At 67.2% G+C, this 114,532-nt stretch carries 97 protein-coding genes, 3 tRNA genes and 2 pseudogenes (1 of these 102 cut by a window edge); 37 read left to right on the top strand and 65 right to left on the bottom strand.

Going from position 1 to position 114,532, the window contains the following annotated elements; genetic code table 11:
• From AC5P65_RS11520 to AC5P65_RS11505, 4 genes are all read left to right on the top strand, one after another.
• A protein-coding gene (locus tag AC5P65_RS11520) for a sensor domain-containing diguanylate cyclase (RefSeq protein ID WP_111098976.1) crosses the window boundary here: on the top strand, positions 1-1,370 show its 3' portion. The gene continues 295 nt to the left of window position 1, outside the view; only the last 1,370 of its 1,665 coding nucleotides appear in the window; its start codon lies beyond the left edge, outside the window; it ends in the stop codon at positions 1,368-1,370.
• Positions 1,371-1,404: 34 nt separating this feature from the next.
• Positions 1,405-2,127 carry a pseudouridine synthase gene (locus tag AC5P65_RS11515; protein ID WP_019659152.1) on the top strand — a complete coding sequence of 241 codons (723 nt, stop codon included), beginning with the start codon at positions 1,405-1,407 and terminating at the stop codon, positions 2,125-2,127.
• A 143-nt stretch (positions 2,128-2,270) separates the two neighbouring features.
• Positions 2,271-3,341: a sensor domain-containing diguanylate cyclase gene (locus tag AC5P65_RS11510; protein ID WP_021203647.1), complete on the top strand. Its 1,071-nt coding sequence runs from the start codon at positions 2,271-2,273 to the stop codon at positions 3,339-3,341.
• Between the two features lie 162 nt (positions 3,342-3,503).
• Positions 3,504-4,664, top strand: coding sequence for an AAA family ATPase (locus AC5P65_RS11505; RefSeq protein WP_111098975.1), 1,161 nt, complete (start codon positions 3,504-3,506; stop codon positions 4,662-4,664).
• A 30-nt stretch (positions 4,665-4,694) separates the two neighbouring features.
• On the opposite strand, the gene AC5P65_RS11500 is transcribed toward AC5P65_RS11505, so the two are convergent.
• Positions 4,695-5,642, bottom strand: a complete 948-nt coding sequence (locus tag AC5P65_RS11500) for a DMT family transporter (RefSeq protein WP_010486385.1) — start codon at positions 5,640-5,642, stop codon at positions 4,695-4,697.
• A gap of 78 nt (positions 5,643-5,720) precedes the next feature.
• Between AC5P65_RS11500 and AC5P65_RS11495 the strand changes: the two genes are divergently transcribed.
• Complete coding sequence (locus AC5P65_RS11495) at positions 5,721-6,335, top strand: Pr6Pr family membrane protein (RefSeq protein ID WP_229301601.1); 615 nt, start codon at positions 5,721-5,723, stop codon at positions 6,333-6,335.
• Here AC5P65_RS11495 and AC5P65_RS11490 read toward each other — a convergent pair.
• Positions 6,256-7,131 carry a DUF72 domain-containing protein gene (locus tag AC5P65_RS11490; RefSeq protein ID WP_021203650.1) on the bottom strand — a complete coding sequence of 292 codons (876 nt, stop codon included), beginning with the start codon at positions 7,129-7,131 and terminating at the stop codon, positions 6,256-6,258. The genes AC5P65_RS11495 and AC5P65_RS11490 overlap by 80 nt on opposite strands.
• A complete protein-coding gene (locus tag AC5P65_RS11485) occupies positions 7,128-7,571 on the bottom strand; it encodes a VOC family protein (RefSeq protein ID WP_134729408.1) in 444 nt (147 codons plus the stop codon). The genes AC5P65_RS11490 and AC5P65_RS11485 overlap by 4 nt, the downstream gene beginning before the upstream one ends.
• 110 nt (positions 7,572-7,681) lie before the next feature.
• On the opposite strand from AC5P65_RS11485, the gene AC5P65_RS11480 reads away from it, so the two are divergent.
• Both AC5P65_RS11480 and smrA read left to right on the top strand, forming a co-directional pair.
• Positions 7,682-9,244 (top strand): serine hydrolase, encoded by a 1,563-nt coding sequence (locus tag AC5P65_RS11480; protein WP_346483503.1) that lies wholly within the window; start codon positions 7,682-7,684, stop codon positions 9,242-9,244.
• A 155-nt stretch (positions 9,245-9,399) separates the two neighbouring features.
• On the top strand, positions 9,400-11,232 hold the full coding sequence (gene smrA, locus AC5P65_RS11475; protein ID WP_019659144.1) for a multidrug efflux ABC transporter SmrA: 1,833 nt from the start codon (positions 9,400-9,402) through the stop codon (positions 11,230-11,232).
• 253 nt (positions 11,233-11,485) lie between these two features.
• Here smrA and AC5P65_RS11470 read toward each other — a convergent pair whose 3' ends face one another.
• Positions 11,486-13,294: a DUF885 domain-containing protein gene (locus AC5P65_RS11470; protein ID WP_159359943.1), complete on the bottom strand. Its 1,809-nt coding sequence runs from the start codon at positions 13,292-13,294 to the stop codon at positions 11,486-11,488.
• A 112-nt stretch (positions 13,295-13,406) separates the two neighbouring features.
• On the opposite strand from AC5P65_RS11470, the gene AC5P65_RS11465 reads away from it, so the two are divergent.
• Both AC5P65_RS11465 and AC5P65_RS11460 read left to right on the top strand, forming a co-directional pair.
• Positions 13,407-13,763, top strand: coding sequence for a GFA family protein (locus AC5P65_RS11465; RefSeq protein WP_456115411.1), 357 nt, complete (start codon positions 13,407-13,409; stop codon positions 13,761-13,763).
• A 32-nt stretch (positions 13,764-13,795) separates the two neighbouring features.
• Positions 13,796-14,575 carry a DUF4349 domain-containing protein gene (locus AC5P65_RS11460; protein ID WP_180832715.1) on the top strand — a complete coding sequence of 260 codons (780 nt, stop codon included), beginning with the start codon at positions 13,796-13,798 and terminating at the stop codon, positions 14,573-14,575.
• Between the two features lie 31 nt (positions 14,576-14,606).
• On the opposite strand, the gene AC5P65_RS11455 is transcribed toward AC5P65_RS11460, so the two are convergent.
• The gene (locus tag AC5P65_RS11455; RefSeq protein WP_021203661.1) at positions 14,607-14,900 is read right to left on the bottom strand and encodes a hypothetical protein; all 294 of its coding nucleotides are present in this window, start codon (positions 14,898-14,900) and stop codon (positions 14,607-14,609) included.
• A gap of 68 nt (positions 14,901-14,968) precedes the next feature.
• Entirely contained in the window at positions 14,969-15,913 is a 945-nt protein-coding gene (locus tag AC5P65_RS11450; RefSeq protein ID WP_171952267.1) for a LysR substrate-binding domain-containing protein, read from the bottom strand.
• Between the two features lie 115 nt (positions 15,914-16,028).
• Between AC5P65_RS11450 and AC5P65_RS11445 the strand changes: the two genes are divergently transcribed.
• Positions 16,029-16,901 (top strand): DMT family transporter, encoded by an 873-nt coding sequence (locus tag AC5P65_RS11445; protein WP_021203663.1) that lies wholly within the window; start codon positions 16,029-16,031, stop codon positions 16,899-16,901.
• A 581-nt stretch (positions 16,902-17,482) separates the two neighbouring features.
• Here the strand turns inward: AC5P65_RS11445 and AC5P65_RS11440 are convergent.
• Entirely contained in the window at positions 17,483-18,385 is a 903-nt protein-coding gene (locus tag AC5P65_RS11440; protein WP_495215585.1) for a peptidylprolyl isomerase, read from the bottom strand.
• A 130-nt stretch (positions 18,386-18,515) separates the two neighbouring features.
• Entirely contained in the window at positions 18,516-18,989 is a 474-nt protein-coding gene (locus AC5P65_RS11435) for a lytic transglycosylase (RefSeq protein ID WP_180832682.1), read from the bottom strand.
• A 220-nt stretch (positions 18,990-19,209) separates the two neighbouring features.
• Here AC5P65_RS11435 and AC5P65_RS11430 point away from each other — a divergent pair, with 220 nt between their 5' ends.
• Together AC5P65_RS11430 and AC5P65_RS11425 are read left to right on the top strand one after the other, a co-directional pair.
• Positions 19,210-19,575 (top strand): PadR family transcriptional regulator, encoded by a 366-nt coding sequence (locus tag AC5P65_RS11430; RefSeq protein WP_495215586.1) that lies wholly within the window; start codon positions 19,210-19,212, stop codon positions 19,573-19,575.
• Complete coding sequence (locus AC5P65_RS11425) at positions 19,572-20,561, top strand: sensor domain-containing protein (protein WP_495215587.1); 990 nt, start codon at positions 19,572-19,574, stop codon at positions 20,559-20,561. Before AC5P65_RS11430 ends, AC5P65_RS11425 begins: the two co-directional genes overlap by 4 nt.
• A 183-nt stretch (positions 20,562-20,744) precedes the next feature.
• Here the strand turns inward: AC5P65_RS11425 and AC5P65_RS11420 are convergent.
• Positions 20,745-21,975, bottom strand: a pseudogene (locus AC5P65_RS11420) (polyhydroxyalkanoate depolymerase); the annotation flags it as partial.
• A gap of 93 nt (positions 21,976-22,068) precedes the next feature.
• Positions 22,069-22,659 (bottom strand): class I SAM-dependent DNA methyltransferase, encoded by a 591-nt coding sequence (locus AC5P65_RS11415; RefSeq protein ID WP_180832680.1) that lies wholly within the window; start codon positions 22,657-22,659, stop codon positions 22,069-22,071.
• A gap of 149 nt (positions 22,660-22,808) precedes the next feature.
• Here AC5P65_RS11415 and AC5P65_RS11410 point away from each other — a divergent pair, with 149 nt between their 5' ends.
• Entirely contained in the window at positions 22,809-23,264 is a 456-nt protein-coding gene (locus AC5P65_RS11410) for a CopD family protein (RefSeq protein ID WP_021203668.1), read from the top strand.
• A gap of 283 nt (positions 23,265-23,547) precedes the next feature.
• Here AC5P65_RS11410 and AC5P65_RS11405 read toward each other — a convergent pair whose 3' ends face one another.
• From AC5P65_RS11405 to AC5P65_RS11290, 24 genes are all read right to left on the bottom strand, one after another.
• A complete protein-coding gene (locus AC5P65_RS11405) occupies positions 23,548-24,507 on the bottom strand; it encodes an acetyl-CoA carboxylase carboxyltransferase subunit alpha (protein ID WP_019659134.1) in 960 nt (319 codons plus the stop codon).
• Positions 24,508-24,620: 113 nt separating this feature from the next.
• Positions 24,621-25,490, bottom strand: a complete 870-nt coding sequence (locus tag AC5P65_RS11400; protein WP_329866228.1) for a hypothetical protein — start codon at positions 25,488-25,490, stop codon at positions 24,621-24,623.
• Positions 25,491-25,545: 55 nt separating this feature from the next.
• A complete protein-coding gene (dnaE, locus tag AC5P65_RS11395) occupies positions 25,546-29,136 on the bottom strand; it encodes a DNA polymerase III subunit alpha (protein ID WP_021203670.1) in 3,591 nt (1,196 codons plus the stop codon).
• A gap of 237 nt (positions 29,137-29,373) precedes the next feature.
• Positions 29,374-30,033, bottom strand: coding sequence for a ribonuclease HII (gene rnhB / locus AC5P65_RS11390; RefSeq protein ID WP_021203671.1), 660 nt, complete (start codon positions 30,031-30,033; stop codon positions 29,374-29,376).
• On the bottom strand, positions 30,030-31,232 hold the full coding sequence (gene lpxB / locus AC5P65_RS11385) for a lipid-A-disaccharide synthase (RefSeq protein WP_227844006.1): 1,203 nt from the start codon (positions 31,230-31,232) through the stop codon (positions 30,030-30,032). Before lpxB ends, rnhB begins: the two co-directional genes overlap by 4 nt.
• Positions 31,233-31,285: 53 nt before the next feature.
• Complete coding sequence (gene lpxA / locus AC5P65_RS11380; RefSeq protein ID WP_005415844.1) at positions 31,286-32,077, bottom strand: acyl-ACP--UDP-N-acetylglucosamine O-acyltransferase; 792 nt, start codon at positions 32,075-32,077, stop codon at positions 31,286-31,288.
• A 16-nt stretch (positions 32,078-32,093) separates the two neighbouring features.
• Positions 32,094-32,552, bottom strand: a complete 459-nt coding sequence (fabZ, locus tag AC5P65_RS11375) for a 3-hydroxyacyl-ACP dehydratase FabZ (protein WP_005415845.1) — start codon at positions 32,550-32,552, stop codon at positions 32,094-32,096.
• Positions 32,549-33,571 (bottom strand): UDP-3-O-(3-hydroxymyristoyl)glucosamine N-acyltransferase, encoded by a 1,023-nt coding sequence (gene lpxD, locus AC5P65_RS11370; RefSeq protein WP_021203673.1) that lies wholly within the window; start codon positions 33,569-33,571, stop codon positions 32,549-32,551. The genes fabZ and lpxD overlap by 4 nt, the downstream gene beginning before the upstream one ends.
• A gap of 452 nt (positions 33,572-34,023) precedes the next feature.
• Positions 34,024-36,387 (bottom strand): outer membrane protein assembly factor BamA, encoded by a 2,364-nt coding sequence (gene bamA / locus AC5P65_RS11365; protein ID WP_019659128.1) that lies wholly within the window; start codon positions 36,385-36,387, stop codon positions 34,024-34,026.
• A gap of 74 nt (positions 36,388-36,461) precedes the next feature.
• Positions 36,462-37,820, bottom strand: coding sequence for an RIP metalloprotease RseP (gene rseP / locus AC5P65_RS11360; RefSeq protein WP_495215589.1), 1,359 nt, complete (start codon positions 37,818-37,820; stop codon positions 36,462-36,464).
• A gap of 55 nt (positions 37,821-37,875) precedes the next feature.
• Entirely contained in the window at positions 37,876-39,066 is a 1,191-nt protein-coding gene (locus AC5P65_RS11355; protein WP_021204145.1) for a 1-deoxy-D-xylulose-5-phosphate reductoisomerase, read from the bottom strand.
• Between the two features lie 2 nt (positions 39,067-39,068).
• Entirely contained in the window at positions 39,069-39,905 is an 837-nt protein-coding gene (locus AC5P65_RS11350) for a phosphatidate cytidylyltransferase (protein WP_019659125.1), read from the bottom strand.
• Positions 39,902-40,669 (bottom strand): polyprenyl diphosphate synthase, encoded by a 768-nt coding sequence (uppS, locus tag AC5P65_RS11345; protein ID WP_019659124.1) that lies wholly within the window; start codon positions 40,667-40,669, stop codon positions 39,902-39,904. Before uppS ends, AC5P65_RS11350 begins: the two co-directional genes overlap by 4 nt.
• A 5-nt stretch (positions 40,670-40,674) precedes the next feature.
• Positions 40,675-41,229, bottom strand: coding sequence for a ribosome recycling factor (frr, locus tag AC5P65_RS11340; protein WP_019659123.1), 555 nt, complete (start codon positions 41,227-41,229; stop codon positions 40,675-40,677).
• Between the two features lie 96 nt (positions 41,230-41,325).
• On the bottom strand, positions 41,326-42,054 hold the full coding sequence (pyrH, locus tag AC5P65_RS11335) for a UMP kinase (RefSeq protein ID WP_019659122.1): 729 nt from the start codon (positions 42,052-42,054) through the stop codon (positions 41,326-41,328).
• A 121-nt stretch (positions 42,055-42,175) separates the two neighbouring features.
• Positions 42,176-43,714: a sensor domain-containing diguanylate cyclase gene (locus tag AC5P65_RS11330; protein ID WP_021204144.1), complete on the bottom strand. Its 1,539-nt coding sequence runs from the start codon at positions 43,712-43,714 to the stop codon at positions 42,176-42,178.
• 261 nt (positions 43,715-43,975) lie between these two features.
• Positions 43,976-44,851, bottom strand: coding sequence for a translation elongation factor Ts (tsf, locus tag AC5P65_RS11325; protein ID WP_019659120.1), 876 nt, complete (start codon positions 44,849-44,851; stop codon positions 43,976-43,978).
• Positions 44,852-44,976: 125 nt separating this feature from the next.
• The gene (gene rpsB / locus AC5P65_RS11320) at positions 44,977-45,783 is read right to left on the bottom strand and encodes a 30S ribosomal protein S2 (RefSeq protein WP_005408748.1); all 807 of its coding nucleotides are present in this window, start codon (positions 45,781-45,783) and stop codon (positions 44,977-44,979) included.
• A 220-nt stretch (positions 45,784-46,003) separates the two neighbouring features.
• Positions 46,004-46,699 (bottom strand): fimbrial biogenesis chaperone, encoded by a 696-nt coding sequence (locus AC5P65_RS11315; RefSeq protein ID WP_111097795.1) that lies wholly within the window; start codon positions 46,697-46,699, stop codon positions 46,004-46,006.
• On the bottom strand, positions 46,699-46,941 hold the full coding sequence (locus tag AC5P65_RS11310; RefSeq protein WP_238558860.1) for a hypothetical protein: 243 nt from the start codon (positions 46,939-46,941) through the stop codon (positions 46,699-46,701). The genes AC5P65_RS11315 and AC5P65_RS11310 overlap by 1 nt, the downstream gene beginning before the upstream one ends.
• Positions 46,942-47,066: 125 nt before the next feature.
• Complete coding sequence (locus tag AC5P65_RS11305) at positions 47,067-48,104, bottom strand: Csu type fimbrial protein (RefSeq protein WP_457894530.1); 1,038 nt, start codon at positions 48,102-48,104, stop codon at positions 47,067-47,069.
• A complete protein-coding gene (locus AC5P65_RS11300) occupies positions 48,101-50,467 on the bottom strand; it encodes a fimbria/pilus outer membrane usher protein (RefSeq protein ID WP_456115416.1) in 2,367 nt (788 codons plus the stop codon). The genes AC5P65_RS11305 and AC5P65_RS11300 overlap by 4 nt, the downstream gene beginning before the upstream one ends.
• Before the next feature lie 7 nt (positions 50,468-50,474).
• Complete coding sequence (locus AC5P65_RS11295; protein ID WP_134729442.1) at positions 50,475-51,224, bottom strand: fimbrial biogenesis chaperone; 750 nt, start codon at positions 51,222-51,224, stop codon at positions 50,475-50,477.
• Complete coding sequence (locus tag AC5P65_RS11290; protein ID WP_019659113.1) at positions 51,224-51,754, bottom strand: Csu type fimbrial protein; 531 nt, start codon at positions 51,752-51,754, stop codon at positions 51,224-51,226. The genes AC5P65_RS11295 and AC5P65_RS11290 overlap by 1 nt, the downstream gene beginning before the upstream one ends.
• A 242-nt stretch (positions 51,755-51,996) precedes the next feature.
• On the opposite strand from AC5P65_RS11290, the gene map reads away from it, so the two are divergent.
• The 7 genes from map (at position 51,997) to AC5P65_RS11255 (ending at position 61,743) form a co-directional block, all read left to right on the top strand.
• Positions 51,997-52,782 (top strand): type I methionyl aminopeptidase, encoded by a 786-nt coding sequence (map, locus tag AC5P65_RS11285; protein ID WP_032955117.1) that lies wholly within the window; start codon positions 51,997-51,999, stop codon positions 52,780-52,782.
• Positions 52,783-52,802: 20 nt separating this feature from the next.
• Positions 52,803-55,412, top strand: coding sequence for a [protein-PII] uridylyltransferase (locus AC5P65_RS11280; RefSeq protein ID WP_026346923.1), 2,610 nt, complete (start codon positions 52,803-52,805; stop codon positions 55,410-55,412).
• Positions 55,412-56,473 carry a 2,3,4,5-tetrahydropyridine-2,6-dicarboxylate N-succinyltransferase gene (gene dapD / locus AC5P65_RS11275; protein ID WP_111097791.1) on the top strand — a complete coding sequence of 354 codons (1,062 nt, stop codon included), beginning with the start codon at positions 55,412-55,414 and terminating at the stop codon, positions 56,471-56,473. Before AC5P65_RS11280 ends, dapD begins: the two co-directional genes overlap by 1 nt.
• A 191-nt stretch (positions 56,474-56,664) precedes the next feature.
• Positions 56,665-57,036, top strand: a complete 372-nt coding sequence (locus AC5P65_RS11270) for an arsenate reductase (protein ID WP_021204138.1) — start codon at positions 56,665-56,667, stop codon at positions 57,034-57,036.
• Positions 57,033-58,160, top strand: a complete 1,128-nt coding sequence (dapE, locus tag AC5P65_RS11265; RefSeq protein ID WP_111101732.1) for a succinyl-diaminopimelate desuccinylase — start codon at positions 57,033-57,035, stop codon at positions 58,158-58,160. Before AC5P65_RS11270 ends, dapE begins: the two co-directional genes overlap by 4 nt.
• 379 nt (positions 58,161-58,539) lie before the next feature.
• On the top strand, positions 58,540-60,231 hold the full coding sequence (gene asnB / locus AC5P65_RS11260) for an asparagine synthase B (protein ID WP_111097789.1): 1,692 nt from the start codon (positions 58,540-58,542) through the stop codon (positions 60,229-60,231).
• 123 nt (positions 60,232-60,354) lie between these two features.
• Positions 60,355-61,743 carry a cation:proton antiporter domain-containing protein gene (locus tag AC5P65_RS11255; protein ID WP_456115417.1) on the top strand — a complete coding sequence of 463 codons (1,389 nt, stop codon included), beginning with the start codon at positions 60,355-60,357 and terminating at the stop codon, positions 61,741-61,743.
• Positions 61,744-61,825: 82 nt separating this feature from the next.
• Here the strand turns inward: AC5P65_RS11255 and AC5P65_RS11250 are convergent, their stop codons facing one another.
• On the bottom strand, positions 61,826-64,156 hold the full coding sequence (locus tag AC5P65_RS11250) for a penicillin acylase family protein (protein ID WP_456115418.1): 2,331 nt from the start codon (positions 64,154-64,156) through the stop codon (positions 61,826-61,828).
• Positions 64,157-64,279: 123 nt separating this feature from the next.
• Between AC5P65_RS11250 and bfr the strand changes: the two genes are divergently transcribed.
• Positions 64,280-64,768, top strand: a complete 489-nt coding sequence (gene bfr, locus AC5P65_RS11245; protein WP_005408763.1) for a bacterioferritin — start codon at positions 64,280-64,282, stop codon at positions 64,766-64,768.
• A gap of 331 nt (positions 64,769-65,099) precedes the next feature.
• On the opposite strand, the gene parC is transcribed toward bfr, so the two are convergent.
• The gene (gene parC / locus AC5P65_RS11240) at positions 65,100-67,343 is read right to left on the bottom strand and encodes a DNA topoisomerase IV subunit A (protein WP_111102056.1); all 2,244 of its coding nucleotides are present in this window, start codon (positions 67,341-67,343) and stop codon (positions 65,100-65,102) included.
• A 59-nt stretch (positions 67,344-67,402) separates the two neighbouring features.
• A complete protein-coding gene (locus AC5P65_RS11235) occupies positions 67,403-68,284 on the bottom strand; it encodes a helix-turn-helix domain-containing protein (protein WP_026346921.1) in 882 nt (293 codons plus the stop codon).
• Between the two features lie 172 nt (positions 68,285-68,456).
• Here AC5P65_RS11235 and emrR point away from each other — a divergent pair, with 172 nt between their 5' ends.
• The 4 genes from emrR to emrB are packed head-to-tail and all read left to right on the top strand — an operon-like array spanning position 68,457 to position 73,177.
• Positions 68,457-68,900, top strand: coding sequence for a multidrug efflux system transcriptional regulator EmrR (gene emrR, locus AC5P65_RS11230; protein ID WP_019659100.1), 444 nt, complete (start codon positions 68,457-68,459; stop codon positions 68,898-68,900).
• Positions 68,897-70,390 (top strand): multidrug efflux transporter outer membrane subunit EmrC, encoded by a 1,494-nt coding sequence (emrC, locus tag AC5P65_RS11225; RefSeq protein ID WP_197575493.1) that lies wholly within the window; start codon positions 68,897-68,899, stop codon positions 70,388-70,390. The genes emrR and emrC overlap by 4 nt, the downstream gene beginning before the upstream one ends.
• A gap of 11 nt (positions 70,391-70,401) precedes the next feature.
• Positions 70,402-71,583, top strand: a complete 1,182-nt coding sequence (gene emrA / locus AC5P65_RS11220) for a multidrug efflux MFS transporter periplasmic adaptor subunit EmrA (protein WP_021204129.1) — start codon at positions 70,402-70,404, stop codon at positions 71,581-71,583.
• Between the two features lie 7 nt (positions 71,584-71,590).
• Complete coding sequence (gene emrB, locus AC5P65_RS11215) at positions 71,591-73,177, top strand: multidrug efflux MFS transporter permease subunit EmrB (RefSeq protein WP_019659097.1); 1,587 nt, start codon at positions 71,591-71,593, stop codon at positions 73,175-73,177.
• A gap of 111 nt (positions 73,178-73,288) precedes the next feature.
• Here emrB and AC5P65_RS11210 read toward each other — a convergent pair whose 3' ends face one another.
• From AC5P65_RS11210 to AC5P65_RS11200, 3 genes are all read right to left on the bottom strand, one after another.
• A complete protein-coding gene (locus AC5P65_RS11210) occupies positions 73,289-73,567 on the bottom strand; it encodes a hypothetical protein (RefSeq protein ID WP_019659096.1) in 279 nt (92 codons plus the stop codon).
• 323 nt (positions 73,568-73,890) lie between these two features.
• A tRNA-Leu gene (locus AC5P65_RS11205) sits at positions 73,891-73,975 on the bottom strand.
• A gap of 50 nt (positions 73,976-74,025) precedes the next feature.
• A complete protein-coding gene (locus tag AC5P65_RS11200; protein WP_021204128.1) occupies positions 74,026-74,925 on the bottom strand; it encodes a LysR family transcriptional regulator in 900 nt (299 codons plus the stop codon).
• A 99-nt stretch (positions 74,926-75,024) separates the two neighbouring features.
• Here AC5P65_RS11200 and AC5P65_RS11195 point away from each other — a divergent pair, with 99 nt between their 5' ends.
• Positions 75,025-75,771 carry a sulfite exporter TauE/SafE family protein gene (locus tag AC5P65_RS11195; protein WP_087803314.1) on the top strand — a complete coding sequence of 249 codons (747 nt, stop codon included), beginning with the start codon at positions 75,025-75,027 and terminating at the stop codon, positions 75,769-75,771.
• Between the two features lie 56 nt (positions 75,772-75,827).
• On the opposite strand, the gene AC5P65_RS11190 is transcribed toward AC5P65_RS11195, so the two are convergent.
• Positions 75,828-75,912: transfer RNA gene (locus AC5P65_RS11190), tRNA-Leu, on the bottom strand.
• A gap of 204 nt (positions 75,913-76,116) precedes the next feature.
• Positions 76,117-76,201, bottom strand: a tRNA-Leu gene (locus AC5P65_RS11185).
• Positions 76,202-76,560: 359 nt separating this feature from the next.
• Here AC5P65_RS11185 and rnr point away from each other — a divergent pair.
• From rnr to rlmB, 3 genes and pseudogenes are all read left to right on the top strand, one after another.
• A pseudogene (gene rnr / locus AC5P65_RS11180) lies at positions 76,561-78,789 on the top strand (ribonuclease R); the annotation flags it as partial.
• 85 nt (positions 78,790-78,874) lie between these two features.
• The gene (locus AC5P65_RS11175) at positions 78,875-79,369 is read left to right on the top strand and encodes a GFA family protein (protein ID WP_019659092.1); all 495 of its coding nucleotides are present in this window, start codon (positions 78,875-78,877) and stop codon (positions 79,367-79,369) included.
• 93 nt (positions 79,370-79,462) lie between these two features.
• Positions 79,463-80,206 carry a 23S rRNA (guanosine(2251)-2'-O)-methyltransferase RlmB gene (rlmB, locus tag AC5P65_RS11170; RefSeq protein ID WP_206621765.1) on the top strand — a complete coding sequence of 248 codons (744 nt, stop codon included), beginning with the start codon at positions 79,463-79,465 and terminating at the stop codon, positions 80,204-80,206.
• Positions 80,207-80,288: 82 nt separating this feature from the next.
• On the opposite strand, the gene AC5P65_RS11165 is transcribed toward rlmB, so the two are convergent.
• The 3 genes from AC5P65_RS11165 to AC5P65_RS11155 are packed head-to-tail and all read right to left on the bottom strand — an operon-like array spanning position 80,289 to position 84,924.
• Positions 80,289-81,728, bottom strand: a complete 1,440-nt coding sequence (locus AC5P65_RS11165) for an efflux transporter outer membrane subunit (protein WP_495215591.1) — start codon at positions 81,726-81,728, stop codon at positions 80,289-80,291.
• A complete protein-coding gene (locus tag AC5P65_RS11160) occupies positions 81,725-83,683 on the bottom strand; it encodes a MacB family efflux pump subunit (protein WP_019659089.1) in 1,959 nt (652 codons plus the stop codon). Before AC5P65_RS11160 ends, AC5P65_RS11165 begins: the two co-directional genes overlap by 4 nt.
• Positions 83,680-84,924, bottom strand: a complete 1,245-nt coding sequence (locus tag AC5P65_RS11155; RefSeq protein WP_188250066.1) for an efflux RND transporter periplasmic adaptor subunit — start codon at positions 84,922-84,924, stop codon at positions 83,680-83,682. The genes AC5P65_RS11160 and AC5P65_RS11155 overlap by 4 nt, the downstream gene beginning before the upstream one ends.
• A 204-nt stretch (positions 84,925-85,128) precedes the next feature.
• On the opposite strand from AC5P65_RS11155, the gene AC5P65_RS11150 reads away from it, so the two are divergent.
• From AC5P65_RS11150 to AC5P65_RS11140, 3 genes are all read left to right on the top strand, one after another.
• The gene (locus tag AC5P65_RS11150; protein ID WP_019659087.1) at positions 85,129-85,857 is read left to right on the top strand and encodes a response regulator; all 729 of its coding nucleotides are present in this window, start codon (positions 85,129-85,131) and stop codon (positions 85,855-85,857) included.
• A 6-nt stretch (positions 85,858-85,863) separates the two neighbouring features.
• On the top strand, positions 85,864-87,273 hold the full coding sequence (locus AC5P65_RS11145) for an ATP-binding protein (protein WP_021204122.1): 1,410 nt from the start codon (positions 85,864-85,866) through the stop codon (positions 87,271-87,273).
• A gap of 177 nt (positions 87,274-87,450) precedes the next feature.
• Complete coding sequence (locus AC5P65_RS11140; protein WP_111097780.1) at positions 87,451-90,477, top strand: ligand-binding sensor domain-containing diguanylate cyclase; 3,027 nt, start codon at positions 87,451-87,453, stop codon at positions 90,475-90,477.
• A 95-nt stretch (positions 90,478-90,572) separates the two neighbouring features.
• Here the strand turns inward: AC5P65_RS11140 and rnt are convergent, their stop codons facing one another.
• From rnt to AC5P65_RS11065, 15 genes are all read right to left on the bottom strand, one after another.
• Positions 90,573-91,157, bottom strand: coding sequence for a ribonuclease T (rnt, locus tag AC5P65_RS11135; RefSeq protein WP_005408782.1), 585 nt, complete (start codon positions 91,155-91,157; stop codon positions 90,573-90,575).
• Between the two features lie 185 nt (positions 91,158-91,342).
• Positions 91,343-91,864, bottom strand: coding sequence for an HvfX family Cu-binding RiPP maturation protein (locus AC5P65_RS11130; RefSeq protein ID WP_019659083.1), 522 nt, complete (start codon positions 91,862-91,864; stop codon positions 91,343-91,345).
• Positions 91,865-91,895: 31 nt separating this feature from the next.
• Positions 91,896-92,651: an HvfC family RiPP maturation protein gene (locus AC5P65_RS11125; protein WP_495230934.1), complete on the bottom strand. Its 756-nt coding sequence runs from the start codon at positions 92,649-92,651 to the stop codon at positions 91,896-91,898.
• Complete coding sequence (locus AC5P65_RS11120; RefSeq protein WP_021204118.1) at positions 92,644-93,519, bottom strand: HvfB family MNIO-type RiPP peptide maturase; 876 nt, start codon at positions 93,517-93,519, stop codon at positions 92,644-92,646. The genes AC5P65_RS11125 and AC5P65_RS11120 overlap by 8 nt, the downstream gene beginning before the upstream one ends.
• Entirely contained in the window at positions 93,506-93,862 is a 357-nt protein-coding gene (locus AC5P65_RS11115) for a hypothetical protein (protein ID WP_021204117.1), read from the bottom strand. Before AC5P65_RS11115 ends, AC5P65_RS11120 begins: the two co-directional genes overlap by 14 nt.
• A 259-nt stretch (positions 93,863-94,121) precedes the next feature.
• Positions 94,122-94,829, bottom strand: a complete 708-nt coding sequence (phoU, locus tag AC5P65_RS11110) for a phosphate signaling complex protein PhoU (RefSeq protein ID WP_005408787.1) — start codon at positions 94,827-94,829, stop codon at positions 94,122-94,124.
• A gap of 65 nt (positions 94,830-94,894) precedes the next feature.
• Entirely contained in the window at positions 94,895-95,725 is an 831-nt protein-coding gene (gene pstB / locus AC5P65_RS11105) for a phosphate ABC transporter ATP-binding protein PstB (protein ID WP_005408788.1), read from the bottom strand.
• A gap of 19 nt (positions 95,726-95,744) precedes the next feature.
• Positions 95,745-96,608 carry a phosphate ABC transporter permease PstA gene (gene pstA / locus AC5P65_RS11100; RefSeq protein ID WP_005415894.1) on the bottom strand — a complete coding sequence of 288 codons (864 nt, stop codon included), beginning with the start codon at positions 96,606-96,608 and terminating at the stop codon, positions 95,745-95,747.
• Positions 96,608-97,576 carry a phosphate ABC transporter permease subunit PstC gene (gene pstC / locus AC5P65_RS11095; protein WP_019659079.1) on the bottom strand — a complete coding sequence of 323 codons (969 nt, stop codon included), beginning with the start codon at positions 97,574-97,576 and terminating at the stop codon, positions 96,608-96,610. Before pstC ends, pstA begins: the two co-directional genes overlap by 1 nt.
• A gap of 82 nt (positions 97,577-97,658) precedes the next feature.
• Positions 97,659-98,747 (bottom strand): phosphate ABC transporter substrate-binding protein PstS, encoded by a 1,089-nt coding sequence (pstS, locus tag AC5P65_RS11090; protein WP_019659078.1) that lies wholly within the window; start codon positions 98,745-98,747, stop codon positions 97,659-97,661.
• Between the two features lie 409 nt (positions 98,748-99,156).
• Positions 99,157-100,173: a phosphate ABC transporter substrate-binding protein PstS gene (gene pstS, locus AC5P65_RS11085; protein ID WP_019659077.1), complete on the bottom strand. Its 1,017-nt coding sequence runs from the start codon at positions 100,171-100,173 to the stop codon at positions 99,157-99,159.
• Between the two features lie 222 nt (positions 100,174-100,395).
• Positions 100,396-101,607 carry an OprO/OprP family phosphate-selective porin gene (locus tag AC5P65_RS11080; RefSeq protein ID WP_049411264.1) on the bottom strand — a complete coding sequence of 404 codons (1,212 nt, stop codon included), beginning with the start codon at positions 101,605-101,607 and terminating at the stop codon, positions 100,396-100,398.
• A gap of 196 nt (positions 101,608-101,803) precedes the next feature.
• On the bottom strand, positions 101,804-102,493 hold the full coding sequence (gene nth, locus AC5P65_RS11075; RefSeq protein ID WP_478428015.1) for an endonuclease III: 690 nt from the start codon (positions 102,491-102,493) through the stop codon (positions 101,804-101,806).
• Positions 102,493-102,846 (bottom strand): hypothetical protein, encoded by a 354-nt coding sequence (locus AC5P65_RS11070; protein ID WP_428707395.1) that lies wholly within the window; start codon positions 102,844-102,846, stop codon positions 102,493-102,495. Before AC5P65_RS11070 ends, nth begins: the two co-directional genes overlap by 1 nt.
• 4 nt (positions 102,847-102,850) lie before the next feature.
• Entirely contained in the window at positions 102,851-103,633 is a 783-nt protein-coding gene (locus AC5P65_RS11065) for an enoyl-CoA hydratase/isomerase family protein (protein ID WP_164143955.1), read from the bottom strand.
• Between the two features lie 168 nt (positions 103,634-103,801).
• On the opposite strand from AC5P65_RS11065, the gene AC5P65_RS11060 reads away from it, so the two are divergent.
• The 3 genes from AC5P65_RS11060 to AC5P65_RS11050 all read left to right on the top strand — a co-directional run bounded on the left by AC5P65_RS11060 (position 103,802) and on the right by AC5P65_RS11050 (position 106,383).
• Entirely contained in the window at positions 103,802-104,503 is a 702-nt protein-coding gene (locus AC5P65_RS11060) for an FKBP-type peptidyl-prolyl cis-trans isomerase (RefSeq protein WP_005408797.1), read from the top strand.
• Positions 104,504-104,680: 177 nt separating this feature from the next.
• Complete coding sequence (locus tag AC5P65_RS11055; protein WP_329847247.1) at positions 104,681-105,484, top strand: CoA pyrophosphatase; 804 nt, start codon at positions 104,681-104,683, stop codon at positions 105,482-105,484.
• Positions 105,481-106,383 carry a sulfurtransferase gene (locus tag AC5P65_RS11050; protein ID WP_111097775.1) on the top strand — a complete coding sequence of 301 codons (903 nt, stop codon included), beginning with the start codon at positions 105,481-105,483 and terminating at the stop codon, positions 106,381-106,383. Before AC5P65_RS11055 ends, AC5P65_RS11050 begins: the two co-directional genes overlap by 4 nt.
• A 445-nt stretch (positions 106,384-106,828) precedes the next feature.
• Here AC5P65_RS11050 and AC5P65_RS11045 read toward each other — a convergent pair whose 3' ends face one another.
• Positions 106,829-107,395 (bottom strand): N-acetylmuramoyl-L-alanine amidase, encoded by a 567-nt coding sequence (locus AC5P65_RS11045; RefSeq protein WP_021203541.1) that lies wholly within the window; start codon positions 107,393-107,395, stop codon positions 106,829-106,831.
• A 72-nt stretch (positions 107,396-107,467) separates the two neighbouring features.
• Between AC5P65_RS11045 and AC5P65_RS11040 the strand changes: the two genes are divergently transcribed.
• A complete protein-coding gene (locus AC5P65_RS11040) occupies positions 107,468-107,995 on the top strand; it encodes an alpha/beta hydrolase (protein WP_024958728.1) in 528 nt (175 codons plus the stop codon).
• 145 nt (positions 107,996-108,140) lie between these two features.
• A complete protein-coding gene (rlmKL, locus tag AC5P65_RS11035; RefSeq protein ID WP_227852124.1) occupies positions 108,141-110,279 on the top strand; it encodes a bifunctional 23S rRNA (guanine(2069)-N(7))-methyltransferase RlmK/23S rRNA (guanine(2445)-N(2))-methyltransferase RlmL in 2,139 nt (712 codons plus the stop codon).
• Positions 110,280-110,434: 155 nt separating this feature from the next.
• On the opposite strand, the gene AC5P65_RS11030 is transcribed toward rlmKL, so the two are convergent.
• The 4 genes from AC5P65_RS11030 to AC5P65_RS11015 form a co-directional block, all read right to left on the bottom strand.
• The gene (locus tag AC5P65_RS11030) at positions 110,435-110,764 is read right to left on the bottom strand and encodes a DUF3325 domain-containing protein (RefSeq protein ID WP_019659066.1); all 330 of its coding nucleotides are present in this window, start codon (positions 110,762-110,764) and stop codon (positions 110,435-110,437) included.
• Positions 110,761-112,389, bottom strand: a complete 1,629-nt coding sequence (locus AC5P65_RS11025; RefSeq protein WP_111097773.1) for a PepSY-associated TM helix domain-containing protein — start codon at positions 112,387-112,389, stop codon at positions 110,761-110,763. The genes AC5P65_RS11030 and AC5P65_RS11025 overlap by 4 nt, the downstream gene beginning before the upstream one ends.
• Complete coding sequence (locus AC5P65_RS11020) at positions 112,386-112,700, bottom strand: DUF3649 domain-containing protein (RefSeq protein ID WP_021203544.1); 315 nt, start codon at positions 112,698-112,700, stop codon at positions 112,386-112,388. The genes AC5P65_RS11025 and AC5P65_RS11020 overlap by 4 nt, the downstream gene beginning before the upstream one ends.
• Before the next feature lie 243 nt (positions 112,701-112,943).
• Positions 112,944-114,230: a DUF445 domain-containing protein gene (locus tag AC5P65_RS11015; RefSeq protein ID WP_111097772.1), complete on the bottom strand. Its 1,287-nt coding sequence runs from the start codon at positions 114,228-114,230 to the stop codon at positions 112,944-112,946.
• Between the last annotated feature and the right edge of the window lie 302 nt (positions 114,231-114,532).

The raw sequence follows: 114,532 nt of genomic DNA, 5'->3' as shown, positions 1-114,532 counted from the left end.
GCGAGATCTGCGGCAACATGCACGACGCGCGCACCCGCGATTCACGTTTCCGGGCTGGCATCGGCCTGGTGGCGGTACCGCCGGCCGGCAGCCATGAGCCGTTCCTGGTCTCCTGGCAGACACCGCTGAAGACACGTTGGGTACCGACCCTGCGGCTGGGCGCGCCCAGCCCGGTGCAGCAGAACGACACCGCCCGCCTGCTGGTGCGCGCGGCCTGCATCGCGGTGGCGATCGCGCTGGCGCTGTCGGCGTTGATGGCCTTCCTGACCACCCGGGACCGCAGTTTCCTGGTCTACATCGCCGGCACCACCGTGATGGTGCTGTGGCAGGCAATCCTCGGCGGGCTCAGCGGCTATCCGGAACCCTGGCTGCCGGTGGGCGAGCACGGCGCATGGTGGCTGCTGGCGCTGACCGCTGCTACCCAGGCACTGGTGCTGCCGGCGCTGTGGCGGCTGAACGGAGGCGATCGCGTGCTGCCTCGATCGCGCCCGGCCCAAGTGGCGGTGTTGTGGGCCCTGATGGCGCTGGCCGTGCTGGTGCCGTGGCTGCGCTGGGAGCATCTGGCCTGGGTCGCGAAGGGCTTGCAGGTGTCCTATCTGTCCGGATGTGGCCTGGCACTGATGGTCGGCGTCTGGGCACGCTGGCGCGGCGACCGTTGGGCGCAGGCGGGTCTGGCCGCGCTGGCACCGATGCTGGTACTGATCATCGCCGATGCCTGTGGTGCGGCGTGGCTGCTGGAATACCGGGTGGAGGCGCTGCAGCTGGCGGTGACCTGGCTGTTGATGATGGCCGCGTATGCGTTGAACCAGCGGCTGGGCCGGCTGCGCCAGCAGCGTGATGAACTTCGCCAGCTGGCCGAGACCGACGGCCTGACCGGGCTTCCCAACCGTCGCGCCGGACTGCAGCAGCTGGCCCGCCATCTGGAACGGGTGGACCGTGAGCGCGGCCCGCTGGTGATCGGCTTCCTCGACATCGACCTGTTCAAGGACATCAACGACCGCCATGGTCACGCCGTGGGCGACCTGGTGCTGGTGGCGGTGGCGCGTGCCCTGCGCATGGCAGTGCGCAGCCAGGACGAAGTGGTACGGATGGGCGGCGAAGAGTTCCTGCTGCTGATGCCCGGCATGCCGCGCGTGGCGGCGTCGGCACGGCTGGACCGCCTGCGCCAGCGCATCACCGAGGCTGGCCAGGCCCTGCAGGTGCCGGGGCTGGAGGTGACCGCCAGCATCGGCCTGGCGCAGTGGCGACCGGGCGAGGACGATCTGGCCGGGCTGCTGCGGCGCGCCGACCATGCCATGTACGTGGCAAAGCGGGCGGGCCGCAACCGGGTGTTCGACGGCGAGGAGCTCGATCCGCCCGCCCTGGCATGAAGCGCAGCGGGCGGCGATGCCGGATAATGGGCCGATGACCACCCGACTCAACAAACATATCGCCGACACCGGCTTCTGCTCCCGCCGCGAGGCCGATCGCCTGATCGCCGCGCGCCGCGTTACCGTCAACGGCCATCCGGCCGGTACCGGCGCGGTGGTAGGCGAGGAAGACCAGGTGCTGGTCGACGGCCAGCCGCTGCGCGCCCGCGTGGCACGCAAGCCCGGCGCCCGCCGCCACGTCTACATCGCACTGAACAAGCCGGTAGGCGTCACCTGCACGACCGAAACTTCGGTCAAGGGCAACATCGTCGACTTCGTCGGCCACGAACAGCGCATCTTCCCGATCGGCCGCCTGGACAAGGACTCCGAAGGCCTGATCCTGATGACCAGCAATGGCGACATCGTCAACCAGATCCTGCGTGCCGAGAACGGCCACCAGAAGGAATACCTGGTGGCGGTGAACAAGCCGGTCACCGATGAGTTCCTGCGCGGCATGGCGCGCGGCGTGCGCATCCACGACCAGATGACGCTGCCGTGCAAGACCTCGCGCATCGCCAAGTTCGGTTTCCGCATCACCCTGCAGCAGGGCCTGAACCGGCAGATCCGCCTGATGGCTGCCGAGTTCGGCTATCGCGTGACCCAGCTGCGCCGCGTGCGCATCGACAACATCAAGATCGGCGCGCTGAAGCCGGGCCAGTGGCGCAACCTGACCGAGCAGGAGCTGCAGGGCCTGCTGCCGAAGCAGCTGGACTGGTAACGCGCGGTAGTGCCGGCCGCTGGCCGGCTACTCCAGGCATCGAATGCGCGCGGGATGCCGGCCAGCGGCCGGCACTACCCGTTGTGCGGATTACGCGCCGGCATCAGCTAGACTTTGCAGTGACCTGCCGGAAGTGACGCTGCATGATCAAGCCCGACAAGCCTGCCAACGAAGCCCTCCGGCTCGAGGCGCTGTACCGCTACCGGATCCTTGATTCGCAGCGCGAGAAGTCATTCGACGACCTGGTGGCGATCGCCAAGGCGGTCTGCGGTACCTCGATGGCGGCGGTGACCCTGATTGACGTCGAACGGCAATGGTTCAAGTCGATCCAGGGCATCGATGCGGCGGAAAACCTGCGCAGCGAATCGATGTGTGGCCACGCCATCCTGCAGCCGCACGAAATCATGGTGGTCGAGGATGCGTTGCAGGACATCCGCTTCCACGACAACCCGGTGGTGACCGGCGACCCGCACATCCGCTTCTACGCCGGTGCGCCGCTGATCAGTTCCGATGGCCTGCCGCTGGGTACGCTGTGCGTGTTCGATGCACAGCCGCAGCACCTGCCAAGCGACAAGGCCGAGGCGCTGGCCGCGCTGTCGCGGCAGGTGATGCTGGTGATGGAGCTGCGCCGTTTCGCGCTCGACATCCGGAACCACATGCTGGAACGCGATGATTACGAGCGCCTGCTGTCGGAGTACCACGACGTGCTGCTGGCGCAGAACGCCGACCTGGCCGAGCAGAGCCGCACCGATGCGCTGACCGGCCTGCCGAACCGCCGCGCGATGGCGGCGGCGCTGGACGAGGCAGTGGCGGTGACCGGGGATCAGCCCGATGTGGCCTGCGTCGCGCTGCTGGACATCGACCACTTCAAGCACATCAACGATTTCCAGGGCCACGCCACCGGCGACCGGGTGCTGGCCGAGCTGGGCACGCTGCTGCGCTCGCACTTCGCCGGCCGTGGCATGGCCGCGCGCTATGGCGGCGAGGAGTTCGTGGCGGTGATGCCGGCGACCGACCTGCAAACCGCCGAACTTCAGTGCGAGTTCCTGCGCCTGGCCGTTGCTGATCTGCCGCTGGGGTTCCCGGTCACGATCAGTATTGGAGTGGCCCAGCACCAGCCCGGTGAAAGCGTGGATGAGACGCTGGCACGTGCCGACAAGGCGCTGTACCGGGCCAAGGGCAAAGGCCGCAACCGGGTGGAACGGGCGGACTGAAACACGGCGGTTCGCGCGTTGAACGCATGCGACGCGTGGATGATTCGATGCCGCTCCAGTAGATCCACGCCATGCGTGGATGCTCTTCCCGTTTCACTTGGCGTCGCAGCTCCTGCGATCAGAACCGGCCAGCATGACGCCCTGTTTCCCCGGACGCCGCCCATGCTGCAGACCCTGGCCATCGCCCACTATCGTTCGCTGCACGGGCTCGTACTGCCGCTGCAGCAGTTGAATGTGGTGACCGGTGACAACGGCAGTGGCAAGTCCAGCCTGTACCGTGCCCTGCGCCTGCTGGCCGAGACCGCGCAGGGCGGCGTCGCGGCGGTGCTGGCCCGCGAAGGCGGGCTGGGCTCGGCGCTGTGGGCGGGTCCGGAAAAAATGGACCGTCGGGTTGCTGCCGGCGAAATCCCCCTGCAGGGCGGCCCACGCCAGGAATCGGTGGGATTGAAGTTGGGCTTCGCCACTGACGAATTCGGCTACGCCATCGATCTGGGCTACCCGCCGCCCAGTCGATCGGCCTTCGCACTGGACCCGCAGATCAAGGCCGAGGCGATCTGGGCTGGCCCGTTCCTGCGCAGCGCCAACCTGCTGGTTGATCGCCGTGGGGCAATGGTTCGGCAACGTCATGCGCGCGGTTGGGATCTGGTGGATGACAGGTTGTCGCTGTTCGACAGCCTGTTCACCCAGGTCGGCGATCCGCAGCGCCTGCCGGAAACCATCGCCCTGCGCGAGTACATCCGGCGTTGGCGCTTCTACGATCATTTCCGCAGCGATGCCGATGCCCCGGCGCGGCAATCGGCGATGGCCACGCGCACGCCGGTGCTGCGTCACGACGGCCGGGATCTGGCCGCGGCCTGGGTCACCATCCTCGAGATCGGTGACCCGGTGGCGTTGGCACGCAGCGTCGACGATGCGTTCCCCGGTGCCACGGTCGGCTTCGAAGAGCTGGACGGTCGACTGGCCCTGCGCTTCCACCAGCCGGGGTTGCTGCGGCCGTTGTCGATGGCCGAACTGTCCGACGGTACGCTGCGCTTCCTGCTGCTGGCTGCTGCGCTGCACACGCCGCGTCCACCGCCGCTGCTCGTGCTCAACGAGCCGGAGACCAGCCTGCATCCGGACCTGCTGCCGGCGCTGGCGCGGCTGATCATCGCAGCCAGTTCGCGCAGCCAGGTATGGGTGGTGTCACACGCCAGCCGCCTGATCGCGGCGCTGGAACAGGCGCCAGGGTGCCATTCGCTGCATCTGTACAAGGAACAGGGCCGCACGCTGTTGAGCGGGCAGGGCCTGCTGGATGCGCCGGCCTGGCATTGGCCGCAGCGTTGATACGGGCGTCCACGCCATGCGTGGATGCATTCAATCGGCGATGTTGCGCGCCTCGGCCGTGCCAAGAATCTCCGGATGCTGCACCGGCTTGCGGCGGTTCAGCAGCGGATGCAGGAACACCGCGCCGACGATGATCGCCACGCCCAGGTAGAACCACGGGGTGACCTCGTGCTGCTCGCGCAGCAGCACCACCGCCAGCACCACCGCATAGACCGGCTCAAGGTTGGTCACCAGTTGCACCGTGTAGGCGCTCAGGTGGCGCAGTGCGACCAGGGCCAGGGCAAACGGCAGCAGCGTGCAGAACCCGGCCAGCACCAGCAGCAGGATGCCGTCGTGCAGGTCCGGGACCACCCACAACGGGCTGGCCAGCGCAGGCAGCAGGTAGGGCATCAGCGGCGCCAGCAGGGTCAGGGTGAGGGTGCCCGCACCCAGCTCCAGCGCGGTGACCGTGAGCGGATCGGCGTGGCTGACCATGCGCTTGTTGAGCGAGCCGAACACCGCCACCAGCAGCGCTGAGATCGCGCCGATCAACACACCCAGGCGCATGCCATCGGGCACGCCACCGACCACCAGCGCAACACCCGGCAGCACCGCCAGGCCGAACGCCAGCTCACGCAGCTGGAACGGCCGCTTGGCCACCCACGGTTCGATGATCGAGGTGAACACCGGCGCCAGTGCGATGCAGGTGGCAGCCACCGAGGCATTGGCCAGCTTCACCGCGCCATAGAAGGTCAGCCAATGCAGGGCGACCAGCGCGCCAATGCCGGCGTAGCCGGCGACCAGCCGCAGGGGCAGGGTGCGCAACCCGCGCCAGACCCGTGGCAGCAGGGCCAGCATCGCCGTCACCAGCAGCATGCGCCACCACACCAGCGGCAGTGCGGGCAGGGTGATCAGCTTGCCGAGGATGGCGGTGATGCCCCACAGCAGGACACAGAAGTGGATCTGCCACAGCGCTTTGCGGGTGTCGGGTGTGCTCATCGGCCTATTGTGAGGCAATCGCGCGGCCGTCGGCGATGACTGTGGCATGCTCGCGGCATCGACCCAGAGAACCGAGCCATGGCAGCCGATTGCTCCCTTCTGCGCGGATGGGCCGCACTGACTGCCCTGATGGCGGCAGCCTCGCTGCTGTTGCAGTACCTGTTGCTGGTGCAGGGGCCGGGGGCGGCGGCCGGGATCGGCGTGGCGACGCTGCGTTTCTTCGGCTATTTCACCATTCTCAGCAACCTGGCTGTCTGCGTCGGATGTGGGTGGGTGGTCCTTGGCAGAGTGCTCAAGCCGGCGGTGGCGGCGAGCCTGGCGCTGTGCATCGGTGTGACCGCGTGCGTCTACGTGCTTGCATTGCAGGGGCTGTGGCAACCGACCGGGCTGCAATGGTGGGTCGATGCGGGCCTGCACTATGTCGTGCCTGCCCTGTTCCTGCTGGGGTGGCTGCTGCTGTTGCCGCACGGTGAGCTGCGCTGGCGCGCGCTGGGCGGCGTGCTGCTGGTACCGCTGGCCTACCTTGGCTGGGCGATGCTGGTCGCTGCAACGACCGGACAGGCGCCGTATCCATTCCTCGAACTGCAACGCCTGGGCCTGGCGGCCTTCCTGCTCAACGTGCTGCGCGTTGCGGGCGTGTTCGTGGTGGGCTGGACCCTGCTGTGGGGGCTGGACCGCTGGCGCCGTCGATGAGGCGCTGCAGGGCCATCGCTGCCGCCGGGTTGCGGGCCTTGCCGGCACCGATGCACAGCAGGTAGACCTCGCGCGGGGTTTCCGGGGCGTGCCCGGCCAGACAGGGCAGGTCGTCCACCGGCTCGCCGCGTGACCAGCGTCGCGCGCGTTCAGCCCAGCGCTGCTGCACGGGCGCAGGCAGGCCCTCTTTCAAGCGGGCCTGGCTGCGCTTGATCCGCGCGTAGACGAAGCCCGAACTGACGTCGCCGTGCAGCGGCGCCTCGTCGCTGTCCTCGATCACCAGTGCCACGCCGTGGCGGCGCGCGGCGGCGACCAGTGCGGGGCCATGTGCTGCGGCATTGCGGACCTCCAGCGCATGCTGCAGCGGCACCCCTTCCAGCTGCTTCGGCAGCTGCGCCATCAGCGCGTCCAGTGCATCGGCGTCGGCCGGGTGGCGTGGATCGAACTGCCACAACAACGGGCCAAGCCGGTCACCGAGCGCGATCGCTGCCTGCAGGAAGGGCGCGGCTGCCTCCACCGTGCTGGACAGGTCGCGGCGCTGCACCAGGTAGCGTGGTGCCTTCATCGCAAAGCGGAAGCCTTCCGGCGTCTGCGCGGCCCACTGCGCACACTGTGCGGCGGTGGGCGTGCGGTAGAAGGTGCCGTTGATTTCGATGCAGCGCAGGGCGCGGCTGGCATGGGCCAGCTCTTCACGCTGCGGCAGGCCCACGGGGTAGAAAACGCCGCCGCGCCATTCGGGAAACACCCAGCCACCGATGCCGCAGCGGATCTCCGCCTGCCGGGCGGTCGCGGTCACTGGCCGTGGTCCGTGCGCCACGGGTCGTAGCTGCCGAACCACCACAGATAGCCTTCCGGGTCGGCGCAGGCATAGCCACGGCCGCCGTAGTCCTGGTCGGCGATGTCGATGACGATGCGGGCACCGGCGGCCTTGGCCCGGGCGTAGTGCGCGTCGGCATCGGTGACGATCACGCAGGCACTCTGCGTCTGGCGGCCGCCGACCTCATCAGGCAACGCCGCATGCTCGCTCCACGCGCTCTGGTTGCTGGCCGAGCCCAGCATGATCATGCCGGTGCCGAAGGTCAGCTGCGCATGGAACACCGTGTCGCCGTCGGCGTAGACGGCCTGGGCATGGAAGCCGAAGGCGCGCTGCAGCCAGTCGATGGCAGCCTGCGCATCGCGGTAGCGCAGGCACGGAATGATGGTGGAGCCGTTGCTCGGTTGGCCGTTTCCGCCCATGACACCCCTCCTATGGCACAGGGCAGGGTGCGCCGCAGACCGTTACCATCCCGCGAAACCCCGGTGACGGCCTGCACATGGCCGCCACCCCTGTTCGGAGATCGTGCTGGATGAAACCCTGGATTGGAGGAGCCGTGCTGCTGGCGTGCACGACCATGGCGAGCGCTGCCACCCCGGCGCAGCTGCAGGAGCTGGATGCGACCGTCGAGCGCGTGCGCGCGCAGTTCGACGTGCCCGGTGTTGCGGTGGCGGTGGTCAAGGATGGCGAGGTGGTGCTGGAGCGCGGCTGGGGCGTGCGCGAGCAGGGCAAGCCGGAACCGGTGCAGGCCGATACGCTGTTTGCCATTGCGTCCAACACCAAGGCGTTCACCGCCACTTCGCTGAACCTGCTGGCCGAGGACGGCAAGCTGAAGATGGATGACAAGGTGATCGACCACCTGCCGTCGTTCCGCATGTCCGATCCGTTCGTGACCGGGCAGATGACGATCCGCGACCTGCTGTCGCACCGCAGCGGGCTGAGCCTGGGTGCCGGCGACCTGCTGTTCTGGCCGGCCACCTCCTACAGCAATGCCGAAGTAGTCGAACGGCTGGGCAGGGTGCCGCTGAAGGGCGGTTTCCGCGAGAGCTACGCGTACGACAACATCCTGTACGCGGTTGCCCAGCAGGTGATCGAGCATGTCTCGGGCATGAGTTACCAGCAGTTCCTGCAGACGCGCATCTTCGACAAGGTGGGCATGACCGGCACGCGCTACAACGCCGATCACCTGAAGCCGGGCGACAAGGCCGCGGTCGGCCACGCCAAGTACGATTTCAAGGACCTGCGCACCGTTGCGCCGCTGACCTGGTCGAACAATGCCGGCGCCGGCGGCATCTATTCCAGCGCGCACGACATGGCGCGCTGGATGCAGGTGCAGCTGGCCGAAGGCAAGCTGGCCGACGGCACGCCGTTGTTCAGCGAGAAGAGCCAGCAGCAGATGTGGCGGATGATCACGCCGCAGTCGATCCCGGCGCCGAGCGTGCCGGAGCTGGCACCTGCGCGGGCCAACTTCGCCGGCTATGGCGAAGGCTGGAGCCTGAGCGACTACCGTGGGCAGAAGCTGGTCTGGCATACCGGTGGCTGGCCGGGCATGGTTTCGCGGCTGACCCTGGTACCGGGCGAGAAACTGGGCGTGGTGGTGCTGACCAATCAGGAAGTGGGCGCGGCGTTCAATGCGATCACCCTGAGCGTGCTCGATGCCTACCTGGGCGGTGAAAAGCATGACTGGGTGGACGCCTATGCCAAGGCCGTGGCCAAGGGACAGGACAAGGCCGACGAGGCCTGGGCCAAGCACCAGAGCGCACGCGACAAGGGCAGCAGGCCATCGCTGGCGCTGGCCGGCTACACCGGCAGCTTCCGTGACCGCTGGTATGGCGACATGCAGATCAGCGCCGAAGGCAAGGGCCTGCGCCTGCGCTTTGCGAAGACCGCGCAGCTGAGCGGGCGCCTGGAGCACTGGCAGCACGACACCTTCATCGTGCGCTGGGACGACCGTTCGCTCAACGCCGACGCCTTCGTGAACTTCAGCCTGGACCCGGATGGCAAGGTGCGCGAGGTGCGCATGCAGCCGATTTCCGACCTGACCGATTTCAGTTTCGATTTCCAGGACCTGCTGTTCACCCCGGTCAAAGAATGAGGGTAGTGCCGGCCGCTGGCCGGCAACCTCATGATCTCTGGAAACGTAGCGAGGTTGCCGGCCAGCGGCCGGCACGACCGCAGCCGCAGCGATCGTCGGCCGGCGTACACATGCGGCGTGGGATACTCCGCCGGCTAAGATGGCGAGGGAATGCGATGTTCCGTTGGTTTGAATCCCTGATTCCGGTGTTCCCGCCCGTGGATGGGCGCATGCCACCGCGCAAGGTGCTGCCGTTCTACCTGCACTACCTGCGCCCGGTGTGGCCGGTGCTGCTGGCCACGCTCATCGCCGGCCTGCTCCTGGCGCTGGTGGAAGTGGCCATGTTCGATTACCTGGGCCGCATCGTCGACATGGTCGCCGAGCAACCCGGTGCCGATTTCTTCAAGCGCCATGCCAATGAACTGGGCTGGATGCTGTTCATCACGGTCATCGCGCGGCCGATCCTGGTCGGCCTGCACAACCTGCTGGTCAACCAGGCCATCGTGCCCGGCCTGAGCAACCGCTCGCGCTGGCTGATGCACAACTACGTGGTTCGGCAGAGCCTGAGCTTCTTCCAGAACGACTTCGCCGGCAGCGTCGCCAACCGGGTGATGCAGACCGGTACCTCGCTGCGCGAGTCGGCGGTGCAGATGGTCGACTCGCTCTGGTACATCGTGGTCTATACCGGCACCGCGCTGTACCTGTTCGCGCAGGCCGACTGGCGGCTGATGGTGCCGCTGATCCTGTGGCTGCTGGCCTACGTGGTGATCATGGTCTACTTCGTGCCGCGCGCGAAGGAGCGGGCCTGGATCGCCTCGGAAGCACGTTCGAAGGCAATGGGCCGCATCGTCGATGGCTACACCAACATTCCCACGCTGAAACTGTTCGCCCATGGCGGGCGCGAGCAGGCCTACGTGGCCGAGTCGATCCAGGAGCTGGCAGTCAAGCACCGCGCGCAGACCCGGGTGACCACCGGCATGGACCTGACCATCGCCATCGTCAACGGTTTCCTGATTGCCGGTACCTGTGGCCTGGCCCTGTGGCTGTGGAATGGCGGCCACATCACTGTCGGCGCGATCACGCTCGCGACCGGCCTGGTGATCCGCATCCACAACATGTCCGGCTGGATCATGTGGACCATCAACGGCATCTTCGAGGACATCGGTACGGTACAGGATGGCATCACCACCATTGCCCAGCCGCTGACCGTGCAGGACCGCGAGGATGCGGTGCCGTTGCAGGTGACCCGCGGTGGCGTGCACTTCCAGGACATCCACTTCCACTACGGCAAGAAGGGCGGCGTGATCGCAGGCCTCGACCTGGTGGTGAAGCCGGGCGAGAAGATCGGCCTGGTGGGTCCTTCCGGTGCCGGCAAGTCGACCCTGGTCAACGTGCTGCTGCGCCTGTACGACCTGGAAAGCGGCCGCATCCTGATCGACGACCAGGACATTGCCTACGTCACTCAGGAAAGCCTGCGCCAGCAGATCGGCGTGGTCACCCAGGATACCTCGCTCCTGCATCGCTCGATCCGCGACAACCTGCTGTACGGCCGGCCGGACGCGACCGATGAGCAGTTGCGCGCTGCGGTGGCCAAAGCACGTGCCGAGGCCTTCATCGATACGCTGGTGGACGGGCAGGGGCGTCGTGGCTACGACGCGCATGTCGGCGAGCGCGGCGTGAAGCTGTCCGGCGGCCAGCGCCAACGCATCGCCATTGCCCGCGTGCTGCTGAAGGACGCACCGATCCTGGTGCTGGACGAAGCAACCTCGGCACTGGACTCGGAAGTGGAAGCGGCGATCCAGGACAGCCTGGATGAGCTGATGGGCGGCAAGACGGTGATCGCGATCGCGCACCGGCTGTCGACCATCGCGCGCATGGACCGGCTGGTGGTGATGGACCAGGGCCGCATCGTCGAGACCGGCAGCCATGCCGAACTGATTGCGGCCGGTGGGCTCTACGCACGGTTGTGGGCGCGGCAGACCGGGGGGTTCGTGGCGGCCGATCAATGAGTGTTTTCGGGGTCCGAGCCCTTCCCTTCGAAAAAGGCTCCGACCCCGGCGTGCTTCTGGGGACCTGCATGATCCGCTCCCTATGCTCCCTGCTGCTGGCGCTCGCGCTGGCCGGGAGCACTGCGACCGCGATGGCCGCACCCGTCGCCGACGAGCAACTGCAGCAGCTAATCCTGCTCAGCCGCCACAACCTTGCAGAAAAAAATGGCCCGGGTTTCCCCGGGCCGCTCCGCTTCACCTCACACCGGCTCGATCACTCGATCGGCTGGTCCAGCATCAGCTGGCGTGCGAAACGCACCGGCGGTGCGCCGTAGGACAGTACCTGGTCGTGGTACGCCTTCAGGTTGAACTTGTCGCCCAGCTTCTCCTGCACTGCCTTGCGGGTGTCGAAGTGTTCCTGCGCACCGACGAAGTAGGTCGGCAGCTGCGCCGAGGTCAGCTGCGCGCGCACCCACTTGCCGGCCGCTTCGCTTTCCTGCTGGAACGCGTCGTGGGTCATCAGGTGCATCGCCTTCTCGCGATCCCAGTTGTCCACGTGCACGCCCTGGTCGAGGATCGCGTTGGAGATCGTGCGCAGGTAGAACTTCAGCTGCACCAGGTGGAACAGCGGGTCGTTGTTGAGGTAACCCTGCTCCTGCATCATGCGCTCGGTGTAGACCGCCCAGCCTTCGGCGAACAGGCCCGAACGCAGCACCGCACGCAGGGTGGAAGGGAACTTGGCCGAATGCCAGCCCTCCAGGTAATGGCCCGGGGTGCCTTCGTGGATGCTCAGCAGGTGGATCATGCGCGAGTTGTACTCACGCAGGAACGAGTCGACCTGCTTGTCGTTCCAGTCGTCCGGAATCGGCGACACGGCGTAGAAGGTCTTCAGGTTCTTGTCCAGCGGACCCGGCGAATCGCAGTAGGCCACGGCCACGCCACGTTGGAATTCCGGCATCAGGATGATGTCCACCGGCGCATCGGGCAGCGTCATCAGGTCGTGCTCGCGCACGAATGCGGTGGACTGCTCCAGCGCGGCCTTGGCATCGTCGACGACCTTGTCGCGTGCCGGCTTGTCGGCGTAGGCCAGTTCCAGCGCAGCTTCGATCGCCTTCTGCTGCTGCTCGTCGGTCGGCTGGGCCGGCATCTCCGGCGCACCCGGCTTGTCCTTCAGCACGGTCTGCGCGATGCCGTACATGTCCTCGCGCACGCGCTTGAGTTCGGCACGTGCACGCTCACCGATCTCCTGGCGCGACAGCGACGAGCTCAGCGCGAACTTCAGCTTCTGGTCGTACTTTTCCGCACCGATGCGGAAATCGCCCTTTGCGTTCGGCACCAGGGTCTTGTCCAGCCAGGTCTGCTGCTCGTCCACGGCCTTCTTCAGGCCGTCGATGGCGGCCTGCAGGCGCTGCTGGTCGGCCTGCGGCAGTTCACCGATGTGCGGGGTGATGAAGGTATCGACGATGCTGAGGATGCCCTTGTTCTGCTTGGCCACCGTCTCGGCGTGGATCTTCGGCACGCGCGCCGGATCCAGGTTCTCGCGGGCCTGGGCGAAGATCGCCGGCAGCTTTTCCATGCGCGCGGTGGCCGACTTCAGGCGCTCCGGCAGTGGCGCGAACTCGCGCGCCATCAGGCCGTAGATCGCGCTGCCGGCGATGCCGTTGTACAGCTGCGGGTCCCACTTGCCGGACTGCAGCACTTCGGCGTTCCAGATTTCCGACTGCAGCTGGTTGCGCAGGATCGCCGCGTCCACCTGGTTCTCGCGGCCCAGCTTGGCCACCTCGATCTTGTCCAGCTCGCCCAGCAGCGCCTTGTAGGCGGCCACGGTCTTCTGCTGGCCGGCGGCACTGAGGTCGTCCAGCTCGCTGTCGTAGCGGTGGTCACCGATCTGGGTAGCGCTGACCGGCGACAGCTGCATCCAGGTGTCCAGGGCGCGCTTGGACAGGTCGGCGAAGGCGGCATCGACCGCCGCGTCACCGGCCTGCTGGCTGGTGGCCGGGGTGGAAGCGTTGGTCGGGGCGTCGGCCGGCTGGCAACCGGCCAGGGCGGCGACCAGGGCGAGGGCAAGAAGATGCGGGCGCATCGGCGTTCCTGTACGGGGTCAAACCCTGAGCATAGGGCCGCGTGGCTGCTTTGTCCCCGTGCCATAGGATTACCATGGGCGCAGACAAGGACCCTCCAAAGGAGCGCAGGACATGGAATACCAGGGAAGCTGCCATTGCGGCAGGATCGCATTCACCGTACAGGCCGGGGCGCCGATCAGCGACGTCATCGACTGCAACTGCTCGATGTGCCGCCGCCGTGGCAGCCTGCTGTGGTTCGCCCCGCGTGCGGCGTTCCAGCTGACCACCGATCCGGCTGACGTGGCCACCTACCACTTCAACAAGGCCCACATCGACCATCACCACTGCCGCGAATGTGGCGTCGCCCCCTACAGCGAAGCGGTCGATCCGCGTAGCGGCACACCGATGGTGGCGGTGAACGTGCGCTGCGTGCCGCAGGTCGATCTGGCTGGCCTTTCGGTGACCTCCTACGACGGAGCCGCACTGTGACGGGCGCGCGCGCCTGGACGCGCAGCCTGGCGATGCCGGTGGTGCTGCTGGCATTGGCGGGCTGCGCCAAGCAGGGCGACATGGCCGCGGATGCGGGCGCCCCGGCCGCCGAAGCGGCCGTCGCGTCGCCAGAAGGTGCGTTCCTCGCCTATGAACATGACGTGCAGGTGCAGCTGGAGGCGGCAAAGATCGCGCCGCGCATCCAGCAGATCGCCCAAGCCTGCCAGAGCGCGAAGTTCGGCGACTGCGCGGTATTGCAGGTCGACCAGCGCAGTGGCGAGCAACCCAGCGGTGAGGTCAAGGTGCGCATCGCGCCGAAGGGCGCCGAGCCGCTGATCGCGATGGCCGGTGAGGGCGGAACGCTGCAGTCGCGCACCACCCGCGCCGAGGATCTGGCACAGGCCGTGGCAGACACGGCGCTGACCAAGGCGCGGCTTGAAAAGGAGCACGCCCGCCTGCTGTCCTACCAGGACCGCAAGGACCTGAAGATCGAAGATCTGATGGCGATCACCACGCGCCTGTCAGAGATCGAGGCGGGTGTCGAGCAGGCCAACAAGGACGCCGCGCAGCAGCGCCGGCGCATCGATACCCAGCTGGTGACGCTGCACTTCGAGACCACTTCGGGCCAACGCAGCCGAAGTGAGATCGGCGAGGCGCTGAGCGAGTCGGGCAGCATTCTCAGCACCAGCGTGGCGTTCCTGATTCGTGCTGTTGCCGCGCTGCTGCCGGTGGCGGTGCTGGCCCTGGTCGCAGCCTGGGGCGTGCGCGCATGGTGGCGTCGCCACCGTCGCAAGCTGCCGCCCGACCGCTGAGGTCAAGGCTGATGCCGGCAGCCCGCCGGCATCAGCCCTCGTCGGTTTCGTACTCGACGAACACATCCAGTTCCAGCGCCAGATCCTGCACGGCGTCGCGCACCTTCTGCGCGGTGCTTTCATTGCCCACTTCCACTTCCAGCTCGTGGATGCCCGGGCCGATGTCATCGGACAGCCCGGCCGAGCTGGAGTCGTCGTCGTCCATGTGCGGCATCAGGTCGTCGGTTTCCTCGACATGCTCGATGCCATCCAGGCCGAGCAGCAGGTCGCTGATGGCACGGGCGTCGTCTTCGGTTCCGGTAATGCGCAGTCGCAGCATGGCCATGGCGTAGGTACGTTGTGGAGTTGCCTGCAGCCTAGCCAGCATCGGGCAAAGAATGGGTGAGGGCGAAGTCAGGTGGGCGTGGCCGGGCGCCCGAGCAGGCTGTCCGGCAATGCCGGAATCGGTGTGCGTTCGTCCTGCGCCTGTTCCAGCAGCCAGTCGATGAACAGGCGTGCGGCCGGGCTGGGCGGTTGTCCTTCGGCATGCACTACGTGATACGCATAGCGCGCCTTCAGCGCCGGGCCGGGCAGGCGCACCACCTCGTAGCGCTGCAGGTAGGGCTGGGCGATGTGGGTGCGCGCCAGCACCGCGCCCATGCCATACACCGCTGCACGCATCGCGTCGGTGCTGTCGGCGAAGGTGTGCATGGGTGGCAGCGGCGACGGCGTGCGCACGCCGGCGTGGCGGAACCAGTCGCGCCAGCCCTGCGGCGACAGGTCGGTCAGCAGCGGCAGGTCGGCGATGCGCGCCGGATCGACCAGCGTTTCGACGCCGGCCAGTGCCGGTGAGGCGACCGGGAACAGGTAGTCATCCATCAGGTGCTGCGCACGCAGGCCGGGCCATTGGCCCAGGCCGTAGCGGATGCCCACTTCCGGGCCGTTGTCGTCATAGCGATCCAGCCCGCTGCCGGTATGCAGCTCGATGCGGATGTGCGGGTAGGCCTGGGTGAAGCGCGGCAGCCGTGGCAGCAGCCAGCAGTAGGACAGCGAGCGCAGCGTGGTGATGCGCAGCGGCACGCTGTCGGCATCCGGCTGCAGGTGATGGGCGACGGCCGCGACATCGGTGAAGGCGGCGCTGGCAGCGTCGGCCAGTTGCCGGCCCTCGGCAGTCAGGCGCACGCCGCGGGCGTGGCGTAGGAACAGCCGTACTTCCAGCACTTCTTCCAGGCGGCGGACGTGGTGGCTGACCGCGCTGGCGGTCAGGTGCAGCTCCTGCGCGGCCTGGGCGAAGTTCTGGTGGCGCGCCGCGACCGCGAACACGGCCAGTGCGGGTAGCAGGGAAGGGCGTAGCAGCATGTCAAGCCTCAAACCATATTTGTGGCTGGCAGCGATACTACGCGCTTGTGCCGCGGGCGTCTGCGCCTGATCCTGTCCGCATTGGCGAAGAATTGACGATGTACGGAGGCAAGGCATGAATGCGGTCCCACAGGCGGCCGAGCGCGATTGGCGCACGCCGCTGGAATTGACCCTGCTGGGCGCCATCTGGGGCTGCTCGTTCCTGTTCATGCGGGTGGCGGTGCCGTCGTTCGGCCCGTTCGCGCTGGTCGAGGTGCGGCTGGTGCTGGGTGCGCTGGTGCTGCTGCCGTTCCTGTGGCGCGCCCGCGCGCAGTTCCCGCCGCGGCGCTGGCTGTGGCTGGCGCCGATCGGCCTGATCAACTCGGCGTTGCCGTTCGTGCTGTTCGCTTATGCAGCGGAACAGGCGCCGGCGGCGATCGGCGCGATCTGCAATGCGATGACGGTGCTGTTCGCCGCGCTGATCGCGTTCCTGTTCTTCGGCGAGAAGATCGGCATGCGCCGTGCCGGGGCGCTGCTGGTCGGCTTCGCCGGCGTGGTGGTGCTGGCCACGGCCAAGGTTTCCGGCCTGAGCATCGGCACCGCAGTGCTGGCCGGTGCGGCGGCATCGCTGCTGTACGGCCTGGGCGTGAACCTGGTGAAGCGGCACATGACCGGGTTGCCGTCGGCCGCCGCCGCGGCGGCAACGCTGTCCTGCGCCTCGCTGTGGATGCTGCCGATGGCGGTGACCCACTGGCCGCAGGCGGCGATTCCGGGCAAGGCGTGGGGCGCGGCGATTGCCTTGGGCGTGGCCTGCACTGGCTTGGCGTTCCTGATGTTCTATCGCCTGATCGGTCGTATCGGCCCGTCGCGGGCGTCGACGGTGACCTACCTGATTCCGTTGTTCGGTGCGGCGTTTGCGTGGTTGTTCCTGGGGGAGGCGGTGACGGTACAGATGCTGGTGGCGGGGGCGTTGATTCTGGGGAGCGTGGCGGTGAGTCAGAAGGGCTGAGGCGTTGGCGTTTTGCGCGTGGCGCGTGCTGAAGGTGCTTCATTGTTCATGGGCGTTACTTTTCTTTGTACGCAAAGAAAAGTAACCAAAAGAAACGTTCCGCCGGCCGCGAGCCGGTGCTGCGCACCGGTACCCTGCGCTCCTCGGCCCGTCGAGGGACGGCGCGGGAACTCGCTGCGCTCAAACACCCGCGCCTCTTCGCCCTCGCCGGACCTGCGGTGCTCGGCTCGCTCAAGGCGGACCCAAGATCAAAGGCAAAAGCGGTCGCTTCGCTCGCCGGGCCCGGCCCGGCACTACCAAACATCGTCGTGCAGCTGTGGCTCTTGACCTTGAGTCCGCCTTGAGCGAGCCGAGCATCGCAGGGGAATCAGGGGCGAAGAGGTGCCGATGTCTGAGCGCAGCGAGTTCGGCACCGTCCCCTGATTCACCGAGAAGCGCAGGGGACCGACGTGCGAAGCACGGCGGCTCGCGACCTGGCGGCGCGTTTCTTTTGGTTACTTTTCTTTTCGCGCGAAAAGAAAAGTGACGCCCATGAACAGTGAAGCACCTTCAGCACGCGCCACGTGCAGGAAGCCAGGCTCCTACCGCACCGGCACCGGAATATTGCACAGATCGATATGCCTGGCCGGGCGCTTGTAGAAATCATCCACGCGGTTGCGCCGCGCCTCCACCGTATCGGCGAAGGTCTTCGAGTCGGTACGCAGTACCTGGATCGGCGTGCGCTCGGCCGCCGGCACGTCGCTGGCACGGCGGATCGACAGGATCGGCGTACGCAGCTTCGGGTCGGTGTAGAAGCCCATCGGCGCCGGTCCGCGCCGGGTCGCGCTGAGCAGTTCCATGCCCTTCAACACGCGACCGACCAGAGTGATGTTGCGGTCCAGCTGGCGCGGCGACTGACCGGTCACCACGTACAGTTCGGCGCCGATGCTGCTGTCTTCCTCGTTGCTGCGGCCGGCACCGAGCATGCCGTAGCAGTGCGCCAGCCAGGCCTTGCCGGCTTGCGGGTCCTGGCCGACCGGGAAGCCGTCGACGAAACCGGTCTGCGCGGCCCAGCCATCGCGATCCGGCAGCACGCTGACCTTCAGGCCGGCGCTGGCGCGTTCGAACTCGGCCGGCAGCTTGCGCGCGGCGCTGCCGAACGGCCTGGCCTTGGCCGCGTCATCGGCGTCGGCATCGCCGAACTGCACCACGAAGTTGTCCTGCGAGCGGTAGATGCTGGTGCCGTCCCAGAAGTGCTCGTGGGCGAAGGTCTGGATGTTGGCGACATGGCGGGGGGCGAACTGCGGCGCCAGTTCGATGATCACGCGCCCGGCTGGCAGGTCCATGTACAGCAGGTTGGCCGGGTCCGGGGTGCGCCAGTCGCTGGCCGCCGAGGCGTCGAGGACCTGCTGCGGGCTGCGGTACGGGGCGGCAGCGCTGGCCAGCGAGGGCAGCAGGCAGGCCAGGGCGAGGGCGGTCAGGGCAAGGCGACGACGGTGCGGCATGGGAACCCCGGAACATGAACGAGGGTTCGATTCTGCGCGACTAGAGACCACATCGCCAAGCGAGATGTAGGGCAATCGCGTCAGCCTGCGCACGGCCTCTTGGCCGATCCAATGGGTCTGGAATCAACGCCTATCGTTCTTCTGCAATTAGACCGGAGTAATGGCCGAAGACAGGAACAGGTTCATAGTTGCCTGTCGGATCGTGCGTAGTTGAAGACTCTTCCAGATGATGAGGTGAAAAATTCTCCCTGGTTATCGTAAGCCGACCATCTTCATTGAAGAGGTAGCTTGTCCCTTCGGCAATGCCGTCACTCTTCTCATCGAACGTTCTATGTACCGCCATGCTCAGGAACAGATTTCCCGGCGCTACCTGCTGGAATTGATACGTCAGGCGCTCCCTTAGATGTTCATCCAGAAAGTCGACGCCAATCATTTCTTTGTCCAACAGCACATCGATAATCGCTGATGGCGTGGTGGGGGAGCCAACGAGAACCGTATAGCGAGCCTGGCTCTCATGTCTCGATTTGGCTTCGGATTCACTGATTATGTTTCGGGCGGACTTCTTTGCGCCAAACCAGAAGTCGCAATAATAAAACTCAGTCATAAGTGGATACTCCCGGGACCGTCGTGCTCGCAGGAGCTGGATCAGCCGCTGCGCTGTTGGAAGGTGACGGTATGCCGCGGTTCGCAGAGGGACAAGCAAGCCAATGGGCCTGCCGGCCAGGTGGTCATCCGGCCCTCGCCAACCGGCAGAGTGACTAACGACACATTCGCTATACCGAACTTCGCACTACTGTGGACTTCAACGTAGTGGAGGGCCGGCCATGTCCGAGGACGATGTCCACCTGAAGAAGTTCCAGAAGGAGCTCAGCGCCGGAACGGTGTCGCTGGCCCTGCTGGCGGTGCTGGCCCAGGCCGGGGAGCCGCTATACGGCTATCTCATTGCCAAGGAGCTGGAGCGGGTGGGCGAGGGCGTGCTGAGCGGCAAGCAGAGCGCGCTGTACCCGGTGTTGCGCAACCTGAAGGGCGCCGGGCTGCTGGAAAGCCATGTGGAGCCATCCAGCAGTGGTCCGCCCCGGCGCTACTACCGCATCAATGAACGTGGCCGCGAGGTTCTGGCGCAATGGCGCCAGGCCTGGCAGGCCACCCGTGATTCCGTCGATTCCGTGTTGGAGGGGGTACCGCAATGAACGACCCGAGCCTGGCAGGCCGAGCCCTGCCGACCACCATCCCGCAGTATCTGGCGCAGCTGCGCGCTGCGCTGGAAGGTGCCGATCCGGCGATGGTGCAGGACGCGTTGTACGACGCCGAGGAATACCTGCGCTCGGAGCTGGCGGCGCAGCCCGGCCGCAGCGAAGCCGAGGTCATCGCCGACGTGGCCGGCAGCTATGGCGCGCCGGACGAAGTGGCCGAGATCTACCGCGAGACCGAAGTGACGGTGAACCGCGCGCTGCGCACGCCGCGTGCGGATACCGCACCGGTGCTGCGTGCGGCGGCCGAAGCCAGTGGCGTGGAGCCGGCCTCACCGCCGCAGGCGCCGGTGCAGCGTTCGCTGCTGGCGCGCTTCTTCGGCGTGGTGACCGATCCGCACACCTACGGTGCGCTGTTCTACATGCTGCTGTCGCTGGCCACCGGCATCTTCTTCTTCATCTGGGTGGTGACCGGCCTGTCATTGTCGCTGGGCCTGCTGATCCTGATCATCGGCATTCCGCTGACCGTGCTGTTCTTCGGCTCGGTGCGCGGGCTGGCGCTGCTGGAAGGGCGGTTGGTGGAAGCACTGCTGGGCGAGCGCATGCCGCGCCGCCCGCGTTACACCGACCGCAGCCGCACCTGGCTGCAGCGCATCGGCGACATGTTCACCGATGGCCGTACCTGGCTGACCCTGCTGTACTTCGTGCTGATGCTGCCGCTGGGCGTCATCTACTTCACCATCGCGGTGACGTTGCTGTCGCTGTCACTGGGGTTCATCTGGGCACCGGTGGCCGCACTGTTCAGCGGTGACATTCCGGGCGTGTACGTCGACGGCGTGAACGTGTTGCCGATGGCCGCTTCGCCGCTGGTGGGCATCGTGATCGCCGCCGTGGGCGTACTGCTGCTGTTGTTGACCATGCACCTGGCACGCGGCGTCGGCAAACTGCATGGTCTGATCGCCAAGAACCTGCTGGTGCGGTTGTAAGCGGGAGCCCAGGCTTCGGTAGGTGCCAACCTTGGTTGGCACGATCGATCGGATGCCGGGATCCATGGTAGAGCGCCAACCAAGGTTGGCATCTACCAGGGCCTGGTTACCCCGCCTTTCGCCGCAACAGGGTGACGTTGCTCTTCTTCTTCGTAGCCTTCGCCGCCGGGGTTTCAGCATGCGCGGCGAAGAAGTCGCGTACCTTCGGGTACACCACTTCGCGCCAGCGACGGCCGCTGAAGATGCCGTAGTGGCCGGCGCCTTCGACGATGAAGTGCTCGCGGCGGTCAGCAGCAATGCCGGTGCACAGCGCCTGCGCTGCTTCGGTCTGGCCGAGGCCGGCGATGTCGTCCAGTTCGCCCTCGATGCTCAGCAGCGCGGTATCGCGGATCGCCGACGGGTCGACCTTCTCGCCATTGACCACCCACTCGCCACGCGGCAGCAGGAAGTCCTGGAACACCACGCGGATGGTGTCCAGGTAGTACTTGGCCGGCATGTCCAGCACCGCGTTGTACTCGTCGTAGAAGCGACGGTGCGCGTCGGCGTCTTCCAGGTCGCCCTTGACCAGGTCGGTGTAGAAATCCCAGTGCGAGCTGAAGTGGCGGCTCGGGTTCATCGACAGGAAGCCGGCGTGCTGCAGGAAGCCCGGATACACGCGGCGGCCGGCGCCGGGGTAACTGGCCGGCACGGTGTGGATGACGTTGTTCTCGAACCACGACAGCGGGTTCTGCGTGGCCAGGTTGTTCACTGCGGTCGGGCTGCAGCGCGCATCGATCGGGCCGCCCATCATCACCAGCGTGCGCGGCGTCGGCTCGCCACGGCTGGCCATCAGTGAAACCGCGGCCAGCACCGGCACGGTGGGCTGGCACACGCTGACCACGTGCAGGCGCTCGACACCCAGGTGGCGGATGAACTCCTGGATGTAGGCGATGTAGTCGTCCAGGCCGAACTCGCCTTCGCTGGCCGGTACCATGCGCGCGTCAACCCAGTCGGTGACGTACACGCGGTGGTCGCGCAGCAGCGTGCGCACGGTATCGCGCAGCAGCGTGGCATGGTGGCCGGACAGCGGTGCCACCACCAGCACGAACGGCTGGTTGAGCATGGTGTGCAGCTGGTCGGCTTCATTGCTGTGGCGCTTGAAGCGCAGCAGCTTGCAGAACGGCTTGCTTACTTCCTCGTGCACGACGATCGGCACGCGCTCGCCTTCGACCTCGATTTCGTTGATGCCCCACTCGGGCTTCTCGTAATCCTTGCCGATGCGATGGAACAACTCGTTGACCGCCGCCAGGCGATCGGCACCCGGCATCTGCGACCACCAGTGGCCCGGGTTGGCGAAGAACTTGGCGTTGGCCTGGGCCTGGTGCACCCAGGGGGCAAGCAGGTTGCGGGTCAGTTCGTGCAGTTGATAGAGCATGACGACCGAATATGTATGGTCATATGTTGCCGCGCAGCATATCCCATCCGGACGTCCCGCAGGTTAAGTTGCCTGAAAATAATGAATCCGGATTCACATCCGTTCCAGCGCGGCGGCATCGCCTGCCAGGGCGGGGCCGAGCCAGCAGTGCGACCCCACCGGCTGCAGGCCGTGCCGGGCCAGCGTGCGGCGGTACCAGCGCGCCGGGCGGGCGTGGAAGCCCTCGTGGTCGCCGTCGAATTCATCCTCGGCGGCGAAGGTCTCCAGGAAGGCCACGCCACCGGTCAGCTCGGCCACCCCGGCCAGGCCGGCGCGCAGTTCACGGTCGGGCACGTAGTGCATCACGTCCGAGCACACCAGCAGGTCGACCGGGGCGCAGGGCCGCAGCCAGGCGAAATCACCGAAGGCGGCCAGGTGCAGGTTGCGGGTCCTGCCGTAGCGGCGCACAGCGTACTCGCTGCTGTCGAAGCCGAGATATTCGACCTTCGGACGCAGCTTCAGCAGCGGCGCGCGCCAGGCGCCTTCACCGCAGCCGATATCCAGCACGCTGCGGATCGGCCGCTCCAGGTAGTACTCGGCGCTGGCCACGGCCAACGCAACCTTGCGCGTCAGGCGGGCGCTGCCGCCGATGTCGGCACGGCGGTACCAGCGTTGGAAGTAGGCGGCGTCGTAGGTCTTGTCCATGGGGCGGTGCGCGATCGGGGAAAACGGCGCCTATCGTACGGTGTTGCGGCGCGCCATGCGTCGATGTGTCGCGGCGGGCGTGCCTGCGGCGGCTTCGCCACGGCATGCGAGAATGGCCGCCAACCTACGCCAGCCGCCGGAGCGAGCGCATGCAGAGCTACTACTGGGTCAAGACCTTCCACATCGTGTTCGTGGTGGCGTGGATGGCCACGGTGTTCTACCTGCCGCGCATCCTGGTGAACCTGGCCGAGACCGCGGGCCAGCCGGCGGTGAGCGAGCGCCTGCAGCTGATGGGCCTGCGCCTGTACCGCTTCGGCCACTCGATGTTCGGCCTGGCGTTCCTGCTCGGCCTGGTGCTGTGGCTGGGCTACAAGGTCATCCCCGATTTCCCGACCATGGTGGCTCCGGGAGCTGCCGGCTGGCTGCACGCCAAGCTGGGGCTGGTGGTGGTGCTGCTGGTGTACTTCGGCTGGATCGGCCGCCTGCTCAAGGGCGTGGCCAAGGGCCGGGCGCTGCCGTCGTCGCGCGCGCTGCGCTGGATCAACGAGATCCCGCTGCTGGCGTTCATTCCGATCGTGTGGCTGGTGCTGGCCAAGCCGTTCTGAACGGGGCGCGCTGCGCGCGCGGCGCATCGCACAGATGCATCCACGCATGGCGTGGATCTACTGGGTGCAGCTGTGGCTTTTGATGTCCAGGTCCGCCATGAGAGAGCCGAGCATCGCAGGTGAAACAGGGGCGAAGAGGCGCCGATGTCTGAGCGCAGCGAGTTCGGCGCCGTCCCCTGATTCACCGACAAGCGCAGGAACCGGTGCACAGCACCGGTTCGCGTTCGGCGGCGTGTTCTTTGGTTACTTTCTTGCACGAGCAAGAAATTAACAAGCCGATGAATCAGGCTGCCTCGTACGTGCCGTAACTGCGCAGGCGCGTGTAGCGCTGTTCCAGCAGCTGTTCGGTGGACAGCTTGTCCAGCGCGTCCAGCTCGTTCAGCAGCACGGCCTTCAGGCGCTTGGCCATCTGGGTCGGGTTGCGGTGGGCGCCACCGGTCGGCTCGCGCACGACCTTGTCGACCAGGCCCAGGCTCTTCAGGCGCGGGGCAGTCAGGCCCAGTTGTTCGGCCGCTTCCTTGGCCTTGCCGGCGTCCTTCCACAGGATCGAGGCGCAGCCTTCCGGCGTGATGGTCGAGTACACCGCGTATTCCAGCATCACGGTGCGGTCGCCCACACCCAGTGCCAACGCACCGCCGGAGCCGCCTTCACCGATCACGGTGCAGATGATCGGCACCTTCAGCTCGGCCATCTCGATCAGGTTGCGCGCGATCGCTTCGGACTGGCCGCGCGACTCGGCGTCGATGCCCGGCCAGGCGCCGGCGGTGTCGATCAGGGTCAGCACCGGCAGGCCGAAGCGCTCTGCCATCTTCATCAGGCGCAGTGCCTTGCGATAGCCCTCCGGCTTGGGCATGCCGAAGTTGCGCTTGATCTTTTCCTTGGTGTCGCGGCCCTTCTGGTGGCCGATCACCATTACCGCGCGGCCATTGATGCGGGCCAGGCCGCCCATGATCGCCTTGTCGTCAGCGAAGGCGCGGTCACCGGCCAGCTCTTGGAACTCATCGAACATGACGCGGATGTAGTCGGCGGTGTACGGACGCGATGGGTGCCGGGCCAGCTGCAGCACCTGCCACGAGGTCAGGTTGCGGAAGATCTGCGCGGTGCGCATGCGCAGCTTGTCCTGCAGCGCGTGCACTTCCGCCTCGACATTGACCGCCGGCCCGGCACTGGCGTTGCGCAGTTCCTGGATCTTGGCTTCCAGGTCGGCGATGGGTTGCTCGAAGTCGAGGTAGTTCGGATTCATCGGAAGCCGTCGTGTAAAGAAGGGGGCAATTCTAGCCGAATGCGTGCAAACCACCCGTACGCCTTCGTCTGGAAGGCGACGGTAGCGCAGCCGGGCAGGCGGCGCCAGTCAGCTCAGGGCACCACCAGGGCGCTGCGGCCCATCAACTGGCTGCGCTGGGAAACGAAGTCGTTGTAGGCCTCGTTGGCCTCCCGGCCCAGGCCGCTGCCCAGGGTGGCAGTGGCCGAGGTGAAGGCCATCTGCGCAGCGAAGTCCTGCTTGCGCAGGGCCTTCTGTTCATCGGCGGTGGTGGCCTTCAGCCAGCGCGCATAGACCTCGCGCAGCGGCGCGGCGTGCGCCTCGAAGGCGGGGTCAAGGGCCGGCAGGCTGGCCGGGGCCGGCTCCAGGCTGAATGCCGGCGCGACGTAGCCGGCCGGCTGTTGGCGCTTGAATGCACCGGGTTCGCCCATGCCTTCTTCGACGTAGGTGATGAAGTCCGGGGCCGTGAACACCTTGGCCACGATCTGGCCGCCGCTGGAATCGACATGGGCCACCACCTTTTCCTTCGGGAATGGCTCGCGCACGCCGTAGGTCCAGGTCTTGTCGATGAACAGGTCGTGGCGCTTCTCGAAGGGACCTTCGAAGCTGACCCCGCCCAGTTCGATCCCGTTGTTGCCGACGCCGAAATTCTTGAGCTTGCTCTCGTCGGTGACATAGACCTCGCGAGCAATCACGTACTCGCTCAGGGTCGGGTTGATCAGGCCGCCACGACCGTCGACGTAGACGATGAAGCGCACGTCGCCAAGCGCGTCTGTGTGCAGGCGATGTTCGCCAATGGCGAGCGAGATCGGGCGCGAGCCGTGCGCGGCCACTGGCACGTCCTGGCCGTCGATGCTCAGCGCCAGCGGCGCGTCGGTCGGGTTGTCGATCTGGAACTCGATCTTCGACGGCGAGCAGGCGGCCAGTGCCAGTGCGGCAACGAACGGAAACAGCAGGGTCTTCATGGGCGATCGTCCTTGATGGTTGGAACGGGAAAACAGGAACACGAAGGAGCCAGCCTCAGCTGGCCCACGGCGGGCTGTAGCGCACCTTCAGCGTGCGTACGGCCGGGTCGGCGCGCAGCGCCTCCATCAGCTTGGAATCGATGCGTACCGCGCTCTGCCCGGAGACATCGAGCATGCCGGCGACACCGCCGTGCGGGCCCTTCAGCAGCAGGTCCAGGCGCAGCGGCGTGCGCCCCGGGCGATGGCGGTCGAGCAGGGCATTGATGCGCTCCCAGACCGGGCGCTGCTGGCGCAGGTCCAGGCGCAGCGACAGCCGCGTGGCGTAGTTGGCGCAGACTTCGTCGAAGTCCCAGCACTGGCGGATGCGCAGCGCGTAGCCACCGTTGAACTCGTCCTCGCGCAGGCCGCCCTTGACCACCAGGATGCGGTCCTTGGTCATCAGGTGGCCGAACTCGGCCATTGCATCGGAGAACGCACTGCACTCGACGCGGCCGCGGCCATCCTCCAGCTGGATGAAGATCTGGCTTTCGCCCTTGCGGCGCACGCCGACCACCTGGCCTGCCAGCACGGTCTGCACCTCCGGGCGCCAGCGCTTCTCGCCGCCACCGCCGCCACCGCTGTTGGCGCTCCAGATTTTCTCCACCGAACCCAGGTCGTTGCCTACCAGATCGCGCACATCGTCGCGCCAGGGATCGAACGGGTGGCCGCTGAGGTAGAAGCCCAGCGTGTCGCGCTCGCCGTTGAGGCGCTGCAGCAACGGCCATTCTTCGGCTTCTGGCAGGTCCAGCTGGATCGAAACGGTGCTCGGGTCGGGCCCGCCAAACAGCGAGTTCTGTCCGGACGCACGCTCGCGTGCCATCTGATCAGTGGCCTTGATCACTTCCGGCAACTGCAGCATCAGCGAGGCACGGTTGCGGCCGAGCTCATCGAGCGCACCGCAGTTGATCATCGCTTCCAGCGTGCGCCGGTTGAGCTTGGCCGAGCCGACGCGGGTGCAGAAGTCCAGCAGATCCTTGAACGGGCCGCCCTTCAGTCGTTCCTCGACCACCGCTTCGCAGGCGCCCTGGCCCACGCCCTTGATCGCGCCCAGGCCGTACTGGATCGTGTCCGGGGTGACCGCTTCGAACATGAAGGCCGACTGGTTCACCTTCGGCGGCAGCACGGTCAGGCCGAGGTTGCGCACCTCGTCGAGGAAGCCGACCACCTTGTCGGTGTTGTCCAGGTCCGAAGACAGCGTGGCCGCCATGAATTCGGCCGGATAATGGCGCTTCAGCCACGCGGTCTGGTAGCTGACCAGTGCGTATGCAGCGGCGTGTGACTTGTTGAAGCCATAGCCGGCGAACTTCTCCATCAGGTCGAAGATCTCGTCGGCCTTGGGGCCATCGACGCCGCCCTTGGCCGCACCTTCGCGGAAGATCTCACGGTGCTTGGCCATTTCCGCCGGCACCTTCTTGCCCATCGCGCGGCGCAGCAGGTCGGCGCCGCCCAGCGAGTAGCCGCCGACGATCTGCGCCATCTGCATCACCTGCTCCTGGTACACCATGATGCCGTAGGTGTCCTTCAGGATCGCTTCGGTGCGCGGATCGGGATAGATGATTTCTTCCTGGCCGTGCTTGCGCGCGTTGAACGAAGGAATCAGGTCCATCGGGCCAGGGCGGTACAGCGACACCAGCGCGATCAGGTCTTCGAAACGGTCGGGGCGCGCGTCCTTCAGCAGGCGGCGCATGCCCGAGGATTCGAACTGGAACACCGCGCCGGTGTTGCCGTTGGCGAAGATGTCCTTGTAGGTGGGCGCATCGTCGAGCGGGATCGCGGCAATGTCGACCGGCGGAATGCCCGCGCGTTCGTGGCGCTTGTTGATCGCCTTCACCGCCCAGTCGATGATGGTCAGCGTGCGCAGGCCGAGGAAGTCGAACTTCACCAGGCCCACTTCTTCCACGTCGTTCTTGTCGAACTGGGTGACCGGGTTCTTGCCGAGCCCATTTTCGTCGTGTTCCGCATACAACGGGCAGAACTCGCTCAGCGGCTCGGGCCCGATCACCACGCCGCCGGCGTGCTTGCCGGCGTTGCGGGTCAGGTCTTCCAGCTGCAGCGCCAGGTCGATCAGGTCGCGGACATCGTCCTCTGTCTCGTAGCGCTGGATCAGTTCCGGCGACGCCATTTCCGAGCTCGGGCCTTCCTTGCCCTTGCCCAGCGCATCCTTCAGGTGGATGCCCAGGATGTTCGGGATCAACTTGGAAACGCCGTCGACCAGGCCGTACGGGAACCCGAGCACGCGGCCGGAGTCGCGCACCACCGCCTTGGCGGCCATGGTGCCGTAGGTGATGATCTGGCTGACGCGCTCGCGCCCATACTTGCGCGCGACGTAGTCGATCACCTCGTCGCGGCGGTCCATGCAGAAGTCGATGTCGAAGTCGGGCATCGACACGCGTTCCGGATTGAGGAAGCGCTCGAACAGCAGGTTGTACGGCAGCGGATCCAGGTCGGTGATCTTCAGCGCCCACGCCACCAGTGAACCGGCACCCGAGCCGCGGCCGGGGCCGATCGGAATGCCCTGGTTCTTGCCCCATTGGATGAAGTCGGCCACGATCAGGAAGTAGCCGGGGAAGCCCATCTTGATGATGGTGTTGAGCTCGAACTCCAGGCGTTCGAAGTACTCTTCCCGGGTCTTGCCCGGCGCCAGCGGATTCTTCTCCAGGCGCTCTTCCAGGCCCTCGCGCGACATCTTCTGGATCCAGGTATCCAGCGTTTCGTCGTCGGGCACCGGGTAGTTGGGCAGGAAGTAGGTGCCCAGCCGCATCTCGATGTTGCAGCGCTCGGCCAGCGCCAGCGTGTTGTCGATCGCGTCGGGGATGTCGGCGAACAGCGCGCACATCTCCTCGGCCGACTTCAGGTACTGCTGGTCGCTGTACTCGCGCGGACGCTTGGGATCGTCCAGCACGCGGCCGGTGGAAATGCACACGCGCGCCTCATGCGCGCTGAAATCGGAGGGCGACAGGAAGCGCACGTCATTGCTGGCCACCACCGGCAGGCCACGCTGGCCCGCAGCCATCAGCGCGAACTGGTTGAAGGTTTCCTCGCCCTCGCGGCCGGTGCGGGTCAGCTCCAGGTGCAGGCCATCGCCGAACACCCGTTGCCAGTCGGCCAGCTGCTGCTCGGCCAGCTCATGCTTGCCGTCCAGCGCCAGGCGTCCGGCCAGGCTCTGCCGGCCGGCCAGCGCGAACAGGTTGGCGTTGCCGGCCTTCAGCCAGTCCGGGTGGATGGCTACGCCGCCTTCGGGGCGATGGCCTTCCATCCAGGCGCGGGTCAGCAGCCGCGACAGGCTCAGGTAGCCTTCGCGATCACGGCACAGCAGGGTCATCCGCCACGGGTCCTGGCCTTCCTCGGCGATCAGCACGTCGGCACCGGCGATCGGCTTGATGCCCACGCCTTCGGCGGCCTTGTAGAACTTGACCAGGGCGAACAGGTTGTTGAGGTCGGTCACCGCCAGCGCCGGCAGGCCGAGCTCGACCGAGCGCGACAGCAGGTTGGCCTGCTTGGCCTTCTTCGGGTCCGCCTGGTCCGGCTTGGCCGGCACACGGATGGTGGAGTCCGCCAGCGAGAACTCGGTGTGGACGTGGAGATGTACGAAGCGGGAGTTGGACATGCCGGACCAGGTTGGAGCGCGCGGGCCCCGGGTGCTGACGGAGGTTCGTCGCCGGGGTCGGGAAGCGCTGGAATGCCCGGTCAGGGTAGCGAGGGCAGGGGGTTGCCACAAGGCTTGACAGGGGCACGGCGTGGCGCCGGATTCAGGCGTGCGGGAGGCCGCCTTCTGTAGAGCCGAGCCCATGCTCGGCTGTCCACAGCAGCCGAGCATGGACTCGGCTCTACAACTCCAGCTGGCTCAGGCGATGGCCGCCGCCTGCGTCAGGTCCAGACACTCACGCACCGGAGCGAAGCTGCGGCGGTGCTCCATGCAGGGGCCGTGCTCGCGCAGGGCGGCCAGGTGGGCCGGGGTGCCGTAGCCCTTGTGCTGTTCGAAGCCGTACTTCGGATGGCGGGCATGCACCTCCTGCATGTAGCGGTCGCGCGAGACCTTGGCCAGGATCGAGGCGGCCATGATCGCGCGGTCGATGCCATCGCCGCCGACCAGCGCCTGCGCCGGCAGTGCCAGGCCCTTGGGCACCACGTTGCCGTCGATGCGCGCGAAGCCGGCCACATGGGCGACCGCTGCAACGACGTCACGCATGCCCTGCAGGGTGGCCTGGTAGATGTTCAGGCGGTCGATGGTGTCCACGTCCACCAGCACCACATGCCAGGCCAGGGCGCGCTCGATGATGCGGTCATGCAGCTGCTCGCGGCGGGCCGCGGTCAGCTGCTTGGAGTCATCCAGGCCGTTGATCCGTGGTCGCGACGGGTCGAACACCACCGCTGCCACCGCGACCGGCCCGGCCAGTGGGCCACGGCCTGCCTCGTCGACGCCAGCGACTAGGCGCTCCGGCTCGACCACGGGCGCACCGTCGAACAGGGTCAGGCTGGCTGCGGCGGCGTGACGGCGGCTCATGCCTGTGCCTGGTCGCGCATCAGCAGTTCGCCAACGGCGTCGGCGGCACGCGCCGAGGCGTTGCGGCGCAGCCGCTCGTGCAGGCGCACGTAGGCATCCTGCAGATCGGTCACCCGCTGCGGGTGGTCGAACCACTGCTGGATGGCCGCGGCCAGCTTGTCCGGCGTGCAGTCGTGCTGCATCAGTTCCGGTGCCAGGTCCTGCCCGGCCAGGATGTTGGGCAGGGCGAAGCGGTCGACCTTGATCAGGCCGAGCGCCTTCACCAGTCGATAGGTCAGTTCGTTGACGCGGTAACCGACCACCATCGGCCGCTTCACCAGCATGGCCTCCAGGGTCGCGGTACCGGAGGCCAGCACCACCACGTCGGCGGCGATCATCGCGTTGCGCGCCTGGCCATCCAGCACATGCGAATAGGCCACCGGCAGCGCCGAGCGCGACAGCTGTTCCTCGATCAGTTCCCTGCAGGCCGGGTTGGCGGCAGGCACCACCACATGCAGGCCCGGAATGCGTTCGGAGACCTGCCAGGCGGCTTCGAAGAACGGTTCGCCCAGGCGCGAGATCTCGCCCAGGCGGCTGCCCGGCAACACTGCCAGCACCTTGGCCGAGGCCGGCAGTCCGAGCGCGGCGCGTGCTTCCTCGCGATTGCCCTGCAGCGGAATGTCATCGGCCATCGGGTGGCCGACGAAGCGCGCGTCGATGCCGTGCCTGGCATAGATCGGTGGCTCCATCGGGAACAGGCACAGCACCAGGTCGGCGCTGCTGCCGATCTTCTCGGCGCGCTTTTCGCGCCAGGCCCAGACCGAGGGACTGACGTAATGCACGGTGCTCACGCCACGCTGCTTCAGCCAACGCTCGATACCCAGGTTGAAGTCGGGGGCGTCGATGCCGATGAACACGTCCGGCTGCCAGTCAAGCGCACGCTGGCGGAACGCCGAACGCAGCTTGAGCAGGCGCGGCAGGTGGCGCAGCACTTCGGTCAGGCCCATCACCGCCAGCTCGCTGGCATCGTGCCAGGTCTGGCAGCCCGCGCTGCGCATGGCGTCGCCACCGATGCCGGCGAACTCGGCATTCGGGAAGCGCGCTTTCAGTTCGCGGACCAGGCCCGCACCGAGCAGATCGCCGGAGGCCTCGCCGGCCACCAGCGCGATCCGCAACGGGCGCTCGCTGAGCACCCGTTGCGCCGGGACGCTGCCGGTCATCGAGGCCAGCGGGATCACTGCGGCGCCGGCCGGCGCCTGGCCGGTCGTGCTGCTCATCGCAGCAGGGGCCTCTCGGCGTGCTCGATGAAGTCCAGCATCGCCTTTACGTCGTCGCTGTCACGCGCCTGCTCGGTCAGCTGCACCTTGGCCTCTGCCAGCGGCAGGCCCGCCACGTACAGCGTGCGGTAGGCACGCTTGATGGCCGAAATGCGGTCAGCGTCGAAGCCACGTCGCTTCAGGCCTTCGCTGTTGATGCCGCGCGGGCGTCCCAGCGAATCAGTACCGACCATGGTGAACGGCGGTACGTCACCATTGGTCAGCGCGCCCATGCCGAGGAAGGCATGCGCGCCGATCCGGCAGAACTGGTGGGCACCGGCGAAGCCGCTGATGATCACGTAGTCGCCCACGGTCACATGGCCGGCCAGGGTGGTGTTGTTGGAGAACACGCAGAAATTGCCGACATGGCAGTCGTGCGCCACGTGCGTGTAGGCCAGCATCCAGTTGTCGTTGCCGATGGTGGTGATGCCGCCGCCGCCGCCGGTGCCACGGTTCAGGGTGACGAACTCGCGGAACACGTTGCGGTCGCCGATCACCAGTTCGGTGCGCTCGCCGCCGAACTTCTTGTCCTGCGGCTCGCCACCGATCGCGGCATGGCCGACGAAGCGGTTGTCGCGGCCGATCCGGGTCGGGCCGTGGATGCTGCAATGGGGGCCCACCACCGTACCGGCACCGATTTCAACGTCGGGGCCGATCAGGGTGAAGGCGCCCACCTGGACATCGTCGGCCAGGCGTGCGGCCGGGTCGATGACGGCGGTGGGGTGGATCCGCGGTGCGTTGTCAGTCATTGCTGCCTCCAGTGGATCAGCCCTTGGCGCCGGCACACATGACCTCGGCCGACGCGACGACTTCGCCGTTGACCTTGGCTTCGCCGTAGTACCAGCCCATGTTGCGGATCAGGCGCTTCATCTGCACGTCCAGCATCAGCACGTCGCCGGGGACGACCTGCTTGTTGAAGCGGGCGTTTTCCACCTTGACCATGTAGAACAGCTTGGACTGCGCATCGCGGCCAAGCGTGAGCTGGGTCATCACGCCGCCGGCCTGCGCCAGCGCTTCGATGATCAGTACGCCGGGCATGATCGGGCGGCCCGGGAAGTGGCCCTGGAAGAACGGCTCGTTGATGCTGACGTTCTTCTGCGCCAGGATCCGCTTGGCCTCGACGTCGAGTTCAAGCACCCGGTCCACCAGCAGGAACGGGTAGCGGTGTGGAAGCAGTTCCTGGATCTGGCAGACGTCGATCGGAAGCTGCAGCGAATCGTTCATTCTTTCTCCTTGCCAGCAGCCAGGACGCGGCGAGCCAATGCGTCCAGCTGCTTGAAACGCGCGGCGTTCTTGCGCCACGTACGGTTGTCGGTCAACGGGGTGCCGGATGAGTACTCGCCCGGCTCATGGATGGAATTGCGGACCACCGACTTGCCGGTGATCACGACCTTGTCGCAGATCTCCAGGTGGCCGACAACGCCGACGTGGCCGCCGAGCAGGCAATAGCGGCCGATCTTGGCGCTGCCGGCGATGCCGGTGCAACCGGCGATGGCCGAATGCGCACCGATCTGCACGTTGTGCGCGATCTGCACCAGGTTGTCCAGGCGTACGTCTTCGTCCAGCACGGTGTCTTCCAGCGCGCCACGGTCGACGCAGGTGTTGGCGCCGATTTCGCAATCGTCGCCGATGCGCACGCCGCCGAGCTGCGGCACCTTGATCCACTTGCCGGCGTCCATCGCCAGGCCAAAGCCGTCGGCGCCGAGCACGGCACCGGGATGCACGCGCACGCGCTTGCCCAGCCGGACCCGGGTGACCAGGGTGACCCGGGCGATCAGCTCACAGCCGGAATCCAGGCTGCAGTCCTCGCCGATCACGCTGCCGGCGCCGATGATGCAGTTCTCGCCGACCACGCTGCGCGCACCGACCGAGACGAACGGACCGATGTGCGCGCTGGCCGCAACCTGGGCACTGGGGTCGATCACCGCGCTGGGGTGGATGCCCGGCGGACGGGTCGGCGCGATGTCGAACAGCGCGGCGATCTTGGCGAAGGTGGTGTACGGGTCCTTGGCGACGAGCGCGGCGCCGGGAGCGGACTCGGCGTCTTCGGCACGCAGCACCACCAGCGAGGCTTGGCTGTCGGCCAGCTGGGCGCGGTAGCGCGGGTTGGCAAGGAAGGTCAGCTGGCCAGGACCGGCATGGGCGAGGGTGGCCACGCCATGGATGGCGGTGGCGGGGTCGCCATGGACCTGCAGGCCGAACTGCTCGGCGAGTTGCTGGGCGGTGTAGGTGGGAGTATTCACGGCGGGAGTTTAACGTGTGACGCCATTGCGGTCATGCGGGGGGGGGGCAGGGCTTGGCGCCTGCCGGGTACGGTGGGAGGCGGCGGGTGGCCCTGGCCAGGACACGCAAAAGCCCCTCCATGGTGCTCGATGGCGCCTTGCTCGTGTGCGCTGTCCTGCGCACACGGCAAGACCGGGTTGGGCGTCCTGCCCAACCCGCCCGAGGCATGCCTCGGGCCCATGGCGCCAACGGTCCTGGTCAGCCCCCTGCGCCATCACCAGATGATTTCACGCGAGCGCGGGAAGTAAGGGCGGCGAGCAAGTAAAACGAAAACGCCGGGCAATGCCCGGCGCTTCGCGCCCCGTCTGGTGGAGAGCCCCCCTTTGTTGAAGGGGGCGCCAGCGGCGCGGGGGATAGGTGAAATGCGCGGGCAATTCACCGGAGGTGGATCAGTTCTGAGGAACAGAGTTCCTCAGAACTGGCCACCGAACGTGAATTGCAGGCGTTCGATCTTGTCATCGTCTTCCTTCTTCAGCGGGAAGGCGTAGCTGATCGAGATCGGGCCGACCGGGGCGCGCCACAGCAGGGCCACACCGGTGGATACGCGCAGCTCGTTGGCCTTGAAGTTGTCCACGCCGGTATACACGTTGCCGAAGTCGACGAAGGCGGACACGCGCGCCGACGGGCTGTCGAACAGGCGCGGGAAGTAGGCCTCCACCGAGCCGACGGTCTTCAGCGAGCCACCCAGCGGCTGGCCTTCTGGGTAGCCGCGGGTAACTTCGCGCGGGCCGAGTGTGTTGTCCTCGAAGCCGCGTACCGAGTTGGTACCACCGGCGTAGAAGTTCTCGAAGAACGGCAGGCCGCTGGCGGTGACGGTGCGGGTGGTGCCATCCGGATTGGTCAGCGTACGGGTGTAGTCCTTGCCGTACGCATCACCGTAGCCGATTTCGGCGCGGGTGTTGATCACCAGCGACGGCATGATCGGCCAGTACTTGCTGATCTGGTAGTTCAGCTTGTAGTACTCGATGGTCGAACCCGGCAGCGTGGTTTCCAGGCCCACGCGCTGGTAGGTACCGCGGGTCGGCATGAAGTAGTCGTTGCGCGAGTCGCGCGCCCAGCCCAGCTCGGTGCGCCAGGCATGGAAGGTGCGCTTACCGACGGCGTTGATGTAGTCGATGATCGACTGCGGGGTCGAGCCTTCGTAGGTGGTGATCTGGTTGCTGTCGATGCCGAACATCAGCGAGACGGTGTCGGTCTCGGTCAGCGGCACGCCAAACACCACCTGCGCGGCACCGTTGGTGCTGTTGTACTGCGCGGTGTTGAAGTCGGAGTAGTCCAGTTCGCGCCAGGACAGGTTGTAGCCCAGCGAGACGCCGTCATCGGTGAAGTACGGGTTGGTGTAGCTGAAGCCGTAACGCTGCAGGTAGCTGCTGCGCGAGGCTTCGACCGACACGCGGTTGCCGCCGCCGAGGAAGTTGTTCTGCGACAGCTGCACCGACGTGGTCATGCCGTAGGACTGCGAGTAGCCCAGGCCGAACACGAAGCTGCCCGAGGTGGTTTCCTTGACGTTGTAGACGACGTCGACCTGGTCGTTGCTGCCGCTGACGGCCGGGGTCTCGACGTCCACCGATTCGAAGTAGCCCAAGCGCTGCAGGCGGATCTTGGAACGATCGATCGCGGCCTGCGAGTACCAGCTGTTCTCGAACTGGCGCATTTCGCGACGCATCACTTCGTCGGACGTACGCGTGTTCCCGCGGAACAGGATGCGACGCACCGACACGCGCGGGCCGGGCACGACCTGCATGTTGATCGCCACGGTCTGCTCGGCGCGGTTGGTGGTCGGGATCGGGTTCACCTTGGCGAACGCGTAGCCGATGTTGGACAGCGAATTGGTGATGGTGTCCGAGCTGAACTCCAGCAGCGCACGCGAGAACGTATCGCCGGACTTCTGGATCACCATGCGCTCGACGTCCTCCTGCGGGAGGATGGTGTCGCCGCTGACCTTGATCTCGGAGATCTTGTACTGCGCACCTTCGGTCACGCCGGCGGTGAGGAACATGTCGCGCTTGTCGGGGCTGATCGACACCTGGGTCGAATCGATGCTGAAGTCGACATAGCCGCGGTCCAGGTACCAGGAATTGAGCTTTTCCAGGTCGCCGGACAGCTTTTCCTTGGAGTACTGGTCGTCACGGCGGTACCAGGACGCCCAGTTGTGCTCCTTGGACTCCCAGGTTTCCAGGATGTCCTTGCTCTCGAACTTTTCGGTGCCCACCAGGTTGACGTGGCGGATCTTGGCCGCCTTGCCTTCCTTGATGGCGATGGCGATGTCCACGCGGTTGCGGTCCAGCGGGCTCACCGTGGGGGTGATCTCGACGTTGTACTTGCCGCGGTCGTTGTACTGGCGGCGAAGTTCCTGGGTCACGCGGTCCAGGCTCAGCCGATCAAAGGTGCCGCCCTCGGTCAGGCCGATGTCGGACAGGCCCTTGAGCAGCTGCTCGGACTTGATGTCCTTGTTGCCGGTCACGGTCAGCTTGTTGATCGCCGGGCGTTCCTTGACGGTCACTACCAGGATGCTGCCCTGGCGGTCCAGCTGCACATCCTCGAAGAAGCCGGTCTTGTACAGGGCGCGGATCGTCTCGCCGACCTTGCTGTCGGTGACCGTCTCGCCACGTTCCACCGGCAGGTAGGTGAACACCGTGCCCGAGCTGATGCGCTGCAGGCCGTCGACGCGGATGTCGCTGACAGTGAAGGGCTCGGCTGCCTGGGCCAGGGCGGGGGCGCCGGTGACGGCGGCAAGGGCGAGGGCCAGCAGGCGGCGATTGGGGAGTCGCGTCATGTCACGTCCGGTAGGAAGGTCGATTTCATTGGTGCGGGATGCCGACGCTGTAGACGGCAACAACGTGGAAAAGTTCATCGCGGGACCAGGCCGAGGATGTCGTTGTAGAACGCCAACCCCATCAGCCCGGCCAGCAACGCCAGGCCGATGTACTGGCCGGCGGCGATGGCACGCTCGCTCAGCGGGCTGCCCTTGACCAACTCGATAAGGTAATACAGCAGGTGGCCGCCGTCCAAGATCGGGATCGGCAGCAGGTTGATGATGCACAGGCTGAGGGACAGCAGGGCAAGGAACTGCAGGAACCAGTCGAGGCCGCGCTTGGCCGAGACATTGGCCACCCGGGCGATGGTGACTGGCCCGGACACGTTCTGCAGCGAGGCCTTGCCGGTGACGATTCGGCCCATCATGCCCAGCGAATCTGCCGCCAGGCGGCCGGTTTCGCGCACAGCCACGGTGACCGCGTCGAGCGGGCCATAGCGAAGCAGGGTGTCGTAGGGAGGGCTGAACGAAGTCGGGAACTGCACGCCGATCTGCCAGGTCGGTTCACCCCTGGAATCCTTGCCCTGGCGCGGGGTGACTTCCAGCGCCAGGCGTTCACCGCCGCGCAGGACCTCGATCATGCCAGGGCCGCCGGCGCGGCCCAGCGTCTGGATCTCGCCGATGACCTGATCGGCACCATCGATGCGCTGGCCATCAATGGCCACGATCAGGTCCCCCGGCTGCAGCTGCCCGGCCACCACCGAATCCGGCGTCAGCGAGTCGACCAGCGCCGGCTGCAGCCACGACTGCCAGTACAGGCCGGCCAGGATCGGCACCCGCCGCTCATCGAAACCTGCCGGCAGCTGCGACAGCGGCAGAGTGCGCATGCGTACCTGGTCAGCCGTATCCAGCACCTCCAGCCTCACGTCGCGGCGGTCCATCGCGGCCGCGGTCAGCGCCATGCTGGCTTCACCGAGGGTAACGACCGGGCGCTCGTCCACGCGCAGCACGCGGTCACCCCTGGCCAGCCCGGCATTGGCAGCGATGCCGCTGACACGGCCGATCGTCGGCGAATAATCCTGCTTGCCGATCACGAACATCGCCCACAGCAGCAGGATGCACAGCAGCAGGTTGGCGATCGGGCCGGCGGCAACGATGGCAATGCGCTGCCAGACGCTCTTGTGGTTGAAGGCCTGGCCGCGCTCGTGGGGGTGGACTTCAACCTCGCGTTCGTCGAGGAACTTCACGTAGCCGCCGAGCGGGATGGCGGCAATGGCGAACTCGGTGCCGTGCCTGTCCCGGCGCGACCACAGCGGCCGGCCGAAGCCGACCGAGAAGCGCAGGATCTTGACCCCGCACAGGCGCCCGACCCAGTAATGCCCGAACTCGTGGAACGTGACCAGCAGCCCGAGGCTGACAATCATCCACCAGACCGATCCGATGAAGTCAGTCATGCAGGCTCACAATGGCGGGCAGGGGCGGCGGCGTCATGCTGGGCGAGGCAGTCGTTCAGGCGGCGTCGATGGCGTTCAGGGTGAGCTGGCGTGCCCGCTGGTCGGCGCACAACAGGACCTCCAGTGTATCGGCTGGCTGGGTCGGCAGTGTTGAAAGAGCGTTAGCAACCAGCTTCGGGATGGTCAGGAAACCGATCCGGCCCTGAAGAAACGCTGAAACCGCCTCTTCATTGGCGGCGTTCAGCACCGCCGGTGCGGTGCCGCCGGCCTGCATGGCCTGCCAGGCCAGCGCCAGACAGGGGAACGCGTCCGTGTCCGGGGCCTCGAAATCCAGCCGGCCCTGGGCCAGCAGATCCAGCCCGGCCACGCCCGATTCGATGCGTTGCGGCCAGCCCAGGCCAACGGCGAGGGTGGTGCGCATGTCCGGCAGGCCCATCTGTGCCAGGGTCGAACCATCAACGAACTCGACCAGCGAATGGACCAGGCTCTGCGGGTGCACCAGTACCTCGATGCGTTCGCCGGGTACGCCGAACAGGTGGTGGGCCTCGATGACTTCCAGGCCCTTGTTCATCAACGTCGCCGAATCGACCGAGATCTTCGGCCCCATCGACCATTTCGGGTGGGCAACGGCCTGGGCCGGGGTGACCTGGGCCAGTTCGTCGCGGCTGCGGCCACGGAATGGGCCGCCGGAGGCGGTCAGCAGGATCCGGCGCACGCCGGCGCCATCAACGCTGGCATCGCGTGAGCGCAGGCACTGGAAGATTGCGCTGTGTTCGCTGTCGATCGGGATGATCTCGGCGCCCGCGCGTTCAGCGGTGCGGGTCAGCAGCTCACCGGCCAGTACCAGTGATTCCTTGTTGGCCAGCAGGATGCGCTTGCCCGCGGCGGCTGCGGCCAGGGTGGAAGACAGCCCGGCCGCGCCAACGATCGCGGCGACCACGGTGTCGCAGGCGTCACTGGCGGCCAACTGGTCCAGCGCGGCATGGCCGGCATGCGCCTCGGTGGACAGCCCCGCATCGCGGAGGCCGTCGCGCAGTTCGGTGAACAGCGCTTCGTCGGCGATGACCGCGTGCGCTGGCCTGTGCTGGCGGCACAGTGCCAGCAGCGCCTGCACCTGGCGGCCGGCAGCGAGCACCGTGGCTTGGTAGCGGTGCGGGTGGCGGGCGATCACGTCCAGCGTGGAAGCACCGATCGAGCCGGTGGCGCCGAACACGGCGACCCGGCGCAGGTCTGCGACAGCATTCATGGTCAGAATCCGAAGATTTCCTTGCCGAGTGCGAACACCGGCACGGCAGCCAGGACACCGTCGACACGATCGAGCACACCACCATGGCCTGGAATCAGGTTTCCGGAGTCCTTGGCGCCGGCGTGGCGCTTGATCAGGCTTTCGAACAGGTCACCCAGCACCGAGGCGAACACGGCCACCACCGAGGTGATCAGCAGGCCTGGCAGGTGCCCGGCGTCGATGCCGGCCAGCCAGCCCAGGCCGAGGGCCACGGCGACACCGGCCAGCAGGCCGCCGAACAGGCCTTCCCAGGTCTTGTTGGGGCTGATCCGTGGGGCCAGCTTGTGCTTGCCGAAGTGACGACCGGCGAAATAGGCGCCCGAATCGGCCGCCCAGACCAGTGCCAGCGCAGCCAGCAGCCACAGGTGGCCCTGCCTGCCCGGCGGATCGCCGCCGGCATGGATCAGCACCAGCGCAGCCCAGGCCGGAACGATGGCCAGCGTACCGGCCAGCATCTTCACGATGCGCGAGGGTGCCGACGGCTGCGCACCGAAGTTGAAGAAGCGCAACCAGACCAGCGCGGCCAGCCACCAGGCCACGCCGGCCAGGGTGGTGATCTGGAACAGCACCAGCGTGCTGCCATCGGCCCAGACCAGCAGCACCATCAGCAGCAGGTTCAGTACCAGCAGCACGGTACGCGCCAGGGTGTCTTCGATGCCGGCCAGCTTCAGCCATTCCCACAGGCCGATCAGCAGCACCGCAGCGGCCGCCGCTGCCAGCCACTGGGTCGGCAGCAGCAGGATCGCGGCAATGGCGACCGGCGCCATGATCAGCGCGGCAAGGACTCGGATCTTGGTCATGGGCTGGAAGTCTCGGTGGCCAGTGCGGCGATCTGGGCGCTGGTCAGGCCGAAACGACGCTCACGTCTGCCATAGGCGTCCAGCGCCTGCTGCAGCTGCCCGGCATCGAAGTCCGGCCACAGGGCATCGGTGAACCACAGCTCGGTATAGGCCAGCTGCCACAGCAGGAAGTTGCTGATGCGGGTGTCGCCACCGGTGCGGATGAACAGGTCCGGCGGTGGCAGGTCGGCCAGGGCCACCTGGCTGCCCAGCAGCGATTCATCGATCTGCTCGGGCAGAAGGCGACCGGCCGCCACTTCGACGGCCAGGGCGCGCGCGGCGCGGGCGATGTCCTGGCGGCCGCCGTAGCTGGCGGCGATCGACAGGGTCAGGGTGGTGTTGTCGGCGGTGCGCTGCTCGGCCAGCTGCATGCGGCTGACCAGCCCTGCACCGAAGCGCTCGCGTTCGCCGATGAAGCGAACGCGCACGCCACGCCGATGCAGCTCGTCCACTTCACGGTCGAGCGCGCCGAGGAACAGCTTCATCAGGGCATCGACTTCTTCCTGCGGCCGGCCCCAATTCTCGCTGGAAAACGCGAACAGGGTCAGCGCCGGTATGCCCAGTTCAAGGCAGCGCTCGATGGTGCGGTTGACCGCGCGCGCGCCGGCCCGGTGGCCGATCACGCGCGGACGACGGCGCTGCTGTGCCCAGCGCCCATTGCCATCCATGATGATGGCGATGTGGCGGGGCAGGGCGGCCGGCAACGGAGGTGGGACTGAAGGCATCGACTTCAGACCGACAGCAGTTCTTTTTCCTTGTCGGCAACGACCTTGTCGACGTCCTTGATGTTGGTGTCGGTCAACTTCTGGATGTCGTCTTCACCGCGCTTCTTCTCGTCTTCGCTGATCGCCTTGTCCTTGACAAGCTTGGCGATTTCCTTGTTCGCGTCCTGGCGGATGTTGCGGATCGCGATCTTCGCGCCTTCGCCTTCCTTCTGCACCTGCTTGACCAGCTCCTTGCGGCGCTCTTCGGTCGGCGGCGGCATGTTGATGCGGATCGCAGTGCCCAGCGTGTTCGGGGTGAATTCGGCGTTGTAGAGACCCTTTTCGATCTCCTTGATCATGCCCTTGTCGAACGGCGTGACCAGCAGCGAGTGCGCGTCGGCGTTGGAGATCGACGCGACCTGGTTCAGCGGGGTGCTGGCGTTGCCATAGGCGCTGACCGTGACACGGTCCAGCAGGGCCGGGGTGGCGCGGCCGGTGCGGATCGAGGTGAGGGTGTGCTTCAGAGCGTCGATGCTCTTGGCCATGCGCGTCTGCGCGTTGTTCTTGATGTCGTTGAGCATCGCCGGGTCCTGGGTGTAACTGGAATCGGGCGATTATAGGCGAATACGGGACGCTGCCGGGCCTGAATCGGCCCGGAGCTCGCCTGGCGCTCAGGCTCAGGCCGGGTCGCGGCCCTGGACCAGGGTGCCGATGTTCGCGCCGCTGAGGATCTTCAGCAGCTCACCCGGCTGGCCCATGTCGAACACGCGCATCGGCAGGTCGCTGTCGCGGGCCAGCGCGAAGGCCGCCGTATCCATCACTTCCAGGCCGCGGCGGATGACTTCGTCGTAGCTCAGGCTGTCGAAGCGGACCGCGTCGCTGTGTTTGTTCGGGTCCTTGTCGTACACGCCATCGACCTTGGTGGCCTTCAGCAGCAGGTCGGCGCCGATCTCGATCGCGCGCAGCGCGGCGCCGGAGTCGGTGGTGAAGAACGGGCTGCCGACGCCAGCGGCGAAAATCACCAGGCGGCCCTTTTCCAGGTGGCGGATGGCGCGGCGGCGGATGTAGTCCTCGCACACGTCGTTGATCTTGATCGCGCTCATCACGCGGGCCTTGGCGCCCAGTTTCTCGAGGGCGTCCTGCATGGCCAGGGCGTTGATGACCGTGGCCAGCATGCCCATCTGGTCGCCGGTGACCCGGTCCATGCCGCCAGCGGCCAGGCCGGCGCCGCGGAAGATGTTGCCGCCGCCGATCACCAGTGCCACTTCGGCACCGGCCTGCTGGGCTTCGATGACCTCACGGGCCAGGCGGTTGATGACCTTCGGGTCGATGCCGTAGTCCTCATCTCCCATCAGCGCCTCCCCGGACAGTTTCAGGAGGATGCGGCGATAGGCGAGCTTGGACATGGGGACCTCGGGTGCGTGGAAATCGCGGGGGATTCTACGCGCATGCGGCGTAGGGCCAAAGTGTTTTGTGCACTGCGGCGCGAAATCCTGCCATCCGCCCCGGTCATGCAGGGCGTCCCGTTCAGCCCAGCTCGGCGCCGGCGGTGGCTGAAAGCTCGTCGTGGCCGAGCGCACCGGGGGAGCGGGCGATCACCCGGTTACGGCCCAGGTTCTTCGAGCGGTACAGCACGTCGTCGGCGGCGCGCAGCAGGTCCTGCACGTCGGCAAAGCGCTCGTAGCCGCCCTGGGTAGCCACGCCGGCGGAGAAGGTGACGAACAGCGGCCCTCCCTCCAGTTCGGCCATCGGCGTGGCGACGATGTTGGCCAGTACGCGCCGGATTACGTCAAGGGCCACGGACTCACTGGTATTGGGCAGCAGCGCGACGAATTCCTCGCCGCCGAAGCGGGCCACGGTATCGCTATGGCGCAGCTGGCCCTGCAGCTTGCCGGCAAAGGCGCGCAGCACCTCGTCGCCGGTCAGGTGGCCGTGGGCGTCGTTGATCTTCTTGAAGTCATCCAGGTCGATGAAGGCCACCGACAGCGGCCAGCCCTGACGCCCGGCGCGCAGGAACTCCTGCTCGAGCACCGCCTCCAGCTGGCGCCGGTTGAGCACGCCGGTCAGGGCGTCGCGGTGGGCCTGGTCAGCCAGGCGCTTGGCCCGCGCCTCGAATTCGTCGGCGCGGCGGCGTGCCTGCTCGGCATCCTGCAGCTCGCGCAGGTTGCGCAGGGTGGCCAGCTCCTGCGCGTGGTCGATCAGCTCGCGGACCCGCGAGGGCGAGTTCAGGCCGGCCTCGAACAGGCTGGCGATATCCGGCAGGGCCTCGCTGATGCGGGTCAGCACCTGGTCGAAACGGGCGCTGTCGAGTTCCAGCCGCTCATGCACCTGGTGCAGGGCGCGCTCGCGGGCGGCATCGGCGTCATCGTCCAGCCAGATGTCGGCAACGGCGCCGGACAGCTGCACGCAGGCCTGGAACGGCGAATCGGCGGCGTCGTCGTCCTCGCTGTGGCTGATGCTCTCAACCAGATAGCGTGGCAGGCCCCATTGCTCGGCCACCCAGGCGCCGACATCGGCGTGGCTGCAGCCGAGCGCGTCGCGTTCGCGGGCGACCAGGTCCGTGTTGTCACGGGCTTCGCGCAGCAGCGGCAGGTAACGCTCCGATTCGGCCTGGGCCAGGCACAGCACGCCCAGGTCCTGCAGCAGCCCGGCCAGCATCAGTTCCTCCAGCCGGCGCAGGCCGCGGGCCTGGCCCAGCTGGCTGGCGGCCAGTGCACTGAGAATGCTGCGCTTCCACGCGCGCTGGCGCAGGTCGTGGTCGGCGCCTGCGCCGCCGGTCAGGCCCTGGGTGACGGTGAAACCCAGGGCAAGGCTGATTGTGGCGTTAAGGCCGAGCATGGTCAGTGCCTGGCCAAGGTTCTCGATGCGGCGGCGGCTGGCGTACAGCGGCGAATTGGCGATGCGCAGCATGCGAGCGCTCAGCGCCATGTCGATGGCGATGATGTCGGCGGCGGTGGCGATATCCGCTTCCGGGTCCTGTGCCAGCTCGATGATGCGCAGGGCAATACCGGGCGGCGAGGGCAGGTTGCGGCAGAGCGCCAGGGCAGCTGTCAGCTCGGGAGGCATGTCGGGTCGTTCAATTCCATTAGGACAAGAATACCTAGGAATGCATCACAGTCCGCGATTTTCCTTCCTGCTACGCGACTGTGGATTCCCTGCGCCGAGTATCGGCTTGATTCGCGCGCAACGCAAAGAGCCCTGATATCGGGCTGTGCCTGGCGTCAGTGCGCGCACCAACGGTGCCCACCCGCCGATGCAGTGGGTACAAAAAAAGAGCCGCGGTTTCCCGCGGCTCCTTCTGGTCGCTTCACAGCCGGAGGGCTGGAATCAGACCTGCATCGCCTTGGCAACTTCGGCGGCGTAGTCTTCCACCACCTTCTCGATGCCTTCGCCGACGATCAGCAGCTTGAACCCAGCCACATCGGCGCCAGCGGCCTTGACCACCTGCTCGACGGTGGTGTCGCCCAGCACGTAGGTCTGGCCGTACAGGGTCACGTCGCTGACGATCTTGTTGATCTTGCCGCTGATGATCTTTTCCAGGATCTCGGCCGGCTTGGCCTTGTCCTTCTCGGACATCTTGGCCAGCTCGATTTCCTTTTCCTTTTCGACGAAGTCGGCCGGAACGTCCGCAGCCTTGTTGTGCGGCGGCTTCAGCGCGGCCACGTGCATGGCCAGGCCGCGGGCCAGCTCGACGTCGCCGCCGATCAGGTCAACCAGCACGCCGACCTTGCCGTTGGTGTGGACGTAGGCGCCGATGTTGCCGGTGGTGTCGACCTTGACCATGCGGCGGATCTGGATGTTCTCACCCAGGGTCTGCACGGCGGTGGCGCGGGCTTCTTCAACGGTGCGGCCATCGGCCAGCGTGGCAGCCTTCACGGCTTCCACGTCGTTGGCGCCCGATGCCAGGGCGGCAGCGGCGACGGCGTTGACGAAGGTCTTGAAGTTGTCGTCGTTGGCGACGAAGTCGGTTTCCGAGTTGACTTCGACCAGCACGGCCTTGCCGCCATCCTGGGCCAGGCCCAGGCGGCCTTCGGCGGCCACGCGGTCAGCCTTCTTGTCGGCCTTGGCAGCGCCGGACTTGCGCATGGCTTCAGCAGCGGCGTTGATGTCGCCGTTGGCTTCGGTAAGCGCCTTCTTGCATTCCATCATGCCGGCGCCGGTGCGCTCGCGCAGTTCCTTGACCAGGGAAGCAGTGATTTCCACGGGATTACCTCACGAAAGAAAGGGGTTGGGCCGGCATGGTGGCCGGCCCGTGTGACACGGTCCTGTCACGCGCCAAGGGCTGCGTGCAGGAGGGTGGACGCCGGGCGTCCACCCTGTGGCCTGGATCAGGCCTGGGCGTCGTCGCCCTTCTTGGCAGCCTTCTTGGCCGGAGCGCGGCGGGCCGGCTTCTCTTCGCCTTCGGCAGCGGCTTCAGCGAACTCTTCCTCACGCACCGAAGCGGCGTGCGGAGCAGCAGCCTTGCCTTCCAGCACGGCGTCGGCAGCGGCGCGGGCGTACAGCTGCACAGCGCGGATGGCGTCGTCGTTGCCCGGGATGGCGTAATCAACCAGTTCCGGGTTGTAGTTGGTGTCGACCACGGCGATGACCGGGATGCCCAGCTTCTTGGCTTCCTTGATCGCGATGTCTTCGTGGCCGATGTCGATCACGAAGATCGCGTCCGGCAGGCGGTTCATGTCCTTGATGCCGCCCAGCGAGGCTTCCAGCTTGTCGCGCTCGCGACGCAGGCCCAGCACTTCGTGCTTGACCAGCTTCTCGAAGGTGCCGTCGGTTTCACCGGCTTCCAGTTCCTTCAGGCGGGCAACCGACTGCTTGACGGTGCGGAAGTTGGTCAGGGTGCCGCCCAGCCAGCGCTGGTTCATGAACGGCATGCCGCAACGCTCGGCTTCTTCCTTGATGGTTTCGCGGGCGCTGCGCTTGGTGCCCAGGAACAGGACGGTGCCGCGCTTCTGGGCAACCGACGAGATGAAGTTCATCGCGTCATTGAACAGCGGGACGGTCTTTTCCAGGTTGATGATGTGGATCTTGCCGCGGGCGCCGAAGATGTACGGAGCCATCTTGGGGTTCCAGTAGCGGGTCTGGTGGCCGAAGTGGACGCCGGCTTCCAGCATCTGACGCATGGTGACCTGGGGCATTGCAATACTCCTGATATGGAACCAGCGATTCCGCCCGCGGGAATAGGTATGCGGGACGCGTGGAAGCGCGATCGGTTCCGGGGTTGGGCTTCCCTGTTGCCTCCGTGGCCGAACTCCTTGCGGAGCACCCCGGCACGGATGGGGGCAGCAGGTGTGGATTCACCGGTGACGTCCGGTGTGGACGGGTTCCCGCGCACGCAGGCGGCAGGAATCCGGACGATTATAGCCCGCTGCGGGCGCTCGCTGCAATTGCGGGGTCAGATGCGGCCAGATCGACCTCGCGGCCGTCCTGCAGGCGTGCCCGGAAGCGGCCACCTGCGTAACTGTCCGCGCGGGCGGGCAGGGGCCAGCGTCGTTCATGGCCGGCGAGGATGTAGCCGGCCAGCCCGCCCACCAGCACTGTCGATTGGCCGTCCGCCGCGATGAAGCGCAGGTCGTGCAGGCGGCCGTGCAGCGTACCGCAGTTGCTGAGTCGCAACACAGGCTGCGACCCCAGGGCCTCGATCCGACCCTGCAGGCGGGCGTGCAGGACTGGCGCCGCGGCGCCCCGGAACAGCGGTAGCGAGTAGCGCGGCAGCCCTGCCAGCGCCGGCGTCAGCACGATCCTGTAGGCCTGTTCACCCATTGCCGCGGCCGGATCGCGTGGCAGCAGCCAGACGCGCTGCGTACCGCCCGGGGCGAGATCCAGCCGCGTCGGGCTGACCCGGATCTGGTCGCTGGGCTGCAGTCGTTCGGCGTCCAGCTGCTGATCCCAGGCCAGCACCTGCACGTGGCCCTGCCAGCGGCCGGGCCCGGGATTGCGTAGCCACAGCTCGGCGCGGCCGCCTTCGGCCGGCAGCTGCAGGGTGGTAGGCAACACCTCAAGCGCCGCAGCCGGCTGCGCCAGCAGTGCAAGCAGGATCAGCAGCGCGCGCATCAGTAGATGAGGGTCACGGCGGGTGTTGCGTTCTCGTCCGTCGCCGGTGGTGCGAGCTCGCGCACCTGGGATGGCAGCTGGGGTGTATCGCTGCGCTGGTGCGGCGCCGTACAGCGCGCGCCACCGGTGTCGTCGCTGCAGGAGTCGACCACGGTCAGCCGGATCTGCAGGGAGCTGCTGGGTTCGGCCAAGGCCGGCGTACTGGCGACCAGCATCGCCGCGATCGAAAATGTGCGAACCACCTGCCATCCACCATGCTGAAAGACTTGCTGCGCGGTATCGGCGGGATGTGCCGGAACTGTAGCGCCGAGCCGGCGCTCGGCACGGCCTTCGTCCGGTGGGTGCCGACCGTTGGTCGGCACGCCGGTCAATAGGTGATCGTCACCGTCACCAGGTCGTTGTAGGTACCAGCCGGGGGCTGGCCGGTGACCGGTGGCACCCGGCCGTAGATGGTCAGCTGCTGTGCGCTGCCGGTGCCGGTGCCGCTGGCCGTGTCGACAGTCAACGTATTGCCCCAGCGCAGGCTCCGAGCCGAGTCCCGGTACAGCTCGTAGGGAAGGTAGTAGGTACTGCCGCCGATGGTGGTGGCCATGCGGCGGATGCTGGTCGCGGCAGGGTTGTTCCGGCCGTTGTTGAGTCCGACCTGGAAGGCGGTGTTCTTCAGGCAGGTCAGTGTCAGCGTGGCGGTCCGGTCGATGTTGGCGGGAATGCCGCCGGTGACGTTGCCGAAGTTCATGTCGGTGGTGACGTAGCTGCCGCACTGCGGCAGCACATTGGCGCTGGCGGTGAAACTGAAGGCTGCGCTTGCGCTGTTGGTGCCGGTGGCGCCGCCGTTGCAGGTGGCGGGCACTGTGGCATTGCCGAGCAGGACCTCGTTCCAGGCCCAGGTCAACACCACGTCGGCGCCGCTGAAGGTGCTGCTGTAGGCGCCGGAGGCCAGGATCTGGTTGGCCGGAATCTGCCCGAACAGCTGCACGGACTGCGCACCGCTGCCGCCGGCGACCAGCGGCACGCTGTAGGTCATGGTCAGTTCCTGTGCCGGGGGCGTGCCGCGCGGGACCAACCCCGTCACCTGGCTGAAGTCCGAGGAGTTGTAGAGCTGGAAATTAATGCTGTCGCTGCTGCTGGTCTTCATCGTCCGCCAGCTTGAACTGCTGCCGCCACCACTGCCTGCGCCGATGCCGACGCAGACGCGCACACCGGTTGTGGCCAGCGCGCTCAGCGCGGCGGTGGTGCATGTCACCGTGATGTTGAGGTTGGCCGTGCTCGGGCCAGGCGCATTGCTGTTGATGTTGCCGAACGGCAGCGTTGGATTGGCGACCGCGGTGCAGACCGCGACGGCGCGGGCCGGTGCTGCCGCCAGCAGGCCAGCGAACAGCAGCAGGCCGAGCAGCAACGTCCTCATGGCGCCACCTCCGGAATGCACTGCAGCGGCGCCGGTTTCGGCCGCGCGCCGGTCGCCACCACCCTGGGCGGGTCGGGGACCTTCACCCGGCAGGGGCCGCGGCTGGTGGTGACGTACAGCACGCTGCCGGCGGCAACGTCTTCCAGGTACAGCAGGCCGTCATAGCCGACCGTGGCCTGGCGGCCATCGGGCAGCTGCACCTCGCTGCCCACCTCCAGCGGCTGCCCGTCCATTGCCAGCAGGGTCAGGCTCAGCGACGGTCGCGAGCGCAGCTCGAAGGCAATCCGGGTGCCGGCGCGCTGGCGCGGGGTCACCCAATTCTCGATGCGGTCGGCACGCATGTCCTCGGGCAGGTCCAGGGTGTCGATCGAGACCCGGTTGCGCTGCCAGGACAGCAACGGGCTGACCAGCAGCAGGCCGCGATCATCGGTGACGCCGATCAGGCGGTTTTCCAGCCGCACCGGCACGCCGCCGACGCCACTGGTGCTGATCACCGCGAACGCGTCCGACACTTCGCGCGTGGCGAAGGTGTGGCCACCCATCCACACCACGCTGCCGCTGGCGCTGGCGTAGGCATAGTTCAGCCCGCCCTGGCGCGAGGCGCCGAACGAATAGCGGCCGGTATCGTTGAGGATGCCGACCTCGGCCAGGCCGCCATTGCCGTCCTCGCCATGGCGCAGCTGTGCGCGCCAGCCGACGCCGCCGGCACTGCCATCGCCGGGCACCGGCTGGGTCACGTCCGCGACCCAGCTCTGGCTGTCGCCGTTGCGTTGGCTCGAGAGGCTGGCCTGGCGGTTGTTGCCCAGACTGGCGGTCAGCGACAGGTAGATGCTGCGGTCGTCGCTCTGGTCCAGGTTCTGGTTCAGCGACAGGTAGGCCGACCAGCGCTGGCTCCAGCTGCGCGACCAGAACAGGCTGGCGTAGCGGTTGTCGTCGCCGTCGGGGTAGCGCAGGCGCAGGTAGCTTGCGCTGAGCGTGCCCAGCCGCAGCAGGTCCAGGCCGAGGGTGGCCTGCTCGCTGATGCTCGGTGGCAGGTTGCCCTGCAGTGCGCCCAGGTCGCGGTAGTCGCCGTGGCTGCGCACGCTGCGCAGATTGACGTTGAAGCGGCGGTTGTTCCAGCTGTAGCCCAGCGCCCATTGCCCGCCCTGCAGGCCGTGGTAATCACTGCGTGCATAGGCCGCATTGAACACGCCGGCAGCGCCGAGCAGCCACCAGCCGCCGATGCCGGCCTGGGCCAGGCCGCCGCCGCCTTCGGCATGCGCCTCGCCAGTGAAGGCATCGCTGATGCCGCCGCGCCAGCTGGCACTGGCCACCGTGCGATCGTCGTAGCCGAAGGAGCGCTGGCCGAAGTCCTCGCGCAGCTGGCCGACGCCGACCGACCAGTCCGAAAGGCCCTTGGCCAGCAGTTGCTGGGTGCCATAGAAACTGAAATCCAGTGTCTGCATGCGGCCGAACGCATCGGTTACCACCACCTGCGCATTGCCGGTGCCGCTGATACCAGGCTGTGCCGCCAGCTGGAAGGGACCGACCGGGACCTGTCCGCTGTACTGGCGCAGGCCATCCACGTACAGCTCGACCGTGGAGGGCACCACGGCCTGGCCGAGGAAGCTCGGCGTGGGCGTCAGTACGCGATAGGGCTGCAGCCCGTAGTTGCGACCGATCTGCACGCCACCCAGGCGCACTGGCCGGGTCCAGTCGACGAAGCCGCTGTAGAAGTCGCCGACCTCCAGCGTCGTTGCGCTGTCGGGGAAGTCCAGGCTCCAGCGGGTGTCCAGGCGCACGCTTTCGCCGCGCCAACGGCGATCACCGGGTTGCTGGTAGCGGCGGCTGATGGCGGTGTTCTCAAAAGTCCCGTTGCCGATGCCGAACACGCGCAGCTCCGAGCTCAGGCTGAGGTTGCCGAGCGTGTCCACCCGGCTGCCGTATACGTCGTAGTTGAGCAGCACGCCCGGCGAGGCAGTGCCAGTCGGCGCACGCGCCTGCGGCCGGCTGAGCACCGTGGTCGGCAGGGTCAGCTGGTCCAGCGGCACATCCAGCGCCAGGGTCTGCATGTGCGCGTCGTAGCGCACCACCGCGCCACTGATCTGGTCCAGGTAGACCGGTACCTCGCCGCTGGCATTGAAGCCGAGCTGGCGCAACACCTGGGGGCTGGCCTGAAGCCGGCCGCGGTTCTCGATGAACGGCAGCAGGCCGCGTGGCGTGCTGTTGAGCGACACATCCAGGTACAGCGTCTGGCTGGCGGTCAGTGGGGTCGGGGGCGGCAGGGTGGCATCGGCCGACACGCCGGAGACATCAACGGCCGCGCCGGACGCATCGGCGGCCTCGGTCGCCGCGGGAGCCAGGGCAGCCAGCAACGCGCCCATCAAGGCCTCAGCGAGCCGGTGGGGGCGACAGTGGCGTCTGTTCCGACTCGCCATTGAGCTTGGCCGTGATCTGGTCGTTGTCGCGGTCGATCGCCACGCGCTCGATCGGCCAGCGCATCACCTGGCCCGGCAGCACGTAGCCCAGCAATCCGGGATGGACGATGCGCGGACGCGTGGCGCTGCCCAGCGCAAGATCGGCGATCTGCGCGTAGCTGTCACCCGTATTGGCCACCTCCACGCCATTGCGGCCATCCGCCAGTGTCACCAGGCGAGCCTGCAACTGTGGGGCGAGGGCGCCGGCCGAAGGCTGCACGAACACGGGGATCGAATAGCGCAGGACGAACTGCATGCCCTCGGCACGCGTGGCCAGGTCCGGGATCTGGTCCACGATCAATCGGTAGTGCCGTTGTGCAGGCGGTGGCTCGTTGTCCGGACGCATCACCCGCACCAGTTGCTGCTGGCCCGCAGCCAGTTCCTGCATGGGCGGTGTGGCCATCAGCTCATCGGTGGGCAGCAGCCGTTCCTGGCCGTCCTGCTGCACCCAGCGGAACACGCGCACCTGCAGCTTCACCGGCGCGGTGCCGCTATTGGTCAGCCATAGCTCAGCCGCACGCTGGCGCGCCTCCAGCTGCAGGCTGGTCGGCGCGACCTGCAGGCTGGTGGCGCCGGCGGTGGCGGTGGCCAGCAGGCACAGGGCGAGCAGCGCCACGCCGGTGGCGCGCCACGGGCGGAGTCCGGCCATGCGGGCGTGCTCCATCAATAGGTGATCGTGGCGGTAACCGTATCCAGGTAGCTGCCGGTGGCCGGGTTGTTGGTGCTCAGGTTCAGGATCTGGCCGTAGACGACGTACGGCACGGCCAGGCCGGTGCCGATGCCGGCCTGGGTATTGGTGCCGGTTGTGGATCCCCAGACCAGGGTATGCGCGGCATCCTGGTAGAGCTGGTAGCCGACATAGTTGTTGGCGGTCACGGCGGCATTGGTGTTCTTCATGCGCCGCGTGGTGACGTCGTTGGCGGTGCCCGCGTTGGCGCCCGCATTCAGCGCGATCGTGTACGGCGTCAGCGCCGAACACTGCGCGGTGACCGTGCCCTGGCCGAGGGTGGGCGTGGCGGTGGTCGACGCCGCCGTGCCGAAGTCGACGTTGGTAGCGGCCGCGGCCGTGATGGTGCAGGCCTTGGTGACCACCAGCGTGACGTTGAAGGTGGTGGTATCTGCGGCCAGGGCCGGGCTGGACAGCAGGAGGCCGGCGAAGGCCCAGGCAAGCGGAGAACGAAGCGCGGATCGCATGGACAACCTCCCTGACCCGAAGGTCCGTTGAACAAGGCGAAGGCGGCACGATCGGCACCGCTTCGGCGACGGTGACCCCAGCTTAGGTGGCGTAAGTGTCTGTAATCCGTGATAAACAGGCGGGCGAAAGGGTGGAGGGCATCACGCTTTCATTTTCCTTGCCGAAAGCGTGCATGGCCCGGTGCATGGCCCGGAATGCCAGTTGGGTGGCGTTCGTTCAGATTGCGGCCGGATCGGCGATAATGGGTGCCATGAGCGTGAATCTGAAAACCCCGCAGGAAATCGAGATGATGCGCATCGCCGGCCGCTTGGCCAGCGAAGTGCTGGACATCGTCACCCCCCACGTCAAGCCCGGTGTCACCACCGAGGAGCTGGACCGCATCTGCCACGACCACATCGTCAACGTGCAGGGCGCCATTCCGGCCAACGTCGGCTACCGCGGCTTCCCGAAGACCGTGTGCACCTCGGTCAACAATGTCATCTGCCACGGCATCCCCAGTGAAGGGAAGGTGCTCAAGGATGGCGACATCATCAATATCGATGTCACCGTCATCAAGGACGGTTGGCACGGCGACACCAGTCGCATGTACTTCGTCGGCACGCCGTCGGTGATGGCCCGCCGCCTGGTGGAAACCACCTACGAAGCCATGTGGCGCGGCATCCGCGCCGTGCGTCCGGGCGCCACCCTGGGCGACATTGGCCATGCCATCCAGAGCTATGCCGAAGGCGAGCGTTTCAGCGTGGTGCGCGAGTACTGCGGCCACGGCATCGGCAAGGTCTACCACGATGAGCCGCAGGTGGTGCATTACGGCCGCCCGGGCCAGGGCCTGGTGCTGCAGCCGGGCATGACCTTCACCATCGAACCGATGATCAACGAGGGCACCCGCTACAACAAGGTGCTGCCGGATGGCTGGACCGTGGTGACCAAGGACCGCAAGCTGTCGGCGCAGTGGGAGCACATGGTCGCGGTCACCGAGACCGGCGTCGACGTGCTGACCCTGTCGCCGGGCGAGTCGCAGGTTTCCTGACGATGCTGCCGGCGAGTTCGCTGCTGGACACGCCGGCCGCGTCGCTCAACGACCCGGACTGGGCCGCTGCGGCGCGGCAGGCGCTGCAGCAGGCCGACGCACGCCTGTACCGCCGCTTCGACCAGGGCGACAACATCGAGCGCCTGCTGGCGTTGCGTGCGCGCGCTGCCGACCACTTGATCCGCCTGGCGTGGCAGCGTTGCCTGCCGGCCGGCAGCGGCCTGTCGCTGTTCGCGGTGGGCGGCTATGGCCGCGGTGAACTGTTCCCGCGATCGGACATCGACCTGCTGGTGTTCGGCGATCCGCCGGCGCAACTGGCGCACGAAGCGGCCCTGGCGCGGCTGTTCGCGCTGCTGTGGGACTGCGGGTTGGCGGTCAGCCATGCGGTGCGTTCTGCATTGCAGTGCCGCGAGGCGGCGGCTGACCAGACCGTGCTGACCGCGCTGATCGAGGCGCGTCCGATCCTGGCCGATGACGCCGCCCGCCGCGCGCTGCGCGAGGCCATCGACGATCGCGAACTGTGGCCGGCACGCACTTTCTTCCTGGCCAAGCTGGAAGAGCTGCGCAACCGTCACCAGCGCTTCGGTGATACCGCCGACAACCTGGAGCCGGACCTGAAGGATGGCCCCGGTGGCCTGCGCGATCTCAACACGCTGGGCTGGATGGCACTGCGCGCGTTCGGCGTGCGCGACCTGGAAGCCCTGGTCGGGCTCGGCCATCTGGGTGCCGACGAAGCCGCGGCGCTCAAGCGCGAACGTGCCGTGCTGGCGCGACTGAGGTTTGGCCTGCACCTGGTAGCACGTCGCCCGGAAGAGCGCCTGCGTTTCGATTACCAGAAGACCCTCGCCGCGCGCCTGGGCTTCGAAGACGACGCCGAGAGCCTCGGTGTCGAGAAAATGATGCAGGGCTTCTACCGCGCCGCGCTGGTGGTGCGGCGGATCAGCGACCGCCTGCTGCAGCGCTTCGAGGAGCAGTTCGACGGCGAGGCGCAGCCGGAGCCGCTGACCGTGGGCTTTTCCCTGCGTCGTGGCTACCTGGCCGCCAACGAGGCCGACTGGCCGCAGGGCGACATTGGCCAAGTGTTCGCGCTGTTTTCCAGCTGGGCCAACAACCCGCAGGTGCGCGGCCTGCACTCGCTGACCGCGCGTGCACTGGCCGAGTCGCTGCCGCTGCTGCCGGCCTATGACCAGGCCGACGCCGACGCACGCGAGCACTTCCTTGCCCTGCTGCGTGGCCAGCGCCCGGTCGACACGCTTTCGCGCATGGCGCGGCTGGGCGTGCTTGGCCAGTGGATTCCCGCGTTCGCCCAAGTCAGCGGGCGCATGCAGTTCGACCTGTTCCATGTCTACACCGTCGACCAGCACACGCTGATGGTCCTGCGCAACATCGGCCTGTTCGCCAGCAGCCGTGCCGACGAGCGCTTCTCGATCGCGCACGAAGTGTGGCCGCGCCTGCGCAAGCCGGAGCTGCTGCTGCTGGCCGGCCTGTTCCATGACATTGCCAAGGGCCGCGGCGGCGACCACTCCGAGCTGGGTGCGGTGGACGCGCGCGCGTTCTGCCAGGCACATGCGCTCAGTGGCACCGATACCGAACTGGTCGCCTGGCTGGTCGAACAGCACCTGCGCATGTCGGTGACCGCGCAGAAGCAGGACATTGCCGACCCGGTGGTGATCCATCGCTTCGCCACCCTGGTCGGCAGCCGCGACCGCCTGGACTACCTGTATCTGCTGACCTGTGCCGATATTGCCGGCACCAGCCCGAAACTGTGGAACGCCTGGAAGGATCGCCTGCTGGCCGACCTTTACTTCGCCACCCGGCGCGCGTTGCGCGAAGGGCTGGAGCATCCGGTGCCCGCCGCCGAGCGTGTGGCCGAGGCGCGTGACAGCGTGCGCGCACTGGTGCGCGAGCAGGGTTACGACGATGCCACCATCGACCGCCAGTTCGCGGTGATGCCCGATGAGGGCTTCATCCGCCTGCGCCCCGAGCAGCTGGCCTGGCAGGCCGCTGCGCTGGTGCCGGTGAAGCAGGGCCAGACCCTGGTCAAGGTCCGCCGGATCAGTGTCGACGACCCCGCGCTGGAAGTGTTCGTGCACTCGCCCGACCGCGACGGCCTGTTCGCCGCGATCGTGATGACCCTGGACCGCAAGGGCTACGGGATCCACCGTGCACGCGTGCTGGACGGCCCGGCCGACACCATCTTCGATACCTTCGAAGTGAACCCGGCCGACACGTTTGCCGATGGCAACAGTGCCAATCTGGAAGCGGCGCTGCGCGAGGCCCTGAGTGGCGACCTTGCGCGGCTTCGGCCGTCACGCCGGGTGGTGCCGCGGCAGCTGCGTCATTTCCGTTTTGCGCCGCGCATCGAATTCCGCGATGAACCGGGCGCAACCCGTTTTGCCCTGGTCGCCCCCGACCGTCCCGGCCTGCTGGCCGATGTGGCGTTCGTGCTGCGCAACCAGGGCCTGCGCGTGCATGATGCGCGCATTGCGACATTCGGCGAACGCGCCGAAGACACCTTCGTGATCAGTGACGAACACGACCTCCCCCTGACTGAACCTGCCCGGCAGCAGCTGCATGACGCGATGCTGGCCTGCCTGGACCCTGATCGAAACGCCGGAGACCCCGCCTGATGGCCACCAAGCCTGTTAAGAAGACTGCTGCCACCGCCAAGAGCGCAGCGGCCAAGAAAACTGCCGCCGTGCCGGCCGCGAAGAAGGCTGCCGCGCCGAAGAAAGCCGCGATGGTGAAGGCGCCGGCGAAGAAGGTGGCGGCACCGAAGAAGGCCCCGGCCAAGAGCGCAGAAGCCGCACGCGCCGAAACCATCGCCCGCAAGTCGCTGCGCAAGCCGGCCGCGCCGGGCGTGGAAGAACTGAAGTTCGGCATCGAAAGTGCCTTCGAACGCCGCGCCACGCTGACCCTGCACGAACTGGAAGGCTCGACCAGGCCGCTGGTCAACCGTGTGATCGACGGCCTGGAGAGCGGTGAATTCCGCGTCGCCGAGCCGGACGGCCAGGGCGGCTGGAAGGTCAACGAGTGGCTGAAGAAGGCGGTGCTGCTGTATTTCCGTGTCAACGACATGGCGGTGGTCGATGCACGCCCGGCACCGTTCTGGGACAAGGTCGAATCGCGCTTCGCCGGCTATGACGAAGCGAAGTTCCGCCGAGGCGGCGTGCGCGTGGTGCCGGGCGCGATTGCTCGCCGTGGCACGTATTTCGGCAAGGATGTGGTGCTGATGCCGAGCTTCACCAACATCGGCGCCTATGTCGGCGAAGGCACCATGGTGGACACCTGGGCCACGGTCGGTTCCTGCGCGCAGATCGGCCAGCACTGTCATCTGTCCGGCGGTGCCGGCATCGGTGGCGTGCTGGAGCCGCTGCAGGCCAGCCCGACCATCATCGAGGACCATTGCTTCATCGGTGCCCGCTCGGAAGTGGTTGAGGGTGTGGTGGTCGGCCACCACAGCGTGATCGGCATGGGCGTGTTCCTCAGCCAGAGCACCCGCATCTACAACCGCGCCACCGGTGAGATCAGCTACGGCTACATCCCGCCGTACAGCGTGGTGGTGTCCGGCTCGCTGCCGAGCAAGGACGGTACCCATTCGCTGTACTGCGCGGTGATCGTCAAGCAGGTCGATGCCAGGACCCGCAGCAAGACCAGCGTCAACGACCTGCTGCGCGGCCTGGCCGACTGAAGGTGACTGCGCCGGAGGATCCGGCGCAGTACGCGAGCTACCGGCATCCTCCCGACGTCCTGTTCGGGCGGATGCTGCCGCGCCTGCCGCGTGCGCCGCGCTGTGGCAGGCGACCCACCGTGCCGCGCCGTTCCGGGTCGTGTCCGAGCGCCTGTTGTGAGATTCTGGCCCTCTGTTTTCCAGCATCACAGATGGCCATGAGCACCACTGTCTACGGTTTGAAGAACTGCGATACCTGCAAGAAGGCGACCAAGTGGCTGGACCGCTTCGGCGTGCCGTACACCTTCGTCGACTACCGCGACAACAAGCCCAGCCCGGAAACGCTGCTGGAATGGGCCGCGCAGCTGGGGGGGCTGGCGGCGATGGTGAACAAGTCCTCCACCACCTGGCGGCAGCTGCCGGACAACCGCAAGGCCGCAGACTCCGAGGCCGAATGGAAGCTGCTGCTGCGCGAGTACCCGCAGCTGATCAAGCGCCCGCTGGTGGTCACGGCCGACGGCAAGGCCAGCCAGGGTTTCAGTGACAACGGCTTCAAGGCCCGCTTCGGCGTGGGCCAGTCATGAGTGCCGTCCTCGACCTGGCCTGCGAGCTGATCGCGCGCCCCTCGGTTACCCCGGACGACGCCGGCTGCCAGGCACTGCTGGCGGCGCGGTTGAAGCAGGCAGGGTTCCACTGTGACCAGCTGCGTCTGGGTGAGGTCGACAACCTGTGGGCGACCCACGGCCAGGGTGCGCCGGTGCTGGTGCTGCTGGGCCATACCGACGTGGTGCCCACCGGCCCGCGCGAGGCCTGGACCAGCGATCCGTTCACGCCGCAGATCCGCGATGGCGTGCTGTATGGCCGTGGCGCCGCCGACATGAAGGGCAGCGTGGCCGCGTTCGTGGTGGCCGCCGAGCAGTTCGTCGCCGCGCATCCCGATCACCCCGGCACGCTGGCGGTGCTGCTGACCAGCGACGAGGAAGGCGACGCGATCGATGGCGTGCGCCACGTCGCGCGCCTGTTCGCCGAGCGCGGCCAGCGCATCGACTGGTGCATTACCGGCGAGCCATCATCGACAGCAGCGCTGGGCGACCTGCTGCGCGTCGGGCGTCGTGGCAGCCTGTCGGCCAAGCTGCGCGTGCAGGGCGTGCAGGGCCACGTGGCGTATCCGGAAAAGGCACGCAACCCGATCCACCAGGCGGCTCCGGCCCTGGCCGAACTGAGTGCGCGGCGCTGGGACGAGGGGTACGAGAGTTTCCCGCCGACCAGCCTGCAGATCTCCAACATCCGTGCCGGCACCGGCGCCAACAACGTGATTCCCGGGGAGCTGGAGGTCGATTTCAACATCCGCTACAACCCGCACTGGGATGCGCCGAAGCTGGAAACGGAGATCACCGCGCTGCTGGACCGGCACGGCCTGCAGTACGCGCTGAAGTGGCATCGCAGTGGCGAGCCGTTCTACACCCCGGAAGGCACGCTGCGCGCCACCGCACGCGCGGTGCTGGCCGAGCACATCGGTCGTGCCCCTGAGGAAAGCACCGGTGGCGGCACCTCCGATGCACGCTTCATCGCGCCGCTGGGTGCGCAGTGCATCGAAGTGGGGCCAGTCAACGCCAGCATCCACCAGGTGGATGAGAACGTGCGCGTGGATGATCTGGAAGCGTTGCCGGGGCTTTACCAGCGCCTGGTGGAACGGCTGCTGGCGTGAGGCATGGCGCCGGGCACGGCCCGGCGCTCCCCCTGTGAGTGCCGACTGCTGGGTGCCGACCGTTGGTCGGCACACCTTCACCTGGTTGCCAATGCAACGGTTGCGCAGCGCCGGAATCCGGGGTAGGGTCGATGCCATGTCGATCCGCCTGGCCACCGCCGTCAATAGCAACAACCGCAATAATCTGCGCGCGAATAATCGTGCGCGGCCGATGCGGGACTGCGCCCTGGGTAGATAGACAGCAACACACGCCCGGACACCAGAAAACCCGCATCGGTCGATGCGGGTTTTTTTGTGCCCGGGCGCAGCCCCACCCGGGCCTGGATGGCCGGTCGAACACCCTCCCACCCGTGAAATTCCCCCAACAGGAGCTCCCCCCATGTGTTCGATATTCGGAATCTTCGGCCTGCAGGCCGGTGACGATCTTCCGGCTCTGCGCCGCCATGCGCTGGAACTGTCGCAGCGCCAGCGCCACCGCGGCCCGGACTGGAGCGGCGTGTATCTTGACGAAGGTGCGCTGCTGGTCCACGAGCGGCTGGCCATCGTCGACCCGGCCGGTGGCTCGCAGCCGCTGCTGTCGGCCGATGGCCAGCTGGCGCTGGCGGTGAACGGCGAGATCTACAACCACCAGCAGTTGAAGGCCACGCTGACCACCGCCTACGACTTCCAGACGGGTTCGGACTGCGAGGTGATCAACGCGCTTTACCGCCAAGGCGGATCGCCGGCGCAGTGGCTGGAGCAGCTCAACGGCATCTTCGCCTTCGCGCTGTGGGACCGTGATGCCGGCCGCGTGCTGGTGGCGCGCGATCCGATCGGCGTGGTGCCGTTGTACTGGGGCCACGATGCCCAGGGCCGCCTGCGCGTGGCCTCGGAAATGAAGGCGCTGGTCGATACCTGTGCCGATGTCGCGCAGTTCCCGCCGGGCCACTATTTCGACAGCGCCAGTGGCGAGCTGGTGCGCTACTACCAGCAGTCGTGGCGCGCCTACGCTGACGTGCAGGGGCGCCAGGCCGATCTGGCCGAACTGCGCCAGGCCTTCGAGCATGCGGTGGAACGCCAGTTGATGAGCGACGTGCCATACGGCGTGCTGCTGTCCGGTGGCCTGGACTCGTCGCTGGTGGCGGCGGTGGCTGCGCGCTATGCACGTCGCCGCATCGAGGATGGCGGGCAGACCGAAGCCTGGTGGCCGCGCCTGCATTCGTTCGCGATCGGCTTGAGGGGCTCGCCCGATCTGGCTGCCGCTGCCATTGCTGCCGAAGCGCTGGGTACCGTGCATCACGGCTTCGAGTACACCTTCGAGGAAGGCCTCGATGCGTTGCCGGAAGTGATCCGCCACATCGAAACCTACGACGTCACCACCATCCGCGCCTCGACGCCGATGTTCCTGCTGGCGCGGCGGATCAAGGCGATGGGGGTGAAGATGGTGCTCTCCGGCGAGGGCAGCGACGAGATCTTTGGTGGCTACCTGTATTTCCACAAGGCGCCGGATGCGCGTGAATTCCACGAGGAGCTGGTGCGCAAGCTCGACGCGCTGCACAACTACGACTGCCTGCGTGCCAACAAGTCGATGATGGCCTGGGGCGTGGAGCCACGCGTGCCGTTCCTCGACCGCGAATTCCTCGACGTGGCGATGCGCTTCGATGCCGCGCACAAGATGGTGGGCGCCGGCTTTGGCGGTCGCCGCATCGAAAAGGCGGTGCTGCGCGAGGCGTTCGACGGCTACCTGCCGGACAGCATCCTGTGGCGGCAGAAGGAACAGTTCAGCGATGGCGTCGGCTACGGCTGGATCGACGGGCTGAAGGCACATGCCGAGGCGCAGGTGAGCGACCGTGTACTGGCTGCGGCCGACAAGCGCTTCCCGCACAACCCGCCACAGACCAAGGAGGCGTACTACTACCGCCACCTGTTCGAGCAGTTCTTCCCCAGCCGCGCAGCCGCAGAGACCGTGCCGGGTGGCAAGTCCATCGCCTGTTCGTCGCCCGCGGCCATTGCCTGGGACGCCAGCTTCGCCGCGGCTGCAGATCCCTCGGGCCGCGCGATCGCCGGCGTGCACGAGCAGGCACTGGCGTAATGCTTCCGCCGGGCACGGCCCGGTGCTACCGAGCGATGGTAGCGCCGGGCCATGCCCGGCGGGCACAAACGACTTAATCCCCTCCGTCCCCTTTTTGTATGATCGCCCCCTGCGCATTGGGGAATGTTCATGGACGCACAGCGCGGGGGGCACCCGTCGCCGACGAAGTGGGGATGGCGCTACCTGGCCTGGGCTGGGGTGCCGTTGCTGGCCGGCGTGCTGCTGGCGCGCTATGCCGGGCCGGCCGCCCCCGAGGCGGTTGCGCGTACCACGGTCGCTGCCGAAGGCAGCTGGGCACGGCATCTGGCGTCACCGCTGGGCCTGTTCCTGCTGCAGCTGCTGGTGCTGTTGCTGGTAGCCAAGGGCGCCGGTGCGCTGCTGAAGCGGCTGGGGCAGCCGGCGGTGATCGGCGAGATGGCCGCCGGCCTGATGATGGGGCCGCTGGTGCTCGGCAGCCTGCTGCCGCAGCTGCAGGGTGCGCTGTTCCCGGCCAGTTCGCTGGGCCCTCTGGGCATGCTCAGCCAGCTGGGCGTGCTGATGTTTCTGCTGGTGGCCGGCGCCGAACTGGACCTGGCGGCACTGCGCGGCCGCCGGCGTTTCGCCTTCACGGTCAGCCATGCCGGCATCGCGGTGCCGTTCGTGCTCGGCGTCGCGTTGGCGATCTGGCTGTACCCGCAGCACGGCCCGCAGGGCGTGGGCTTCACCGCATTCGCGCTTTTCGTTGGCATATCGATGAGCATCACCGCGTTCCCGGTGCTGCTGCGCATCCTCGCCGACCGTGGCATCACGCAGACGCCGCTGGGCCAGACCGCCATCGCCTGCGCGGCTTTGGGCGATGCCACCGCATGGTGCCTGCTGGCACTGATCGTGGCGGCGGCACAGGCCAGCGGCTGGCTGCCGGCCAGTCTCAATCTGCTGTGCGTGGTCGCCTTCGTGGTGCTGATGCTGGGGCTGGTGAAGCCGTGGTTCGCTCGCCAGGAGATTGCGCCGGGCCGTGAGGGGCGCTGGCTGCTCGGCATCCTGCTGCTGTCGCTGGGTAGTGCCCTGATCACCGAAATGCTGGGCATCCACGCGCTGTTCGGTGCGTTCGCTGCGGGCGTGGCGGTGTCGTCCAACGCGCAGCTGCGCGGCCTGTTGATGGCCCGCGTCGAACCGTTCGCGGTGACCCTGCTGCTGCCGCTGTTCTTCGCCATGACTGGCCTTCGCATGCGCGCCGACGCGCTGCAGGCCAGCGACATCGTGCTGTGTGGTGTGGTGATCGCAGTGGCCGCGACCGGCAAGCTGCTGGGTACCTTCAGCGCCGCGCGCAGTGCCGGCATGCCCACCCGTGAGGCGTGGCGGCTGGGTGCACTGATGAACACCCGTGGCCTGATGGAGCTGATCGTGCTCAACCTGGGTTACGAACTTGGCCTGCTCGGTGACCGCCTGTTCGCGGTGCTGGTGATCATGGCGCTGGTGACAACGGCGATGACCGGGCCACTGCTGAACCTGATCGAGCGGCGCAGGGGCTGAGCGTCGAACGGTAGTGCCGGCCGCTGGCCGGCAACCTCATGATGCTGGACGCACCTACATGGATGCCGGCCAGCGGCCGGCACTACCGCGATGCCGGCACCAGCGTCATCGTGTGCTGCGGCTTGCCCGGCAGGAACGGCGTCGGCCGCCCATGCACCCAGTCTTCGTGGCCGGCGCCCCAGTACGGCGACAGCGGGTGCCCGCTCTGGCCGCCGGGCATATGCACGATGCCGTCGGCCTCGTGCCCGGGCGAAACCACCATGCGCTCGGAAGCACCGAAGCCCGGCGTCTGCACGCGCGGCATGTCGCGGTCGCCGGGCAGGCGGTCGGCCGGCATGCACAGCCAGTGTTTGGCGATGTCCGGCAGCGCCCGTGCGATGGGGTGGCAGATCGCCGCCGTATTGCGTTCGCCCCAGCTGCGCTTGGCCAGTGGGCCCTGCCTGGCCAGCTCGCTCTCGGTGCGGCGTGCGGCGTCGATCAGCAGCGCATCCCAGCTGTCGAAGGCCGGTGGCAGCAGATTGGCCGGACGCTGCTGCAGCATCGGCCAGGCCACGCCTTCCAGCTGCGCCAGGCGCGGCTCCAGATAGTCATCGCCCAGCTGCGCATTGGCCGGTGCCAGCAGTGCATTGGACAGTGTTGTCATCACCTGCGTACGGAACTCGCGCACCACCCGGTAGCTGACCGAGCTGGCCGAGGCACGGCCGTCCCATTGATGGCTGGCCTCCTTCAAACGCTTCAGTGCAGGGTCGTCACTGCGCTCGATGACGTCGTGCAGCAGGGCCCACCAGCGCTGCAGGAACACCGCGCGATCGTCGAGCTGGATCGCCAGCAGGTCGTGCTCGTCGAAGCGCTCCTGGATCGCCAGCAGGTCACGGATCTGCCGCGCCCGTGCTCCCAGGTCATAGCCACCGTTGCCGACGCTGGCCAGTGCCTCGCCGTCGAGGACGCGGCCGTTGGCGGTCCACAGGCGGTGGTTGGGAGGATCGATCAATGCCGGTGAAGCATCGCTGCGGATCGGCCACGGCGCACAGTCCTGGTTGTTGCCGGCACTGAAGCCGGCCGGCGCGCAGCCCGGACCGCGATCCGGGCGGGCGCCGATCAGCCGCCAGGCGATGCGTCCGCTGCGGTCGCCGACCACCAGGTTCTGCGCGGGGATGCCGGCGCGGTCGGCGAACTTCAGTGCAGCGTCCAGATCGCCAGCGCGGGCCAGGTCACCGAAGTCCAGCCGCACCGCGCCGGGCAGGTGGGCGACCCAACGCAGCGCGTCACCGCTGCCATCGGCATGGGCGTGCAGGATCGGGCCCCAGGCGGTTTCGCGTACCGGGAACAGCACGTCGGCCTGGCCGGCCACCGCAATCCGCTCTTCATGCACGGTCACCTCGGCATTGGCCGGTTCCGAGCGGTAATCGGCGGTGTCGATGTAGCTGTTGGTGAAGCCCCAGGCGACGTGCCCGTTGCTGCCGACGATCACCGCCGGCAGGCCGGGCAGCGAGAAGCCGGTGACGTCGACCTGGCCGCCGGCAGCTTGTGGGTCGGGGTAGCGCAGGCGCACGCGGAACCACAGGCCGGGTGCACGCAGGCCCAGGTGCATGTCGTCGGCAACGATGGCGCGGCCGTCGGCGGTGAGTGCACCGGCCACCGCGAAGTTGTTGCTGCCGATGACGTCGGCTTCTTCCTGTTCTGTGCCCGACTTTCCCTTCAGCGTGCGCAGGTCCAGCTGGCTGGCATCGGGCAGGGGGGCATTGCCGGTGGGTTCGCCGAACAGCGGGGCATCCCATTCGGTGCCATCGTGGGCAATCAACGCATACAGCGCCGGAGGTACCACTGCGCGGATGCGGCTGAGCGCAAGCTCGGTCTGGTTGCCGGGGTCCTGCAGGTCGGCGTACATGGCCAGCCCGGTCAGCACGCTGTCGCTGGCCTGCCACGGTTGCGGCGGTTGCCGCAGCAGCAGGTAGGCCCACGGGCGCACGGAGAGATCGGCCAGGCCTTCGTTGACGCCGTCCACGTAGGCACGCACGGCATCGCCGTTGTCGCCCAATGCAGCGTCCAGCTGCGCTTCGGTGCGTGCACGCAGGCGATGCACGCGCATGCGTTTGTCGGCGTCGATGGCCTTCGGCCCGAACAGCGCCGACAGTTCGCCGGCGGCGCTACGGCGCATCAGGTCCATCTCGAAATAGCGTTCCTGCGCATGCACGCGGCCCAATGCGCGCATCGCGTCGGCCTGGCTGCCGGCGGTGATGGTGACCACGCCCAGCGCATCGCGCTCGATGGTGACCGGCGCGGCCAGCCCCAGCAAGGCATGCTCGCCGTCCAGGTCGGCCAGGCTGCCCCGCAGCAGGAGCCACAGGACCAGTGCGGCGATCAGCACGATGGCGATCACTATGCCCAGCACCCAACGCCATGTACGTCGCATCGCACGTCCTTTCCGAACTCGTGGGCCGATTGTAGCCGCAGGCGCAACTGCGACTGATTCCGATTAGATCACCGTACTTTGAAATGCGGCACCCTATGCCGCATCGATTCACAGGAGCCCCCCATGAAAGGCAACCCGGACGTCATCGCCTGCCTGAAGGAACTGCTGCGCGGCGAGCTCGCTGCCCGCGACCAGTACTTCATCCATTCCCGCCGCTACGAGGACCAGGGCCTGTTCGCGCTGTACGAACGCCTGAACCACGAGATGGAAGAGGAAACCCAGCATGCCGATGCGCTGCTGCGCCGGATCCTGTTCCTGGGGGGCGACCCGGACATGCGCCCGCATGCCACCGAGCCGGGCAAGACCGTGGAGGAGATGCTGCAGAAGGATCTCGACACTGAATACGCGGTTCGGAACAATCTCGCCGCCGGCATGAAGCTATGCGAGGAGAAGGGCGATTACGTGAGCCGCGACATCCTGCTGGCGCAGCTGAAGGACACCGAGGAAGACCATGCCTGGTGGCTGGAACAGCAGCTGGGCCTGATCAAGCGCATCGGCCTGGAGCTGTACCAGCTGAGCAAGATCGACGGCAACGGCGCCCCGGCGCACTGACCGGCACCGCTTTTTGTAGAGCCGAGCCAATGCTCGGCTGCCTTCCGGTAGAGCCGACCGCTGGTCGGCCGCTTTTCGGTAAAGCAGCCGACTGACAGTCGGCTCTACCAAGAGCAAAGAGCAGCCGACCAGCAATCGGCTCTACCAGAAGCACGGCGTTCTGTCGCCCGCCAGCACCGGAGCATCGCCAGCCAGCCTTCGCCAGCCAGCTGCTCCACCGCCCGCCAGCCGACAACGAAAAAGCCGGGGAATGCCCCGGCTTTTTCGTGTCTGATCCCCGGCGAGGCGTGTCAACCAAGGTTGACACCCGCCAGGGGCAGGGCCCCAGCTCTCACTCCACCGACAGCCCTTCCACCTTCTGCCAGCCGCGCGGCAGCAGGTGGCCGCGGGTGGCGCGGGCGCCGAGGTAGGCATCCAGCTCGTTGAACTTCAGGCCCATGGTGCGCTGGCCGCTGCGCACCTGCAGGGTCTGCCCCGGGCTGATCGCCACGATGGCGACCACGCGTTCGGTGGCGAGCTTGGCCTTCGGGATCTCGATGATCTTGTTGCCCTTGCCCTTGTCCAGTTCCGGCAGGTCGTTGGCGGCGATCGCCAACAGGTTGCCCGAACTGGTCACCGCCACGATGCGGTCGGTGGCGACGTTGGCGACCACCGACGGGGTCAGCACCGACGAGCCCGCCGACAGGTTCAGCATCGCCTTGCCGGCCTTGTTGCGGCCGATCAGGTTCTCGAAGCGGGTGACGAAGCCATAGCCGTGGCTGGAAGCCAGCACGAAGCGGGTGTCCGGTTCGGCGCTGGCCAGGGTCACGAAGCTGGTGCCCGGTGCCGGCGAGAAGCGGCCGGTCAGCGGTTCGCCATTGCCACGCGCGGAGGGCAGGGTGTGCACCGGCGTCGAGTAGGCGCGGCCTTCGCTGTCGAGGAACGCGACCTGCTGGGTGCTGCGTGCGCGCACCGCGCCCTGCAGCCCGTCGCCTTCACGGTACGACAGTGCGGATGCATCGACGTCGTGGCCCTTGGCGGCGCGGATCCAGCCCTTCTCCGACAGCACCACGGTCATCGGTTCGCTCGGCACCAGCTCGGTCTCGTCGATGGCCTGCGCCGCCTGGCGCTGCACCAGCGGCGAACGGCGTGCGTCGCCGAACTTCCTGGCGTCGGCGGTCAGTTCATCGCGGATCAGCTTCTTCAGCTTGGCCTTGCTGTCCAGGATGCCGAGGATCTTCTCGCGCTCCTTGGCCAGTTCATCCTGCTCGCCGCGGATCTTCATTTCCTCCAGGCGGGCCAGCTGCTTCAGCTTGGTTTCCAGGATGTACTCGGCCTGTTCCTCGGACAGGCCGAAGCGCGCGATCAGCGCGGCCTTCGGCTCGTCTTCGGTACGGATGATATGGATCACCTCGTCCAGGTTGAGGAAGGCGACCAGCAGGCCTTCCAGCAGGTGCAGGCGATGCTCGACCTTCTGCAGGCGGTGCTGCAGGCGGCGGGTGACGGTGTTGCTGCGGAAGGTCAGCCATTCGCTGAGCAGCATCTTCAGGTTCTTCACCTGCGGACGGCCGTCCAGCCCGATCACGTTGAGGTTGACGCGGTAGCTGCGCTCCAGGTCCGTGGTGGCGAACAGGTGGCCCATCAACTGGTCGGCGTCGACGCGGTTGGAACGCGGCACCAGCACCACGCGCACCGGATTGGCGTGGTCGGATTCATCACGGATGTCCTCCAGCCACGGCAGCTTCTTGGCGCGCATCTGCGCGGCGATCTGCTCGATCACCTTCGACGGCGACACCTGGAACGGCAGCGCCGTGATCACGATGTTGCTGGCTTCCTTGGTGAAGGTCGCGCGTGCACGCACGCTGCCGTTGCCAGTCTCGTAGATGTTGCGCAGGTCATTGGCCGCGGTGATGATCTCGGCGCTGGACGGGTAGTCCGGGCCCTGCACGTGTTCGCACAGGTCGCGCACGGTGGCGTCGGGGTTGTCCAGCAGGTGCAGCAGCGCACTGACGATCTCGTTGAGATTGTGCGGCGGCACGTCGGTGGCCATGCCCACGGCGATGCCGGTGGTGCCGTTGAGCAGCAGGTGCGGGAGCCGCGCCGGCATCCAGGTCGGTTCCTGCAGGGTGCCGTCGAAGTTCGGTGCCCAGTCGGTGGTGCCCTGGCCCAGTTCGCCCAGCAGCACTTCGGCGATCGGGGTCAGCTTGGATTCGGTGTAACGCATCGCCGCGAACGACTTGGGGTCGTCGCTGGAGCCGAAGTTGCCCTGGCCCTCGATCAGCGGGTAGCGGTACGAGAACGGCTGTGCCATCAGCACCAGCGCCTCGTAGCACGCGCTGTCGCCGTGCGGGTGGTACTTGCCGATGACGTCGCCGACGGTGCGCGCGGACTTCTTCGGCTTGGACGCGGCATTCAGGCCCAGCTCGCTCATCGAATAGATGATGCGGCGCTGCACCGGCTTCAGGCCGTCGCCGATGAACGGCAGGGCGCGGTCCAGGACCACGTACATCGAGTAGTCGAGGTAGGCGCGTTCGGCGTACTCGCGCAGCGGCAGTTGTTCGAATCCGTGGAACACGGGACGGGCAAGTTCGGTCATGCGGCGTTGTTACCTATGTCGGGAGGCGGCGACGGCGGTCGCCGCTCGCAATCCTGTGATTATCCGGATGCGGCGGGGGATGCCAAGCCGCGCGCAGGGTCCAGCCCGGTTTCCAGGCCGTGGCCGGCCCGCGCCAGGTAGCGCCCCGGCGGCAGCCCGAAGTGGCGGCGGAACACGGTGACGAACGCGCTGGCGCTGCTGAAGCCCAGTGCGTGGGCGATGTCGGCCACGCTGCGGCCCTCGGTCAGCTGGCGCAACGCCTCGGACAGGCGGGCCTGTTGCCGCCACTGGGCGAAGCTGAGCGTGGTCTCGTCGCGGAAGTGACGGGTCAGGCTGCGCGGCGACAGGCCGGCCCAGTGGGCCCATTCGGCCAGGCTGCGCTCGTCGGACGGGTCGGCCAGCAGCTGCGAGGCGATCTTCAGCAGGCGCCGGTCGTGGGGCATCGGCAGATGCATGCGCTGACGCGGCGCGGTGCGGATCTCGTCCAGCAGCACCTCGATGATGTGCTGGCGCTCGGGCGTGGTGTCATAGCCCAGCGGCCATTCGCAGATGCGCTCGGCCAGCGCCTGCGCCAGCTTGGACAGGCCCAGCACGCAGGGGTCGGCGGGCAGGGTGGCACAGGCGGGTGCGGCCAGCGCCATGCCCCAGCCACGCAGCGGCCCGTCGAGGGTGACCGTGTGCGGCTCCAGCGGCGGCATCCAGCCGGCCGAACCCGGCGCCAGCGACCAGGTGCCGTGCGAGGTGCGGGTGGTCAGCAGGCCACGCTCCACGTAGATCAGTTGCGCGCGCTGGTGATGGTGCCAGTCCACCTCACGGACCAGTCCCTGCGGGCTGTCGAAGCGGTAGGCGACCACCGATGGGCCGTCGTTGCGCTCGAACCAGTCCAGCGCGTCGTCGCGCAGCAGGCGCTTGGGAGGGGGGATTTCTGCCTTGTTCATCATATCCGCTGGCTGAAATGTGTCATCCATTGGCTGAATTGTACTACCGGGCCAGCTGACCAGGTCATTAAGGTAGGCGCCTTCACCGATCCAGCCCATTGCTGCAACACAGCATTCGATGCCAGATCGAATATTTCCATTGAGAAATATTTTTTTTGGAAGAGAATGCTCCCCCATGATCTGTCCTGCAACCACTCCTCCCAGCTTCGGCCTGCTGCTGCGCCAGGTGCGCGACGGGCTGGTCCGCCAACTCGACGCGTCCATGGCGGAAGAAGACCTGGGCATCGGCTTCACCCACTACATCGGGTTGAAGGTGCTTTCCAACATGGCGCCGTGCACCGCCAACGAACTGGCCCAGGCCATCGACCAGGTGCCCAGCGCCGTGACCCGGCTGCTGGACAAGCTGGAGGCACTGGGCTGCGTCCGTCGCCAACCGCATGCCCAGGACCGTCGTGCGCTGCAGATCGTGCTGACCGATGAAGGCCGCGCGTTGTGGGCGCGGCTGAAGCTGCGCGGCGACGCGGTGATGGATTACGCCCTGCGTGATCTCTCAACCGACGAGCGCACGCTGCTGCTGTCCCTCCTTACCCGAATCCGCGATTCCTTGACGACCCCATGAACCCGATCCCGCATTTCACTTTCCGCCGGTCCGGGCGCACGCTGCTGGTGTCAGCGCTGGCCCTGGCCCTGGGCGCCTGTGCCAGCAGTCGTGGCCTCAATCCGCAGGGCCACGTGCTGGATGTGGACAGCCTGCACAGCGAACGCACCCTGGCCGACACCGACCTGAGCGCCACCGGCTTCCCGGCGCAGGACTGGTGGAAGGCGCTGGGCGATGCGCAGCTGGACGCGCTGGTCGCCGAGGGCCTGGCCGGCCACCCGAGCCTGGACGCCGCCGACGCGCGCCTGCGCCAGGCCCAGGCCCAGGTCGGCACTGCGCGTGCCGACGAACTGCCGAGCCTGTCGGTGTCCGGTGGCTACACCGGCCTGCGCCTGCCTGAGTCGATGGCAGGCAGCGAGATCGGTGGCCATTACGCCGGCAGCAGCCAGGTCGCCTTCGACTTCAGCTACGGCGTGGACCTGTGGGGCGGCAAGCGCGCCGCCTGGGAAGCCGCCGTGGACGGTGCGCACGCCGCCACCGTTGAAGCGCAGGCCGCCCGCCTGAACCTGTCCACTGGCATCACCCAGGCCTATGCCGACCTGGCCTACGCGTGGCAGCTCAACGACGTGGCCGAGGAAGAGCTGAGCCGTTCGCAGAAGTCACTTGAGCTGACCCGCCAGCGCCGCCGCGCCGGCATCGACAGTGATCTGCAGGTGCGCCAGGCCGAGGCCCGCGTGCCGGCCGCGCAGCAGCAGGTGCAGGCCGCCCAGCAGCGTATCGACGCCGCCCGCACCGCACTGGCCGCGCTGGTCGGCAAGGGCCCGGACCGTGGCCTGTCGATCCAGCGCCCGCAGCCGCTGAATCCGGTGGCACTGCAGCTGCCGGGCGTGCTGCCCAGCGAACTGCTTGGCCGCCGCCCCGACATCGTGGCCGCACGCTGGCGCGTTGAAGCGGCCGACAAGCAGATCAAGGTTGCCAAGACCAGGTTCTACCCGAGCTTCAACCTGACCGCGCTGGCCGGCGTGGTCGCCCCGAATGTGGGCGACCTGCTGAAGAGCAGTTCCACCTTCGCCTATATCGGCCCGGCGCTGAGCCTGCCGATCTTCGAGGGCGGCAAGCTGCGCGCCAACCTGGCCAATACCGATGCGCAGTACGACCTGGCGGTGGCCAACTACAACCAGACCGTGCTCGATGCGCTGCGTGATGTGGCCGACCAGGTCAACGCGGTGCGCTCGCTGGCACAGCAGGCGCAGTCGCAGCAGCAGGCGGTGGACACCGCACGCGCTGCCTTCGACCTGGCCCAGCAGCGCTACCGCGCCGGCATCGGCAGCTACCTGGACGTGCTGACCGCGCAGTCCACCCTGCTGCAGTCGCAGCAGCAGCTGGCCGGCCTGCAGTCGCAGCAGGTGCAGTCCTCGGTGCGCCTGAGCAAGGCGCTGGGCGGTGGTTTCCAGCCCACTGACGCCGACCGCGCACCGATCGCCTCCCATTCCGATTCCTCGCATTCCTGAAGATCTCCGACATGAGCCAGACCCAAGACACCGCGGCCCCGGCCGCCCCCAACCGCCGCGGCAACCTGCTGCGCGGCCTGTTCGTGATCGTCGTGCTGCTGCTTGCCGCACTGGCGCTGTGGTACTTCATGTTCGGCCGTTGGTTCGAAGAGACCGACGACGCCTACGTGCAGGGCAACCAGGTACAGATCACCCCGCTGGTGGCCGGTACCGTGGTCGCCATCAACGCCGATGACGGCATGCGCGTGGAGCGCGGCCAGCTGCTGGTGCAGCTGGACCCGTCCGACACCGCAGTGGCGCTGCAGCAGGCCGAAGCCAACCTGGCCAAGACCGTGCGCCAGACCCGCGGCCTGTACCGCAGCGTGGAAGGCGCGCAGGCGGACCTGAACGCCCGCCAGGTGACCCTGAAGCGCGTGCGCGAAGACTACGCCCGCCGCAAGGACCTGGCCGCCACCGGCGCCATCTCCAACGAAGAACTGGCCCACGCCCGCGACGAGCTGGCCGCGGCCGAAGCGGCCGTGGCCGGTTCGCGCGAGACCGTCGAGCGCAACCGCGCGCTGGTCGACGACACCGTGATCGCCACCCAGCCGGACGTGCAGGCCGCCGCCGCACAGCTGCGCCAGGCCTTCCTCAACAACGCCCGCGCCGGCATCGTCGCGCCGGTCTCCGGCTACGTCGCCCGTCGTTCGGTGCAGGTCGGCCAGCGCGTGCAGCCGGGCAATGCCCTGATGGCCGTGGTGCCGACCGAACAGATGTGGGTCGAGGCCAACTTCAAGGAAACCCAGCTGCGCCACATGCGCCTGGGCCAGGAAGTGGAGCTGAAGTCGGACCTGTACGCCGGCGACGTGAAGTACAAGGGCCGCATCCAGAGCCTGGGCCTGGGCACCGGCTCGGCGTTCTCGCTGCTGCCGGCGCAGAACGCCAGTGGCAACTGGATCAAGATCGTGCAGCGCGTGCCGGTGCGCATCGCCATCGATGCCAAGCAGCTGGCCGAACACCCGCTGCGCATCGGCCTGTCGATGAAGGCTGAAGTGAGCCTGCGCGACCAGAAGGGCGAAGTGCTGCCGAGCACTCCGGCCAAGGGCACGGTGTTCGACACCGACGTGTATGCCAAGCAGCTGCATGATGCCGACGAGGTGATCCACACGATCATCCAGGGCAACCTGCCGCAGCAGCAGGCGAAGGTGGGCTGAGGTCGCCATGTCCGCACAAGCTCCAGCCGCGCCCGGCGCTCCGGGCGCACCGGCGGCGCCAGGTGCGGCCTCCGGGTTCCTGCCGCCCAGCGTCGCACTGTGCACTGTCGGCCTGGCGATGGCCTCGTTCATGCAGGTGCTCGACACCACCATCGCCAACGTCTCGCTGCCGACCATCGCGGGCAATCTCGGCGCCAGTTCGCAGCAGGCGACCTGGGTCATCACCTCGTTCGCGGTCAGCACGGCCATCGCGCTGCCGCTGACCGGCTGGCTCAGCCGCCGCTTCGGCGAACGCAAGCTGTTCGTCTGGGCCACGCTGGCCTTCGTCATCACCTCGCTGCTGTGCGGCCTGGCGCAGAGCATGGGCATGTTGGTCGTGTCGCGTGCACTGCAGGGCTTCGTGGCCGGCCCGATGTACCCGATCACGCAGTCGCTGCTGGTTTCGATCTACCCGCGCGAGAAACGCGGGCAGGCATTGGCGCTGCTGGCGATGATCACGGTGGTTGCGCCGATCTGCGGGCCGATCCTCGGTGGCTGGATCACCGACAACTACAGCTGGGAATGGATCTTCCTGATCAACGTGCCGCTGGGCATCTTCGCTGCGCTGGTGGTGGGCAACCAGCTGAAGGGGCGGCCGGAGCAGATCGAGAAGCCGAAGATGGACTACGTCGGCCTGATCACCCTCGTGATCGGCGTCGGTGCGCTGCAGCTGGTGCTCGACCTGGGCAACGACGAGGACTGGTTCGCGTCGATGAAGATCGTGGTGCTGGCCTGCGTGGCCGTGGTGACGCTGACGGTGTTCCTGATCTGGGAGCTGACCGACAAGGATCCGATTGTCGACCTGAAGCTGTTCCGGCACCGCAACTTCCGCGCCGGCACGCTGGCGATGGTGGTGGCCTACGCGGCGTTCTTCAGCGTGGCGCTGCTGATCCCGCAGTGGCTGCAGCGTGACATGGGCTACACCGCGATCTGGGCGGGCCTGGCAACGGCGCCAATCGGCATCCTGCCGGTGATCATGACCCCGTTCGTGGGCAAGTATGCATCGCGCTTCGACATGCGCATGCTGGCCACGATCGCCTTCATCGTGCTGTCGATGACCAGTTTCCTGCGCTCGAACTTCAACCTGCAGGTGGACTACATGCACGTGGCCGGCGTACAGCTGATCATGGGCATCGGCGTCGCGCTGTTCTTCATGCCGGTGCTGCAGATCCTGCTGTCGGACTTGGATGGGCGCGAGATCGCGGCGGGCTCCGGCCTGGCCACGTTCCTGCGTACGCTGGGCGGCAGCTTCGCGGCGTCGCTGACGACGTGGCTGTGGGCGCGGCGCACCCAGGTGCACCATGCCGACCTGACCGAGCATATCTCGGCCTATCAGCCGGGCATGCAGGACCAGGTCACGGCGATGGGGCAGGGCGACCTGCAGCACGGCGCAGCGGTACTGAACAACATGATCAACCACCAGGCATCGCAGATGGGCTTCAACGACATCTTCTTCCTGCTGGGCTGGATCTTCCTGGCGATCATTACGTTCCTGTGGCTGGCCAAGCCGCCATTCGGCGCAGGTGCGGGTGCGGCCGCCGGTGGTGGGCACTGAAAACTCCCTGGAAACACGTGCTGTATTTTGACCCCGCCGCAAGGCGGGGTTTTTGTTTGTGCAACGTGGGTCGCACGGGCCCTGCCGTTGGGGGAGTGCAGCGGCGCAGGTTCAGCGCGTGCGATAGACGCGCTTGAACACCACCCGATCACGGAACAATCGGGAAATGGCCCACATTCCCGCCACAAGTACGGCGCCGCACGTGATCCAGCCGGCAGTGGCCTGCAATCGGCTGCCGACCAGTGCGCCGCAGATGATGGCGGCGACAAAGACGAACATTACGGCCTCCTTCGATGCGCCGTAGTGGACCTCGGCCTGGCATCCCACGCATACGCGTACGCCGTGGTTCGAGCCGGTGTGGCAGTGAGGGCAGATGATGCTGCGCTGCATTGGGGCGTCCTTTGGGGAAAGGGGGGGCGCTGGTCCGGTCGTGTCGATAGACCTGCAACCGGCTCCGGTAAATCTGCCTCCCACCGAAAAGGAATCGGGTGGATCTCGACTAGGAAAAGTACGAATTGAACGGGGAACGTGAAATGCGCCCCAAAAGGGGGGCGTTCAAGGTCTGGTGACGGCGCGCCGGGAGGAGGTATACACCCGCAGGCGACGCCCGGGTGGTGCGAGATACGACAGTCCGAGTGGCGGTTGCGATGCCACGCTCGCCAGGCCCCGGAAACGAAAAAACCCGCTTTCGCGGGTTTGATCATCTTGAGTCGTGGTGCCCAGGAGAGGACTCGAACCTCCACGGTTTTACCCGCTAGTACCTGAAACTAGTGCGTCTACCAATTCCGCCACCTGGGCGACTCAGGAGATGAATTGTGCGGGACGGCAGAGGATGTGTCAACAACATTTCACAGCTTTTTCTGTGGCTGTACGCCCAGGTGAAGCAGCAGGCTGCGCATTGCCGATGACAACTGCGCCCACTCGGCAAAACAGGCGCACAGGCGACGCTGTGCCCACGCATCGGCGAGCGGTACGGCGACGGTATGCGTGCTGCGCCGGTGCTGGCGGGCGATGGTCCGCGGCACGATGCCGATACCAATGTCGTGGCCGACCATGATGCACACCCCTTCGAAGGTCTTCATGCGGATGCGCACGTCCAGGCGCCGCCCGATGTCGCGCGCCTGGTCTTCGATGTAGGCCTGCAGTGCATTGCCGTCGGCCAGCGCGACGAAGGTCTCGCCGGCAACATCGGCGAAGGCCAGGCTGCGCCGCGATGCGAGGCGATGGTCTGCGGGCAGCAGCATCACCAGTGGATCTTCGGCGACCACGTGCTGCTGCAGGCCGGCAGCGTCGACCGCATCACTGATGATGCCGGCCTCGGCCTGGCCAGCGTTGATCGCACGCACGACTTCGGGGCTGGTGCGCTCCAGCAGTTCCACGTGCAGGCGCGGGCGTTCGGCCAGCCACGGTGCCAGCCGCGAAGGCAGGTAGTTGGTCAGTGCTGCGGTGTTGGCATACAGATGCAGTGTGCCGCGCGCGCCGTGCGCGAACGCCTGCAGTTCACCGCGCAGCTGCGCCTGCTGCTGCAGGATCAATCGTGCATGGTGGGCGAGGGCGGCGCCGGCTTCGGTCAGGCTGACGCCGCGGGGGTGCCGGTTCAACAACGCGGTGCCGGCATCGGCTTCGATCGTGCGCAGGCGTTCGCTGGCCGACGCCAGTGCCAGGTTTGCCTGCGCTGCGCCGGCCGTGATGCTGCCCGCCTCGGCAATCGCCAGGAACAGGCGCAGGTCGGCGATATCCATCCGCATGTGATGCCCTCATCGCAACGGCTGCGCCTTCGGATCAGCCGAAGGCAAGGCCGGAAACACCGCATTGTGCGCCGAGCGGCCGGCCGATCCAATGAAGCCATGAATGAATCGATGTACTTCTACGTGCTGCTGGTGGTGGTGTTCGTGCTGGCCGGTGTGGTCAAGGGCGTGACCGGCATGGGGTTGCCGACGGTGGCGATGGGGCTGCTGGGCAGCACGCTGTCGCCGGTGTCGGCGGCGTCGATGCTGTTCATTCCCACCTTCGTCACCAATGCGTGGCAGCTGTTGTCCGGGCCGTCACTGGACCGCATCGTGCGGCGCCTGTGGCCGATGATGCTGGCCGTGGTGGTGGTGACGCTGGGCTCGGCGGCGCTGCTGGTGCGGGTCGATCGCACTTGGTCGCGCGTTGCGCTGGGCGTGGCATTGGTGGTCTATGCCGCCTATGCGTTGCTTGCGCCGGTGTTCCGCGTGCAGCAGCGGCGCGAGCGTTGGCTGGGGCCGCTGGTGGGGGCGTTGTCGGGCGTGGTGACCGGCGCCACCGGCGTGTTCGTGATGCCGGCGGTGCCATACCTGCAGTCGCTGGGGTTGCAGCGCGAGGAGCTGGTGCAGGCGCTGGGGCTGGCGTTCACGGTGTCAACGATTTCGCTGACCGCCGGCCTGGTGCTGCACGGCGCATTCGGCATCCAGCAGCTGGGGCTGAGTGCGCTGGCGGTGCTGCCGGCATTGCTGGGCATGTGGCTGGGGCAGGTGATCCGGCAGCGCATCAGTGCGCGGGTGTTCCGGGGCTGCTTCCTGGGTTTCCTGCTGTTGCTCGGGCTGGAGCTGGTGCTGCGGCCGCTGCTCTGATGCCGGATTCCGGGCATGAAAAAACCCGCTCTCGCGGGTTTTTCTCATTCTCGACGTGGTGCCCAGGAGAGGACTCGAACCTCCACGGTTTTACCCGCTAGTACCTGAAACTAGTGCGTCTACCAATTCCGCCACCTGGGCGTCGAGGAGCGAGATTATGGGGCGTTGTTATGGGGGTGTCAACACTTTTTCTGGATCCGGTGTCGGACCCCGTTTCGCGTGCGGAGCGGGCTCTGACTCCATCTCAATCGCTTGGGTCGGAGCCCTTTCCTTCGGAAAGGAATTCGGCCCCGCTGCTGGATTGCAGGCAAAAAAAATCCCCGCCGAAGCGAGGAGTTTTTTCGTTGGTGCCCAGGAGAGGACTCGAACCTCCACGGTTTTACCCGCTAGTACCTGAAACTAGTGCGTCTACCAATTCCGCCACCTGGGCGTTCCAGAGGCGCAATTGTGAAGATGAATCTGCAGGCTGTCAACGACTTCCTGAATATTTTTCACGCAAGGCCTTCAAGACGGCCACTGACCCGTTCTGCACGCCGTCAACGGCTACCATGTAGGGCGATGACTACCAAAAAACCAAGCAAGGGCGGGAGCACCTCCCGCGGCCAGGCCCCGAAGAAGGGCGCCAAGGCGGGCACGGCCCGCACCACCAAGCCGGGCAAGCCGTTGCCGGGCTGGTTCCCCGAATTGAATGAAGGCGGCGCACCGCCGCGTGGCCGCAAGGTCCGCAGCAGCGACGCACCGGGCCCGGCGCCGGGCCGCAAGTTGCCGCCGACCGGCAAGGTGATCGACGATCCCTATGCCGCCCGCGAAGCCGAGAAGTACGAACAGCCCATCGCCAGCCGCGAAGCCATCCTGGCCCTGCTGGAGCGTTGCGAAGGGCCGCAGACGGCAGAGGAACTGGGCGCACGCTTGGGCCTGACCGCACCGGACCGGGCCGAGGCGCTGTCGCGCCGGCTCGGTGCCATGGTCCGTGATGGCCAGCTGGTGCAGAACCGCCGTGGCGGTTTCGCCCCGATCCAGACCCTGAACCTGGTCACCGGCGTGGTGATCGCCAACCCGGAAGGATTTGGCTTCCTGCGCCCGGTCGAGGGTGGCGACGACCTGTTCCTGCCACCGTATGAAATGCGCAAGGTCATGCATGGTGACAAGGTGCTGGCCCGTGTGACCGGCATCGACCACCGTGGCCGCCGCGAGGGCAGCATCGCCCGCGTGCTTGAGCGCGGCATGACCCGCCTGATCGGCCGTTTCAGTGTCGAGATGGGCATCAACTACGTGGTGCCCGATGACAAGCGCGTGCAGCGCAACGTACAGGTGCCGCCGGACCAGATCGGTGGCGCGCGCGACGGCCAGCTGGTGGTCTGCGAACTGACCCAGGCGCCGGATAGCCGCCGTCCGCCGATCGGCCGCATCATTGCCGTGCTCGGCGACAAGCTGACCGCCTCGCTGGTGGTGGAGACCGCCATCCACGGCCATGAACTGCCGTTCGAATTCCCGCAGGAAGTGCTGGATGAAGCGGCCTCGGTGCCGCTGGTGGTCGAACCGGCGATGATCGGCGACCGTGTCGATCTGCGCAGCATGCCGCTGGTCACCATCGACGGTGAAGATGCCAAGGACTTCGACGACGCGGTGTACTGCGAGCCGAACGTCGATGGCTTCCGGCTGGTGGTGGCGATTGCCGATGTCTCCAACTACGTCCGGCCCGGCACGCCACTGGACGAAGAAGCGCAGAAGCGCGCCACCTCGGTGTACTTCCCGGGCTTCGTGGTGCCGATGCTGCCGGAGACGCTGTCCAACGGCATCTGTTCGCTGATGCCGAAGGTCGACCGCATGTGCTTCGTCTGCGACATGCAGATCGACCGCGACGGCCTGGTCACGCATTCGCGCTTCTACGAAGCGGTGATGAACTCGCATGCGCGCCTGACCTACACCCAGGTGTGGAAGGCGGTGGGCGAGGACGATGCCGATACCAAGGCCTGGATGGGTGACCTGCTGCCGCAGGTGCAGCGCCTGCACCAGCTGTACAAGGTCCTGTCCAAGGCGCGTGCCAAGCGTGGCGCCATCGAGTTCGAGAGCAGCGAAGTGCGCTTCGTGCTGGACAACCGCGGTGAAGTGACCCAGGCCGGCATGCTGGTGCGCAACGACGCGCACAAGCTGATCGAGGAATGCATGATCGCGGCCAATGTGGAGGCGGCGAAGTACCTGCTGTCGCGCCATGTGCCGGCCCCGTACCGCATCCACGAGAAGCCGCCGGAAACCAAGTACGCCGACCTGCTCGAATTCCTCAAGGAGTTCAAGCTGAGCCTGCCGCCGTGGTCGAAGGTGCGCCCGGGCGATTACACCAAGCTGCTGAAGAAGATCCGCGACCGCCCCGATGCCACGCTGCTGGAATCGGTGCTGCTGCGCAGCCAGAGCCTGGCGATCTACAGCCCGGAAAACCACGGTCATTTCGGCCTGGCACTGGAGGCGTACGCGCACTTCACCTCGCCGATCCGCCGTTACCCCGACCTGCTGGTACACCGCGCGATCAAGCACGCGTTGTCCGGCAAGCCGCTGGACAAGTTCACCTACAACGCGCGCGAAATGGCTGCGCTGGCGCTGCAGTGTTCCGAGCGTGAGCGCCGTGCCGACGAGGCCGAGCGCGAGGTCGACGAGCGTTACCGCGCGGCCTGGATGGAAAAGCACGTGGGTGGCCAGTTCGACGGCGTGATCAGCGGCGTGACCAGCTTCGGCCTGTTCGTGGAGCTGGATGAGTCGAAGGTGCAGGGCCTGGTGCACGTGACCCAGCTGCCGCAGGACTATTACAAGTTCGACGCGACCCGCAAGACGTTGACCGGCGAGCGCCGCGGCGGCAGCTACCGGTTGGGCGACCGCGTGCGCATCCTGGTGCTGAAGGCCAGCATGGAAGAGCGCAAGATCGACTTCCGCCTGGTCGAGCACAAGGGTGAGGACGAGGGCGATGGCCTGCCGCCGCTGCCGGAGCGTGGCAAGCCGGCCAAGCGTACGAAAAAGCAGTATTGAGAGACGTGCCGACCAACGGTCGGCACCCCACGTTACCTGGTAGCTGCCAACCGTTGGTTGGCACGACGCTTTGGAGGAACGCACCATGCAGGGCCAACCCGAATACAGCGGCGGCTGCCAGTGCGGCGCGATCCGCTTCCAGGCCCGTGGCGAGCTGACCCACAGCTCGATCTGCCACTGCCGCATGTGCCAGAAGGCCTTTGGTGCGTACTACGCGCCCTTGGTGTCGGTGCGGGGCGTGCAGTTCAGCTGGACCCGCGGCCAGCCGCGCTATTTCCAGTCCTCCAACGTGGTGCGGCGCGGGTTCTGCGCCGACTGCGGCACGCCGTTGACCTACGAAGCGCCCGATGGCGTGGCGGTGGCTGCCGGTGCGTTTGACGAACCCGAACGCCTGCCGCCGACGATCCAGTACGGAGTCGAGCGCAAGCTGCCCTTCGTCGACAGCCTGGCCAGCCTGCCGGCGCGACGTACCGAGGAAGACATCGCCGCGCTGGATTTCCTGGCCACGATCGTGTCCCACCAGCACCCCGACCACGACACCCCGCACTGGCCGCCGCGCAGCCGTTCAGCCGGGGGATGAACGGCCGGTAGCGCCGGGCCATGCCCGGCGAGCGCGAAGCGCGGCCGCCGCCGATGCTCTACCATAGCCACCCCCTTTCCGGTCCCCGCCCGCATGAGCAAGAACAGCCAGTGGATTGTCGGCGTCAACGCCGTCGCCTCCTCCATCGAGAACGACGCCGAGAACGTCCGCGAAGTGCTGGTCGAGGCCGGTGCGAAGAACCCGCGCCTGACCGAGATCGAGGAAAACGCCCGCCGCAAGGGCATCGACGTGCGCAAGGTGAACAGCCAGGCGCTGGATGGTGTCGGCGGTTCGGTACGCCACCAGGGCGTGGCCGCGCGCTATGCCGCCGCCCGCACTTACAGCGAGAACGAGCTGGAAGGCCTGGTCACCGCAGCCGAGGGCAAGGCCCTGCTGCTGGTGCTGGACGAAGTGCAGGACCCGCACAACCTTGGCGCCTGCCTGCGCTCGGCCGCTGCGGCCGGTGCAACCGCAGTGATCATCCCCAAGGACAAGTCGGCCACGGTGAACGCGACCGTACGCAAGACTTCGGCCGGTGCCGCCGATCTGGTCCCGGTGGTGGCGGTGACCAACCTGTCGCGCTGCCTGAAGGACCTGCAGAGGCAGGGCGTGTGGATCTATGGCCTGGCCGGCGAAGCCACCGCTTCGCTGTACCAGCTGGACCTGAAGGGCAACATCGCCCTGGTGCTGGGGGGCGAGGCCGATGGCCTGCGCCGCCTGACCCGCGAGAACTGCGATGGCCTGGTCAAGATCCCGATGCCGGGTGAGATCGAGAGCCTGAATGTCTCCGTCGCCGCCGGCGTCAGCCTGTTCGAGGCCGTGCGCCAGCGCGGCTGATCTGTAGAGCCGAGCCCACGCTCGGCGATCGCATACCCGATCAAGGAAGCAGCCGAGCATGGGCTCGGCTCCACAGTAGCCGCTACCCCGCGCTGCCGCCCAGCGCCTTGAACAGGGTCACATCGTTGTTCAGCTGGCCCTGCCGCGCGCGCGCCAGTGACAGCTCGGCATCGCGCCGGGTCTGCTGCGCTTCCAGCCAGGTGCGCAGGTCGGTCGCGCCCACGCGGTAACGCACTTCCTGCGCGCGTTCCACTTCCACCGCTTCGTCATACGACGCCTGCGAGGCCGCCACCTGCCGCGCCAGCTGCTCTCGTGCCGACAGCGCGTTGTCCACTTCCGAGAGCGCGGTGTACAGCGTCTTGCGGAAGTTGGCCGCGGCGATCTGGTAGGCGGTGCCGGCGATGTCGGTATCCAGCTGCGCGCGCTGCAGGTTGAGGAACGGCAGTGACAGGCCCGCGCCCAGCGTGGCCACCGGATTGCGCAGCACATTGCCTAGCGAGGTGGCGCTGGAACCGAGGCTGCCGGTCAGGCTCAACGCCGGGTAATACTGGGTTGCCGTGACCTTGATCGTCTTCAGGCTGTTGCGCAGGCGCAGCTCGGCCGCGCGCAGGTCGGGACGGCGGCCCAGCAGGTCGGCCGGCAACCCCTCGACGATGTCCGGGCTGCGTGCGCCCAGCAGGTCCTGCGGTTCGTCCTGCTGCGGCCAGGGCGTGCCATCCAGCAGTACGGTCAGTGCATTGCGCACTTCCACCCGCTGCTGTTCCAGCGCGCTCTGCGCCGAGCGCTGCGACTGCAGGTTCTGCAGCGCCTGGCGCACTTCCAGGCGCGATACCGCGCCGGCGTCGAAGCGGGCCTGCACCAGTTCGCGGGTACGTTCCAACCGCTCCAGGTTGGCCTGGCCGGTGGCGATGGACCGGTTGAGATAGGCCAGGTTCCAGTACTGGGTGATGGTGTCGCCGATCACCAGCAGCGCGGTGTTCTGCCGGTCTTCCTCGCTGGCTTCGGCTTCCCAGCGGGCGATGTCGCGCTGGGTGCGCAGGCGCCCCCACAGGTCCACTTCCCAGCCCAGCGAGACGCCGGTGGAATAGCTGCGGCGCCAGTCATCGGCCTGGTCGGTGGCGCGGCTGGCACTGCCGCTGACGCCCGATGACGAAGGCTGCGGCCACAGCGCATTGCTGGCCAGGCCGGCCTGCAGGCGTGAACGCTGCACGGCCAGGCCGGCGGCGGCCAGATCGCTGTTGGCGGCCAGCGCCTGCGCCACCAGACGGTCGAGGCGTTCATCGCCGAAGCCGGTCCACCAGGTGTCCTGCCGGATGTCGCGGCCGGGTGTATCCAGGCTGCTGCGCGGGCCGTCGGCCGGTGCATTGAGGGTGGCATCGCCACGCCCATACTGCGCCGCCACGGCCGGGTCATGCACCGGATAGCGGCCGACGGAGGCGCAGCCGGACAGGGCGAGTACAACCGCACCGGCCGGCAGCAGGTGCCGGGGAGCGGGGAAGGGCAGTCGGATCATCTTCTTCATTCGCGGGCCAGGGCCTCCACCGGATCGAGTTGCGCGGCGTTGCGTGCGGGCAGGAAGCCGAACGCCACGCCGATCAAGGTCGAGCAGGCAAACGCGGCAACGATCGAGGCGGTGGAGAACAGCACCTGGAAATCGCTGGCGAAGCGGCCGATCATCGAGCCCAGCAGCAGCGCCAGGCCGATGCCGAGCACGCCGCCGAGCAGGCACACCAGCACCGCCTCGATCAGGAACTGCTGGCGGATATCACTCTGCCGTGCACCCACCGCCATGCGCACCCCGATCTCACGGGTGCGCTCGGTCACCGACACCAGCATGATGTTCATCACGCCGATGCCACCGACCAGCAGTGCGATGGCGGCGATGGCACCGATCAGCAGGGTCATCGTGCGCGTGGTCTGCTCGATGGTCTGGCGGATCTCCGCGCTGTTGCTGAGGAAGAAGTCCTCGGTGCCATGGCGCAGGGTCAGCAGGCGGGTGATTGCTTCCTGCGCCGCATCCATCGGTGTGTCGTCGTCCACGCGTACGGTGATGCTGGAGACGTGGCTCTGGCCGAGCATGCGCGACATCACCGTGGTGTACGGCACCCACACGCTGAGGCTGGTACTGCCACCGAAGCCGAAACTCTGGCGCTTGGCCACGCCGACCACGCGTGCCGGCACGTTGCCGAGCAGGATCACCTGTCCGACCGGGTCGACATCGGGGAAGAACTGGGCCTGGGTGTTCTCGTCGATCACCGCCACCTGGCCCAGGCCCTTGACTGCATCGGCATCGAAGAAGCTGCCGCTGAGCAGAGTCACGCCCTTGACCCGGAAGAACTGCTCGCCGACGCCGCTGACCTGGGCGGTCGACGACTGGTTGCGATAACGCGCGGTGACCGAGGTCGATACGCTGGGGGTGGCGCTGTCCACGTAGCTCTGCTTTGCCAGTGCATCGGCATCGCTGGCCTTGAGCGTCTGCACCCGGGCCGAGCGCATGTCGCCGAAACCACGGCCGGGATAGACGTCGATGGTGTTGGTGCCGAGCGCGCTGATGTTCTGCAGGATCTGCTGCTGCGAGCCGTTGCCCAGCGCCACCACCGACACTACCGAGGCGATGCCGATGATGATGCCGAGCATGGTCAGGAAGGTCCGCAGCCGATGGGCGTTCATCGCCAGCAGCGCCATGCGGAACGCTTCGGTGAAGCGGTCTCGGGCCGCCCGCCAGCTGTTGCCGTGGGCGGCCCCGGTACTGGCTTCGCGCTGCGCACGGTAGGCCGGCGCATTCGGGTTGGCGCGGTCGGCGATGATCTCGCCATCGCGGATCTCGATGATGCGCTGTGCGTGCTGGGCCACGCTCATGTCGTGGGTGACGATGATGATGGTGTGGCCTTCGGCATGCAGTTCGCCGAGGATCGCCATCACTTCCTCACCGGATTTCGTATCGAGCGCGCCTGTGGGTTCGTCGGCCAGGATCACCTCGCCGCCGTTCATCAGCGCGCGTGCGATCGACACGCGCTGCTGCTGGCCACCAGACAGCTGGCCGGGCTTGTGATGCATGCGGTCGCCCAGGCCCAGGCGTTGCAGCAGCTGCTCGGCACGCGCATTGCGCACTGCGCCCGGGCTGCCGGCGTACACCGCCGGCACTTCCACATTGCCGCGCGCGTCGAGGTCGCCGAGCAGGTGGTAGCGCTGGAAGATGAAACCGAAATATTCGCGGCGCAGTTCGGCCAGTTCGTCCGGCGCCATCTTTCCGGTCTCGCGGCCGGCCACCTGGTAGCTGCCGCGGGTGGGGCGGTCGAGGCAGCCGAGGATGTTCATCAGTGTCGACTTGCCCGAGCCGGACTGGCCGACGATGGCCACCATCTCGCCAGCATGGATGTCGAGATTGACGTCGCGCAGCACGGCGATCACATCATCACCGGCCGGGAACTCGCGTCGCAGGTCGCGCAGGCGCAGCAGCGGCGCCGTCGTGCTCATCGGCGCGGCCCCATGCCCGGGCCGCCGACCCGCATCTGCATGCCGCCTCGGTTCCCGCCACCGGCACCGGCACCGGCGGCGCTGGCTTCGCCGACCACCACGCGCTCGCCTTCCTTCAACCCGGACAGGATCTCGGCGGAGGCGCCATTGTTGATGCCCACCGTGACCTTGCGCGGCTGCGGCTGGCCCTTGTCGTCCAGCACCCGCACCATGCGCTCGTCGCCACGGCGCTTCGGCCCCAGCGCCACCGCCGGCACCATCAGCACGCCCTTGGCCTGCTTGAGCAGTACCGAGACCTGCGCGGTCATGTCGATGCGCAACGTGCCGTCCGGATTCTCCACGTCGAACAGCGCGTTGTAGTAGACCGCGCTGCTGGAACTGGAACTGGACGAACTGCTGGAGCTGGAGGAGCTTTCGTTGGCGATCGAGGCCGGCGCCGGATTGATCTGGCGCAGCGTGGCGTGGTACTTGCGGTCCGGGTCACCCAGCGTGGTGAAGTACACCGGCATGCCGGGCTTGATCTTGACCACGTCGGCCTCGGAGATCTCGGCATTGACGGTGACCACGTCCAGCCGCGCCAGCATCACGATGGTCGGTGCGGTCTGGTTGGCGTTCACGGTGCGGCCTTCCTCCGCCACCACCGCCACCACGGTGCCGTCCATCGGCGCGGTGATGCGGGTGTAGGCCAGGTTGGCGCGGGCGGTGCCCAGTTCTGTTTCGCGGCCCTTGATCTGCGCCTCGTAGGACTGCAGCTGGGCACGGGCGGTCTTCAACTGCGCCTCGGCGGCATCATATTCCTGGCGCGAGGTGGCTTCGGCAGCCAGCATCTGCTGCTGCCGCGCGAATTCCAGTTCGGCCTGGCGCAGGGTGGCCTGCTGCACGGCGCGCTGCGCGGTGACCTGGTCCAGCGAGGCCTGCGCGTTGAGCACCTGGTTCTGCTGGGTGGTGGCATCGATCTCGGCGATCAGGTCGCCTTCCTTCACGGTGTCGCCCAGCTGTACCTTCAGCGACTTGATCTGGCCCGAGGCCTGGGCGCCGACGCTGACCAGCTTGTAGGCGTCGATCACACCGGTGGCCTCCACTGTCTGCTCGATGTCACCACGGCTGACGGGCGCGGTCGCCACCGCCGGGACGGCCGGCTTGCGCAGCAGCCACCAGGCGGCTGCAACGACGGCAAGGGCAAGCAGGGCGACCAGTATCAGGCGACCCCGGCGGGTCGCGGGCAGCAGGCGGAACATCACGTCGTGGCTTCACTCTCGGGGCCGCGTGGGCGGCGTTGGCGGGCATTGTGAAGACCGGGCGACAGGCGGCTCAATCCTCGGGGTATGTCTCTATGTAACACTGTCGGCAAACAGGCGTAACCACAGGTATCCCGACCATCGGTGGATACACTGGTACGCATTGCCCCGGATGCGGTTCAGCTGCCGACACGGGATGATCGCGACATGGAGACTGAAAACACGATGCATCGACTGCTGATCGTCGACGACGACAATGACATCCGCACCCTGCTGGCCGAGCAGCTCGGCCGCGCCGGCTACCAGGTGAGCACGGCGGCTGATGGCACCGCCATGCGCCAGCTGCTGGACCGTGAGCACGTGGACCTGATCGTGCTCGACCTCAACCTGCCGCGTGAGGATGGCTTGACCCTGTGCCGCGACCTGCGCGCGCGCTCGAACACGCCGGTGATCATGCTGACGGCTCGTGCCGAGCCGATTGACCGCGTGCTGGGCCTGGAGATGGGCGCCGATGACTACCTGGCCAAGCCGTTCGAGCCGCGCGAGCTGCTGGCGCGCATCCGCAATGTGCTGCGCCGGACCGAGGCGCTGCCGGCCAACCTGGAGCCATTGGCGATTCGCCGTGCGCGCTTCTCGCGCTGGGTGTTCGACCTGGAACACCGCCATCTGGTTGACCCGGACAACCGCGTGGTGGTGCTGTCCGGCGCCGAGTTCCGGCTGCTGCGGGTGTTCATTGCCCATGCCAACAAAGTGCTGTCGCGCGAGCAGCTGGTCGCGCTCAGCAGCGGGCGCAATTACGAGGCACAGGACCGTGCCATCGATCTGCAGGTCAGCCGGCTGCGCAACAAGCTGGGCGACGACGGTGGCCCGGATGGGCTGATCAAGACCGTTCGCAACGAAGGCTATGTACTGGCCTCCTCGGTGAACCTGGAATAGGCCGCGATGAAACGCCTGCGCCATTTCCTGTCCTCGATGGTCGGGCGGTTGTTCGTGATCCTGCTGCTGGGCATGAGCGTGGCCGCGATCGGCGCGACCATGCTCGCCACCTCCAAGCGGCAGCAGGAGTTCGAGCGGCAGAACCTGAACCGCATCGCCGACCGCCTGCAGGGTTACGTCAACCTGCTGGACGGCAATCCGGAACTGCGCGAGCGCCTGCTCGAGATCGGTGGGCCCAGCGTCCGCGCCCTGCAACCCGGCGCGCGCCTGGGGCGGGCCGATACAGCTCTGATGGAAGTGCTGGATGACCGGCCAGGCCCGGTCGCACGCGCGCACGTGCACTTCGCTTCATTCCGCTCCTGCATCCCCAAGCTGCAGGAACTGCTGCCGCCGCCGCCGCCCGGGCATCGCAAGCACCCGCGCGAGCGTGATCCGGCGTTCATTCCGCCCAAGTGCCGCGCGGTGGACGTAACGCTCACCGATGGCACGCTGCTGAAGCTGGCGCTGGATTCGCCGGCGGTAGCGCACAACGGCATCCTCGCCGTTGACCCGTGGTTCCTGACCCTGCTGGTGTTGGCGATCGCGGTGCTGGCCTATATCGTCGCGCGCATTGCAAGCGCGCCGCTGCAGGAGTTGGCCGCTGCCGCCGAAGACCTGGGCGACGACCTGCAGCGCGATCCCTTGCCGCTGCGCGGGCCGCGCGAAGTGCAGCGCGCCGCCGAAGCCTTCAACGCCATGCAGCACCGGCTGCAGCGGCACCTGGCCGAGCGCACGCAGATGCTGGCAGCGATCACCCACGATCTGCAGACGCCGCTGACGCGGCTGCGGCTGCGGCTGGAGAATGTCAGCGACGAGGCCCTGCGTGAGCGCCTGATTGGCGATCTGGCCGCGATGCAGGCACTGGTGCGCGAGGGCCTGGAGCTGGCCCGCAGTGCCGAGAGTGCCGAGCAGCGTGCAGCACTGGACCTGGATTCGCTGCTGGAGAGCATTGTCGAGGACACCGCCGAAGGCGGCGCCGATGTGGTCTTCGAAGGCGGCAGCGGGGCGGTGCTGATGCTGCGCCCGCTGGCCATGCACCGCCTGTTCTCCAACCTGGTGGACAATGCGGTGATGTATGCGCAACGGGCGCGGGTACGGGTCGAGCGCAGTGGGGGTGCGATCACCGTGGTGGTGGCCGATGATGGCCCGGGCCTGGCCGAGGAGCAGCTGGAGGCGGTGTTTGATCCCTTCGTGCGGGTGGAAACCTCGCGTTCGCGCCAGACCGGCGGGGCCGGGCTGGGCTTGACCATCGCCCGCGCCCTGGCCGAGAAGGATGGGGCGCGGCTGTGGCTGCGCAACCGTGCCGAAGGCGGGCTGGAGGCGGTGGTGCAGTGGCCGGCCAGCGCCCAGGTGACGCCGCCGGGGCGCGCCGGCTGAGCCTTCGCAGCTGGCGATGGTGACGCGGTGGGCCGGCTTTGGCCTATCATCTGCCCAACTTCCCAGTACCCCCCCGATGAGCCAGCCCGTTCCCGCCGGCATGCCGCTCCGCGCTGCCCGGCCGTTCCCGCACGCTGCCAGGCACGGCAGCCCTGCCTGGCCGCCGCCGCTGCACTGATGGCCGCACAGGGGGACATCCGGCGCTGGGCGGAGCGCCGCGGATCAGATATCGGTCGATGGCTGCGACAGGGCCTGCTGTGCCTGCTGCTGGCCCTCGCGCTGCCGGTGGCTGCGCAGGAAGGGGCGCCGCCGCTGCGCGACTATGCCATTGATGTATGGACCTCGCGCAATGGCCTGCCGCACAACTCGCTGCGTGACATCGCGCAGACCCCCGAAGGCCACCTGTGGTTCGCGACCTGGGAAGGCCTGGTGCGCTACAACGGCCTGGATTTCACCGTGTTCGACCGCAGCACCCGCCCGGGCCTGCGCGACAACGGCATCGGCGCGCTGTTCGTCGACCGCCAGGGTGGCTTGTGGATCAGTGATTCGCGCGGCAACGTCAGCCACCGTGGCAGCGATGGCCAGTGGCGCGTCTGGGAGCACCAGGCCGATACGCCGCAGGTGCTGATACAGTCCATGCAGATGGACAGCCAGGGCCGGCTGTGGCTGCTGTACGAGGGCAAGGGCATCGGCTATCTGACACCGGACAATGGCATCGTCTACCAGGCGCCGGCGGCGGACCTTCCGATGGCGATGAGTTTCACCAAGCTGGTGGTCGATGCGCAGGACCGGGTCTGGGTCGGTACGCTGGACGGGCTGGTGCTGCGCGACAACGACGGCGTGCTCAAACGCGCGCCCGCAGCCTGGGGACTGGGGGCCGGCAGTGGTCTTTCATGGCCCTACCGTGCGCCGGATGGTGCGCTGTGGATCGTCGCCGGCGAGCGCCTGTACCGGGTGGAAGATGACCAGCTGGTGCTGATGCACCGTCTGCCGGGACAGCTGCACATGACCTCGATGCTGCAGGATCGCCATGGTGACCTGTGGCTGGGCACCGAGAACCAAGGCCTGCTGCGCATCTCCGCACATGGCCTGGAGCGGCTGCCGGCGGGCCTGAACCTGCCGGGCGGACGCGTGGTCAGCCTGCGCGAGGACGCCGAGGGCAGCATCTGGGTGGGCGCCAACGGCGGGCTGTACCGCCTGCGCGAAACGCTGTTCAGCAGTTACACCGAGCGCGATGGGCTCAGTGGCGACTATGTGCGCACCGTGTTCGAGGACCGCGACCGCCAGCTCTGGGTGGGCAGCGCCAGCGGCCTCGATCTGCAGACGGCCGACGGCCGCTTCCGTGCGATGCCCCTGCACAACCGCGGTGGCAAGGCACCTTCGGTGCTCAGCCTGGCGCAGGGACCGGACGGTGACCTGTGGGTCGGCACGTTCGGCGATGGCGTCTACCGTCTTGGTCCCGACGGCCGGCTGCGGCACAACTACGCCGCTGCCGATGGCATGCCGGGCGGCAACATCCGCGCGATCAGCGTAGACCCGCAGGGCGTGGTCTGGGCCGGCACGCAGAAGGGCGTGGTCCGCATCGACGGCGACCGTGTGCAGGTATCAAGCATGGCGGGCATGCCCGGCGGCCTGATCACCGCGCTTGAGCACGATCATCAGGGCAACCTGTGGATCGGCACCATCGAGGGAATCCGCGTGCTGCGCGGCGACCACGTGCAGTCGATCGACCTCGCGCCGATGGGCGGTGGCCGCAGCGTGTTCGGCTTCCACCAGCTGGGCGACGCGATGTGGATCAGCAGCGACCGTGGCCTGTACCGCTGGCGGAACGGGATGCTGGCGCGGGTGGGGCTCGAGCAGGGTATGCCGGTGGACGCGGTGTTCCAGCTGGTGCCTGATCGTCTTGGCAACGTGTGGGTCAGCAGCAACCGAGGCGTGCTGCGCACCGACATGGCTACCCTGAACGCGGTGGCCGATGGCCGAGCACCCCGGGTGATGGTGGAGCGCTACAACGAGATCGACGGCATGGCCAATGCGCAGGCCAACGGCAGCTCGGGGCCTTCGGCGATCCTGCGCCAGGACGGCACGTTCTGGGTGGTGACTGCCGGTGGCCTGAGCACGGTTGATCCGCAGCGCCTGCAGCGCTTCCGCGAGCGGCCATCGCCGCCCGCCGCGATCGAGAGCGTGCAGGTGGATGGCGCGCCGGTGCATTGGGAAGGACCGGATCGCAACGCCATTCCCGGTGGCCGCCGCCTGGCGGTCAGCTATGTCGGCCTGAGCTACCTGATGTCTGACCGGATCCGTTACCGCACGCGGTTGGATGGGCTTGATGCCGGCTGGGTCGAGCGCGGCCCGCAGCGCAGCGTGGAGTTCGTCGGCCTGCCGCCGGGCGAATACACCCTGCACGTGGCGGCGGCACATCCCGGTGGCAGCTGGGGCCAGCAGGAGGCGGTGTGGAGCTTCACCGTGGAGCCGTTCTGGTGGCAGCGACGCAGCGTGCAGGTGCTGGGGGCACTGGTGCTGCTGGCCGGGCTGGTGGCGCTGTACCGCTTGCTGCTGCAGCAGTTGAAGGCCAGCAACCTGCGCCTGGCACGTCGGGTTGACGAAGCAACTTTCGACCTGCAGGCCAAGACCGTGCACCTGCAGGCGTTGAACCAGGAAAAGACCGAACTGGCCGAGCGCCTGGCACGCCAGGCTGAGGCATTTGAACGGCAGGCCCGCGAGGATGCACTGACCGGCCTGCCCAATCGCCGCGCCTTCGACGAAACCCTTGCCCGCGACTTCGCCCGTTCGCAGCGCAGTGGTCATCCACTGTGCCTGGTGGTGCTGGATATCGACCACTTCAAGGACGTCAACGACCGCCACAGCCACAGCATCGGCGATGCCGTGCTGGTGCAGGTGGCGCGCTTGATCGCTGCGGCCTGCCGCGATTCGGACCTGCCGGCGCGCACCGGCGGTGAAGAGTTCGCGCTGCTGCTCAACGACACCCGCCTGGAAGAGGCCGCACAGCTGTGCGCACGCCTGCGCGGCCTGTTCCATGACCACCCGGACTGGGCCGGTGTGGAAGGCCTGCGCGTGACCTTCAGCGCGGGCCTGGTGGAGCTGGATGCCGACGACCGCACCCCGGCGCTGCTGTACCAGCGCGCAGACCGCGCACTGTACCGCGCCAAGAGCGATGGCCGCGATCGTACGAGTATTGGTTGATCGCATCCAGGCGTGGCGTGGATCTACCGTGCGGTGAGTGGTGGGTGCGGACCGTTGGTCCGCACTGCGTGGATGCGGTTGCGCCGTTGGCTGCCTTACCGCGGCCAGGCGTTGGCGATGGTGCAGAACAGCCGCGCGGTCTGTTCGGTGTCATACACCGCGCTGTGTGCCTCGTTGGCATCCCAGCCCAGCCCGGCGGCCGTGGCGGCGCGCGCCAGCACGGTCTGCCCGTAGGCGATGCCGGCCAGGGTGACCGTGTCGAACACGCTGAACGGATGGAACGGGTTGCGCTTGTGACCGGTGCGGGCCACGGCGGCGTTGACGAAGCCAAGGTCGAAATGGGCGTTGTGGCCGACCAGGATCGCGCGCTGGCAGCCGTATTTCTTCATTGCTGCGCGCACCGGGGTGAAGATGTGGTCCAGTGCGGCCTTTTCTTCCTTGGCCAGCCGGAACGGATGGTCGAGGATGATGCCGGTCACTTCCAGCGACTTCGGGTCGATCTCCAGGCCTTCGGCCGGCACTACATGGGCGCTGGCGGTCTGGCCCGGGTACAGCAGGCCGTTCTCGTCCATCTCGATCGGCACTGCGGCTATTTCCAGCAGCGCGTTGCGCTGGCTGTCGAAGCCGCCGGTTTCCACATCCACCACCACCGGCAGGAAACCACGGAAGCGTTGTGACATCGCGCGCTGCGCCTGGGATACTGCGGAATCGGGAGCGGCGGCAGGTGCGGGAATGGGGTCGGTCATGCGTGAATTCTAGCAGAGCGACCCTGGGCGCCCGGCCACGCAGCCCATGCCCGCCACCGTGGCAGAACCCGGTAGGTGCCAGCCTTGGTTGGCACGCGATGCGCCGACCAAGGTCGGATCTACCGGACCGCGGGACGTGCCGTCGTACCCGACGGATGCCACCGCCACAGCAACGCATCCACGCTCAGCCTGCCTGCGCCGGTGAAGACCAGCGGCAGCAGCATCGCCATGAACAGCACCGGCAGCTTGAAGTTGCCGTAGCCCTGGTCGCTGATCGCATACCCCATCGCGAGGTCGCCCAGCGAGTTCCATTGCATCGGCCAGTGCACGGCGTAGGTGGCCACCACGGTCAGCACCAGCAGGCTGGCAGCGGCAAAACGGGTACCAAAACCGAACAGCAGGCAGGCTGCGCCGAGCAGTTCAAACCAGGTGGCCAGTTGCCAGTTCAGGGCAGCGGGCAGCTGGTTGAACGGAAACGGGAAGGCGTCCTGCAGATCGGCGAACCAGTTCTGGCCTTGCAGTTTCTCGCGGCCGGATTCGAAGTATTCCCAGGCCAGCAGCAGCCGCAGGCCGAGCGGGGCCAACCAGGGGGCGAGACGGTCCAGCTGGCCACGCGCGGTGGCCAGGGGCGGGAGCTTCATCGGTGCATCTCCGGGGCGGGGAAGGGAGGTGTCAGGCAGGTGCGGTCAAAGGGCCGATCACGCCGGCCCGCAGGAACTGCTGCAGCAGCGCGGCACCGGGTTCGGCCAGCGCCTGTTCGGCCAGGCCATGCGCGGGGGCCAGTTGCTTCAGATAGGCATGTCCATCGAGGCCGGGCTGCTCCCCGATGCTGGACAGCAGGTACACCGCCAGCGGGCTGAGTACGGCGAAGCGCACCTCGCCATCGGCCTCGCGACGCACCAGCAGGCCGGTCGGCTCGGCCGGCAACTGGGTAGGTGCGTCCTCGGCGCCGAGGCGGTGCACCGGCCATTGGTACAGCAGCGGCCACGCCAGCGGTGAGCGCTGCAGCGGCAACCGCAGCGGGTCGATGTCCGCTACGACCGGCAGCGGTTCGGCGTCCAGTTGGTACAGCGCGGTTTCCACCCACTCGTAGTGGGCCAGTTCGGCCAGCGCAGGGTGTGGCAGCTGCGGCTGTGCCTGCAGCCACTGCACGAATTCGGCGGCCAGTTCGGTGAACAGCGGCGTCTGGCAGCGATGGGTTGCGAAGTAGTGGCGCACCAGTCCGTTCCAGGCTGATACGCCGAGCAGGCGCACGCAGACCGGAAAGCCGTTGCTCAACAGGCCGAGCAGGTTGTTGAACAGCAGCCGCTGGTAGACCGCGACGCGCCGTGGCTCCAGCCCGCGCGGTGGCGGCACGCCCTGGGGATCTCGCAGATAGGCGGTGAATGCGTGCTGCTGCGCACGCAGCGTGGCGGGGGTATCAGCCATATGCCGCCTCCGCGTGCACGGCCTGCAGGCGGCGGATGGTCTGCAGTTCGCCGCGCAGTTCGGCATAGGGCGGGAAATTGAAATCGCGTTCGAGCAGGGTGGGGCGAGCGCCGATGCGCGCATAGGTGCGTGCCAGCAGCTCCCAGACCGGGTCGATCACCGCGCTGCCGTGGGTATCGATCTTCAGGTCCGGTGCCTCGTCCAGGTGCCCGGCCACGTGCAGGCAGACGATGCGGTCTGCGGGCAGGCCAGCGATGAACGCGTCGGCGTCGTAACCGTGGTTGCAGGCGTTGACGAAGACGTTGTTGACGTCCAGCAGCAGGTCGCAGTCGGCTTCGGCAAGCACGGCGTTGGTGAAAGCCAGTTCGTCCATCGCCGGTTCCGGTGCCAGGTAGTAGGACACGTTTTCCACCGCGATGCGGCGACCCAGCACGTCCTGCACGCGGGCGATGCGTGCGGCGGTATGGCGCACCGCTTCATCGGTGAAGGGGATCGGCAGCAGGTCGTACAGGTGGCCGTCGTCGCTGCAGTAGCTCAGGTGTTCGCTGTACAGCGGCACGCGGTGTTTTTCCAGGAACTGGCCAACCTGCTCCAACAGCTGCGTATCCAGTGGCGCAGTGCCGCCCAGCGACAGGGACAGGCCGTGGCAGCTCAGCGGATGGCGCTGTGCCAGCTCGGCCAGTGCGTCACCGGCGGGGCCGCCGACATGGATCCAGTTCTCCGGCGCGCATTCGAGGAAATCGAAATCGCTAGCCGGTGCATCGCGCAGCTCCTGCAACAGCGCCCGGCGCAGCCCCAACCCGACGGCCGCCGCACGAAGCGGCGACCGCAGGTTGGCGATGCTGGCGCGGACCTCAGTGCTTGCCACCGCACTTGCCTTCGCCACACTTGCCTTCGGCGGCCTTCTTGTCGCCGGCCTGAGCCTTGGCGCCTGCTGCCGCACCGGCAGCCTTGCCCTTGTCGGCGCCGCACTTGCCTTCGGCGGACTTGCCATCTGCGCCACACCTGCCTTCGGCATGCTTGGCGGCCTCTGCGGAGGTCTTGGCTTCGGCGCCCTTGGCATCGGTGCTGGCCTTGGCAGCCTGGCCAGCCACCAGATAGCCCTGGGCCAGGTCGCTCATGCTCAGCGCCGAGGCATTGGCGGTGATGCCAAGGCCGGCGGCCAGGGCGGTAGCAGTCAGCAGGGACAGGGTCTTGTTGGAACTGCTCATCGGTCGTGCTCCTGGGTGGTGTGGGCGGGTGCCCGGGTGGCCGGCAGGGATGCCGGTGGAAACGATGGTGCAGCGATCCTACTCAACGAATCCTCGCCAAGACCTCAAATTTTCGTGAGGTTTGTTACAGAAGGGGAACACGGTTCCCGGTGGATCCACGCCATGCGTGGATGAATCGCCGGAACGCCCAGAAACAAGAAGGCCGCTGTCACCAGGACAGCGGCCACCTTGGAGTCGACTCCGGTGTTGCAGTGCAGCGTCAGGGCTGGCCGGTGCTGGAGGTCTCGTCGCGCTTCTCGCGCGGCGGCAGCGGCTGCTCCCCGTGCACCAGGAACCATACGTTCTCGGCGATGTTGGTGGCGTGGTCGCCCACGCGCTCCAGGTTCTTGGCCATGAACAGCAGGTGCGTGCACGGGGTGATGTTGCGCGGGTCTTCCATCATGTAGGTCAGCAGCTCGCGGAACAGCGCGGTGTACTGTGCGTCCAGGCGGGCGTCGTCCTCGCGCAGTTCCAGTGCGGCGTCGGCGTCATTGTCGCGGTAGGCGGCAATGGCACGACGGACCTGCTGCGCGGCCAGGCGGCCCAGCGCACGCAGGCCCTGGATCTGCGGCAGCGGCGGCACCTTGCCCAGCGCGATCGAACGCTTGGCCACGTTCGCTGCATAGTCGCCGATGCGTTCGATGTCGGCCGGGATGCGCAGGCCAGCGAGGATCTCGCGCAGGTCGCGCGCCATCGGGCCACGCAGGGCCAGGCGCATCACGTCATGGCTGATCTGCTGCTCCAGCGCATCAATGGCTTCGTCGTTGGCGATGATGCGATGGGCGGCGTTCTCGTCGCGCTTCTCGATCACGTCCATCGACGCTTCGAGCTGGGCGACGGCCATCTCGCCCATGCGCACGATTTCGGCCACCAGGCGCTGCTGCTCTTCGTCGTAGCTCTTGACGATGTGGTCGTTGGGAAGGTTCATGGTCTGCAATCCGGGTGGAGCCAGGCCGTGCCTGGCTGGGACATGTGGCGAAGGATCAGCGTCGATCAGCCGAAGCGACCGGTGATGTAGTCCTCGGTCTGCCGCTGCGACGGCTGCGAGAAGATCACTTCGGTGCGGTCGTGCTCGATCAGGTCGCCCAGGTACATGAAGGCGGTGTAGTCGGAAACGCGCGCGGCCTGCTGCATGTTGTGGGTGACGATGACGATGGTGTACTCGTGCTTGAGCTCTTCCACCAGCTGCTCGATGCGGCTGGTCGAGATCGGATCCAGCGCCGAGGTCGGCTCGTCCAGCAGCAGCACCGACGGGCGCAGCGCCACGGCACGGGCGATGCACAGGCGCTGCTGCTGGCCACCGGACAGGCCCAGCGCGCTCTGCCCCAGCTTGTCCTTCACTTCGTCCCACAGTGCACCCTGGCGCAGTGCCTGCTCGACGCGGTCGGCCATGTCGGCCTTGCTCAGCTTCTCGTGGTGGCGGATGCCATAGGCCACGTTCTCGAAGATGGTCATCGGGAACGGCACCGGCTTCTGGAACACCATGCCGACCTTGCTGCGCAGGCGGTTCATCGGGTACTTCGGCGACAGGATGTTCTCGCCGTCCAGCAGCACTTCACCGCGCGCTTCCAGCTTCGGGTACAGCGCGTAGATGCGGTTGAAGATGCGCAGCAGGGTCGATTTGCCGCAACCGGAAGGACCGATCAGCGCGGTCACGCGCTTTTCCGGAATTTCCAGGTTGATGCCCTTCAGGGCGTGGAACTTGTCGTAGTAGAAGTCCAGTCCACGCGCAGCCAGCTTCACCGGCGACGGTGTGTGCAGGCTCTCGTGCGAGGACGGCACGGCGATGCGCTGCATCGGCACGGCGTTGGAAAGGTCGTTCATGGCGTTGTCCACGGAAAGGTCAGTCATGGGAGATACGGTTGCGCAGCAGGATGCCGCGGGCGGCAAGGCTGACCAGCAGCACGAAGACAGTCAGCACCAGGGCACCGGCCCAGGCCAGTACCTGCCAGGATTCGTACGGGCTGCCGGCGAACTGGTTCATCACCACCGGTACCGAAGCCATCGGCTGGAAGATGTTGTTGTTCCAGTACTGGTTGCCGAAGGCGGTGAACAGCAGCGGAGCGGTCTCGCCGGAGATGCGGGCCAGCGCCAGCAGGATGCCGGTGATGATGCCGGCCGAGGCACTGCGGTACAGCACCTGCACGATCACCTTCCACTGCGGGATGCCCAGCGACAGGGCCGCTTCGCGCATCTGCGAGGGCACCAGGCGCAGCATCTCGTCGGTGGTGCGCACCACCACTGGCAGCACGATGAAGGCCAGCGACAGGGCGCCGGCGAACGCCGAGAAATTGCCGCCGGTCTGCATTACATACAGCGTGTAGACGAACAGGCCCAGCACGATGGACGGCGCCGACAGCAGGATGTCGTTGACGAAGCGGACCACGGTGCCGGCCTTGCGGGCGTTGCCATACTCGGCCAGCCAGGTGCCGGCCAGCACGCCCAGCGGGGTGCCGATGCCGATGGCCAGTGCACACATCACGGCACTGCCGAAGAAGGCGTTGGCGAGGCCACCGTCCTGCATCGGCGGTGGCGTCATCTTGGTGAACAGATCCCAGTTGATGCCGGCCAGGCCCTTGGCAGCCAGGGTGAACAGGATCCAGCCCAGGAAAAACAGGCCGAACAGGGCGGTGGCGCAGGACGCAGTGATCGCAACGACGTTGCCGATGCGGCGGCGCAGGTACAGCGAATCAGCGGTGGTGGACATCAGTTGCCCTCCTTGCGGGACAGGCGCATCAGCATCAGGCGGGCGATGGCCAGCACCACGAAGGTGACGATGAAGAGGACGAAGCCGAGCAGCAGCAGGGCCGAACGGTAGGTTTCAGTGGCTTCACCGAAATCGTTGGCGATCAGCGCAGCGATGGTGGTGCCCGGTTCCAGCAGCGACGGCGACAGGCGCACGCTGTTGCCGATCACGAAGGCCACCGCCATCGTTTCGCCCAGCGCGCGGCCCAGGCCGAGGAAGATGCCGCCGATGACCGCCGAACGGGTGTAGGGCAGGACGATGTCCCAGCTCACTTCCCACTTGGTGGAGCCCAGCGCATAGGCCGATTCCTTCAGGCGGGTCGGCACGGTCAGGAACACTTCGCGCATCACCGAGGAGATGAACGGAATGACCATGATGGCCAGCACGAAACCGGCGGTGAGCATGCCGATGCCCAGCGGCGGGCCCTGGAACATCGGGCCGATCACCGGCCATTCGCCCAGGGTCTCGTTGAGGAACGGGGTGACGTACTCGGTCATCACCGGCACCAGCACGAACAGGCCCCACATGCCGTAGATGATCGACGGGATGCCGGCCAGCAGTTCGATGGCGGTACCGACCGGGCCACGCAGCCAGCGCGGCGCGACTTCGGTGAGGAAGAAGGCGATGCCGAAGCTGACCGGCACGGCGATGACCATCGCGATGACGGCGGTGACCAGGGTGCCGTAGATCGGAGCCAGAGCGCCGAACTTGTTTTCGACCGGATTCCAGTCAGCGGAGAAGAAGAAGCTCAGGCCCTGCATCTGCAGGGCGTGGCGACCGCCCCACAGCATCGACAGCGCGGCGCAGGCCAGGGCGATCAGGACGAAGATGACGGTGCCGACCAGCACCCATCGGAACAGTGTGTCGTTGCGGGCATCACGCGCATCACGCGTGGACGGGGCGGCTACAGGCTGGGCGATGGCATTCATGGGGACGGCTGGGCCAGGAAGGGGCGGGGCGGCACGGCGTGGAACAAGCGGTGCCCGCGCGGGGCGGGCACCGTCGTGTCCATCACTTCAGGTCGGTCGCCCAGTAGGCCTCGATCTGCTTGACCAGTTCGGCCGGCAGCGGCACGTAGTGCAGTTCGTTGGCCTGCGCCTGGCCGTTTTCGAAGGCCCACTTGAAGAAGGCCAGGGTGTCCTGGTTGCGCTTGGCATCCTTCGGCTTCTTCTGCATCAGCATGAAGTTGGTGGCGGTGATCGGCCACGCCTGCTCGCCCGGGGCATTGGTGATGACCAGGTTGAAGTCCTTGGCGCTGGCCCAGTCGGCGCTGGCGGCCGCGGCGGCGAAGGTTTCCGCGCTCGGCTCGACCCAGTTGCCGGCCGCGTTCTGCATGGCGGTGTACGGCATGCCGTTCTGCAGCGCGTAGGCCAGTTCGACGTAACCGATCGAGCCCTTGATCTGCTTCACGTAGGACGCGACGCCTTCATTGCCCTTGCCACCGACGCCGTCCGGCCACTGCACCGAGGTGCCTTCGCCGACCTTGCTCTTCCACTCCGGGCTGACCTTGGACAGGTAGTTGGAGAAGTTGAAGGTGGTGCCCGAACCGTCCGAACGGTGGACCAGGGTGATCTTGCCATCCGGCAGCTTCACGCCCGGGTTGGCGGCGACGATGGCCGGGTCGTTCCAGGTCTTGACCTTGCCCAGGAAGATGTCGGCCAGCAGGGCGCCGCTCAGGCGCAGCTTGCCGGCTTCCAGGCCTTCGATGTTGACCACCGGCACCACGCCGCCGATGGCCGACGGGAACTGCGCCAGGCCGGCCTGGGCCAGCTCCTCGCTGCTCAGCGGCTTGTCGGACGAACCGAAGTCGACGGTGCCGGCCTTGATCTGGGCGATGCCGCCGCCGGAGCCGATCGACTGGTAGTTGATCTTGGCGCCGGTGCTGGCGTTGTAGTCAGCCGACCACTTGGAGACCAGCGGGAAGATGAAGGACGCGCCGGCACCGGACACTTCGGCGGTCACCTTGGCACCGGCAGCGGCCGGGGCAGCGGCAGCGTCGGTGGCCGGCTGCTGCGCGGCCTGCTTGTCGCCACCGCAGGCCGACAGGCCCAGGGCGATGGCCAGGGAAAGGGCGGCAAGGCCGGCCGAGTGCAGTTTCATGGTCACTCCATAGCGGGGAAGAGCCGACGTGGTCGGCGGATGCGGCTATGAAATGATGTTTTTGTTACAGCCGTATTACGACCATGACAGAGGTGCCCTGGATCACGTTCTGACAAGGGTTTCACAGGATTGGCGCCGATCCGGCAGGTGCCTGGAAACCCCCGATCTGCGCACCGATATGACGGTCGGGGCAAGGTAGAGCCGAGCCCGCGCTCGGCTGTTCCCTGCCCTCGGTAGCTGCGGACCGTTGGTCCGCACGCTCCAGAGCGCAGCCGAGCGTGGCTCGGCTCTACAGAGTCAGGCGCATCCCCAAGAACAAGAAGAGCGCGAGATCTCGAGGATCTCGCGCCCGGGTGGGAGCGGCGGGGGAGAGAGGACCCGCCGCCCCCGTTCCTGCGGGGGAACGCGCTTACTTCAGGTTCTGCGACCAGTAGGTCTCGATCTGGCGGACCAGGCTGTCCGGCAGCGGCACGTAGTCCAGCTGGCGGGCCTGGGCATCGCCGTTCTTGTAGACCCAGCGGAAGAATTCCTGGGTCGCCTTGCCATTGGCAGCATTCTTCGGCGTCTTCTGCACCAGGATGAAGTTGGTGGCAGTGATCGGCCAGGACTCGGCGCCCGGCGCATTGGTCATCACCAGGTAGAAGTCGCGGGCGCTGGCCCAGTCGGCACTGGCGGCAGCGGCAGCGAACGAGGTGTCGCTCGGCTGCACGAACTTGCCGGCGGCATTCTTCATCGCGGTGTAGGAGAGCTTGTTCTGCAGCGCGTAGGACAGTTCGACATAGCCGATGCCGCCCTTGATCTGCTTCACATAGGCGGCAACACCTTCGTTGCCCTTGCCGCCGATGCCGGCCGGCCACTGCACCGAGGTGCCTTCACCGACCGAGCTCTTCCACTCCGGGCTGACCTTGGACAGGTAATTGACGAAGTTGAAGGTGGTGCCCGAGCCGTCCGAACGATGCACGACGGTGACCTTGGCGTTGGGCAGGGTCACGCCCGGGTTCAGCGCGGCGATGGCCGGGTCGTTCCAGGTCTTGATCTTGCCCAGGAAGATGTTGGCCAGCACGGCGCCGTCCAGCTTCAGCGCGCCCGGCGCGATGCCGGCCACGTTGACCACCGGCACCACGCCGCCGATGACCGACGGGAACTGCGCCAGGCCCGCAGCAGCCAGGTCTTCCGGCTTCAGCGGCGCGTCGGAGGAGCCGAAATCAACGGTCTTGGCCTTGATCTGGGCAATGCCGCCGCCGGAACCGATGGACTGGTAGTTGACCTTGTTGCCGGTTGCGGCGCTGTAGTCGGCCGACCACTTGGACATGACCGGGTAGATGAACGATGCGCCCGCGCCGGTGATATCGGCGGCGTTGGCGGCGAACACGGACGATGCAGCCAGGATGGCGACAGCGGCGCGCGACTTGAAGGCGTGGATCACGGGGAGACTCCTGGGGTGGTGGTCGAAGGGCGGTTGCCCGACGTTTCGGTGCACATTCCATAACGGTTGCGTGACACGCCCGCGTCTGTCATATGACGCGGGCGTGACATGCGTCATGAGGGATGTCACGTCCGCTGCGCCGGCTGGGCAGCGCGGGTGCCGATGCAACGACGAAGGCACGGCCGGTGCCGTGCCTTCGCGGTTCAATGCAGGTGGCGGGACTTACCAGAAGAACTGCGCGCGGGCTTCCAGGATGTTGGGATCGTCGTTGACGAAACCGCGCGCCGTGGAGCTGTACTTCTTGCTGTCGACCATCACGTAGTTGAGCATCAGCTTGAAGTTGGAACGCAGGTACCAGTTCGCGCCCACGGTCCAGATGTCCATCTTGCCACCCAGCACGCCATCAACGATCGGCGGGCGACCGGCGACCGGATTGGCGGCGAGGTTGCCGTCATTGAGGTCCATGTGGTCGTAGCGCACGCCCAGCTGCCACTGGCCGCCGGCCGGGTTGTTCGGCAGGCCGGTGCCCGGAGTGCCGCCCTTGTAGCTCCAGGTCTCGCCGGTGACGTTCCACACGCCGCTGATGTAGTAGCCGTCGCTGGTGTAGTTGTCGTGGTCGTAGCGCTTGGCCTTGCTGGTGTAGTACTCGGCCTGGGCCTTGAACGGGCCCTGGAAGTACATGGCTTCGGCACCGATGGTGCTGACGCGGTCGGTGTCGGTCAGATTGCCGCTGTCGACCAGGCGGGCAGTGGCGAGGTCGGCATTCGGACGCGCACGCACGCGCAGGGTGTCGGCGTCGGCGTCGTAGTTGACGTAGCTCAGGCCGAAGTGCAGGACCTGGCCCTTTTCATTGATCGGGGCCCAGGTGCCACGCGCGCCGTAGCCGCTGCCGTGGGCCAGGTTGCGGGTCAGCTCGCGGCCGAAGGCGCTGGCGGTCACCGACCAGTTGTCCTGGCCGTAGCTGTACGCGCCGCCCAGGCGGCGGGCGATGGCATAGGTATTGGTGACCGCTGCCTTGGAAATGAAATCGTTGTTCTTGGTGCTGGACAGTTCTTCCAGGCTGTTGGGCTGCTTGAACTGGCCCAGCTGCAGGAAGTGGTTGGCGTTGCCCAGCAGCTTGTACTTCACGTTGGTGTCAAGGAACTTGTCGGCCTTGGCGTCATAGCCGACCACCCACTCCACATTGCCCGGGCCCTTGCCCTTGAGCACCAGCTCGGCGCGACGCAGTTCGAATTCGCTGTTCTTGCCGTTGCCGGCGTCGCCACCGTTGAGGTCCACCACATCGTTGTGGAACCAGTTGCCGTCGGCCTGGACCAGGCCTTCGAAGGTGATTTCCGAACCGCCGATCACGTCGATGGCGACTTCGGCGTGTGCAGCCGGCACATACAGCGCAGCAGCCACGGCCACCGTCAGGAGTTGGTGATGCAGTTTCATGGAGAGGAGCCTTGCAGGCAGGTGGGAAGATGCGCGCAGGCTAGAAGGTAAAGATTGCGTAAATGTGACAGTTCACGCGCGGCAGACATCCACCGCAGGCCCCGTCACGGCAGGGCCTGCCATTGAAACCGCTTGCGTATGACGCCCGGATTGCGCCTTGGTTGCAGTCGATCCACGCCCTGCATGGATGCGGCCGTCACTCGGCCGCGGTCTTGTCCTTGAACCGGCACAGGTCGGCGATCACGCAGCCCGGGCAGTCCGGCTTGCGCGCCTTGCACACGTAACGTCCGTGCAGGATCAGCCAGTGATGCGCGTCGAGCAGGAACTCGGCGGGGATCACCTTCACCAGCTTGTCTTCCACTTCGCGCACATTCTTTCCCGGGGCCAGGCCGGTACGGTTGGCGACGCGGAAGATGTGCGTGTCCACCGCCATTACCGGCTCGCCGAAGGCGGTGTTGAGCACCACGTTTGCGGTCTTGCGGCCCACGCCCGGTAGCGCTTCCAGTTCTTCGCGATCGCGCGGCACTTCACCGCCATGCTTTTCCAGCAGGATCGCGCAGGTGGCGATCACGTTCTTCGCCTTGGCATTGAACAGCCCGATGGTGGAGATGTACTGCTTCAGCCCGTCCTCACCGAGCGCAAGGATCTTTGCCGGGGTGTTGGCGACCGGGAACAATCGGCGCGTGGCCTTGTTGACGCCGACGTCGGTGGCCTGCGCCGACAGCGCCACCGCCACCAGCAGCTCGAACGGCGAGCTGTACTCCAGTTCGGTCTTCGGGTGCGGGTTGAGTTCGCGCAGGCGGGTGAACATCTCCACCACGTCGGCGCGCGGCATCGTGCCGCCACGCCGCGCCGGGGCGCGTGCGGTTTTCTTCGTGATCGCCATTACTGCTCCTTGCCGCTGGCGCGGGCCTTGGCCCGGGCGAGGATGGCGGCTGCCGCGGCGGGCAGGGCGGGCTTCACGTCCGGCGCCGGGGCGGGCGTGCGCCGCGCGTCGCGTTCGGCTTCGCGGCGGGCCAGTCTCACCGCACGGGCGCGGTAGCGTTCGCGTGCCGCCCAGGCGGCCTGAAGCTGCTGCTGGGCCTGCTGCAACCGCTGCGGGAGTTCCGGGTGGCCGGGCAGCAACTGCGCGTCGTCGGCGCGGGCGACATAGTCCATCAGCCCGGCTTGCAGGGCGCCATCAAGATCGTCTGCCTGGACCCGGGCGAACAACTGGGCGGGATCGGGTCGGGAAGCCATGGCGTCAGCGGTTCTGGAACGCCGGCGGGCGGCGCTGCAGGAAGGCGCTGGTGCCTTCGCGCATGTCCTCGGTGGCGAACAGCAGGCCGAACTGCGCGCTTTCGTACTCCAGCCCGGCGTCCAGGCTGCATTCGCCGCCCACGTGCACCGCATCGAGCAGGCCACGCAGGGCCAGCGGGGCCGAGCGTGCCAGCTGGCGGGCAATGTCCTGCACGCGATTGTCCAGCGCGTCGGCGGGCACCACTTCGTTGACGATGCCCAGTTCCAGCGCACGCGCGGCGGTGATCGGCGCCCCCAGCAGGCACAGCTCCAGGGTGGTGGCGCGGCCGCACAGGCGCAGCAGGCGCTGGCTGCCGCCGAAGCCGGGGATCAGGCCGAGGTTGATTTCCGGTTGGCCGACCTTGGCGGTATCTGCGGCGATGCGCAGATGGCAGGCCATCGCCAGTTCCAGTCCACCGCCCAGTGCGAAACCATTCACGCGTGCGATGACCGGCTTCGGCATCCGTTCAATCTGGCGCATCAGGGCCTGGCCCAACAGCGAGAAATCACGTCCCTGAACCGCGCTGAGTGTGTTCATCTCGGCGATGTCGGCGCCAGCCACGAACGCCTTGGGGCCCGCCCCGGTCAATACCACGACGCGCACCTCCGGATCGGCGGCGGCGTCCCTGAAGGCATCGGCCAGGGCCTGCAGGGTCGCGGCGTTGAGGGCATTGAGCTTGTCCGGGCGCTGGACGGTCACGGTGCGGATGGCGCCGTCGTCGGAGACAGCGATCAGAGCATCGGCCACGGGGAAAACTCCTGAAACGTTAAAAAAAAGTGATATTGAACTCTGCAAACGCAGGCGGGTCATAGCCTGCATCGTGAGTAGCGGTTACACGTTACGCCCGTTATCCTAACCCGTCGCCTCAGGGCGGCGCAGAACGTCCCTGAGTTACCACCCCTGGAGAACTGTTTGATGAAGTTGCGTTCTATCGCGGTCGCCGTCGCGGCCCTGGCCCTGACGGGCAATGCCTTCGCCCAGGACGTCTCGTCCGAAAAGGGCAAGCTGAGCTACTACTTCGGTTACGACTACGGCAACAACCTGGCGGAGCTGACCGGTCGTGGTGAGCAGCTGGACATCAACTCGGTGGTGAAGGGCCTGCAGGATGCCTACGCCAAGAAGCAGCCGGCGATCACCGCCGAGCAGCTGAAGCCGGCCGTTGAAGCGTTCCAGAAGCGCGAGCAGGGCCGTGCCCAGGCTGCCAAGGCCGAGTACGAGAAGGCTGCTGCCGAAAACAAGACCAAGAGCGATCAGTTCATCGCGGCGAACAAGGCCAAGGCCGGCGTGCAGTCGCTGCCGAGCGGCGTCCAGTACCGCGTGATCGAAGCCGGCAAGGGTGCCAAGCCGACCCAGGCCAGCACCGTGCAGCTGGAAGTGGCCGGTCCGTTCCCGTACGGCCAGCGCCCGACCGAAGCCCGCCCGGCCCAGCAGATCCCGTCGATCAAGGTCAGCGAAGTCGAAATGAAGGCCATGCGCGAGACCCTGCTGCAGATGCCGGCAGGCTCGAAGTGGGAAGTCACCCTGCCGCCGGACCAGGCCTACGGTGCCGATCCGCGCACCCCGTTCCCGCCGAACGTGGCTGTGCAGTTCGAGATCAAGCTGGTCAGCGTCAAGTAAATCGAAACAGCAAACGAAACGCGCCGGTGATCCCACCGGCGCGTTTCTGTTTGTGCAGCCCCTGGCGGTGAAACGCCTGCGCTGCGCGCGCGAGTCGACTGACAGTCGACTCTACCGTCCGGCTGGGCCACCCGCGCAAATTCAGCCCGATCGCGCTACTGTTGGCGGGTGCAAACAATGGAAGAAACGGCGCGTGTTGTCGCAAGTCCCTGCATCGGAGTGTGCACGCTGGATCCGCACCGGCAATGCGCCGGCTGCGGGCGGCATATCGATGAAATCGCGCGGTGGTCGTCGATGAGCAACGAGGAACGCAGCCGCATCCTGCATCGCGTGCAGCCCCTGCGGCAACAACTGCAGCAGTCCCTGCGCGGATCGCTGGCCGACCACGAGCGCTTGGTGCGCGCGTTGCATCCTTTGGCCGAACCGCCGGCCGGCGACGGCTGGAACCGCAGCGAGCTGATCGACCTGCTGCCACCGGGGCCGCCTGTGGAGGCGGCGGTGCTGGCCGGCATCGTGCCGCGCGCCAACGGCGCGCAGGTCATCCTCACCCGCCGCACTGAAACCCTGCGTACACATGGCGGCCAGGTCGGGTTCCCCGGTGGCCGCACCGAACCCGATGACCGCGACGCGCTGGCGGCCGCCCTGCGCGAGAGCCAGGAAGAAATCGCATTGGCGCCCGGCCAGGTGCAGCCACTTGGCTATCTCGACCCCTTCGTGACGATCACCGGCTACCGGGTCACGCCGGTGGTGGCGGTGGTCGATCCGGAGTTCGTGCCGGTGCCGCAGCCCAGTGAAGTGGCCGAAGTGTTCGAGGTGCCGCTGGACTACCTGATGGCCCCTGACAGCCTGCGCCAGGTCGAAATCAATCATCGCGGCCGCATCCGCCACGTCCTTGAGTATGGCTGGCCCGGCCAGCGCATCTGGGGGGCGACCGCGGCCATCCTCTACAACCTGCGTCGCCGCCTGGAGCAAGTGCAATGAACCCGATCAAGCAGCCGTGGACCACCCTGGTCGATGTCGACACCCTGGCTGCCGCGTTGGGCGAAGGCGTACGCGTGGTCGACGCGCGTGCCACCGCCAGTACCGCCGTGCGCGTGGTCGATGCGCGTGCTTCGCTGGCCGACCCGCAGGCTGCGGGCGGCCAGTACCTGGCAGGACACATACCGACTGCGGTGCATGCCGATCTCAACCGTGATCTGTCCGATCTCAGCCGCGTCGGCCATGGTCGCCATCCATTGCCCGACAGCGATGCTTTTGCCGCGAAACTGGGGCAGTGGGGCATCGGCCTCGACACCCAGGTGGTGGTCTACGATGGCAGCGACGGCAGCATGGCCGCCTCGCGCCTGTGGTGGCTGCTGCGCCTGATCGGGCACGCCAAGGTGGCTGTGCTCGACGGCGGCATCGCTGCCTGGCAGGCCGCCGGTAACGCGTTGGAAAGCGGCCAGGCTGAAGTGACAGCGCTGCCTGCCTACCCGGGCCGCTTCGACACCTCCCAGGTCGCCAGCGCCGATGAAATCACCGCGCGCCTGAAACATGCACCGGGCTGGTTGGTCGACGCACGCGCAGGTGAACGCTTCCGCGGCGAAGTGGAGCCGCTGGACCCGGTCGCTGGCCACGTACCCGGCGCGGTCAACCGCCCGTTCGCCCTGAACGTGTTCGACGGCCGCCTGCGCGATGCACAGGAACTGCGCGCCGAATTGCAGGGCGTGATCGGCAACCGCGATCCGCAGCAGGTGGTGCTGATGTGCGGCTCCGGAGTGACCGCCTGCCACCTGCTGCTGGCGATGGAAAGCGCAGGACTGAGCGGTGCGCGCATCTATGCCGATTCCTGGAGCGGCTGGGTGAGCGACAGCAGCCGCCCGGTGGCGACCGGCGCCTGAGCGATCCGAGCAGAAGGCAGTCGAGCGCGGAGCCTCTCCAGAGCCGAGCGGCCGGCTCCACGCGCATGGCGATGCGTTCAAATCATCGGCGCCCGCAGGTCATGGAGCGCGGCTCGACTCTACAAGGGCACCCTCCGATCGATCCGACTCCGTGCCGACCAACGGTCGGCACCCACCAACAGCGGCAGAAATCTGTCGAAGGCGGGATGGGTCCGGTTGCGGGTGTCCGCGGCATGGATGCCGCGGCCAAGCCCCCAGGGGTGAGGGCGCTTTGCTTGCGAAGCACTGCTTCGCGAGCGCCCGAACGCACAGCCGCCAGCGGCTGGGCCGGCCTGGGGATTTACGGCGTCCCCCGCAACCGGGCCCACCCTGCCATCCCACGGATAGCCTGCTGTTGCCGGCCAGCAGCCCGCACTACCGCAGGTGCAGGGCGCAGCCCTGCCGCTTACCCAACCGGCTGCAGCGGCACCTTCGCCAGCACCCGCGCCCAAGGGAACAACGGGCCCGGGTCGCGTTTGCGTGCCACCCTCAGCGTCGGATCATCGCTGGCCGGCACCTGCTCCAGGTCCAGCTGGTCATGCCCGGCAATCCGCTGCAGCGACGGATAGCGCACCACCAGCGCCTGCAGCAGCCGCTCCAGCGCTTTCAGTTGCGCCTCGGTGTAGGCCTCGTCCATCGCCTGGTGACGGCTGTCGAACCAGTGCGGGTAGCGCCCGGTATTGACCAGCTCGATGCCCAGCGTATGCGCGTTCATGCCGCGCACGTGGTGGGCCACGCGTTCGGGCGCAACGTACTGCACCACGCTGCCATCGCGGTCGATGTAGAAGTGCCCGCTGTTGCCGGCACCGCTGTCATACAGCACGCGCTCGCCGTACTCGCGGGCCGTCGCCAGATCGGGCAGCTCGGTGCAGTGGATCACCACCATCTCCAGCGTGGCCGGATCGCGCAGCGGCAGTCGGTCGTGGTAGGGCAGGGGCTGCAGCTGCAGGCCGGGCAGGAGCGGGTTGGGCATCCGGCGATGCTAGCATTGCGGCATGAACCTGCCTTCTCTTTCCTGGTTGGCCCGCGCCCACGGAGCACGCGCATGAGTCGCGGCCACTGCATCCTCTCCCATGGCTTCGAAAGCGGCCCGGAGGCGACCAAGGTCACCGCGCTGGCCGAGGTGGCCCAACGCCTGGGCTGGACCCACGAGCGCCCCGACTACACCGATCTGGACGCGATGAGCGAGGTCAGCCGGGTGGGCGACGTGCCGACCCGCCTGCGCCGTCTGGTTGAACGCGCCGCCATCGCTGCCCGTCAGGGGCCGGTGGTACTGGCCGGCTCCAGCCTGGGCGCCTACATTTCCGCCATCGCCTCGCTGCAGGTGCCGGTAGCCGGCCTGTTCCTGATGGTGCCGCCGACCACCATGGGCCCGATGCCGGCGCTGGACGCCGCTGCGGTGCCGACCACGGTGGTGCAGGCCTGGCATGACGACGTGGTACCGGCTGCCGGCGTGATTGCCTGGGCGCAGGCGCGTTCGGCGCAGTTGCTGCTGGTTGACGATGGCCACCGCCTGGAGCGCCACGTGGAGGCCTCTGCGCAGGCCTTCGAGCGCCTGCTGCGGCAACTGTGAAGCCGGGGCGCACGGCGCGCCTGCCCGCATTGACTACAATGGCAGCCCCGCCGCCCCCGGCGCGGGCCTGCCGGCCGTGCCTACGGCCCTCCTTTCCGACCGGCCCGGCCCCTGTGCCGCGCCCGACCACCTGCGAACCGACCCCGTGAAATTCTTCGTCTCCTGCGCCAAGGGCCTGGAATACCTGCTTGCCGATGAACTGTCGGCCCTGGGCCTTGGCAAGGCCACCGCCACCATTGCCGGCGTCAACGCCGAGGGCGAACTGGCGCAGGCGCTGCGGATCGTGATGTGGTCGCGCCTGGCCAGCCGCGTGCTGTGGCCGATCGCCGAGTTCGACTGCCCGGACGAGCAGGCCCTGTATGACGGCGTGCGTGCGCTGCCGTGGCACGAGCACATCACGCCGGAGATGACCCTGGCGGTGGACGCACACGTGTCCGGTGACAAGATCACCCATGCGCGCTTTGCCGCGCAGCGGATCAAGGACGCCATCGTCGACCGGATGCGTGATGAAGGCCTGGAGCGCCCCTCGGTCAACACCGACCTGCCCGATGTGCGCGTCAACCTGTCGCTGCGCAAGGGCCGTGCTTCGCTGTCGATCGACCTCGGCGGTGGCCCGCTGCATCGCCGTGGCTGGCGCGGTGCCGCCCACGAGGCGCCGCTGAAGGAAAACCTGGCCGCCGCGCTGCTGCTGCGCGCGCAGTGGCCGCGCCTGCACACCGCCGGAGGCGGCCTGCTGGACCCGATGTGCGGCAGCGGCACGCTGCTGATCGAAGGTGCACTGATGGCCGCCGACGTCGCCCCTGGCCTGATGCGGCATGGCAGCCTGCCGCCGAGCCGTTGGCTGGGCTTCGACAAGGCGGCCTGGAAGTCCATCCAGAGCGAAGCACGCGAGCGCGAAGCGGCCGGCCTGGCCGCGCTGAAGCCGGTCATCCATGGCAGCGATATCGACCCGGCCGCGATCCAGGCCGCCCGCGAGAATGCAGAGGTTGCCGGCGTCGCCCACGCGATCCGCTTCACCCGCGCCGATGTCGCCGACCTGGCCGCGCCCGAACAGGAGATCGGTGCGGTGGTCTGTAACCCGCCGTACGACGAACGCCTGGCTGCCGATCCGGCGTTGTACCGCGCGTTGGGCAATGCCCTGCAGAAGGCCGTGCCGCAGTGGCGTGCCAGCCTGCTGTGCGGCAATGACGAGCTGGCCTTCGCCACTGGCCTGCGCGCCAGCAAGAAGTACCAGATGTTCAACGGTGCGCTGGAATGCGCGCTGATCGTCTGCGATCCGATTGCCGTGCCGGGTCGTGATCCGGCACAGCCGCGCGAGCTGAGCGAAGGCGCGCAGATGGTGGCCAACCGGCTGCGCAAGAACCTGAAGAAGTTCAAGAGCTGGCGTGCCCGCGAGGACATCACCTGCTTCCGCGCCTACGACGCCGACCTGCCGGAGTACGCGGCGGCCATTGATGTCTACGAGGAAGACGGGGGCAAGCGCCGCACCTTCCTGCATGTGCAGGAGTACGCGGCACCGGCGGCGATTCCCGAGAACGACGTGCGCCGCCGCCGCAACGAGCTGCTGGCCGCCGCGCGCGAAGTATTCGGCGTTCCGCCGGAGCAGGTGTCGATGAAGTCGCGCGAGCGCGGCAAGGGCGGCAGCAAGTACGGCCGCTTCGAGCAGCGTGACGAGTTCATCGTGGTGCGCGAGAACCATGCACTGCTGCAGGTGAACCTGTTCGACTACCTGGACACCGGCCTGTTCCTTGACCATCGCCCGCTGCGCCGGATGATGGCCGAGCAGGTGCGTGGCAAGCGTTTCCTGAACCTGTTCTGCTACACCGGCGTGGCCAGCGTGCAGGCCGCCGTGGCCGGTGCCGCCAGCACCACCAGCGTCGACCTGTCGGCCACCTACCTGCAGTGGTGCTACGACAACCTTGCGCTGAACGGGCAGGGGGGCAGCCAGCACCTGCTGGTCCAGGCCGACGCGATGGCCTGGCTGGAAGGCGACCGCGGCCAGTACGACGTGATCTTCTGTGATCCACCGACTTTCTCCAACTCCGCCCGCGCCGATGATTTCGACGTGCAGCGCGAACAGGTGAAGCTGCTGCGGGCGGCGGTGGCCCGGCTGGCACCGGGTGGCGTGCTGTACTTCTCCAACAACTTCCGCCGCTTCAAGCTGGAAGAGAACGCCATCGCCGAATTCGCCCAGTGCCGCGAGATCACCGCACGCACCATCGGTCCGGATTTCGAGCGCAACGCGCGCATCCACCGCGCATGGGAACTGAAGCGGCTGGGGTAAGCCCGGTAGTGCCGGCCGCTGGCCGGCAACGGTGTCAGATCCGCAAAGGGTTCATGAGGTGCCGGCCAGCGGCCGGCACTACCCCTGTCTGGCCGGTGGATCCACGCCACGCCTGGATGGTTGTTCAGTAGATCCACGCCATGCGTGGATGGCGGTTACAGCAACGCCACCACCAGCCCCAGCGCCGGCAGCGTGATCGCCAGCGGTGCGATCCACTTCGGCCGGTACGGATACAGCCCGAACGAGAGTGCCACGCCGCACATGGTCATTGCGCCCAGCCACAGCACCGGGCCCATCGCCCAGCCGTGATCGGCCACGCACAACGCGAACGCCACCGTCAGCAGGGCCCAGCCCAGCACCCGCCACTGCGTGCGCCGTGCCGGGCTGGCCGCAGCCTTGCCGTGCAGGTCGTACTGGTGTCTTTCCATCGCCAGCGACAGCGCGGTGAACGCGGAAAACGACAGGGTCAACGCCAGCAGCATCATGCACTGACCTCCGCTTCGGCGGCTTCGACCACAGCCACTGGCGCCGCAGCCGCCGCCGCACGCTTCTTCTTCTCGGCCGCGCTCAGCGGTGGCGTCCAGCGCTGCATGCGCCAGCCGCACATCGCCAGCATTGCGCCGAAGACGATCATCGAAAGATCGACGCCGGCCAGTACCCAGTCGCCGTTGCGCAGGGTGTTGCCCAGGTGCGCATGCGTGGTCAACGCATTGACCACCGGCACCAGTGCGAACGCGGCCGCGCCCAGGTAGAGCTGCCACGCCCACATCATTCGCTTCGGCCAGATGAAGGCGGCCAGCAGCGCGCCGGCCCAAGCGTAGAAGAATACGTTGGCCTCCGCACTCGCGCGCTCGGCGATGTCCAGCGGCAGCAGGCGGTTGCCCCAGAAGTACGCCGCGAAGGCGATCGGCAGGCCAGCCACGGTGCCGATGTTGAGCGCATCGACCAGGCGAAGGCCGAAGCCGGTGCGTCCACTCTTCGCATGCTTCGGTCGTTCCTTCACCGCCCACAGCACCACGCCGCTGGCGACCATCAGGCAGCCCACCAGACCGGACAGGAAGAACAGTGCACGCAGGCCCCAGTCCGCAAAACGTGCCAGGTGCAGGCCGTACAGCACACCACGGGTGGCGGTGGCACCGCCCGATGGCGGCGTTTCCTCAAGCAGAGCACCGCTGACCATGTCGTAACGCACGGCCGGGGTGTCGATGGACAGGCGCTTGCCATCGCGCTGGCGGATGTCGATCACCGCATTGGCCGCCCCCGGATTGGACACGGTGAAACCGGCCACCTCCACGCCGTGCCAATGCGCGCGTGCGCTGTCCAGCAACTGTGCGATCGGCAGCGGCGTGGCGCGGCCCTCGGCGGGCGAGGTCACTTCCGGAAGGCCGCCGAAAGCCTCGCTGATGAATTTGTCCTCGTCCTGGGGGTAGGCGACCTTCACTCCCCACGGCAGGTACATGATCATCAGGGTGACGATGCCGGTGTAGGTGATCATCGCGTGGTACGGCAGCGCCATCACCGCGCTGACGTTGTGGAAGTCGAGCCAGGAGCGCAGGCCCTTGTCCTTGCGGAAGGTGAAGAAGTCCTTGAAGATCTTCTTGTGGGTGATCACGCCGGTGATGATCGCCACCAGCATGAACATCGCGCAGAACCCGACCAGGTAGCGCGCCCAGTACACCGGGATGTAGTGCAGGTCGAAGTGCAGGCGGTAGAAGAAGTCGCCTCCACGGGTCTCGCGCGCCTTCAGTGCCTGGCCGCTGTTCGGGTCCAGCGTGGCGTCGCCGAAGCCACCGCGGCGGCCACGGCTGGGGTCGGCCAGTTCCGGTGGCAGCCGCCAGAACATCTGCATGGCCGGGTTGCGCGGCTGCGGCAGGGTGACGAACCAGTTCTCGGCGTGGCTCGCATTGGCCTGCAGGTAGGCCACCGCGCGCTGCGCGGCCACGTCGATGCTGACGTTGCTGGACGGCAGCTCCGGGCGCATCCAGCGGCTGATTTCCTCGCGGTAATAGCTGGCGGTGCCGGCCATGAAGATCAGCAGCAGCAACCAGCCGACCAGCAGGCCGGTCCAGGTGTGCAGCCAGGCCATCGACTGGCGGAATCCGTTCTTCATGCCCAGGCCCCCAGCATGCGCGCGATGGCAGCCATCAGCAGGGCGGGAGCGAGAATGCCGACCCACGCACGCAGCGCGCTGCGGGTGGCGAACGCCCACAACGCCGCGCAGGCGGCGACCAGGATCGCCAGCAGCATGCCGGTCAGCACGGTCTGGCCGCGCGCGCCGGGCAGCGCCACTGCGCAGAACACACTGGTCATCGAGGCCAGCGCGTAGCCACCGAAGATCGCAGCCAACGAGCGTGACAGCACGCCCCAGCGCGGGTTGGAGAACAAGGTGCGGGGGCTGGCGGTAACGGGCGAGCGGTCCAAGGAGGTCCTGCAGGTTGGAGGAGGGATGGAATGCGTCCGCGGCCCCTGCGCCCTGCGCATGTTGCCCAGCGTGTCCCATCGACACGAGGCACGTCCCGCGCGGGCGGTCAGCGCGGAAGGCGGGGATGTACACGGGCGATGGGCACGTTTCCGTGCCATCTGACTAAGCGCACAACCGATCAGTAAATGATAGGCATTCGCATTTCATGAATCAAGCATGACGATGCCGTGGAGCTCTGGCGGCTAGAACCTGAACACCACGGTTGCCGCGTGCAGCAGCAGGCCGATCAGCCCGCCGACCAGGGTGCCGTTGAAGCGGATGAACTGCAGGTCACGGCCCACGCTCAGTTCCAGCTGTTCGACCAGGTGCCGCTCGTCCCAGCCCTTCACGGTCTGCGCGATATGCGTGGTGACGCCCTCGCGCAGGCGCCCGGTCAGGCGCTGCGCACCTTCCATCAGATGCTGGTTCAGTGCCTCGCGCAGCGCCGGGTCGGCCTGCAGGCTGGCACCGAGCGAACCCAGGCTACGCTGCAGGTGGCCGACCAGCGCCGAATCCTCGCGCTGCAGGTCCGCCCGCAGGCTGGCGTGGATGCGCGCCCACAGCCCCTGCACGTACTCCTGCAGGGCCGGGTGGTCGATCATTTCCTGCTTGAGCTGCTCGATGCGCTCGGCCAGCGCCGGATCCTCGCGCAGGCGCTGCACGTAGTTCTGCAACCAGGTCTCGTAGTCCTGGCGCAGCGGATGCTGCGGCTCGGCCAGCACCTGCTGCAGCTCTTCCAGCACCGCGCGGGCCAGGCGTTCGGCCAGGCTGTCGCCGATCTCGTCGATCGGCTTGACCCAGTTCACCGTGCTCGACAGCGTCGGCCATTCGCGCTGGATGTGGCGCACAATCAGCTGCGAGGCGCGTTCCTTCACCTCCGGCTGTTCCAGCCAGCGGCCCAGGCGCTGCAGGCCCTCGTCCAGCACGCGTTGATGGCGGCCTTCGGCGGTCAGCAGGGCCAGCAGTTCACCGGCAGTGGCAGCGGCATTCCACTGCCGCAACTGCTGCACCACGAAGCCGTGCAGCTGCCGGCGCACGGCGGTTTCGTCGAAGAAATCCAGCGCCTGCAGCGCCCAGCCGCGGGCCATGTCGGCCAGCATGCGCGAGCGTGCCGGGTCGGCCAGCCAGCTGCCGAGGCGGCTGGCCGGATCGAACACCTGCAGCTTGGCCAGCAGCACCCCCGGCTCCAGGAACTGGTCGCGCACGAACAGCGCCAGGCTGTCGCCGATGCGCTCCTTGCTGCGCGGGATGATCGCGGTGTGCGGAATCGGCAGGCCCATCGGCCGCCGGAACAGCGCGACCACGGCGAACCAGTCGGCCAGCGCGCCCACGGCTGCGGCTTCGCAGAAGGCCGAAACCCAGGCCCAGATGCCGCGTTCGCCCTGCCAGTGGCTGACCGCGAAACCGACCAGCATCAGCAGCAGCAGGCCCAGTGCGAGGGCTTTCAGGCGCCGCAGCTGGGCGCGGCGCGGATCGTGGGCAGGCGTCATTGCACGAGTCTAACCGCAGCCCGGTGATGCCTGCCTGTAGAGCCGAGCCCATGCTCGGCTGCCTTGCGCGCGGCAAACCGCAGCCGAGCATGGGCTTGTATGTTCCTCCCGGCTCCTACGCGGTATGTAGGAGCCAGGGTGGAGGGACCGTCAACATGATTTCTGCGGATAGCAGCCGACAGACGAGCCGAGCGATCCCCATCCCGCACCTTAACGTCGATAAAGGATCTAGCGGCCTTTGAGGACCGCCGATGTAGGCAAGCCAACGTGGTGCGGTACCACCCCAGCCCCTCAACAATAGC

The organism is Stenotrophomonas sp. YJH_SMC_48-3, from assembly GCF_059369375.1.
This window is presented reverse-complemented; position numbering and strand designations above follow the sequence as displayed.

Coding starts and splice junctions, on each gene's coding strand:
- AC5P65_RS11080 (WP_049411264.1), bottom strand. CDS start 101,607: ATGAAACTGCATCACCAACTCCTGACGGTGGCCGTGGCTGCTGCGCTG.
- AC5P65_RS11415 (WP_180832680.1), bottom strand. CDS start 22,659: ATGGACAAGACCTACGACGCCGCCTACTTCCAACGCTGGTACCGCCGT.
- AC5P65_RS11460 (WP_180832715.1), top strand. CDS start 13,796: ATGCCGGTGGTGCTGCTGGCATTGGCGGGCTGCGCCAAGCAGGGCGAC.
- AC5P65_RS11445 (WP_021203663.1), top strand. CDS start 16,029: ATGAATGCGGTCCCACAGGCGGCCGAGCGCGATTGGCGCACGCCGCTG.
- AC5P65_RS11455 (WP_021203661.1), bottom strand. CDS start 14,900: ATGGCCATGCTGCGACTGCGCATTACCGGAACCGAAGACGACGCCCGT.
- bamA (WP_019659128.1), bottom strand. CDS start 36,387: ATGACGCGACTCCCCAATCGCCGCCTGCTGGCCCTCGCCCTTGCCGCC.
- AC5P65_RS11315 (WP_111097795.1), bottom strand. CDS start 46,699: ATGCGCGCGCTGCTGATCCTGCTTGCACTGCTGGCGCAGCCGGCTGCG.
- dapD (WP_111097791.1), top strand. CDS start 55,412: ATGGCCACCAAGCCTGTTAAGAAGACTGCTGCCACCGCCAAGAGCGCA.
- AC5P65_RS11055 (WP_329847247.1), top strand. CDS start 104,681: ATGGAAGAAACGGCGCGTGTTGTCGCAAGTCCCTGCATCGGAGTGTGC.
- AC5P65_RS11125 (WP_495230934.1), bottom strand. CDS start 92,651: ATGGCTGATACCCCCGCCACGCTGCGTGCGCAGCAGCACGCATTCACC.
- AC5P65_RS11305 (WP_457894530.1), bottom strand. CDS start 48,104: ATGAGGACGTTGCTGCTCGGCCTGCTGCTGTTCGCTGGCCTGCTGGCG.
- AC5P65_RS11400 (WP_329866228.1), bottom strand. CDS start 25,490: ATGAAGACCCTGCTGTTTCCGTTCGTTGCCGCACTGGCACTGGCCGCC.
- rseP (WP_495215589.1), bottom strand. CDS start 37,820: ATGACTGACTTCATCGGATCGGTCTGGTGGATGATTGTCAGCCTCGGG.
- AC5P65_RS11175 (WP_019659092.1), top strand. CDS start 78,875: ATGCAGGGCCAACCCGAATACAGCGGCGGCTGCCAGTGCGGCGCGATC.
- rnhB (WP_021203671.1), bottom strand. CDS start 30,033: ATGAGCCGCCGTCACGCCGCCGCAGCCAGCCTGACCCTGTTCGACGGT.
- AC5P65_RS11015 (WP_111097772.1), bottom strand. CDS start 114,230: ATGACGCCTGCCCACGATCCGCGCCGCGCCCAGCTGCGGCGCCTGAAA.
- bfr (WP_005408763.1), top strand. CDS start 64,280: ATGAAAGGCAACCCGGACGTCATCGCCTGCCTGAAGGAACTGCTGCGC.
- AC5P65_RS11145 (WP_021204122.1), top strand. CDS start 85,864: ATGAAACGCCTGCGCCATTTCCTGTCCTCGATGGTCGGGCGGTTGTTC.
- AC5P65_RS11485 (WP_134729408.1), bottom strand. CDS start 7,571: ATGGGCGGAAACGGCCAACCGAGCAACGGCTCCACCATCATTCCGTGC.
- AC5P65_RS11040 (WP_024958728.1), top strand. CDS start 107,468: ATGAGTCGCGGCCACTGCATCCTCTCCCATGGCTTCGAAAGCGGCCCG.
- pyrH (WP_019659122.1), bottom strand. CDS start 42,054: ATGTCCAAGCTCGCCTATCGCCGCATCCTCCTGAAACTGTCCGGGGAG.
- AC5P65_RS11505 (WP_111098975.1), top strand. CDS start 3,504: ATGCTGCAGACCCTGGCCATCGCCCACTATCGTTCGCTGCACGGGCTC.
- AC5P65_RS11300 (WP_456115416.1), bottom strand. CDS start 50,467: ATGGGCGCGTTGCTGGCTGCCCTGGCTCCCGCGGCGACCGAGGCCGCC.
- AC5P65_RS11355 (WP_021204145.1), bottom strand. CDS start 39,066: ATGAATGCTGTCGCAGACCTGCGCCGGGTCGCCGTGTTCGGCGCCACC.
- AC5P65_RS11290 (WP_019659113.1), bottom strand. CDS start 51,754: ATGCGATCCGCGCTTCGTTCTCCGCTTGCCTGGGCCTTCGCCGGCCTC.
- pstB (WP_005408788.1), bottom strand. CDS start 95,725: ATGAACGACCTTTCCAACGCCGTGCCGATGCAGCGCATCGCCGTGCCG.
- AC5P65_RS11465 (WP_456115411.1), top strand. CDS start 13,407: ATGGAATACCAGGGAAGCTGCCATTGCGGCAGGATCGCATTCACCGTA.
- emrA (WP_021204129.1), top strand. CDS start 70,402: ATGAGCCAGACCCAAGACACCGCGGCCCCGGCCGCCCCCAACCGCCGC.
- AC5P65_RS11045 (WP_021203541.1), bottom strand. CDS start 107,395: ATGCCCAACCCGCTCCTGCCCGGCCTGCAGCTGCAGCCCCTGCCCTAC.
- dapE (WP_111101732.1), top strand. CDS start 57,033: ATGAGTGCCGTCCTCGACCTGGCCTGCGAGCTGATCGCGCGCCCCTCG.
- lpxB (WP_227844006.1), bottom strand. CDS start 31,232: ATGACCGGCAGCGTCCCGGCGCAACGGGTGCTCAGCGAGCGCCCGTTG.
- AC5P65_RS11515 (WP_019659152.1), top strand. CDS start 1,405: ATGACCACCCGACTCAACAAACATATCGCCGACACCGGCTTCTGCTCC.
- AC5P65_RS11510 (WP_021203647.1), top strand. CDS start 2,271: ATGATCAAGCCCGACAAGCCTGCCAACGAAGCCCTCCGGCTCGAGGCG.
- AC5P65_RS11140 (WP_111097780.1), top strand. CDS start 87,451: ATGGCCGCACAGGGGGACATCCGGCGCTGGGCGGAGCGCCGCGGATCA.
- AC5P65_RS11165 (WP_495215591.1), bottom strand. CDS start 81,728: ATGAAGAAGATGATCCGACTGCCCTTCCCCGCTCCCCGGCACCTGCTG.
- pstC (WP_019659079.1), bottom strand. CDS start 97,576: ATGAATGCCATCGCCCAGCCTGTAGCCGCCCCGTCCACGCGTGATGCG.
- fabZ (WP_005415845.1), bottom strand. CDS start 32,552: ATGAACGATTCGCTGCAGCTTCCGATCGACGTCTGCCAGATCCAGGAA.
- emrR (WP_019659100.1), top strand. CDS start 68,457: ATGATCTGTCCTGCAACCACTCCTCCCAGCTTCGGCCTGCTGCTGCGC.
- AC5P65_RS11450 (WP_171952267.1), bottom strand. CDS start 15,913: ATGCTGCTACGCCCTTCCCTGCTACCCGCACTGGCCGTGTTCGCGGTC.
- AC5P65_RS11025 (WP_111097773.1), bottom strand. CDS start 112,389: ATGAAGAACGGATTCCGCCAGTCGATGGCCTGGCTGCACACCTGGACC.
- AC5P65_RS11270 (WP_021204138.1), top strand. CDS start 56,665: ATGGCCATGAGCACCACTGTCTACGGTTTGAAGAACTGCGATACCTGC.
- AC5P65_RS11235 (WP_026346921.1), bottom strand. CDS start 68,284: ATGATGAACAAGGCAGAAATCCCCCCTCCCAAGCGCCTGCTGCGCGAC.
- AC5P65_RS11495 (WP_229301601.1), top strand. CDS start 5,721: ATGGCAGCCGATTGCTCCCTTCTGCGCGGATGGGCCGCACTGACTGCC.
- map (WP_032955117.1), top strand. CDS start 51,997: ATGGGTGCCATGAGCGTGAATCTGAAAACCCCGCAGGAAATCGAGATG.
- AC5P65_RS11430 (WP_495215586.1), top strand. CDS start 19,210: ATGTCCGAGGACGATGTCCACCTGAAGAAGTTCCAGAAGGAGCTCAGC.
- AC5P65_RS11250 (WP_456115418.1), bottom strand. CDS start 64,156: ATGCGACGTACATGGCGTTGGGTGCTGGGCATAGTGATCGCCATCGTG.
- AC5P65_RS11410 (WP_021203668.1), top strand. CDS start 22,809: ATGCAGAGCTACTACTGGGTCAAGACCTTCCACATCGTGTTCGTGGTG.
- AC5P65_RS11425 (WP_495215587.1), top strand. CDS start 19,572: ATGAACGACCCGAGCCTGGCAGGCCGAGCCCTGCCGACCACCATCCCG.
- AC5P65_RS11350 (WP_019659125.1), bottom strand. CDS start 39,905: ATGACCAAGATCCGAGTCCTTGCCGCGCTGATCATGGCGCCGGTCGCC.
- rlmB (WP_206621765.1), top strand. CDS start 79,463: ATGAGCAAGAACAGCCAGTGGATTGTCGGCGTCAACGCCGTCGCCTCC.
- phoU (WP_005408787.1), bottom strand. CDS start 94,829: ATGAACCTTCCCAACGACCACATCGTCAAGAGCTACGACGAAGAGCAG.
- pstA (WP_005415894.1), bottom strand. CDS start 96,608: ATGTCCACCACCGCTGATTCGCTGTACCTGCGCCGCCGCATCGGCAAC.
- AC5P65_RS11440 (WP_495215585.1), bottom strand. CDS start 18,385: ATGCCGCACCGTCGTCGCCTTGCCCTGACCGCCCTCGCCCTGGCCTGC.
- AC5P65_RS11050 (WP_111097775.1), top strand. CDS start 105,481: ATGAACCCGATCAAGCAGCCGTGGACCACCCTGGTCGATGTCGACACC.
- AC5P65_RS11070 (WP_428707395.1), bottom strand. CDS start 102,846: ATGGCTTCCCGACCCGATCCCGCCCAGTTGTTCGCCCGGGTCCAGGCA.
- uppS (WP_019659124.1), bottom strand. CDS start 40,669: ATGCCTTCAGTCCCACCTCCGTTGCCGGCCGCCCTGCCCCGCCACATC.
- AC5P65_RS11405 (WP_019659134.1), bottom strand. CDS start 24,507: ATGAATCCGAACTACCTCGACTTCGAGCAACCCATCGCCGACCTGGAA.
- rpsB (WP_005408748.1), bottom strand. CDS start 45,783: ATGCCCCAGGTCACCATGCGTCAGATGCTGGAAGCCGGCGTCCACTTC.
- AC5P65_RS11500 (WP_010486385.1), bottom strand. CDS start 5,642: ATGAGCACACCCGACACCCGCAAAGCGCTGTGGCAGATCCACTTCTGT.
- AC5P65_RS11130 (WP_019659083.1), bottom strand. CDS start 91,864: ATGAAGCTCCCGCCCCTGGCCACCGCGCGTGGCCAGCTGGACCGTCTC.
- AC5P65_RS11060 (WP_005408797.1), top strand. CDS start 103,802: ATGAAGTTGCGTTCTATCGCGGTCGCCGTCGCGGCCCTGGCCCTGACG.
- pstS (WP_019659078.1), bottom strand. CDS start 98,747: ATGAAACTGCACTCGGCCGGCCTTGCCGCCCTTTCCCTGGCCATCGCC.
- AC5P65_RS11330 (WP_021204144.1), bottom strand. CDS start 43,714: ATGCCTCCCGAGCTGACAGCTGCCCTGGCGCTCTGCCGCAACCTGCCC.
- emrB (WP_019659097.1), top strand. CDS start 71,591: ATGTCCGCACAAGCTCCAGCCGCGCCCGGCGCTCCGGGCGCACCGGCG.
- AC5P65_RS11200 (WP_021204128.1), bottom strand. CDS start 74,925: ATGCGGATGGATATCGCCGACCTGCGCCTGTTCCTGGCGATTGCCGAG.
- asnB (WP_111097789.1), top strand. CDS start 58,540: ATGTGTTCGATATTCGGAATCTTCGGCCTGCAGGCCGGTGACGATCTT.
- nth (WP_478428015.1), bottom strand. CDS start 102,493: ATGGCGATCACGAAGAAAACCGCACGCGCCCCGGCGCGGCGTGGCGGC.
- AC5P65_RS11160 (WP_019659089.1), bottom strand. CDS start 83,683: ATGAGCACGACGGCGCCGCTGCTGCGCCTGCGCGACCTGCGACGCGAG.
- frr (WP_019659123.1), bottom strand. CDS start 41,229: ATGCTCAACGACATCAAGAACAACGCGCAGACGCGCATGGCCAAGAGC.
- AC5P65_RS11150 (WP_019659087.1), top strand. CDS start 85,129: ATGGAGACTGAAAACACGATGCATCGACTGCTGATCGTCGACGACGAC.
- lpxA (WP_005415844.1), bottom strand. CDS start 32,077: ATGACTGACAACGCACCGCGGATCCACCCCACCGCCGTCATCGACCCG.
- emrC (WP_197575493.1), top strand. CDS start 68,897: ATGAACCCGATCCCGCATTTCACTTTCCGCCGGTCCGGGCGCACGCTG.
- dnaE (WP_021203670.1), bottom strand. CDS start 29,136: ATGTCCAACTCCCGCTTCGTACATCTCCACGTCCACACCGAGTTCTCG.
- AC5P65_RS11255 (WP_456115417.1), top strand. CDS start 60,355: ATGTTCATGGACGCACAGCGCGGGGGGCACCCGTCGCCGACGAAGTGG.
- AC5P65_RS11030 (WP_019659066.1), bottom strand. CDS start 110,764: ATGATGCTGCTGGCGTTGACCCTGTCGTTTTCCGCGTTCACCGCGCTG.
- AC5P65_RS11470 (WP_159359943.1), bottom strand. CDS start 13,294: ATGCGCCCGCATCTTCTTGCCCTCGCCCTGGTCGCCGCCCTGGCCGGT.
- AC5P65_RS11195 (WP_087803314.1), top strand. CDS start 75,025: ATGAATGAATCGATGTACTTCTACGTGCTGCTGGTGGTGGTGTTCGTG.
- parC (WP_111102056.1), bottom strand. CDS start 67,343: ATGACCGAACTTGCCCGTCCCGTGTTCCACGGATTCGAACAACTGCCG.
- AC5P65_RS11435 (WP_180832682.1), bottom strand. CDS start 18,989: ATGACTGAGTTTTATTATTGCGACTTCTGGTTTGGCGCAAAGAAGTCC.
- AC5P65_RS11480 (WP_346483503.1), top strand. CDS start 7,682: ATGAAACCCTGGATTGGAGGAGCCGTGCTGCTGGCGTGCACGACCATG.
- AC5P65_RS11210 (WP_019659096.1), bottom strand. CDS start 73,567: ATGCAGCGCAGCATCATCTGCCCTCACTGCCACACCGGCTCGAACCAC.
- smrA (WP_019659144.1), top strand. CDS start 9,400: ATGTTCCGTTGGTTTGAATCCCTGATTCCGGTGTTCCCGCCCGTGGAT.
- AC5P65_RS11295 (WP_134729442.1), bottom strand. CDS start 51,224: ATGGAGCACGCCCGCATGGCCGGACTCCGCCCGTGGCGCGCCACCGGC.
- rnt (WP_005408782.1), bottom strand. CDS start 91,157: ATGTCACAACGCTTCCGTGGTTTCCTGCCGGTGGTGGTGGATGTGGAA.
- AC5P65_RS11115 (WP_021204117.1), bottom strand. CDS start 93,862: ATGAGCAGTTCCAACAAGACCCTGTCCCTGCTGACTGCTACCGCCCTG.